This window comes from Niveispirillum sp. (genome assembly GCF_052437035.1).
Taxonomy (GTDB): Bacteria; Pseudomonadota; Alphaproteobacteria; order Azospirillales; family Azospirillaceae; genus Niveispirillum.
Map to the genome: position 1 here is coordinate 115,344 of NZ_JBQVOH010000008.1, position 115,343 is coordinate 230,686.

Annotated in this window: 79 protein-coding genes (2 of these 79 cut by a window edge); 34 read left to right on the plus strand and 45 right to left on the minus strand. The window is 63.8% G+C overall.

The genetic code is table 11. The features are described from left to right. Positions 1-607, minus strand: the 5' portion of a protein-coding gene (locus ACT6Q8_RS19050) for a LacI family DNA-binding transcriptional regulator (protein ID WP_444733671.1). Its footprint begins 497 nt before the window's first position; the window shows 607 of its 1,104 coding nt (coding positions 1-607); it begins with the start codon at positions 605-607; its stop codon lies beyond the left edge, outside the window. A 246-nt stretch (positions 608-853) separates the two neighbouring features. Between ACT6Q8_RS19050 and ACT6Q8_RS19055 the strand changes: the two genes are divergently transcribed. After that, positions 854-2,215: a pectate lyase family protein gene (locus ACT6Q8_RS19055; RefSeq protein WP_444733670.1), complete on the plus strand. Its 1,362-nt coding sequence runs from the start codon at positions 854-856 to the stop codon at positions 2,213-2,215. 31 nt (positions 2,216-2,246) lie between these two features. Here ACT6Q8_RS19055 and ACT6Q8_RS19060 read toward each other — a convergent pair whose 3' ends face one another. The 3 genes from ACT6Q8_RS19060 to ACT6Q8_RS19070 form a co-directional block, all read right to left on the minus strand. Beyond that, entirely contained in the window at positions 2,247-2,774 is a 528-nt protein-coding gene (locus tag ACT6Q8_RS19060; RefSeq protein ID WP_444733669.1) for a PepSY domain-containing protein, read from the minus strand. An 86-nt stretch (positions 2,775-2,860) separates the two neighbouring features. Continuing rightward, a complete protein-coding gene (gene eda / locus ACT6Q8_RS19065; RefSeq protein WP_444733668.1) occupies positions 2,861-3,502 on the minus strand; it encodes a bifunctional 4-hydroxy-2-oxoglutarate aldolase/2-dehydro-3-deoxy-phosphogluconate aldolase in 642 nt (213 codons plus the stop codon). A 189-nt stretch (positions 3,503-3,691) separates the two neighbouring features. After that, positions 3,692-6,565: a TonB-dependent receptor gene (locus tag ACT6Q8_RS19070; protein WP_444733667.1), complete on the minus strand. Its 2,874-nt coding sequence runs from the start codon at positions 6,563-6,565 to the stop codon at positions 3,692-3,694. Positions 6,566-6,828: 263 nt separating this feature from the next. On the opposite strand from ACT6Q8_RS19070, the gene ACT6Q8_RS19075 reads away from it, so the two are divergent. Then, positions 6,829-7,848, plus strand: a complete 1,020-nt coding sequence (locus ACT6Q8_RS19075; RefSeq protein WP_444733666.1) for a PfkB family carbohydrate kinase — start codon at positions 6,829-6,831, stop codon at positions 7,846-7,848. Positions 7,849-8,087: 239 nt separating this feature from the next. Here ACT6Q8_RS19075 and ACT6Q8_RS19080 read toward each other — a convergent pair whose 3' ends face one another. Beyond that, positions 8,088-8,279 (minus strand): hypothetical protein, encoded by a 192-nt coding sequence (locus tag ACT6Q8_RS19080; RefSeq protein WP_156344553.1) that lies wholly within the window; start codon positions 8,277-8,279, stop codon positions 8,088-8,090. Positions 8,280-8,388: 109 nt separating this feature from the next. On the opposite strand from ACT6Q8_RS19080, the gene ACT6Q8_RS19085 reads away from it, so the two are divergent. After that, positions 8,389-9,402 carry an agmatine deiminase family protein gene (locus ACT6Q8_RS19085; RefSeq protein WP_444733665.1) on the plus strand — a complete coding sequence of 338 codons (1,014 nt, stop codon included), beginning with the start codon at positions 8,389-8,391 and terminating at the stop codon, positions 9,400-9,402. A 40-nt stretch (positions 9,403-9,442) separates the two neighbouring features. Here the strand turns inward: ACT6Q8_RS19085 and ACT6Q8_RS19090 are convergent, their stop codons facing one another. From ACT6Q8_RS19090 to ACT6Q8_RS19100, 3 genes are read right to left on the minus strand one after another with little or no spacing between them, the layout of a single operon-like run. Further along, positions 9,443-10,315: a carbohydrate ABC transporter permease gene (locus ACT6Q8_RS19090; protein ID WP_444733664.1), complete on the minus strand. Its 873-nt coding sequence runs from the start codon at positions 10,313-10,315 to the stop codon at positions 9,443-9,445. Beyond that, positions 10,312-11,205 carry a carbohydrate ABC transporter permease gene (locus tag ACT6Q8_RS19095; protein WP_444733663.1) on the minus strand — a complete coding sequence of 298 codons (894 nt, stop codon included), beginning with the start codon at positions 11,203-11,205 and terminating at the stop codon, positions 10,312-10,314. The genes ACT6Q8_RS19090 and ACT6Q8_RS19095 overlap by 4 nt, the downstream gene beginning before the upstream one ends. 12 nt (positions 11,206-11,217) lie before the next feature. After that, positions 11,218-12,420, minus strand: coding sequence for an ABC transporter ATP-binding protein (locus ACT6Q8_RS19100; RefSeq protein ID WP_444733662.1), 1,203 nt, complete (start codon positions 12,418-12,420; stop codon positions 11,218-11,220). A gap of 83 nt (positions 12,421-12,503) precedes the next feature. Between ACT6Q8_RS19100 and ACT6Q8_RS19105 the strand changes: the two genes are divergently transcribed. Together ACT6Q8_RS19105 and ACT6Q8_RS19110 are read left to right on the plus strand one after the other, a co-directional pair. Continuing rightward, complete coding sequence (locus ACT6Q8_RS19105; protein ID WP_444733661.1) at positions 12,504-14,057, plus strand: UxaA family hydrolase; 1,554 nt, start codon at positions 12,504-12,506, stop codon at positions 14,055-14,057. After that, a complete protein-coding gene (locus tag ACT6Q8_RS19110) occupies positions 14,057-15,508 on the plus strand; it encodes a mannitol dehydrogenase family protein (RefSeq protein WP_444733660.1) in 1,452 nt (483 codons plus the stop codon). The genes ACT6Q8_RS19105 and ACT6Q8_RS19110 overlap by 1 nt, the downstream gene beginning before the upstream one ends. A gap of 46 nt (positions 15,509-15,554) precedes the next feature. Here the strand turns inward: ACT6Q8_RS19110 and pssA are convergent, their stop codons facing one another. Together pssA and ACT6Q8_RS19120 are read right to left on the minus strand one after the other, a co-directional pair. Next, entirely contained in the window at positions 15,555-16,403 is an 849-nt protein-coding gene (gene pssA / locus ACT6Q8_RS19115; RefSeq protein WP_444733659.1) for a CDP-diacylglycerol--serine O-phosphatidyltransferase, read from the minus strand. Further along, on the minus strand, positions 16,403-17,095 hold the full coding sequence (locus tag ACT6Q8_RS19120) for a phosphatidylserine decarboxylase (protein WP_054167683.1): 693 nt from the start codon (positions 17,093-17,095) through the stop codon (positions 16,403-16,405). Before ACT6Q8_RS19120 ends, pssA begins: the two co-directional genes overlap by 1 nt. A gap of 197 nt (positions 17,096-17,292) precedes the next feature. On the opposite strand from ACT6Q8_RS19120, the gene ACT6Q8_RS19125 reads away from it, so the two are divergent. From ACT6Q8_RS19125 to ACT6Q8_RS19145, 5 genes are all read left to right on the plus strand, one after another. Beyond that, positions 17,293-18,081 (plus strand): hypothetical protein, encoded by a 789-nt coding sequence (locus ACT6Q8_RS19125; protein WP_444733658.1) that lies wholly within the window; start codon positions 17,293-17,295, stop codon positions 18,079-18,081. A 111-nt stretch (positions 18,082-18,192) separates the two neighbouring features. Beyond that, entirely contained in the window at positions 18,193-20,688 is a 2,496-nt protein-coding gene (gene hrpB, locus ACT6Q8_RS19130) for an ATP-dependent helicase HrpB (protein ID WP_444733657.1), read from the plus strand. A 132-nt stretch (positions 20,689-20,820) separates the two neighbouring features. Then, on the plus strand, positions 20,821-22,500 hold the full coding sequence (locus tag ACT6Q8_RS19135; RefSeq protein WP_444733656.1) for a methyl-accepting chemotaxis protein: 1,680 nt from the start codon (positions 20,821-20,823) through the stop codon (positions 22,498-22,500). A 49-nt stretch (positions 22,501-22,549) separates the two neighbouring features. Further along, a complete protein-coding gene (recR, locus tag ACT6Q8_RS19140) occupies positions 22,550-23,143 on the plus strand; it encodes a recombination mediator RecR (protein ID WP_054167679.1) in 594 nt (197 codons plus the stop codon). Positions 23,144-23,524: 381 nt separating this feature from the next. Then, complete coding sequence (locus ACT6Q8_RS19145; protein ID WP_444733655.1) at positions 23,525-24,778, plus strand: polyhydroxyalkanoate depolymerase; 1,254 nt, start codon at positions 23,525-23,527, stop codon at positions 24,776-24,778. A gap of 68 nt (positions 24,779-24,846) precedes the next feature. On the opposite strand, the gene ACT6Q8_RS19150 is transcribed toward ACT6Q8_RS19145, so the two are convergent. Genes ACT6Q8_RS19150 through ACT6Q8_RS19160 form a run of 3 tightly spaced genes read right to left on the minus strand, consistent with a single transcriptional unit; the run spans position 24,847 to position 28,938 of the window. Then, positions 24,847-25,704 carry a glucosamine inositolphosphorylceramide transferase family protein gene (locus ACT6Q8_RS19150; protein ID WP_444733654.1) on the minus strand — a complete coding sequence of 286 codons (858 nt, stop codon included), beginning with the start codon at positions 25,702-25,704 and terminating at the stop codon, positions 24,847-24,849. Next, on the minus strand, positions 25,701-27,785 hold the full coding sequence (locus ACT6Q8_RS19155; protein WP_444733653.1) for a GNAT family N-acetyltransferase: 2,085 nt from the start codon (positions 27,783-27,785) through the stop codon (positions 25,701-25,703). Before ACT6Q8_RS19155 ends, ACT6Q8_RS19150 begins: the two co-directional genes overlap by 4 nt. Continuing rightward, a complete protein-coding gene (locus ACT6Q8_RS19160; RefSeq protein ID WP_444733652.1) occupies positions 27,778-28,938 on the minus strand; it encodes a glycosyltransferase in 1,161 nt (386 codons plus the stop codon). The genes ACT6Q8_RS19155 and ACT6Q8_RS19160 overlap by 8 nt, the downstream gene beginning before the upstream one ends. Before the next feature lie 90 nt (positions 28,939-29,028). Here ACT6Q8_RS19160 and ACT6Q8_RS19165 point away from each other — a divergent pair, with 90 nt between their 5' ends. Further along, the gene (locus tag ACT6Q8_RS19165; RefSeq protein WP_444733651.1) at positions 29,029-30,267 is read left to right on the plus strand and encodes a hypothetical protein; all 1,239 of its coding nucleotides are present in this window, start codon (positions 29,029-29,031) and stop codon (positions 30,265-30,267) included. Between the two features lie 205 nt (positions 30,268-30,472). Here ACT6Q8_RS19165 and ACT6Q8_RS19170 read toward each other — a convergent pair whose 3' ends face one another. From ACT6Q8_RS19170 to ACT6Q8_RS19185, 4 genes are read right to left on the minus strand one after another with little or no spacing between them, the layout of a single operon-like run. Continuing rightward, positions 30,473-32,158, minus strand: a complete 1,686-nt coding sequence (locus ACT6Q8_RS19170) for a hypothetical protein (protein WP_444733650.1) — start codon at positions 32,156-32,158, stop codon at positions 30,473-30,475. 50 nt (positions 32,159-32,208) lie between these two features. Beyond that, the gene (locus tag ACT6Q8_RS19175) at positions 32,209-34,083 is read right to left on the minus strand and encodes a WD40 repeat domain-containing protein (RefSeq protein ID WP_054167672.1); all 1,875 of its coding nucleotides are present in this window, start codon (positions 34,081-34,083) and stop codon (positions 32,209-32,211) included. A gap of 10 nt (positions 34,084-34,093) precedes the next feature. Then, the gene (locus tag ACT6Q8_RS19180; protein WP_054167671.1) at positions 34,094-34,861 is read right to left on the minus strand and encodes a hypothetical protein; all 768 of its coding nucleotides are present in this window, start codon (positions 34,859-34,861) and stop codon (positions 34,094-34,096) included. After that, positions 34,858-35,463 carry a RibD family protein gene (locus tag ACT6Q8_RS19185; RefSeq protein WP_054167670.1) on the minus strand — a complete coding sequence of 202 codons (606 nt, stop codon included), beginning with the start codon at positions 35,461-35,463 and terminating at the stop codon, positions 34,858-34,860. Before ACT6Q8_RS19185 ends, ACT6Q8_RS19180 begins: the two co-directional genes overlap by 4 nt. Before the next feature lie 120 nt (positions 35,464-35,583). On the opposite strand from ACT6Q8_RS19185, the gene ribA reads away from it, so the two are divergent. After that, positions 35,584-36,213, plus strand: a complete 630-nt coding sequence (gene ribA / locus ACT6Q8_RS19190) for a GTP cyclohydrolase II (protein ID WP_444733649.1) — start codon at positions 35,584-35,586, stop codon at positions 36,211-36,213. Between the two features lie 10 nt (positions 36,214-36,223). Here the strand turns inward: ribA and ACT6Q8_RS19195 are convergent, their stop codons facing one another. The 4 genes from ACT6Q8_RS19195 to ACT6Q8_RS19210 all read right to left on the minus strand — a co-directional run bounded on the left by ACT6Q8_RS19195 (position 36,224) and on the right by ACT6Q8_RS19210 (position 42,995). Then, positions 36,224-37,381 carry an alginate lyase family protein gene (locus tag ACT6Q8_RS19195; protein ID WP_444733648.1) on the minus strand — a complete coding sequence of 386 codons (1,158 nt, stop codon included), beginning with the start codon at positions 37,379-37,381 and terminating at the stop codon, positions 36,224-36,226. Between the two features lie 8 nt (positions 37,382-37,389). Next, on the minus strand, positions 37,390-39,066 hold the full coding sequence (locus ACT6Q8_RS19200) for a hypothetical protein (RefSeq protein WP_444733647.1): 1,677 nt from the start codon (positions 39,064-39,066) through the stop codon (positions 37,390-37,392). A gap of 96 nt (positions 39,067-39,162) precedes the next feature. Beyond that, a complete protein-coding gene (locus tag ACT6Q8_RS19205) occupies positions 39,163-41,784 on the minus strand; it encodes a TonB-dependent receptor (RefSeq protein ID WP_444733646.1) in 2,622 nt (873 codons plus the stop codon). Positions 41,785-42,080: 296 nt separating this feature from the next. Next, complete coding sequence (locus ACT6Q8_RS19210) at positions 42,081-42,995, minus strand: DUF4861 family protein (protein ID WP_444733645.1); 915 nt, start codon at positions 42,993-42,995, stop codon at positions 42,081-42,083. Between the two features lie 160 nt (positions 42,996-43,155). Between ACT6Q8_RS19210 and ACT6Q8_RS19215 the strand changes: the two genes are divergently transcribed. From ACT6Q8_RS19215 to kduI, 3 genes are all read left to right on the plus strand, one after another. Continuing rightward, positions 43,156-43,857, plus strand: coding sequence for a FadR/GntR family transcriptional regulator (locus ACT6Q8_RS19215; protein ID WP_444733644.1), 702 nt, complete (start codon positions 43,156-43,158; stop codon positions 43,855-43,857). A 149-nt stretch (positions 43,858-44,006) separates the two neighbouring features. Beyond that, positions 44,007-45,173 carry a glycoside hydrolase family 88/105 protein gene (locus ACT6Q8_RS19220; protein ID WP_444733643.1) on the plus strand — a complete coding sequence of 389 codons (1,167 nt, stop codon included), beginning with the start codon at positions 44,007-44,009 and terminating at the stop codon, positions 45,171-45,173. 32 nt (positions 45,174-45,205) lie between these two features. After that, complete coding sequence (gene kduI / locus ACT6Q8_RS19225) at positions 45,206-46,042, plus strand: 5-dehydro-4-deoxy-D-glucuronate isomerase (protein WP_054167662.1); 837 nt, start codon at positions 45,206-45,208, stop codon at positions 46,040-46,042. A gap of 8 nt (positions 46,043-46,050) precedes the next feature. Here kduI and uxuA read toward each other — a convergent pair whose 3' ends face one another. From uxuA to ACT6Q8_RS19250, 5 genes are all read right to left on the minus strand, one after another. Further along, positions 46,051-47,223: a mannonate dehydratase gene (gene uxuA / locus ACT6Q8_RS19230; RefSeq protein WP_054167661.1), complete on the minus strand. Its 1,173-nt coding sequence runs from the start codon at positions 47,221-47,223 to the stop codon at positions 46,051-46,053. A 264-nt stretch (positions 47,224-47,487) separates the two neighbouring features. Further along, complete coding sequence (gene uca / locus ACT6Q8_RS19235) at positions 47,488-51,078, minus strand: urea carboxylase (protein WP_444733642.1); 3,591 nt, start codon at positions 51,076-51,078, stop codon at positions 47,488-47,490. A gap of 116 nt (positions 51,079-51,194) precedes the next feature. After that, on the minus strand, positions 51,195-52,982 hold the full coding sequence (gene atzF / locus ACT6Q8_RS19240) for an allophanate hydrolase (RefSeq protein WP_444733641.1): 1,788 nt from the start codon (positions 52,980-52,982) through the stop codon (positions 51,195-51,197). Positions 52,983-53,078: 96 nt separating this feature from the next. Further along, positions 53,079-53,990: a response regulator transcription factor gene (locus ACT6Q8_RS19245; RefSeq protein ID WP_054167658.1), complete on the minus strand. Its 912-nt coding sequence runs from the start codon at positions 53,988-53,990 to the stop codon at positions 53,079-53,081. Next, a complete protein-coding gene (locus tag ACT6Q8_RS19250) occupies positions 53,983-57,345 on the minus strand; it encodes a hybrid sensor histidine kinase/response regulator (protein ID WP_444733640.1) in 3,363 nt (1,120 codons plus the stop codon). The genes ACT6Q8_RS19245 and ACT6Q8_RS19250 overlap by 8 nt, the downstream gene beginning before the upstream one ends. A gap of 207 nt (positions 57,346-57,552) precedes the next feature. Here ACT6Q8_RS19250 and ACT6Q8_RS19255 point away from each other — a divergent pair, with 207 nt between their 5' ends. The 6 genes from ACT6Q8_RS19255 (at position 57,553) to urtE (ending at position 64,365) form a co-directional block, all read left to right on the plus strand. After that, positions 57,553-58,722, plus strand: a complete 1,170-nt coding sequence (locus tag ACT6Q8_RS19255; protein ID WP_444733639.1) for a porin — start codon at positions 57,553-57,555, stop codon at positions 58,720-58,722. 116 nt (positions 58,723-58,838) lie between these two features. Next, on the plus strand, positions 58,839-60,077 hold the full coding sequence (gene urtA, locus ACT6Q8_RS19260) for an urea ABC transporter substrate-binding protein (protein ID WP_444733738.1): 1,239 nt from the start codon (positions 58,839-58,841) through the stop codon (positions 60,075-60,077). A gap of 85 nt (positions 60,078-60,162) precedes the next feature. Then, on the plus strand, positions 60,163-61,758 hold the full coding sequence (urtB, locus tag ACT6Q8_RS19265) for an urea ABC transporter permease subunit UrtB (protein WP_444733638.1): 1,596 nt from the start codon (positions 60,163-60,165) through the stop codon (positions 61,756-61,758). Positions 61,759-61,768: 10 nt separating this feature from the next. After that, complete coding sequence (urtC, locus tag ACT6Q8_RS19270) at positions 61,769-62,911, plus strand: urea ABC transporter permease subunit UrtC (RefSeq protein WP_444733637.1); 1,143 nt, start codon at positions 61,769-61,771, stop codon at positions 62,909-62,911. Beyond that, positions 62,908-63,666, plus strand: a complete 759-nt coding sequence (gene urtD / locus ACT6Q8_RS19275; RefSeq protein ID WP_444733636.1) for an urea ABC transporter ATP-binding protein UrtD — start codon at positions 62,908-62,910, stop codon at positions 63,664-63,666. The genes urtC and urtD overlap by 4 nt, the downstream gene beginning before the upstream one ends. A gap of 3 nt (positions 63,667-63,669) precedes the next feature. Continuing rightward, positions 63,670-64,365, plus strand: a complete 696-nt coding sequence (gene urtE / locus ACT6Q8_RS19280) for an urea ABC transporter ATP-binding subunit UrtE (RefSeq protein WP_444733635.1) — start codon at positions 63,670-63,672, stop codon at positions 64,363-64,365. Between the two features lie 25 nt (positions 64,366-64,390). Here the strand turns inward: urtE and ACT6Q8_RS19285 are convergent, their stop codons facing one another. The 3 genes from ACT6Q8_RS19285 to ACT6Q8_RS19295 all read right to left on the minus strand — a co-directional run bounded on the left by ACT6Q8_RS19285 (position 64,391) and on the right by ACT6Q8_RS19295 (position 67,031). Then, positions 64,391-65,869 carry a serine hydrolase domain-containing protein gene (locus tag ACT6Q8_RS19285; RefSeq protein ID WP_444733634.1) on the minus strand — a complete coding sequence of 493 codons (1,479 nt, stop codon included), beginning with the start codon at positions 65,867-65,869 and terminating at the stop codon, positions 64,391-64,393. A 147-nt stretch (positions 65,870-66,016) separates the two neighbouring features. Continuing rightward, a complete protein-coding gene (dksA, locus tag ACT6Q8_RS19290) occupies positions 66,017-66,448 on the minus strand; it encodes an RNA polymerase-binding protein DksA (RefSeq protein ID WP_054167650.1) in 432 nt (143 codons plus the stop codon). A 163-nt stretch (positions 66,449-66,611) separates the two neighbouring features. Continuing rightward, a complete protein-coding gene (locus ACT6Q8_RS19295) occupies positions 66,612-67,031 on the minus strand; it encodes a flagellar assembly protein FliX (protein ID WP_054167649.1) in 420 nt (139 codons plus the stop codon). A gap of 292 nt (positions 67,032-67,323) precedes the next feature. Here ACT6Q8_RS19295 and ACT6Q8_RS19300 point away from each other — a divergent pair, with 292 nt between their 5' ends. The 6 genes from ACT6Q8_RS19300 (at position 67,324) to sciP (ending at position 73,138) form a co-directional block, all read left to right on the plus strand. Then, on the plus strand, positions 67,324-68,466 hold the full coding sequence (locus ACT6Q8_RS19300; RefSeq protein WP_054167648.1) for a flagellar basal body P-ring protein FlgI: 1,143 nt from the start codon (positions 67,324-67,326) through the stop codon (positions 68,464-68,466). Then, positions 68,466-68,804 carry a rod-binding protein gene (locus ACT6Q8_RS19305; protein ID WP_054167647.1) on the plus strand — a complete coding sequence of 113 codons (339 nt, stop codon included), beginning with the start codon at positions 68,466-68,468 and terminating at the stop codon, positions 68,802-68,804. The genes ACT6Q8_RS19300 and ACT6Q8_RS19305 overlap by 1 nt, the downstream gene beginning before the upstream one ends. Beyond that, entirely contained in the window at positions 68,801-69,244 is a 444-nt protein-coding gene (locus tag ACT6Q8_RS19310; RefSeq protein WP_054167646.1) for a flagellar export chaperone FlgN, read from the plus strand. Before ACT6Q8_RS19305 ends, ACT6Q8_RS19310 begins: the two co-directional genes overlap by 4 nt. A gap of 229 nt (positions 69,245-69,473) precedes the next feature. Further along, on the plus strand, positions 69,474-72,002 hold the full coding sequence (locus ACT6Q8_RS19315) for a flagellar hook-length control protein FliK (RefSeq protein ID WP_444733633.1): 2,529 nt from the start codon (positions 69,474-69,476) through the stop codon (positions 72,000-72,002). Positions 72,003-72,035: 33 nt separating this feature from the next. Continuing rightward, entirely contained in the window at positions 72,036-72,713 is a 678-nt protein-coding gene (locus ACT6Q8_RS19320) for a flagellar hook assembly protein FlgD (protein ID WP_054167644.1), read from the plus strand. A 110-nt stretch (positions 72,714-72,823) separates the two neighbouring features. Next, entirely contained in the window at positions 72,824-73,138 is a 315-nt protein-coding gene (gene sciP / locus ACT6Q8_RS19325) for a CtrA inhibitor SciP (RefSeq protein ID WP_082372226.1), read from the plus strand. Between the two features lie 7 nt (positions 73,139-73,145). Here sciP and ACT6Q8_RS19330 read toward each other — a convergent pair whose 3' ends face one another. From ACT6Q8_RS19330 to cueR, 8 genes are all read right to left on the minus strand, one after another. Further along, the gene (locus tag ACT6Q8_RS19330) at positions 73,146-74,399 is read right to left on the minus strand and encodes a hypothetical protein (RefSeq protein ID WP_054167643.1); all 1,254 of its coding nucleotides are present in this window, start codon (positions 74,397-74,399) and stop codon (positions 73,146-73,148) included. A 108-nt stretch (positions 74,400-74,507) separates the two neighbouring features. Continuing rightward, positions 74,508-75,713, minus strand: coding sequence for a hypothetical protein (locus ACT6Q8_RS19335; RefSeq protein WP_054167642.1), 1,206 nt, complete (start codon positions 75,711-75,713; stop codon positions 74,508-74,510). Between the two features lie 76 nt (positions 75,714-75,789). Next, a complete protein-coding gene (gene der / locus ACT6Q8_RS19340) occupies positions 75,790-77,196 on the minus strand; it encodes a ribosome biogenesis GTPase Der (protein WP_444733632.1) in 1,407 nt (468 codons plus the stop codon). A 12-nt stretch (positions 77,197-77,208) separates the two neighbouring features. Continuing rightward, positions 77,209-78,609, minus strand: coding sequence for an outer membrane protein assembly factor BamB family protein (locus tag ACT6Q8_RS19345; RefSeq protein ID WP_444733631.1), 1,401 nt, complete (start codon positions 78,607-78,609; stop codon positions 77,209-77,211). A 19-nt stretch (positions 78,610-78,628) separates the two neighbouring features. Then, positions 78,629-79,297 (minus strand): tetratricopeptide repeat protein, encoded by a 669-nt coding sequence (locus ACT6Q8_RS19350; RefSeq protein WP_444733630.1) that lies wholly within the window; start codon positions 79,295-79,297, stop codon positions 78,629-78,631. Between the two features lie 226 nt (positions 79,298-79,523). Next, complete coding sequence (locus tag ACT6Q8_RS19355) at positions 79,524-80,198, minus strand: LuxR C-terminal-related transcriptional regulator (protein WP_444733629.1); 675 nt, start codon at positions 80,196-80,198, stop codon at positions 79,524-79,526. Between the two features lie 568 nt (positions 80,199-80,766). Then, positions 80,767-81,462 (minus strand): LuxR C-terminal-related transcriptional regulator, encoded by a 696-nt coding sequence (locus tag ACT6Q8_RS19360; protein ID WP_054167639.1) that lies wholly within the window; start codon positions 81,460-81,462, stop codon positions 80,767-80,769. A gap of 893 nt (positions 81,463-82,355) precedes the next feature. Next, positions 82,356-82,745, minus strand: a complete 390-nt coding sequence (gene cueR / locus ACT6Q8_RS19365) for a Cu(I)-responsive transcriptional regulator (protein ID WP_444733628.1) — start codon at positions 82,743-82,745, stop codon at positions 82,356-82,358. 285 nt (positions 82,746-83,030) lie between these two features. Here cueR and ACT6Q8_RS19370 point away from each other — a divergent pair, with 285 nt between their 5' ends. After that, positions 83,031-85,397 carry a Tex family protein gene (locus ACT6Q8_RS19370; protein WP_444733627.1) on the plus strand — a complete coding sequence of 789 codons (2,367 nt, stop codon included), beginning with the start codon at positions 83,031-83,033 and terminating at the stop codon, positions 85,395-85,397. Between the two features lie 116 nt (positions 85,398-85,513). Further along, positions 85,514-85,828 carry a hypothetical protein gene (locus tag ACT6Q8_RS19375; RefSeq protein ID WP_444733626.1) on the plus strand — a complete coding sequence of 105 codons (315 nt, stop codon included), beginning with the start codon at positions 85,514-85,516 and terminating at the stop codon, positions 85,826-85,828. Positions 85,829-85,882: 54 nt separating this feature from the next. Here the strand turns inward: ACT6Q8_RS19375 and ACT6Q8_RS19380 are convergent, their stop codons facing one another. From ACT6Q8_RS19380 to rhmD, 3 genes are read right to left on the minus strand one after another with little or no spacing between them, the layout of a single operon-like run. Beyond that, positions 85,883-86,632: an SDR family NAD(P)-dependent oxidoreductase gene (locus ACT6Q8_RS19380; RefSeq protein WP_444733625.1), complete on the minus strand. Its 750-nt coding sequence runs from the start codon at positions 86,630-86,632 to the stop codon at positions 85,883-85,885. Continuing rightward, the gene (locus ACT6Q8_RS19385) at positions 86,629-87,492 is read right to left on the minus strand and encodes a fumarylacetoacetate hydrolase family protein (RefSeq protein ID WP_444733624.1); all 864 of its coding nucleotides are present in this window, start codon (positions 87,490-87,492) and stop codon (positions 86,629-86,631) included. Before ACT6Q8_RS19385 ends, ACT6Q8_RS19380 begins: the two co-directional genes overlap by 4 nt. Before the next feature lie 33 nt (positions 87,493-87,525). Further along, positions 87,526-88,713: an L-rhamnonate dehydratase gene (gene rhmD, locus ACT6Q8_RS19390; protein ID WP_054167634.1), complete on the minus strand. Its 1,188-nt coding sequence runs from the start codon at positions 88,711-88,713 to the stop codon at positions 87,526-87,528. A gap of 206 nt (positions 88,714-88,919) precedes the next feature. Between rhmD and ACT6Q8_RS19395 the strand changes: the two genes are divergently transcribed. From ACT6Q8_RS19395 to ACT6Q8_RS19410, 4 genes are read left to right on the plus strand one after another with little or no spacing between them, the layout of a single operon-like run. Next, entirely contained in the window at positions 88,920-89,684 is a 765-nt protein-coding gene (locus tag ACT6Q8_RS19395; RefSeq protein WP_444733623.1) for an SDR family NAD(P)-dependent oxidoreductase, read from the plus strand. Positions 89,685-89,698: 14 nt separating this feature from the next. Further along, positions 89,699-90,445, plus strand: a complete 747-nt coding sequence (locus ACT6Q8_RS19400) for a (Fe-S)-binding protein (RefSeq protein ID WP_444733622.1) — start codon at positions 89,699-89,701, stop codon at positions 90,443-90,445. Continuing rightward, complete coding sequence (locus tag ACT6Q8_RS19405; RefSeq protein ID WP_444733621.1) at positions 90,442-91,842, plus strand: LutB/LldF family L-lactate oxidation iron-sulfur protein; 1,401 nt, start codon at positions 90,442-90,444, stop codon at positions 91,840-91,842. The genes ACT6Q8_RS19400 and ACT6Q8_RS19405 overlap by 4 nt, the downstream gene beginning before the upstream one ends. Then, positions 91,842-92,453, plus strand: a complete 612-nt coding sequence (locus tag ACT6Q8_RS19410) for a LutC/YkgG family protein (RefSeq protein ID WP_444733620.1) — start codon at positions 91,842-91,844, stop codon at positions 92,451-92,453. The genes ACT6Q8_RS19405 and ACT6Q8_RS19410 overlap by 1 nt, the downstream gene beginning before the upstream one ends. Before the next feature lie 50 nt (positions 92,454-92,503). Here ACT6Q8_RS19410 and ACT6Q8_RS19415 read toward each other — a convergent pair whose 3' ends face one another. From ACT6Q8_RS19415 to ACT6Q8_RS19425, 3 genes are all read right to left on the minus strand, one after another. Next, positions 92,504-94,318: an IlvD/Edd family dehydratase gene (locus ACT6Q8_RS19415; RefSeq protein ID WP_054167629.1), complete on the minus strand. Its 1,815-nt coding sequence runs from the start codon at positions 94,316-94,318 to the stop codon at positions 92,504-92,506. 210 nt (positions 94,319-94,528) lie between these two features. Continuing rightward, complete coding sequence (locus ACT6Q8_RS19420; protein WP_444733619.1) at positions 94,529-95,170, minus strand: GntR family transcriptional regulator; 642 nt, start codon at positions 95,168-95,170, stop codon at positions 94,529-94,531. Between the two features lie 113 nt (positions 95,171-95,283). Further along, complete coding sequence (locus ACT6Q8_RS19425) at positions 95,284-98,487, minus strand: ligand-binding sensor domain-containing diguanylate cyclase (RefSeq protein ID WP_444733618.1); 3,204 nt, start codon at positions 98,485-98,487, stop codon at positions 95,284-95,286. A 97-nt stretch (positions 98,488-98,584) separates the two neighbouring features. Here ACT6Q8_RS19425 and ACT6Q8_RS19430 point away from each other — a divergent pair, with 97 nt between their 5' ends. After that, positions 98,585-99,448 carry a metallophosphoesterase family protein gene (locus tag ACT6Q8_RS19430; protein ID WP_444733617.1) on the plus strand — a complete coding sequence of 288 codons (864 nt, stop codon included), beginning with the start codon at positions 98,585-98,587 and terminating at the stop codon, positions 99,446-99,448. Here the strand turns inward: ACT6Q8_RS19430 and ACT6Q8_RS19435 are convergent. Beyond that, positions 99,443-103,558, minus strand: coding sequence for a beta strand repeat-containing protein (locus ACT6Q8_RS19435; RefSeq protein ID WP_444733616.1), 4,116 nt, complete (start codon positions 103,556-103,558; stop codon positions 99,443-99,445). The two genes, ACT6Q8_RS19430 and ACT6Q8_RS19435, sit on opposite strands and share 6 nt — an antisense overlap. A gap of 60 nt (positions 103,559-103,618) precedes the next feature. Next, positions 103,619-115,343, minus strand: partial view of a hypothetical protein gene (locus ACT6Q8_RS19440; protein WP_444733615.1) — the 3' portion only. The gene runs 356 nt beyond the window's last position; 11,725 of the gene's 12,081 nt are visible here — the last part of the coding sequence; the start codon falls outside the window, past its right edge; the stop codon is at positions 103,619-103,621.

A 115,343-nucleotide genomic window follows, 5' to 3' on the forward strand; every position in this document is an offset into this window, starting at 1 on the left:
GGTCGGCCACCTCTGCCGCCCCCTTATAATCCTCATACACGACCAGATGGGCGGCGACATCCAGCGGCACGCAGGCCACCCGGATGAAGCGGCAGCCGATTTCCACCAGCATGGCGGCCAGGGCCTCATCCTCCGACAGAGGCGGCAGCAGGATGACACCGTCCAGCTTCTGCCGTTCCGCGAACTGCCGCATCTCCTTCATATAGGTCGGGCTGGTGCGGATGCAGGGATGCACGACCAGCTCAAACCCGCTTTTGCGGCAGGCCTCCAGAATGCCCGCCTGGACATTCACCACATACTGGCTGTTGGGATTGTCATAGATGATGCCCAGCAGAAAGGAGCGCTGGGACGCCAGTCCGCGCGCCTGCGGGTCCGGCTCATAACCGATATCGTCGATGACCTTGGTGATCTTCTGACGGGTTTCCTCATTCACCAGGGGCGACTGGTTGATGACCCGCGACACCGTCTTCTTCGACACTTCCGCCAGACGGGCCACATCATTGATGGTGGGCCGGCGCTTCAGGTCCCAGATATAGGTCTTCGGCGCTTCCGGCTTTTCGGCCTGTTCGGTCACGGTGGCAGCGTCGGCGGTGCGGGCACGGGGCATGGATGGTGCTGTCCCATTTTGATGTGTTTATCGGCATCAATTGTCCCCCCAGGGGACAATAAGAATGTACTGCACTGTGCGCCAGGATGGCGCAACCCCAAATCAGTCATTGTCCGGGTTTGACGGCAGTGAAAGTCTGCTTTTCATTTGCCGAGCCCCGCAAAATAATGGTAACCGGTGTCAAATCATGTGTAAAGACGGTACGCAAAGCCAGTACCGGCTTCTGTGATAAAAGGGAGTGCCCAGATGAAGATGCGCCCGGCAGCATTTGCTGCCCTGCTGTGCCTGCTGCCCTCCCTTCCGGCTGCCGCCATCGGCCGTGATGTGGCGCCCGCCGCCATTCCGGCCTTTCCGGGGGCCGAAGGGGCCGGTGCCTATGCCATGGGGGGACGGGGGGGACGGGTGTTCATCGTCACCAGCCTGGAAGATGCGGGTCCGGGCAGCCTGCGCGAGGCGGTGGAGGCCAAGGGGCCGCGCATGGTGGTGTTCGCCGTGTCGGGGACCATCCAGCTGAAATCCGATCTGCGCATCAAGAACGATTTCATCACCATCGCGGGCCAGTCGGCGCCGGGCGGTGGCATCACCTTGCGCGATTATCCGTTGATTGTGACGGCCAGCCATGTGGTGGTGCGCCACATCCGTTCCCGCCTGGGCAGTGCGGCGGGGCAGGAAGCCGACGCCGTCACGGTCTTTGATGGCAAGCACATCATTCTGGACCATGTCTCCGCCAGCTGGTCCACCGATGAAAGCTTGTCGCTTTCCTTCAAATGGAAGGAAGGGATGACGGGGCTGGACAATGTGACAGTACAATGGTCGGTGATCGCCGAAAGCCTGAACAAGTCGGTGCATGCCAAGGGCGATCATGGCTATGGCACGCTGGCGCGCGGGTCGTTCGGATCGCGTTTCAGCTTTCACCATAATCTGTGGGCCAGCCACACGGCCCGCATGCCGCGCCCCGGCAATTTTGAAAAGCAGGCGGATGATCCGACCGGCGCCTTCATGGATTTCCGCAACAATGTCTTCTTCAATTGGAAGGGGACGGGCAAGGGCGGGGCGTCCGGCTATAATGCCGATACCGATGCCGTCACGGCCTATAATTTCGTGAACAATTATTATGTGGCGGGGCCTGATTCGAAGGGCGCACATGCCTTTGATGAGAAAAGCCCCGTGGCCAGGGCGTATTTTGCCGGCAACTGGATGAACCATGCAGAGCCGGCGGACCCCTGGTCGCTGGTCACGGGTGTGCAGGCCGATGGCTACCGCCAGTCTGCCCCCATCCCCATGGCGGCGGTGACAACGGAACCCGCCGACGCCGCCTTCCGCGCGGTTCTGGCCAAGGCCGGAGCGGGACGGGTGCGCGACAGTGTGGATGAGCGGATCACGGCAGGCGTGGCCAAGGGCGAGGGCCGGATCATCGACAATCAGGACGATGTCGGCGGCTGGCCGGTGCTGGCGGCGGGAGGGGCACCGGTTGACAGCGACCGTGACGGCACGCCCGATGCCTGGGAAAAGTCGCAAGGCCTGAACCCGACCGATCCGGCGGACGGGGCGACCGACCGGGATGGTGATGGCTATACCAATCTGGAAGAATATCTGAACGGGTTGTGATAAGGGGGCGGGTAAGCCCGCCCCCTTATCATCAGCTCTTGTCGGCCATGACCTGACCGGTGGCGCCATCGACGCGGATGGTGCGGGTGCCGTTGCCGTTAAGCACCTCCACCTCATAGGTCAGGCGGCCATTATCGTGATCGACCTCAGCCTCGATGGCCTTGCCGCCGCCCTTGTTCTCCGCGATGCCGATGGCCTGCGCCAGGCTGGTGGAGGCGGCGGTCAGTTCGCGCGGCTCCACGCCCGCACCCAGCTGCTGCGCCCAGGTGGCCAGGGTCTGCTTGTCGGCTGACGCGATCTTGCCGTTGGAGGCATCGACATCCCAGCGGGTCACGGTCTCGCCGGACACGATATCGATCTGATACAGGCCGACGCTGTTCTTGGTATCGAAATCGACATCCACCGCCTTGCCCTTGCCCTGCTGTTCTGCCTGGGCGATGGCCTGGGTCAGGGAAACCTTGGCCTGACGGAAGGCGGCGATGTCACTGTCGGAGCTGGCGGCCAAAGCTGGGGCGACCAGGACCAGGGACAGGGCGGCGGTGCCGAGAAGCATCTTCATGGTTTGCATCCTCCGGTTAGTGGATGCAGCCTTAACGATACCACGCTGCCCCTGGTTCCGGGCTTACCCCGTTTGAGGCGTTTGTGTTAAACGCCGGGCGTGGCGAACGCGGCCGCCGCGCGGGCATTTTCGGTGATGCCGGCCCAGTCGCCCTCGGCGATCTGCTTGTTGGTGGCGATCCAGGAGCCGCCGACGCCGACGACATTCTTCAGCGCCAGATACCCAGCCACCTTGTCGCGACCGATGCCACCCGTGGGGCAGAAGCGGGCCTGCGGCAGGGGGGCGGAAAGGGCGGCGATGGTGGCTGCACCACCATACTGCTCTGCCGGGAACAGCTTCAGCACCTCAAACCCGTCATCCAGGCGCTCCAGCACCTCGCTGGGCGTGGCCACGCCGGGGATGACCGGCACGCCACAGGCCTTCAGCGGGGCCACCAGGGCCGCCGTCGTAGCCGGGGTCACGATGAAATCCGACCCCGCCGACATGGCGGCATCCAGATCCGATGGCTTCAGGATGGTGCCGGCACCCACGATCAGGCCGGGCACGGCCCGCTTCATGGCGGTGATGGCGTCAAGGGCGGCGGGCGTGCGCAAGGTCACCTCCACCACCGACAGGCCACCCTCCTTCAGGGCCACGGCCAGGGGGGCGGCATCCTCCACCCTTTCGATGGTCAGGACCGGAATGACGGGCGAGCTTTTCAGCAGCAGGGTGAAGGCCTGGATATTCACGTTGGAAGGCTCCCATCAACAGGAAAACGGCCCCGCCTGTGCCGGTGGGGCCGTGATGAGGTCGGAACAGGAGATCAAGGCAATACCGGAGGCGATCATGCATTGCCACCGGTTTCCACGCCGGGCCGCGATGCAGCCCCGTGGGGTCTTCCCCCCGGCTCTGAACGAGCCAGGGGGAAGCGGAGGTCATCAGTACTTGTACTTGGCACCCAGGAAGAACTGGCGGCCATAGTGGACATATTCTTCAGAGTTCTGGCGCTCGCTGGTACCGACCCAGCGCTCGTCGAACTCGTCGGTCAGGTTGATGGCTTCGAACGTCACCGAAATCTGCTCGGAGAAGTTATAGCTGGCCGAGAAGTCCAGGTTGAAGGTCGAGGCCTTGCCACGGATGTCGTTGGCGTTGCCGGGCGAGATCTGGGTCAAATACTCATCACGGAAGGAGCCGGAGACGCGGGCGCTGAAATCGTCGTTCTCATAGTACAGAGTGGCGTTGAACGACTTGGGCGACAGACCGACCAGCGGCTCGCGCACGGTGCGGGTGCCGACGCGGTAATCGATGTCCGACGTCACATAGGTGAAGTTGGCGATACCACCGAAATCATCGAACGGGGCCGGCAGGAAGGTGAACGGCTTCTGCACGCTGATTTCGAAGCCCTTCAGCGGGCCGCCCTTGGTGTTGCCGGCGCGCGTGATGGTGAAGATGCTGTCCATCGTGTTGCCGTTGGCCAGCAGGCTTTCCGGCAGGCCGGTATCACGGAAGGGAATGGTTTCAGAGATGTTCTGGATGTAGCTCTTGATGTCCTTGTAGAACAGACCGACCGACACCAGCGTTTCCTTCTCCGGATACCATTCGAAGGACAGATCGACGGTATTGGCGCGGATCGGGTTCAGGTAGGGATTGCCGCTGCTCAGCGTCTGGTTGGCGTTGGTGATCGAACCGCCCGGCGTCAGCTGCGGCAGATCCGGACGCGACATGACCTTGGCTGCGCCGAAGCGGACCAGGAAATCGTCGATCGGCTCCAGCGACAGGTTCATGGCGGGCAGCGTGTCGTCATACTCACGCTCCACGGTCGCCAGCGTGGTGCCGACATAGCCGGTGGAGGTCAGCTTGGTCTTCACCTGTCGCACGCCGACATTGCCACGCAACGGCATGCCCGCCAGTTCGGTGTTGAAATCGGCCTGGACGAAGGCGCTCAGGCTGCGTTCGCGGGCCTGACGGTTGCTGCCGATGGCGCCCTGGCCATCCTTGGCAACGCGGAAATCGCCATACTGGTTGACGCAGTTACAGTAGAAGCCCAACAGCTCCTCGAACTTGTCGATGGAAGGCACGATCCAGGCGGTGGGCGTGCCGTTCGGAACGCTCAGGTGGCGACCGAAGCCAGACACCAGTTCCGTGAGGCTGGCGAGGTTGGTGCCAGCCGGCAGGGGCACGGCGGCCTCGGTCAGGTTGCCGGTCCCCTGCACCGGGTCCAGCGTGCCATAGCGACGCCATTCCTGGGTCTTGAACTTGTAATCCTTGTGAGCCAGACCCGCCTTCAGGGTCACCCAGTCCTGGGCATCCCACTCGAACTCGCCGCGCATGGTCTGGAAATCGTTATTCGTCTTATTGGGACGGATGCGGATCAGCGACTGATCACCGATGACGGCACCGTTGCGGACCAGACGCGTGGAGGGGCTGAAAATATAGTTGGCGGGGTTGGTGACGTCGAAGCCGTAATTGAAGGCCGGCAGATTCTTGTTGCCGGAATAGTCGTAGCTGTAGCCCTGGACATTGTAGGCTTCCAGCGACAGGGTCGTCTGTTCGGGGTTGTCCTGCACCGAGGAGGACCAGCCGGCGATGCCCTTGAAACGGATCGTCTCGGAGAGTTCCTGGTCCAGGTTGACGGAATATTGCAGGAATTCGGTCTGCAACCGGTCGCGGCGCTGTTCGGTACGGATATCGACGCCGTTGAAGGTGCCCTTGATCAGGTTGCCCAGATCATCATAGGTGGCCTGGGTGACGGTGGTGCCGCCCATGCCGCCCGCGCCGGTGTTGCGGCTGAAGGAGATGGCTTCCAGATACTGTTCCTGGCGCGTGCCCTTCAGATCGGCATAGAGGCCGTCCAGCGTGATGCGCGTCGTCTCAAACGGCTGGAACTGCAGGGCAGCGGTGGCGCCCAGGCGTTCCTGGTCGTAATCCAGGCGGCCATAGCGCGGGATGCGCGGGTGCCAGGCCGACTGTTCGGGCCGGGCACGGTTGCCCGGCGTGTTGGACGCACCACCGCCGCCAAACAGGAAGTTGGCGGTGGCGCTACCATTGCCGCTGGCAGGAATGGTGCCGATCGTGTCGATGCCGCGTTCCCAACGGCCCGTCGAGGAGCCTTCCTCAAGACGGTTGGTCTCCGAGTAGGCGACGGAGAACAGGGCGCCGATCTTGCCATCCGCAAACGTGTCGGAGACCAGCAGGGTGCCGCGCGGGTCCTTCGACTTGGACAGGTCGTTGTAGCCGATCTTGCCGGAGGCCGAGAAAACGAACTTGTTATAGTCGAACGGGCGGGCCGTCTGCAGGTCGACGGTGGCACCCAGCGAGCCTTCTTCGGTCTGGGCCGACGTGGACTTGCGCACCGTCAGGCTGTTGAACAGCTCGGACGCGAAAATCTGGAAGTCGAAGCCGCGGCCACGGTTGGCGCCGCCCGACCCGTCCTTGCCGCCCGTGGTGGCCAGGGCTTCCAGCCCGTTCAGCCGCACGCGGGTGAAGGTGGAGGACAGGCCGCGCACCGTGATCGAACGGCCTTCGCCGCCATCGCGGTCGATGGAGACGCCGGGGATACGCTGCAGCGATTCGGCCAGATTGGTGTCCGGGAACTTGCCGATATCTTCGGCATTGATGACATCGACGATGTCATTCTCGTTCCGCTTCTTGTTGATGGCGCTGGCCAGCGAGCCACGGAAGCCCGTAACCACGATTTCTTCCAGGGCTTCCTGTGCCTGCGCACCCGCAGGGATCAGGCCCGCCAGCATGACCAGGGCCGAGGCGCCGGCGAGACGGCGACGGATGCAGGGCGTACCCGCGAACTTCATCATTGCTTCCTTCCCCTTCAGATTTATCGTTCTGGCCGCACCGATCCGGCCCGCAGCCGGAACGGCAAGCAGGGGGTAGGACGAACGATTTAGGTCTTTATACCAGTCGTCGAAGCCGGTAGGCGTTGACACCGGTGACAGGGCTATTAATGATCCGATCTGACACCGGTGGCAATACGTTTTTGCATTGAGATATCCAAGTTCGTCACAGGATGTGGCACAAATCCCGCAGTAGGCAGGTTTGCATGGTGGAAGGGAGAGACCCGATGACCGGGCGTATCGTGTGTTTTGGTGAATTGCTGATGCGCCTGACGGCGCCGGGCCGGGAAATGCTGCTGCAAAGCCCACGCCTGGACGTCACCTTTGGCGGGGCGGAAGCCAATGTCGCCGTATCACTGGCCCGATTCGGCTGGAACGCTGCCGTGGTCTCCACCCTGCCCGACCAGGGCATTGGCGAGGCCTGCCGGGGTGAACTGCGCCGCCATGGCATCGACACGCGCGGCATCCAGATGCGCCATGGCCGCATGGGCCTGTATTTCCTGACCGTCGGCGCCATGCAGCGCCCATCGGAGATCATTTATGACCGCGCCGGGTCCGCGTTCGCGGTGACGGAGGCCAGCGCCTATGACTGGCCCACGCTGCTGAACGGGGTCGAATGGCTGCATGTCGGCGGTATCACGCCCGCCGTCAGCGAACAGGCGGAGCAGGCCGTGGTCGCCGCGGCCGAAGCCGCCAAGGCAGCCGGCGTCAAGGTTTCCTTCGACTGTAACTACCGCGCCAAGCTGTGGGCCGACCGGGGCGGCGATGCACCGGCGGTGTTTGCCAAACTGGCGTCGTGCGCCGACCTGATGTTCGGGAACGAGCGCGACATCGCCCTGATCCTGGGTGCGGATTTCCACGCCCTTCCCCTGTCGGAGCGGTTCTTGGCGGCGGCAGAACTGGCGTTCAAGACTTGGCCGGGTCTGAAATGGCTGGCCTCCACCATTCGCAGCCATCATGACGTGGACCATCAGGAACTGACGGGCCGTGTCGCCGCGCGGGACCACCGGGTCCATTATTCCCGCACCTACAAGCTGAACGGCATTGTCGACCGCATCGGCGGCGGTGACGCCTTTGCCGCCGGCCTGATTCATGGGCTGGACAAGGGCTGGGCCGCCGATCAGGCCATCAATTTCGCCGCCGCCGCCGCCGCGTTGAAACATTCGGTGCCGGGCGACGCCAATCTGGTGTCGGTGGCCGATGTGATGAGCCTGGTGAATGAGGAAGGGCTGGATGTGAAGCGCTGAGGTGATGGTGCTCCCTCACCCTCCCATCGGCTGACGCCGACGGACCCCTCCCTCTCCCTGCCAAGCGGGCGAGGGGCTAAATCTTCACCCCTCGCCCACGAAGGTGGGAGAGGGAGGGGCTCAAGCCGGACGGCTTGGGAGAGGTGAGGGAAGCACGCCAGAACCCCTGCCCCAAGCCATGCGCGCCGCGCAGCCTTGCCCCGGCGCGTGGCACGGATGGCGCAAAAGCCGTTGCGCAACTATATTACGTCCATCGAAAACAACGATGGAGACACATCATGCGGTACTTTTTCCTGCTTCCTATGCTGCGGCTCGGTGCTTTTTCCCGTTATGCCGCTTCGGTTGAGCAGTACCCGGCCAACCGCCGTGATTGAGGCGGAAAGGCCTGCTTCTTTTAGCAGTTCCCATTTTTCAGTCTGACCAAAAATCATCAGCTGGCCCCCGTTTTTGGACCGGCATGGTTGTCATGACAGCGCCCTGGCGGGTACCCTCGCCGGGGCGTTTTCATGTCCGGCCCAGATCAGAAGCAAGGATCGCATCATGACCCATCCCGCCGCCGAAGGCTTTTACATGCCCGCCGAATGGGCGCCGCATGCGCGTTGCTGGATGGCGTGGCCGGTGCGGGAGGAGACGTTCCCCAACGGCCTGCCCGCCGCGCGTGCCGCCTATGCCGAGGTGGCGAAGGCCATCGCGCAGTTCGAACCGGTAACGATGCTGTGCCCCGACGGGGCGCTGGCCGATGTCTCGCTGGCCTGCGGGCCGGGCGTGTCGGTGCTGCCGGTGCCCTGCTCCGACAGCTGGCTGCGCGATAACGCGCCCAGCTTTGTCGTCAACGGCAAGGGCGATGTGGCCGGCGTGCATTGGGGCTTCAATGCCTGGGGCCGGAACTATGACGATTTTCAGCTGGATACGCAGGTCGGGCGCCTGATCCTGGAGAACCAGGGGCTGAAGCGGTTTGCGGCCCCGCTGGTGATGGAGGGTGGGTCGTTCCATGTCGATGGCGAGGGGACGCTGCTGACGACGGAGGAATGCCTGCTGAACCCCAACCGCAACCCGCATCTGTCGCGGGGCGAGATCGAGGCGCATCTGGCGTCGCATCTGGGCGTGCGGGAATTCATCTGGCTGAACAAGGGCTATGAGCAAGATGAAACCGATGGCCATATCGATGAGATCGCGGCCTTTGTGAAGCCGGGCGTGGTGCTGACCATCGTGACCGACGACACGTCAGATCCGAACTATCCCGTGTTCCAGGATAATGTCGCCCGGCTGAAGGCCGCACGCGATGCGGCGGGCCGCCCACTGGAGGTTGTGACCCTGCGCACACCGGCACGTCAGGAACAGCATGGCGTGCGCCTGACGCTGTCCTACACCAATTTCTACATGGCTAATGGCGGCATCGTCATGCCGCTGTTCGAAGACCCGATGGATGCAGAGGCCATCAGCCTTTTCGGCAAGCTGTTCCCCGACCGCAAGATCATCCCCGTCCCGGCCCTGGATATCGTGCGCGGCGGCGGCGGTATCCACTGCATCACGCAACAGCAGCCGGTGGGGTGAGTTGGGTGTCGCATGCGGGCCAACCCCTTATGCGACAAAACTACCCCTTCACCGAGCCCGATGTGATCCCCTCGACAAAATATTTCTGCGCCAGGAAGAAGACGATCAGGGAGGGCAGCAGGGCGATGGTGGACATGGCCAGGACCTGATTCCAGGCCGTAGCCTCCGTCACATCGATGGCCATTTTCAGCGCCAGGGCCACCGGGTATTTGCCGACCGAAGACAGGTAGATCAAGGGATAGAGGAAGTCGTTCAGGCTCCACATGAACTGGAACAGAGCGACGGAGATGATGGCCGGCATGATCACCGGCACCACCACATGCCACAGCACCTGGAGCGAGTTGCAGCCATCGATGACGGCGGCTTCCTCCATATCGGGCGGGATGCCGCGCAGGAACTGCACCACCATGAAGACGAAGAAGCCGTCCGTGGCGAAGGCGCAGGGCACATAAAGCGGCAGATATGTATCCAGCCAGCCGAATTCCCGGAACATCAGATATTGCGGGATCAGCAGCACACTTTTCGGCAGCAGGATGGTCGCCACCATCAGCGCGAACCAAAGCTGCTTGCCCGGCATGCGAAAGCGCGCGAAGCCGAAGGCCACCAGCACCGATGACACGACCGTCAGCAACACCTTCGGCATGATGAAGGCGAAGCTGTTCAGCAGGTATGTCGCGAAGCTGTATTCGGTGCCGGTGCGCCAGCCCTTCACCACCCCGTCCATGGTCGGTTCCTGCGGCCACAGGCCGGCCGATCCGAAAATCTCATGGTTCGGCTTGAAGCTGGCGGCCACCATCCAGAACAGGGGATAGAGCATGAGCAGCCCCACCCCAATCAGCACGGCGTAGCGCAGCAGGGCACTGAAACGGCCAATCCAGGCGACATCGCGGCGGGGCGCGCTGATCAGGCTCATTCCCCATCCTCCCGCTCATTCCCGTAGAAGACCCAGTATTTGGCAGACGCAAAGGCGATGATGGTGAACAGCGCGATGATCAGGAACAGGGCCCAGGACAGGGCGGCGGCGTAACCGACATTGAAGTACTTGAACGCCTCCTCATAGATCATCAGGGGCAGCAGGTAGGTGGATTTCAGGGGCCCGCCGCCCGTGATGATATAGGGGCCGTTAAACTCCTGAAATGCCTGCACGATCTGCATGATGAAATTGAAGAAGATCACCGGCGTCAGTAGCGGCAGGGTGATGGTGAAGAAGATGCGGGCCTTGCCGGCACCGTCGATGGTCGCCGCCTCATAAAGGTCGGTGGGGATGTTCTGCAGGCCCGCCAGGAACACCACCATGGCCGACCCGAACTGCCAGAGGCGCAGCAGCACGACGGTGAACAGGGCATAGGCAGGCTCCCCCAGCCAGTTCAGCGGCTCTCCCCCTGCCCAGACCAGCACCTGATTGATCAGCCCGTCACCCGCGAAGACATAGCGCCACAGCACGGCAATGGCCACCGACCCACCCAGGATGGAGGGCACGTAATAGGCGGTGCGGAAAAAACCGATGCCCCGCAGTTTGAAATTCAAGACGAAGGCGATGAACAGGGCGAAGGCCAGTTTCAAAGGCACGGTGATGAACACATAGAGGAAGGTGACGCCCAGCGAGCCATGGAACGTGTCATCGCCCGCCATCTGCGTGTAATTGCCCAAGCCCAAAAACCGCGCCTGTTCCACCGGGTCCTGCAGCTGATAGTCCGAAAAGGACAGCAGGAAGGATGCCAGGAAAGGAAAGAGGGTGAAGGTCGCCAGACCGATCAGGAAGGGCGCGATATAGAGATAGCCGGAGACGCGGTTGTCATACATAGGCTAGCCCCCTCACGCCGCCACGACCGCGCGCGCCGCCGGTTCACCCACGGCGCGGCCATCGGCGTCGAACAGGTGGCATTGCGCCAGACGGACGCCGACGCGCAGGCCGGTACCGATGCGCAGCGGTACGTCGCCACTGATCTTTACCACCAGCACCCCATCCGACAGCGACGGCATGCGCAGATGCGCCAATGTTTCCCCACCCAAACGTTCGACCAGATCAATGATGGCGTCAAACTCCACCGCCTGATCATGGTCCATGTCCGCCGGCGTCGGGCCGACACGGAAATGTTCGGGCCGGATGCCCACCGTGACCTTGGCCCCCGGCTTCACCGCCGCGTCATGGCGGGGCAGGCGCAGTGTGGCGCCGTTCAGGCGCACGCTGACGCCGTCGGTTTCCACCGCCTCCACGATCCCATCCATGAAATTCATGGCCGGGGAGCCGATGAAGCCGGCCACGAACAGGTTGGCGGGGTGACGGTACAGCTCGATAGGCGCGCCGATCTGTTCGATCCGCCCGGCATTCAGCACCACGATGCGGGTGGCCAGCGTCATCGCCTCCACCTGATCATGGGTCACATAGATCATGGTGGCGCCCAGCTTGGCATGCAGGCGCGCGATTTCCACCCGCATCTGCCCGCGCAGGGCCGCATCCAGATTGGACAGGGGTTCGTCGAACAGGAACACTTCCGGCTCGCGCACGATGCAGCGGCCAATGGCCACCCGCTGCCGCTGCCCGCCCGACAGGGCGCGGGGCTTACGGTCCAGCAAGGGGGTCAGTTGCAGGATCTCCGCTGCCTTGGCCACCTTCTCCTTGATCAGGGGTTTGGGCAGGCCCGCGATCTTCAGGCCGAAACCCATATTCTCCGCCACGCTCATGTGCGGATAAAGCGCGTAGGATTGGAAAACCATGGCGATGCCGCGTTCGGACGGGTGAACCAGGGTGACATCGCGGTCGCCGATTATGATCGACCCGCCGGTCGGCAGCTCCAGGCCCGATACCAGACGCAGCAAGGTGGACTTGCCGCAGCCCGACGGACCGACAAACACCGTCAGCTCCCCCGGTGCGATTTCCAGGTCCACACCCTTGATCACATCGACGGCGCCGAAGCATTTCGTCACCCCGCGCAGCAATACCCGACCCTTGGCCACGCCCCCTCCCCTGCTTTTATCGGTGGTCGCCCCTTCGGCGATGTCAGCCTTGGATGCCACCTGTCCTCTTGATCTATCCGGTAACCGGTGTCAGTTTCAATCAGCCAGACGCGGGACGCGCCGGAAAGGTGCCGGCTGTCCGCATGCCCGAGGATGACGCCAAGATGAGTTGCGTGCAACCACCCGCACCGCTGCATGACGAGCTTCCGCCCGCCCATATCGTCGATCCCGCCGATAATGTGGCCATCGCCGTCAAGGCGCTGGAGGCCGGCACCCGGATTGAGCTGGGCGCGCACAGCGTCACCCTGCTGTCCGACATTCCGCGCGGGCACAAGTTCGCGCTGCGCCCGTTGAGGGCGGGTGAAGCGGTGCGCAAATATGGCTGGCCAATTGGCGTTGCCACCGCTGGCATTGATACCGGCGCGCATGTTCACAGCCATAATCTGGCCACCGGCCTGTCGGGTACGCTGAGCTATCAGTACGCACCGGCGGGCACGGATGCGGCCTGGACCGCGATGCCGAAGCCTGACCAGAGTTTCATGGGATACCGCCGCCCCGACGGGCGGGTGGGAACGCGCAACGAGATCTGGATTCTGTGTACCGTCGGCTGTGTCGCCCGCACCGCAGAGCGTATCGCGACGTTGGCCAGCCAGCGCTTTGCCGGCAAGGTGGATGGTGTGGTCGCCTTCCCGCACCCGTTCGGCTGTTCGCAACTGGGCGATGATCTGGCCCATACCAAATCCATCATCGCCGCCCTGGCGCAGCATCCCAATGCCGGCGGCGTCCTGCTGCTGGGGCTGGGGTGTGAGAGCAACCAGTTGGACAAGCTTCTGCGCGATGCGCCCGGCATCGACCGGTCACGCCTGCGCGCCTTTACCGCCCAGGCCAGCAGCGATGAGATAGAGGACGGCATCAATGCGGTCGCCGAGCTGGTGGAGATCGCGGCGGGTGACGCCCGCGTGCCCTGCCCTGCCTCCGATCTGGTCATCGGCCTGAAATGCGGCGGGTCGGACGGGTTCAGCGGTCTGACCGCCAACCCCCTGGTGGGCCGCATGGCCGACCGGGTGACGGCGGCGGGTGGCAGCGCCATCCTGACCGAAATCCCGGAGATTTTCGGGGCGGAGGAACTTCTTATGCGCCGGGCCGTTGACGAGACGGTGTTTGACGGCGTCGTCAATGTGGTCAATGGCTTCAAGCAATATTTCCTAGACCATCACCAGCCCGTCTATGAGAACCCGTCCCCCGGCAATATCGCGGGCGGCATCACGACGCTGGAGGAAAAGTCGCTGGGTGCCGTGCAGAAGGGGGGACGCGCGCCCCTGTGCGATGTCATCGCCTATGGGCAGCAGCGGCGGGTCAAGGGCCTGACCCTGCTGGAGGCGCCGGGCAATGACGGCGTTTCCTCCACGGCGTTGACGGCGGCGGGGGCAACGGTGATCCTGTTCACCACGGGGCGCGGCACGCCGCTGGGCTTCCCCGCCCCGACCCTGAAGATCGCGTCCAACAGCGCGCTGGCCCGGCAGAAACCGAACTGGATCGATTTCGATGCGGGCTTGGCCCTGACCGATGCCGGGCTGGACGGGGCGGCGGATGCGATGTGGTCCCTGATCCTGGACACCGCATCAGGCAAGGAAACCCGCGCGGAAAAGAACGGCCAGCGTGAAATCGCCATCTGGAAGAACGGAGTGACCCTGTAATGCCGACCCTGTCCACCGCCAATCTGGACCTGCTGCGCGCCGATGTGGCCCGCCCCGCCTATGACCGGGATGCCGCCGGGATCGGTGTGGTGCATTTCGGGCCCGGCGCCTTCTTCCGCGCGCACCAGGCGTTTTTCTTCGATGAGGCGCTGGCAAAGGGCGGCAACTGGGCCATCTGTGCCGCCGCCCTGCGCAGCACCGATGTGCGCGATGCCCTGCGGCCCCAGGATAATCTGTATATCCTGGCGGAGCTGGAGCGGGAGACGCGGTATCGCGTGATCGGGTCGATCAAGGAAACGCTGGCCGGTCCGGGCGACCGCGCGGCCCTGCTGGACCGGCTGGCCAATCCCGATACCGTCATCGTCACCATGACGGTCACCGAGAAGGGCTATTGCCTGAAGGGCGATGGCACGTTGGATTTCGACCATCCCGATATTGCCCATGATGTGGCCGAGCCGCTGAACCCCGTCAGCCTGATCGGCCATCTGGTTGAAGGGCTGCGTCGCCGGTTCAAGGCGGGGACCGCGCCCTTCACTGTGATTTCCTGCGATAACCTTGTCGATAACGGCCATAAGCTGGGCCGCGCCGTGGCCGCCCTGGCCGAACGGCAGGATGCGGCCCTGGCGGCCTGGATACGGGCGGAGGTCGCCTTTCCGCGCACAATGGTGGACAGCATCACGCCGGCCACCGACGATGCGCTGCGCACCCGCGTGGCCAGTGAAACCGGCCTGTCTGACAATTGGCCGATCCAGCGGGAACGGTTCACGCAATGGGTGATCGAGGATAAGTTCTGCAACGTCCGCCCGGATTTCGCGTCCATAGGCGTGACTCTGACCAATGACGTCAGCGCCTATGACCGCGCCAAGCTGCGCCTCTTAAACGGGCCGCATTCGACGCTGGCCTATCTGGGCTCGCTGGCGGGGTATGAGACGGTGGCCGATACCATGGGTGATGCGGATCTGGCCGGGTTCGTCCGCCGCCTGATGCTGGACGACATCCGCCCCACCCTGAACCAGGATGCGGGCATCGATTATCCCGCCTATATCGACGCCATCCTGGCCCGCTTCGCCAATCCCGGCATCCGGCATCTTCTGTCGCAGATCGCCTGGGACGGGTCGGCCAAGCTGCCCTTCCGCCTGTTCGGCACCATCGCAGAGCGGCTGGCGGCGGGGGCCGCGGTCGATAATCTGGCCCTGCCCGTGGCGGCCTGGATGCATTTCATCCGGAGCAAGGTGGCGGATGGAACCAAGCTGACCGATCCGCTGTCCGATGCGCTGCTGACGATCGGGCGGGCCTGCACCGGCGATGCGCACCGCGATGTCTGCGGCTTCTTCGCGCTGGAACAGGTGTTCCCGGCGGCCCTGACCGGCAATGCCGCCTTCCGCACGGCCTTGGAACGCGCCTATGGCCTGCTGGATGGTGGGGTGAAAGCAGCGTTGCGGGGGATTTGAGGTTTTGAGGAATTCGGGGACGGGATTGCACCGGCCCCGAATTGCATCAGGTTTCAGTCCCGGACACCGTTTCGGGCCGTTCCTGCAGCTTCGCCGCTGCCTCCGCCAGTTCCTTGTACCGGCGGGCGGAGAAGGGGATGGAAATGATATAGACCAGCCCCACCACCGACAGCGTCATCCAGGGCGCACTGACCAGGGCGGCGGCGGTCGCCCCCACGCCCAGCAGCACGAACACCACATAGCGCTGCGGAATGCGCAGCCCCTTCATGGAGAAGGTGGGAACGGCACTGATCATCAATCCTGCCACCGCCACCGTCCAGGGGGCGACGATCCAGGGGCTGTCGAACCAGCCCGGCCCCGCCTCCAAGGTCGCGATCAGTGGCAACAGCGCCAGGAACGCCCCCGCCGGGGCGGGCACGCCCGTGAAGTAATTATAGGCAAAGGCCGGTTTCTCCGCCGCCGCCCCCAGCATGGTATTGAACCGCGCCAGACGCAGGGCCGCACAGACGCCCATCAGCAGGGCCGCCATCCAGCCGACAGTACGGGCATCGTCCAGTGACCAGAGATAGAGGATCATGGCCGGTGCCACGCCAAAGCTGACCACGTCGGACAGGCTGTCCAGTTCCTCGCCAAACTTGCTCTGGGCGTTCAGCATGCGGGCGATGCGACCGTCCAGCATGTCGAACAGGGCGCCGACAGCGATGGCGATCACCGCCTCCTGCCATTTGCCCTCCATGGCGAATCGGATACCCGTCATGCCCGATGCCAGGTTCAGCATCGTCAGCATGTTGGGCAGCAGCTTGTTGATGGACAGGCCCTTCAGGCGCGGCGGCCGCAGCCGCCGAACCCGGTGCCGGTGACCCGTGCGCGATGACGGGTTCTCCTCCGGCGGCATCAGCGGACCTCGCCCTCGCGCTGTTCATCACTGCTGTTCAGATCGGCCAGCACCGTTTCGCCCGCAATCATCTTCTGCCCCACAACGACCTGCGGATGCACGCCATCGGGCAGGTAAATGTCGCAGCGGCTGCCGAAGCGGATCAGGCCATAGCGTTCGCCGGCCTTCAGCGACTGACCGGGCGCCACCCACCAGATGATGCGGCGGGCGACCAGACCGGCGATCTGCACAAAGGCAATCTCGCGCCCATCGGGCAAACCTAAGCGGATAGACATCCGCTCATTCTCTTCGCTGGCCTTGTCCAGGTCGGCATTCAGGAACTTGCCGGGCTTGTACTCCGCGGCCTTGATCACGCCATCGGTGGGGCAGCGGTTCACATGCACGTCGAAGACGTTCAGGAACACGGAGATGCGGGTCAGCTTCTCCTCCCCCATGCCCAACTCCGCCGGCGGGGCGACCTTGGTGATCAAGGTGACACGGCCATCGGCGGGCGACACGACAAGGCCGGGCTTGGTTGGCGTCACGCGGTCGGGATCGCGGAAGAAATAGACGCACCAGGCGGTCAGGACCAGCCCGATCCAGCCCAGCGCCGGGGACAGGGTGGCCAACAGGGCCGAGACCACGGCGAACAGGGCGATAAAAGGCCAGCCGGCCTTGTTGATCGGGACGATGACGGTTTTCAGCGCGGACATGTCTTTCGCGGCTACCCGCTAATGGTGGAACAAGCGGCCATACTAGACAGTCGGAACCCGGATTTGAAGCGCCATGGTCAAAGCCTTGGGCCAAGGGCGTTTTTTCCACACAATCGGGGTAGGCCGGCAGGCGCATTGACCCGAACGGGCGGGCAAGCGACAGTCGTGTCGGTTGCATTTCCCCCAAGGAGCCGCCCTTGACCATCAGCATCGCGCGTTTTGCCGGCCTGGCCGCCCTGTTACTGCTGGCCGGCTGCGGCACGCCGAAACCGGCAGCCTTGGTGGAACGGCCCCCCGATGCGCGCTTCGTGGCCAGCCTGCCCGATGGTCCCATCACCCCGCCCGCCGAACCGGCGGAGGCCGCGGCGGCACTGGCAGAGGCAGACGCGCAATCCAAGGCCAGCAGCGATGCGGCCACACAGCTTGCCGTCTGGCAGAAGGCGGCAGCGGCGGGCAGTCCGGAGGGCCGGTTCCGCTATGCCACCATGCTGTCCTTTGGCGACGCCGGGCCGGACAAGGTGGGCGACGGGTTCGACATGCTGCTGGACCTGGCCAAAAAGGGGCATGGGCAGGCGGCCATGTCGCTCTGGCGGCTGTCAAGCATGTCCAATTCCGCCAATCTGAACCAGCATGCGCCCTATTGGTTCAACATCGCCCGCCGGTCGGGCGATGCCATGGCGGTGGAAGTCTATGACAAGCTGCTGGCCGAACAGCGCGCCAAGGGCGAACTGCCGCCCGGCAGCGGCACCGGCGATTATTTCGACAGCGCCATCACCTTCTCCCAGCCGTTGGCCGGCAGCCACGAGGGCGTGCCGTTGGAATATAAGGTGGTTGGAGTACTCTATCCCGGCTGGAAGCGGGTGACACAGTCTCTGTTCCAGCGCGACGGCAAAAGCTTTGACGTGCTGGAACTGGAGAATGTCGAAGGGCAGCGGGTGAAGATTTATTTCGACATTACGGCATGGATGGGTGTGCCGGGGATGTAGCGCGGATTAGCGACGCGTTATCCGCGGAAAATCGATGCCGTTAAGCCGCGGATTACGCTGGCGCTAATCCGCGCTACACAAGTCGCGGGGGTCCCGCTATAGCATCGCCCCATGCCCGACTTTCCCGCCCTTCCCATCGATGAAGCCCTACCGGCCCTGCTGTCGGCGCTGAACAACGGCACGACCGCCGTGCTGCAGGCCCCGCCGGGGGCCGGCAAGACGACGCGGGTGCCGCTGGCCCTGCTGGACCAGAGCTGGGCAGCGGGGGGGCGCATCATCATGCTGGAACCCCGCCGTCTGGCCGCACGCGGCGCCGCGCGGCGGATGGCGCAGATGCTGGGCGAGGAGGTGGGGCAAACGGTGGGTTACCGGGTGCGCATGGATGCCCGCGTCTCGGCCGCCACCCGGATCGAGGTGGTGACGGAGGGGATTTTCCTGCGCCGCCTGCAATCCGACGCCTCGCTGGAAGGCGTGGCTGCGGTGCTGTTCGATGAGTTTCACGAGCGCAGCCTGGACGCCGATCTGGCGCTGGCCTTTTGTCTGCAGACGCGCGAGCTGCTGCGCGATGATCTGCGGCTGGTGGTGATGTCAGCGACCTTGGATGGGGGGCCGGTGGCGACCTTGCTGGGCGGGGCACCGCTGGTCACGTCGGAAGGCCGCGCCTTTCCCGTGGAGACGCGCTGGGTGGAACCGGGGCCGACCGACCGCGCGGACGAGCATATGGCCCGTACGATCCGCCGCGCGCTGGCCGATGAGGATGGCTCCGTCCTGGCCTTCCTGCCCGGCAGCGGGGAGATCCGGCGGGTGGAAAGGCTGCTGGCCGACGGTCCCCTGCCCGCCAATATTCTGCTGACCCCGCTTTATGGCGATATGAGCCTGGAGGCCCAGGATATCGCCATCCGTCCGGCGCCGGCGGGTCAGCGCAAGGTGGTGCTGTCCACCAGCATCGCGGAGACCAGCCTGACCATTGAGGGCATCCGCATCGTCATCGATAGCGGCCTGTCGCGCCTGCAGCGGTTTGATCCGCGCAGCGGCATGGGACGGCTGGAAACCGTCAAATCATCGCGCGCATCCGCCGATCAGCGGCGGGGCCGCGCCGGGCGTCTGTCGGCGGGCGTCTGTTACCGGTTATGGTCGGAGGCCAGTGACCGCGCCCTGATCCCCTTCACCGCCGCCGAAATCACCCGCGCCGACCTGACGCCGCTGGCCCTGGAACTGGCGCAATGGGGGATCATCGATGCCGATGAACTGTCCTGGCTGGACAGTCCGCCAACGGCGACCTTGGCCCAGGCGCGCAAGCTGCTGCAACAGCTGGGTGCCATCGACGATGCCCTGCGCATTACGGCGCATGGCAAGGCCATGGCCGGCCTGGGCGTGCATCCGCGACTGGCGCATCTGGTGCTGCGCGGGAAGGAACTGGGCCGCACCCGGCTGGCCTGCCGCATCGCGGCCTTGATCAGCGAGCGGGACATCTTGCGCGGCGGCGGACGGCGGGATGCCGACCTGCGCACCCGCCTGGAACATCTGGATGAACGCGGGCGCGGCGGCGATGTCGATCGCGGCGCCCTGCATCAGGCGCTGGAACAGGCGCGGCAGTTGGAACGGCAAGTGGGTGGGCCGGCGGGGCCGGTGGATCACGACGATGCCGGCCTACTACTGGCGCTGGCCTATCCCGACCGGATCGGGCAGCGGCGGGCGGGTGCAGCGGGGCAGTTCCGCCTGTCGGGCGGGCGCGGGGCCATGCTGGACCCCACCGACGCGCTGGCCGCCGCCGATCTGCTGGCGGTCGCCGATCTGGACGGCCAGGGGCGTGACGCACGCATCTTCCTGGCGGCTCCGGTCACGCAATCGGCATTGGAAGAGGCCTTTGCCGACGTGATCCGGGCAGAGACGGAGGTGGTGTGGGACGGGCGGGACCAGATTGTGCAAGCCCGACGCCGCCGGCGTCTGTTTGAACTGTCGCTGAAGGATGAACCACTGGCCAATCCGCCCCCTGATCTGGTCCTGCCGGCCATGTTGGAGGGGGTGCGTTCCATGGGGCTTGCCTGCCTGCCCTGGAGCAAGGAACTGGAAGGATGGCGGCGGCGCGTGAATTTCCTGCATCGGGCATCGCCTGACCGCTGGCCCGATGTCTCTGACGAGGGGCTGCTGGCTACCTTGGAGGATTGGCTGGCGCCGTACCTGTCGGGTGTGACGCGGCGGTCGCATCTGGATCGGGTGGACCTGCTTTCAGCCCTGACTGGCATCCTGGACTGGAACCAGAGGCAGGCCATGGATGCGGAAATCCCCACGCATCTGACGGTGCCCACCGGCAACCGCATCCCCATTGACTACTCGGGTGAAGAACCCGTGCTGGCGGTGCGGTTGCAGGAACTTTTCGGCCTGGCGGAGACGCCGCGCCTGGGCGGTGGGCGCATCCCCGTGCTGCTGCATCTTCTGTCGCCTGCGCACAGGCCGGTGCAGGTGACAAGGGATCTGGCCGGGTTCTGGGCCGGTTCGTACAAGGATGTGAAAAAGGAACTGGCCGGACGCTACCCCCGCCATTACTGGCCCGACGATCCCCTGATCGCCGAACCCACGGCCCGGGCCAAGCGGCGCGGCACCTGAAGCCATGCGTGGCACGGCCATGGCTACAGCCTAACCGCGATGAAATGGGTGTTGTGATCCCGAAAAGGAGGCGTAGCCTGACCTTATATCAGACAGCGATAATGGAGGTTCCCCTTGCGTTGGACCATCCGGATGAAACTCATCGCTGTAGGCGTGATCGCCTTTGTCGGGCTGTCCACCCTGGCCGCCACCTTCTTCATTGTTGACCGGGTCTCGGTACAGAAATCGGCCATTTCCGATCAGGCAGAGGCCTATCTGAAACTGGTTCACAAGGCCGGTGCGCTTGCCACGGAAATGAGCCTAGTGGCCATGGATGTGATCGTCGACAAGGATGACGGTGCCGTCAGCGCCGAGCGTACCAAGGCCATGCGTGAGGGGCTGGACGCGCTCGCCGCCCTGACGGCGCAATTGTCAGCGACCGCCACAGCGGCGGAGAAGGCGCACACCGCCAAGGTCGTGACCGATACCGCCGCCCTGACCCTGGCCATGCGCGACGGGTTGGTGAAGGCCGTGGAGGGGCGGGCCGACACCGCCCGGTTCGCCGAACTGGATGACCAGATTGATGGGCTGGCCGAGGAGATCAAAAGCCAGTTGGATGCTGTCGATGCACTGGTCACGGCGCGGGCCGACCGGGCGGAGGCGGAGCGGCGCGACTGGATGGCGAAGTCCCGCATGGTGACGGGGGCGGCCTATGGCGTGACCCTGCTGGTGATGATCACCATCCTGGCCCTGGTGGGCCGCGCCATCATCGGGCCGATCCAGGGGTTGACCAATGTCATGGGCCGGCTGGCGGCGGGGGATACGGCGGTCACCCTGCCCATTTGCAATAATGGTGACGAGTTGACGGAAATGGTGGCCGCCACCTGCCATTTCCGCGATGTCGCCGTTGCCAATGCCGCCCTGGAACAGCAGAACGCCGCCGCCACCGCGCAGGCCGAGGCCGAACGCCGCCAGACGATGGAACAGGTGGCCGACGCCATCGACCGGCAGGTGAAAGTGGCGGTTCAGGCGATCGTAGAAGGGATCGGCAAGGTCCATGCCCTGACCAGCGACATGGCGGAAAAGGCACGCGAAACCACCATCTCCTCCACCGCCATCGCCAGCGCCACCCAGGATGCGGCCAGCAATGTGCAATCGGTGGCAGGGGCGGCAGAGGAACTGGGCATCGCCAGTGCCGAGATCGCGCGGCAGGTCAGCACCGCCACAAGCGTCACCCAGAGCGCCGTGGCAGAGGCGGACACCGCCCGGCAGGTAATGAACGGCCTGTCCACCGCCGCCGGCCATATCGGCGCGGTGGTCGCCCTGATCAGCGATATCGCATCGCAGACCAACCTTCTGGCGCTGAACGCCACCATCGAGGCGGCACGGGCCGGTGAGGCGGGCAAGGGCTTTGCCGTGGTGGCGGGCGAGGTGAAAAGCCTGGCCGGACAGACGGCGCGGGCGACCGACGAAATCACCCGCCAGATCGCCTCCCTGTCACAGACGGTGGCCGACGCGGTGGCCGCCATCGGCCGCATCGCCGCCACCATTGAGGCCGTGAACGGCAACGCCGCCGCTATCGCCAGCGCCGTGGAGGAGCAGGCGGCCACCATCGCCGGCGTTTCCGACAATACGGCTCAGGCCGCCAGCGCCTCGCGCGCCGTGTCCGAACAGGTCAGCGGCATCTCGCAAGGGGCCAATGCCGCGCTTGACAGCGCCGCCGGGGTTGAACGCTGGACCCAGGAACTGGTGGAACAGGCCGGCGCATTGGCGCGACAGGTGGAGCATTTCGCGGTGGATATCCGGCGGACCGCCGCCAATGGCGCAGGATAGAAACAGGTTTTTCTGGAACATTCGGCGAACATCCTGTAGCGTCGCCGCCATGATCGGACCGGATATTGACCGCCTTATTCAGTTGCTGGCCAAGCTGCCCGGCCTGGGCCCCAGGTCGGCGCGGCGCGTGGCGCTGCATCTAATCAAGCGGCGCGACAGTCTGATGGCGCCGTTGGGTGAGGCGCTGGCCGCGGCGGCGGCATCCATCCGCACCTGCTCGGTCTGCGGCAACCTGGACAGCCACGATCCCTGCACCATCTGCGCCGACCATCACCGCGACTCGGGATTGCTTTGCGTCGTGGAGGATGTGGGCGACCTCTGGGCGCTGGAGCGGACGGGGGCGTTCCGGGGGCGTTACCATGTGCTGGGCGGCACCTTGTCGGCGCTGGACGGGATCGGGCCTGACGATCTTTCCATCCCCAGTCTGCTGGAACGTGCCAGCCGACCAGAGGTGCAGGAGGTGATCCTGGCGCTTAACGCCACCGTCGGCGGACAGACCACGGCGCATTACCTGTCCGACCGGCTGGCGCCTTGCGGCGTGGGCCTGTCGCGGCTGGCCCATGGCGTGCCCGTGGGCGGTGAGCTGGATTATCTGGACGATGGCACCCTGACAGCAGCACTCCGGTCACGCCGCAGCCTGTGACATGGGTGGTTCTACTGTGGGTCACGGTCGAGGCGGATACCTCATCCTGACAGAACAGGTCCTGTCAGGACTCGCCTTCGGCTCGACCTGACCTACGCAGCAACATACATCTGTCTGATATGTAAACAGCTCCCGCACAAGGCAGGTGAGACCGGTGTCACGGACCACCCCCTACTTTAGTCGCCTGGAAGTCATCTTAACGGTTTCGAGATTTATCTGTTGCAAGCTGTCCAAGCGTGGTTAGGCTACGCACCTGAGACAGGGTGCCGCAGGGGTACCGCTATCGAGGGTCCCCGGACGGGTGTCCGCCGGGGTTGGGTTCAAAGGTTTGAGCGCCATCCAGAGTGGGGATGGTGGCTTGGTTGAAAGGGGACGTTCACAGTGCTCTATCACCTGTATGATCTTCAACATGCCGCCCTGACGCCCCTGCGCCTGATGGCGGAGGCCACGCAACAGACCTTCCAGAACCCGTTCATTCCCGCCTCCTATACCAAGGTCGGTCGCGCGGTCGCGGCGGGCGCGGAACTGATCAACCGCACCACGCGCCGCTGGGGCAAGCCGGATTTCGGGCTGCCGACCACGCGCATCAATGGCCGTGATGTGGCCGTGACCGAACAGGTCGTTCTGGAAAAGCCGTTCGGCAATCTGGTGAATTTCGCCCGCGCCATTCCGCGCGATGACCCGAAGCTGCTGTTGGTCGCCCCAATGTCGGGCCATTATGCGACCCTGCTGCGCGGGACGGTTCAGGCGCTGCTGCCCAATCACGATGTCTATATCACCGACTGGCATGACGCCAAGCTGGTGCCGCTGTCCAAGGGTCGCTTCGACCTGGAAGATTACATGGACTATGTGATGGATTTCATCCGTCACCTCGGCCCCAACACGCATGTCATGGCCGTGTGTCAGCCCGCCGTGCCGACGCTGGCCGCCGTCGCCCTGATGGCGCAGCTGGATGATCCATGCCAGCCCGCCTCCATGACACTGATGGGTGGCCCCATCGATACCGCCGCCGCCCCGACCGTGGTGACGCAGCTGGCCGTGGACAAGGATATCGGCTGGTTTGAGCGTAACGTCGTCACGACCGTGCCCTTCTATTACCCCGGCGCGTTGCGTCAGGTGTATCCGGGCTTCGTGCAGTTGACGGGCTTCATGTCCATGAACCTGGACCGCCATGTCGGCGAACATATGAAGCTGTTCCGCCATCTGGTGCGTGGCGACGGGGACAGCGCGGAGGCCCACCGCAAATTCTATGACGAATATCTGTCCGTCATGGATCTGACGGCGGAATTCTACCTGCAGACCGTCAACCAGGTATTCCAGGAACGTGCCCTGCCCAATGGCCGCATGAAGTGGCGCGGCATGACCGTCGATCCCTCAGCCATCGAAAAGACCGCCCTGCTGACGGTGGAAGGCGAGTTGGACGATATCTCCGCCCCCGGCCAGACCATCGCCGCCCATGGCCTGTGCAGCAGCATTCCCGAGGCCAAGAAGCACAACCACCTGCAAAAGGCGGTCGGCCATTATGGTATTTTCAACGGTCGCAAATGGCGCGAAGATATCGAGCCGCGCGTGCGTCGCTTCATCCTGGAAAATGACGCGGTGCGCGCCGGGCGGAAGACGACCGCTGCGGCCTGAGTGACGGGGGAAATCACGATAAGGCGGGGGCGCCGGTCCTGACGGATCGGCGCCCCTTTTTATTGGAGTTACGCCCGCCGTAGGCCATCGATGGCGGCGATGACACCGCCGGCCCAGGGCCAGATATCGGCATGGTGCATGCCCTTGCCGTTCCAACCCTGGCCGCTGGCCGCAAGAAGCGGGCTTTCAGGGCATTCCACCTCCTGATACCGGGTCGGCGTCAGCACCGTGATAGCAAAGACGCGCAGGCCATGGCCGTAGCGGGGGCCGCAATCCTGTGCCAGACGGTAAAGATCACCCTTCCACGCCACCACCCGGCCACCAGGACGCGACCCGGCGGGCGATAATTCGCGCAACGGATTGGCCGGATGCGGATGCCACGGCCCTAGCAGATCATCGGCATGATAGAGCACCAGCGCATCATGCCGGTCGGGCGTGGGGCAGGCGAACATCCACCAGCGCCCATCATGGTGGAACAAGGTGGGGTCGGCCAGCCGGCTCACCACCAGATCGGCCACGGGCACCCAGCGCGTGGGGAACGGGTCGGCGCGATAGAGCCGCACCGCCCCCGCATCCAGGGTTTCCGGCAGCATGTAAATCTGTGCGCCATGGGCGAAGACCTGCGGATATGAGAGGTGAAACCCGTCGCGCAGCACGATGCGCTGATAGGTCCAGCGGGTCAGATCGGTGCTGCTGGCCCATCCCACCTCCCCCAGACCGCTATCATGATTCAACACCTCAAAGAACAGGTGCCAGAGCCCGCCATGGGGAAACAGGAACGGATCGGCCACGAAGCGGGCGCGGACATCCGTCACCTGTTCACGCGTCATCACCGGCCCCTCGCCACCGGCCATGGGTGACAGGTGCAGCGGGTCAGGCCCCTGATAGATGGCGATGGACCAGGGGTCGGGGGGCAGCGGCGTCATGGCAACCGCCCGATCCGCCGCCGGCCCGTGGCCCATCGGTCCTTATAGGCCTCCAACCCGCGCAGCAGGTCAAATTCCGCCAGCCCCCGTGCCGCCGCCTCGCCCAGCGCGGCATGCAGCATCAGGACACCGGGCGAAAACGGCTCCATCACCGCCCGGAACCCGGCATTCCAGTAACCCAGATGATCGGCCCCCACCATGCACAGGCACATGCCCGTGATCTCTCCCCCGCTGCGCAGGGTGACGACATGGGCCGCCCCATCGGCCAGCAGGCCCGGCAGGCCCGCGCGCATGAAGTCGGCGGCCCAGGGGAAGCTGGTAAACAGGCTGCGATCCCCGAACCGGTCCGCATGCAGGGACAGAAACAGGTCGGCGGCCACGGACCATTCATCGGGTTTGAGTGCATCGACGATCACACCCGCCGCCGCTGCCTTCCGCTGCGTCCGTTTCAGCTTTTCCCGAAAGGATGCGCTGCGGCCTGCCCGCCAGGCAACATACCCGCCCGACAGGTCGGCAAAGGGACAATCCACGGTGGGATCGGCCAGGGGCGCATCGGTGATGTGGCAGGCCGCGTCGGGCCGCACGCAATCCAGTTCCAGCGCAGGGAACCATGCCCGGGCATGGGCCATCAGGGCGTGGGCCGCCGCACGGTCGTCCCGGACCACCACCGCGTCATTATAATCCGACAGGTTGCTGGCAAAACGCGCCGGGCCTTCTCCTTCCTGAACCAGGGGCAGCAGCCCGACCAGTTCCCCGCCACGCCACGCGGTCAGCAGCCGGGGGGACAGGTGGGGAGCAGCCGTCAACGCCGCCTGATACCAGACCGGACCCGCGAAAGCCCGGTTGCAGGAGGATTGCGCCAGAAGCGACAGCCAGGGGGGGCGCAGGGCGGCAATGGCGGCGGGATCATCCAGCAGGGTGCAGGTCACCTCCCCCGCCGCGATCGCCATGTCGGCGGCCACCATGCCCGCATTGTCTCCGATGAAGATCGCCAGTCCCGCCACAGCGGGCGGGGCTGGCCGTGGGTCATTCCAGAACAGGCTGTCCAGGCTGGGCAGACGCTCCAGCACGCCCGCCGGTGGTGGATGGCGCAGCAACACCATACCGGCGGCACGTGTGGGGCCGGATTGACCGGTACGGTCCGCCAGGAACGCCGCCGGATCGGTGATGGCATCCACCCACAGATCGCATTGGCTGTAACCAGTGCTGCGGCGGGCCAGCTCATGGGCCAGTGGCCCGCCATGCAGCCGGGCCGCCATTTCAATCAGCACCGGCCCGTCCGGCCCCATGCGGATTTCGCAATGACCAGCCCCCTGCCCTATCCCCAACGCATCCAGCACCCGGCAGGCGAAGGCAAACAGCAAGGGGGCCTGGGGATGGTCGGGGGGCAGCAGCGTCTTGGTCGTGAACTGACCGGCACTGTCAAAGCCGGGCGCCCCCTTGCCATAGGTCCAGAGGGTGGAAAGCCTGTGGACGCCATCCAGGCTGACTGTGTCCACAACATATTCCGGACCCGAAATAAACTCCTGAACCAGCACCGCGTGGTTCATCGCCCCCATCACATCGTGATGGCCATAAATCTCGTGGAAGGCACGGGCGGCCTGTTCGGCACTGGTACAGTAATGAACACCGTCACCGCCCTTGGCCTGCTGCGGTTTGATGATCACGGGCCAGTGACTATTTGCAAAATCAAGCACTTGGGCCAGATTGTCGGCCAGAACCTGACGCGGGACGCGCAGACCATGGGATGCCGCCACCACATGCATACAGTGTTTATCCCGGCGCGCGGTGGACAGGTCCGTTCCATTGCCGGGCAGCCCCAGCCGTTGCGACAGCCAATCCGTCACCAGAACGGCTTGTTCTGAACCCGGAATGATTAGGTCAACGCCAAGGTCGCGCAGCGTTTTCAACCCGCTCTCCGGATCGGGCGACCAGGGCAGGTGATGGGTAAATCCATCCGCATCCTGCCCATCCCGTCCCGGCACCAGAACGGTCACCACCCCCTTGGCCGATAAGGCGGGGGCCAGCAGCACGCCTGCATCCAGCGGATCGACAATGGCAACGCACCGGACCTCAGACATCTGGACGCTCCAGCATCGACAGGAACCGGATGAAGTGACGGACATCCGTGCGGGGCAAGAACGCCGTCGCCGCCTGCCAGGCACGCAGTGACTGTTCCGCATAATGCGCGGGATCATTGAGAAGGGGGTGCAGGGATGCCTGCCATGGGCCGATATCCTGTTCGGACACCGACCCATCGGCATCAAGCGGTCGGACAGGCAATGCGGTGGCGGCACCCAGCCCAGCCTCCGCCTGACCGCCCTGGTTCCCGGTCAGGACGGGGATGCCGCGCAGCATGGCATCCACCGAGACGTACCCGAACGTTTCGGGGATCAGGGAGGGGGCCAGCAGGATGCGGGCCTGGGCCAGGACCGTGCCCACCGCGTCCGCCGGTTCCAGGATGCGGATATTGGGCCGGGCCGACAGCTGTTCCAGCACGGCTTGATCCGCGCCCCAGGTTGGAACGGCCGCGAAGGGGGTGTCGGGAAACCGGTCGGCCAAGGCCAGGAAGATGGACAGGCCCTTCACGGCGCAGGGATTGATCATCATCACCGTGCCATCCGCCGGGGGCCGCCGTTGGGGGAATAGGCCCTGCCCGAAGACCGGAAAATAGAGCAGCGATGACATCAGCCCGCCATGCTGGCGGATGTAATCCTGGCTATAGCGGCTGACGGCGACCAGGGCGCGCACCCGTTTCAACCTGTCACGGCGCGCGGCATCGGGCGCGGTGGCGGCGGGGCCGAAGGGTAGATGCGTATGGGTGTGAACCAGGGCGATGGTGCGATCCGCCGCCACACTCAGGGCCGGGTTCAGCAAGCGGCCATCACGGTCGTCCGATACCAATATCCAGTCGGCATCAATGGCGCGCAGCCGGGCGGCGATCAGGGACTGCGTATCGGCGCCGGTGAAATCAATCACCTCCACCTGCACGCCCTGATGGCGGTAACGCTGCGTCCCGTCTTCGGTCTGGATCACGGCGATGCCGCGTGCGGCAAGGCCCTCCCTGCCGAACTGATGCGCCAGCACCGAACCCGCCCCCGCCGGGCGGCACAGCGACCAGCAATCAAAGCCGCGCGCCGTCAGCGCCTCCATCAGCAGGCGGTTGGCCTTGTTCCCGCCACCGAAGGAGGGGAAATGCACCGCGTCCTGCAGAAGGATGATCCGGGTTGCCACGCCGCGCTCGACCTCATCATTAAGTCATATGATATATTTCTCCTTATGGTATTTTGCCATCACCATAATATCAATATTCATGGTTGCAGCATGGGAATGATCTTGGACGGATTGGCCTGCGCCCTGCTGGGGGTGGTGGGGGCAGCGGGGCCCGGCACAGCCGCAGGCCGGGCGCGGGACCTCACGGTTTCCTGGCTGCGCTGGAACTATGCCGGCGATATTCTGGAGGATGCCTCCCTGCCCCGGCTGCTGTCGCGCGCCGCCGATGCCGGGTACCATACCCTGCTGATCCAGGGTTATGGCCATATCCTGACCGAACATGCCGGCCCCGCCGGGGGCAAGGCGGTCAGCGCCTTTAACGCACTGGCCACATGGGCGGCAGACAAGGACATGATCCTGGCGGGCACGTCCGACCGCTGCCTTCTGGTTGATCTGACCCGCTGGCAGGCGGCGGGACGGCCCGATCCCGCCACGCTGTCGCCCGTGCCGTTCGGCGCGGCGCTGTCACCGCATCTGCTGGACCTGGGGGCCGACATGGGCGGGGCCGGGCCATTCCTGGCCTTTCTGGCGGAAATGGGCGCCAAGGGAGAGCGCGGGGTTTTCGTGCTGAATTATGAGAATTACGCGGACGTGGATGATCCATTGCCGGATTTTCCGCGCCCCCTGTCGCGGCTTTATTGCGTGGCCGCCGGGTTGAAGCCCAACCGGATTCTGGAAACCCATGGCTTCACCGCCGACAGCCGTATCCTGTTCTTCGATTACAGCCAGCATGCCCTGGATTTTCGTCGCCGTCTGGACGAGGGCTGGGACGGGCACGACTATCCCGCTTATCTGAAGCGGGAATTCGCCCGCTGCAGTGACACGCATTTCTATCTCTGGCCCGGTGTCACGCCGGGGCAGATGGATTGGGTGGAAATGGAGCGTCTGTGGCAGGGGGAATTGTCCCGCTGGGGTGGGGCAGACCGGTTTGCCGACCATTGGCAACGTTACCGGGCCATCGGACGCGATTATCTGCGCTGCAACATCCTGGAACCGGCGGCCCTGCTGGACCGGATCGAGGATCGGCCCGGTTCGGCCATCTGGTGGAGCAACGCCTTCTGCACCATCTACAGCGCCCTGCATCACGGCCTGTCAGGCAAACAACGTCTTTATGAGGAATGGATCGACGCGCTGGCCCGGCGCGCACCGTCCCTTTTCCTCTATGGCGCGGATCACGCCAACATGAGCGTAAATGGCATGAATGCGGCGGACTATCACGCCGCCTATCACCGCGCGGGCGGTGACCAGCTGACGGCCCGCCATCTCTACCGCCGTACCCTGCGCTTCTAGACGTGTTTCCGTTGACCGGAATCACGCTCTAGCTCTTCGTTTCCTCAAGCGCCGGCGCTGCATCCGCAACTCGGGCTTACGCGGCACGTGCCGCGCGGCGGCGGTTGCCGCCGGAGCTGTTTCCGGTCAACCGAAAACAGCTCTAAAAGAAACCCCGCCACGGGAGCACCGTGGCGGGGGCAAGGCTTCAGGGAAGGTCGGAAGATCAGTTGAAAACGTGGCTGACCGTGGCGCCGGGCGAGGTGCTGTGGCAGGTGAAGCAGTTCTGCGCCGTCGGGTTCTGGGTCGTGGACTGTTCAAAGGTCTCCATGGTCGTGTTGGCCAGATAGAGGGACCCGAACAGCTGTGTATTGAACAGGAACGGGATGACCCCGTTGCTCCAGATGCTGCCCACCTGGGTATAGCTTGCCAGGACCGGCCCGTTGGTGCCAGTGGTCAGCAACTGCCCATCCACAGACAGGTCAAGGGACAGCAGGTTGGTGTTGTTGGTAATGACGCTGTTGGCAACCGCCGCCGCCGAGGGCTGCTGATTGCCCCAGGGGTTCAGGCGCACGACATTGGTGGGCACCAGGCTGGAAGCCACCGAATTGATGGTGCCGTCATTATTGGCGGACGAAGCCGTCTGCGCGATGGATGTCGGCGCGCTGGTCAGCGTGCCATTGTACAGCAGGGTCGGAATGGCCCCGATAAATGGCACCTGCTTTACACAGGTGGTGCCGCCGTTGGTGCAGGTCTGGCTGGTCGTGTTGTAGGTATTGTCATAATAGAAATAGCTGTTGTCCGGGGCGTTGAACTTGCTCTCGAACGTGGCCCAGACCATTTCCGGGTGTCCTGCCACTGAGCCGACGACATGCATGCCGATCAGCGCCAGGGTGCGCGTCGCCATGGTCGTCCCGTCCCAGGTCAGGACAAGATTGCCGCTGCCATCCGTGGAACTGGTGAAGGCCGGCACATCGGCTGTTCCCTGGATCAGGAACGGCAATGCCGCCTTGGGCACATAGGCGGCGTCAACCCAGGATGTCTTCACCTCCACCGCCAGCTGATTGATATCGGTGAAGGTGGTGCCGGATGCGGTCTGGATCTGCTGCGCCTGTGGCAGGGTGACCGGCATGTTGCCGACATTGGGGTTGGTGGTGTCGTTGAAATAGGCAACATTGCCATTATTGACGCGCAGCCCATTGAACACGTCATTCACGGCAATGCCGTAATAGACGACGGGATAAGTGGCGGGACCACTGGTGCCGCTCAGATACACAGGACTGCCTTTCACCACCAGCACACCGCCATCGGCCTGACCGGTTTCATCCACGGTCTGGCCCGAAGTCGTCGCTGCGGCGCCGGTGCCTGTGACCTTGGCGATGACGGTGCGGTTGACGGCAAGACGCGACTTGGCCCGCTCTGCTGCGGCGGCGCCGATCGGCTTGTTGACACGCACGCTGAGATTCAAGGGGATTTTCGGCAGAGCGCCGGCCTTGAGATTGGTGGTCGAGGACGTGGCCGGGTTCTGCACATAATTGAAGCCAGTGTCCGTCTTGATGACATTGTAGAAGCTGGACGAATAAAGGTTCAGCGTGCCGGACGCGTTCGGGCTCATCAGCCAGAGGAACATCTGCTGGCCCCACTGGTAGAAAGAACAGTCGGGGTTGGCGCTGTTGACGGTGAAGGTGGCACTGTTGGGGGCGACGAAGGAAGCGGGGTTCCCCGCCGTCGGCGTGCCCGCCAGCCAGCTTTGGAAGGTGGATGGGGATACGGCGCACATCGGCGCGGGCGTGGGGATCGGTGGCGTCCCGGATGCGGCCTTCTGCTGGGCCTGAGCCTGCACTGCCATCAGCAGGGCGGCACCCGCCATGCCGGCGATACCGAGACGATGGAGAACTTTGTTCGTGAACATGCAAACCTCCTTGATGAAGCAGCAGATCGATGGGTGAAGGCAGGCCGCCATCAGGCGGCCCGGTCGGACCAGCCGGGCAGTTTGTCCAGGCGCTGGGTCATGACGCGGTAGGTGGAGAGGATGGCGAGGTCGGGTACCGACAGAAGATGCACGGCCCCGTCATAGGAGGAGACGGCAACCCCGCCGGCACAGCGGGTGATGGAGCTGAGGCCGTTGGCCGCCACGGTGCGGCGTTCCACCCTGCCCGTCGCAACATCGAGCTTCAGGACAGCACCCCAGTAATCACCGACCAGCACCGTCTGTTCATCCCAGAAACAGAGTGACTTCGGTGACCGCCGCCCCATATCGACCGCCTGGATCAGGCGGCCATCGGCAACGCTGTAGACATGCAGCGTGAAATCGCGCGACGCGCTGGCGATCAGATTGCCCGAGGGTGAGAAATCGACATCATCGACAATGGCCGTATGGCCGGGGAAATCGCGCACCCGCTCCCCCGCCAGCGTCCAGGTCAGCAGGCCGCCATCGGCACTACAGCTGACGCCCAGCGGCAGGGCGGGGTGCAGACGCAGCGCCTTCACCGCACCGTCATGCAGCGGATAAGTGCGCTGTTCGCCCGTCTGGGGCAGATAGCGGACGATGGCCCCGCTGTAGCAGGCGGCGAAGATCGCCCCCTCATGGCCGGCATGGGGGGCGAAGCGAAGGCAATTGATGGGACCCTGGCCCAACGCCACCGACGCGGTGGACACTAAGCCGTTGCCCAGCGCATCGAACAGATGCAGGCGGTGATCATGGGCGCCCGTCGCGACACGGCCCGTCGCCGGATCACGCGTCACGGCATTCATCAGCACGCGGCCGGCGGCGGGTTCGGTCAGGGCGGTCAGTTCGGCAAGACCATCGCGCAGATGGACCAGACGCACCACCCCATCATCGGCGACCAGAGCCGTCATCCCGTCCGGTGCGCCCGACGCCTCGTTAAAGCAAGCATTGCCACGCTCGCCACTACCGCCCCCGACCTCCCCCAGCAGGGCGCCGGTGGCGGCGTCCCAGGACAGCAGGGTGCCGTCAAACGTGCCGGCCAGCAGGCGCGCACCATCGGGGGTCCAGCAGAAGGAGCGTTCCCATTTGGCCGCATGCGGGGCCAGTTCCACCTTCAGGCTGAAATCGCCGCTGTCCCAGATGCGGATTTTCTGGTCATAGGCACAGGACAGGATATCGCCCGTGACGGGCGATACCGCCACCTTCTTGATGCCCGAGCTATGGGCCGGGATTTCCGCAAGGCTGGCGCCGGTCCGGCTGTCGAACACACGGATAACCCCGTCATCACAGCCCAGGATGGCCCGGTGATGGGCCGTATCGACGGCACAAGTATCCGTCTCCGTCTCAAACGGGCCCCAGCAATGGCGGGCCTCCCCGGTGGCAAGGTCCCATTGCCGCAGTGTCATGTCGTCACCAGCGGAATAGATCAGCCCGTCACGGACCGTGACCGACAATACATCCTTGTCATGCCCCTCAATCACGCGGCGGATGGCACCGGTTTCCAGGTTCCAGACAATGATGCGGCGGTCGCGGGAGGCCGAGACGCCCGTCACCGCATCGACGAACGCGAAACATTCCACATCATCGGCATGGCCGCGCAACAGCAGGCCGGGCCGGCGGTCATCCAGGTCCCACAGCTGGATGTCATAGTCGGAGGAGGAGGAAGCCGCCCGCCGCCCGTCGGCATCAACCGCCACATGGTTCACCAGATGTCGGTGATAGCCCAGCAGCGACACCGCCCCCGTCGCCAGATCGAACAGGCCGACCGCCCCGTCATAGGCGCCCGTCACGGCCAGATCGGTACCGGGAATGGCAGCAACGGACGTCACCGGTCCCCGATGCCGGGTGAACAAAGCTGTACTGGCGGGGGAATGGCGGATGTCGGGCATCGTCGGGTCCTCAAGATGCAAGGGGTTGCCGGACAAGATCGGGAAGGTCGGGCCGCATCAGGTCATCCGCCAGCGGGGTGCCGTGCAGCGCCTGGGCCAGTTCATCGAAATTCAGGATGTTGGTGCGCAGGTCGGCGGGTGCGCGCTTGCGGCAGATGGCCGGCAGGGTGCCGCGCGGCGCCACACCCAGCCGGGCCAGGATGCGGGCCAGTTCCTGTGGGTTCGCCAGCGCCTCATAATCGGTTTCCAGCCAATCCTGTCCGCTGGCCCGCAACGCCGCTTCGACGCGTGCGTAATAGGCGGCGTTCAGTTCGGCATGGCGCATCAGGGCGTCGGGCGGGATGCATACCGACGGGGCGGGCGGCAGCACCTGTCCGGCATAGCTTTCCCAGGCGCCGGTGAAGCGGGCAATCTCCTCCGACACAAAGGTCCGCACGCGGTTCTGCCGGCGCAGCAGGATCTTCACGACCGGCGGGTCATCCAGCAGCAGCCGTTCCGCCAGGGCGCATTCCCCCCGGTTCATCTTGAACCCGACCGCGCGCACACAGCCACCGGCACCCCAGACACGGGACAGAAAACCGGCGGGGTCGGCATCACGCGCCGCCATGTCCCCCAGGGTGGGGAACAGATCAGCCCGGTCGCGGGCCAGATGTACACCACCGGGATTGAACAGGCCGTGATGGCACAGGATATCGGGGTGCCCGTTCAGCAGACCACACAGCAGATTGCTGCCGGTGCGCGGGGCCGCGAAGATGACGAAGCGGACAGGCAGCGTCATTGCATCACCGTCCCAGGGGGTATCCCCGCTTCCACTAGGAAACCTTCACCGAATGGCCGCACCGCGCGAAAGGCCGGCAGCGGGGACAGGCTGGCCCGTGCAGCACGTTCCGCCGAACGGGCATTATCTGCGCGGATGTAAAGGGTCAGACAGTCGAACAGCCCCTGCTGAAGAAAGGACCGCAACAGGGTCGGCCCCCCTTCCACCAGCATGCTGCGGATGCCATGGCCGGCCAGGGCCGCCAGCGGGTGGTCCAGCCCGTGCGTTGGCGCATTCAGCACTGTATCGGCATTGTCCAGGGCCGCCTGACCGACCGCAAAGACCGGGGTTCCGGGCAGGGCCGGCATACAGACCTGAGAACCGGAGAAGATGACCCGCACAGGCTGCCGGGCGGGTTCGCGGCCCAGCCGTTCCGGCCTTGCGGTCAGGCGCGGGCGATCCAGGTTCCAGGTCCTGGCGCCTACGGCGATGGCGTCGTAATCCTCCCGCAACTGATGCACACGCCGCCAATCGGCCGCGCACGACACCTCCGCCCCCGCCGGAAGGGCGGATGGTTCGGTCGCAACATCAATTGCGAAGTTAAGATGTACGAAAGGGCGCATCCCGTCTCCTTTTGGAAAAGGCACGGTCGACATACGTTTCTGAGTAGTTACAAAGCGTTTTACGCGCAACTATAATGGGTGTAAAGCAATATTACATTTGGTTCAGATGGGGATCAGGTCATGTCTGAAAAGGAAGCCGGATCATCAATGGTCACCCGCCTGTCAGACGCGACGATCCCCACCCCGGACGGCACCTTCCGGATGATCCTGTTCCGGGAAGAGGCGACGGGCCGCGAACATGTGGCCATGGTGCTGGGGGCGGTAGGCAGCGGCACACCGCTGGTCCGTATCCATTCCGAATGCATGACGGGCGATGTGTTCGGCTCCCTGCGCTGCGACTGTGGCGAGCAGCTGGCCGCCGCGCGCACCTGTATCGGGGAGGAAGGGGCCGGCATCATTCTGTATCTGCGCCAGGAAGGGCGCGGCATCGGCCTTGCCAACAAGCTGCGAGCTTATCAGCTGCAAGATCAGGGGTTTGATACGGTGGAGGCCAACCACGAGCTGGGCTTTGCCGCAGACCTGCGGCAGTTCGGGGTGGCTGCGGCCATGCTGGACGCGCTGGGCGTGGGGTCCGTGCGCCTGATGACCAACAATCCGCGCAAGCAGGACGCGCTGGAGAAGGCGGGCATCCGCATCGCCGAACGCGTGCCTGTGCGCGTTCCCGTCCTCCCGGAAAACCGGCGCTATTTGCAGACCAAGGCCCTGAAGCTGGGCCACCGCATCGACTGGCTGCCGGAACTGGATGCGTGAGGTTCAGGCATCACCACAATAGCGGCTGTCGCAGCGGGTAGTTGCGGATCAGTTCGGCGTCGGTGGGATCGGGGTTGAGGCGCTGCCAGAGGGCCAGGTAATCCGGCCGGCCCAGGGCAAGGCCCCCGAACAGCAAGGCCGGTTGCCGCAGGGGCCAGCCCTCCCACGCCTCCACATCCGGCGGTTTGGGCCAGCGCGACTTGTCGGCGATGAAGGGGGCCATATAGGACAGGGCATCAGCGATGGAACCGCCGCCCACCCCCTTATACCGCCAGAGGCCAAAATCCGGCCCCGACAGGATATGGGCGCAGGCCGCCAGCGCATCCAGATTGAACAGGCAATAGGCAAAGGGCTTTGTCCGGGCCAGTTCCAGCGGTTGTGACCCGTCGAATGCGATCTGTCCTGCGATCAGGGCCTTGAGCCGATCAAGCGCCTGCGCCCGTGCGGCGGCCCGTCCCGTCAGACGGGCAAATTCTGCGACCTGCAAGGCCCAGCAGGTGCCGTGATTATTCTTCTGCTCCCGCTCCTCAATCCCGTTGGGCGATGTGGTCATCCAGGTCAGATAGGCATTGAACCAAGAGATGATGGGATCATAGGCAACGCCATCGGGCCAGAGACGGCGCAGGACGGCGACGGCACGCGCCACCTCCACCAGATGCAGCGTATCAATGACGCCGATGCCCCGGCCTGTATTGATGCCGATCACAGCCTGGGCATGGTTCAAATGCGGGGCCATGCGCGTCGCCGGGTCCACGAACCAGGCGCGCAGGTGGCGGTCGGCGGCCACGGCATAACGAATGTCGCCCGTCAGGGCGAAGGCCGCCACCAGGGCCGGCAAAATCCGGCTGAACCGGATCAGCGCGTCACGGTGCGCGGTGAACTTGTCCGGGTTGGAGAAACCGTCGCGGCGGATATAGGGGCCGCCGGGATTGGCCGGGTCCGGCCACCAATAATCCCCCTCCGAGTAGTAATCATGGGGGCCACCGGGGCTGCGCGGGGCGAGAAGGCTGGTGACGGTGAGCGGGGGTTCATCCCGGAACCCGTCCGCCGCGCGCAGGACGCGCCCCCGTTCAAGGATCGCCAGGTCAGGGCCGCCAGCGGGTGCCGCTGCCCAGGCGGGCAGCGACCAGAGCAAGCTCAGGCCCGTGCAGAAATCCCGCCGCCGCATCAGTCCGCCTATCGCCGCTTGGCCAGTTGGTAATCATAGAGCGAGGGGGCAGCCGCCACCGGCTGGCCCGTACCCTCGATATAGGGTGGGGGATTGTAGCGGACCTGGATGGTGCGGTTGGCATGCAGGCCCACCACCCGCTCCCCCGGACCTTCCAGACCGCTGAGGATGGTGACAGTGGCGTCGGCGGGCACGGTTTCAGGCATCACCAGCTTGGCGTTCCAGACGGTATTGTATAGGCCATGGCCCGGCTTCCAGTAAGAAGCACCACCACCAACCCATAGCCGGTACTGCCACTCGCCCTTTTTCTGCACGGGGTCGATCCACATGTTGATCTGGTCGAAAAGGTTCTGATGGTTAGATCCGCTATGCTGATCAATCGCCGCGTCACGCTTAACCTGGGCGCGCAGGAAGACAGCGCGGGTGGAGCGGGTATTGACCGACAGGGGGTGGATCACGGGGTTCTCCACCACCAGATCCTTGACCAGCACATTATGCGCCGCCCCGACATGTACGGAATAATGGGCGCGACGGTCGCCGCTGGTCACGATGTCTTCAATGGTCAGGCTGGCGGCATTGTCGGTCAGGATACCACTGTCGGACTTGTCGATGGTCAGGTTGCGGATCCAACCATCGAAGACGCCCGTCATGTATATGCCGTTATAGCCCTGTTCCAGATGATGGCCGAAGGATGGGCTTTCGGGGAATTGCAGGCGCAGATTCTGAATGCCGACATTGGTCAGATGCTGCCACGCGCTGAGGATCGCCGGCTGATCGGCGCGCACATCATGCAGCAGCGGGTCCCCCAGGGTCACGCGCTTACCCTTGATGGCCACGATCTTTGTCGATTGCGCCACCACGGCCCGGTCGGGCGAGGTCCAATGGTGGGACCCGATGGGCAGGTCGGTATCGCCATAGAGCGATTTCAGGATGGCGCTGTCCTTGCCCGCCGTCGCGAACCATTCCACGCGCAGCACATCCCCCACCTTCAGGCGCGAGGTGTCATCCACGGTCAGGGTGCGGTCAAACTGCTTGCCCGCCACGCCCCTGGCCAGGGTCGGATCACGCTTGTCAAAGGCGGGATCGTAGGAGGCGGGGCGGGTACGGTCCGGCCCCACAAAGATCATGCCGCCGGCCCAGCTATATTCGGAGAACAGGTAGTTGATATTGTGCTCCGGCTGTACCTCGTACTTCTTCTCTTTCACCAGATATTGCCGCAGCTCGGCAAAATCCTGGCTGTCATCGACCAGTTTCAGGGGGCGGGGGAAGTACAGCTCGCTGCCATCCGTCCCGTCGCCGGCCCCATCCAGAACGATGTCGGAGCGGGTGATGCGCAACACCTCGGTGATCTGGGTACGGCCCTTGGGAAAGCGCAAGGTGACCTTGCCGGCAACGGCATTGGCGGCGGCCAAGGCCTTCAAGGTGGATTTTGTATCGTCCAGCCCATCATCGGGGATGACCCCGTAATCGGTGACATTGATGATGGTGCCGGGATCGGTGGGGATGGCACCCAGCCCAAAGCCGTAACCGGCATAGGAGAAATCGGGCAAGGGATTGGCAGCCCGCACCGCCTTGTCCGACAGGATTTTCGGCAGATCGGCGGCAGAGGCCGTCAGGGCGGTGGTGGACAGCGCGAGGGCCAGCCATATGCGGGACAAAGGCAGAGTCCGCTGACAGAAAGTCATCTGATCACTCCTTCCGGGCTGCGCCGGAAATCTCCAGACCATACGATCCTACCCGCCTTCCCGGCGAAGGCCGGGAAGGCGGAAAAGGGTCAGCCCTCAGAACTTCGCCCGCACACCAGCCGAGAAGCGGCGTTCGGAGATGGCGTAGCTGTTCAGCGCGGTTTCATCGAAATTGCTGTATTCCGACGTGGCCGACTTCTTGGGCAGCAGGTTCTGGGCATTGAACGATACCGACACCTGTTCGGTGATGTCGTAGCCGACCTGGGCATCCAGCTGTGAGCGGGCACCGATGAAGCTGGGCCGGCCTTCGGAGAATTCGAACACGGCCTCGTCCCGGTAATTATAGGCGAGGCGGGCCGAGAAGGGACCCTTCTCGTAAAGGCCGATCAGGTTGTAGCTGTTCTTGGACACCGCGACGAGCGGGAAGCCGGCATTATCCTCGCTGTCGGAATAGGTATAGTTGGCGATGACGCCCAGCCCGTCGAACGGTTCGGGCAGGAAGTCGAAGAACTGCTGAATGCCGACCTCGAAGCCCTTGATCTTGGCGCTGGCCAGGTTTTCCGGGCGGGAGAAGGTCAGTTCCCGGCCCTGCGGGTCCAGGTTGGTATCCGTGCCCGTGGTCACGAAGCTGGCGATGAAATCATCGACATCCTTGTAGAAGATGGCGCCAGAGATCAGCGAGCTTTTGCCATGGTAGTATTCAAAGCTGATATCACCCTGGGTAGAGACGGGCGGCTTCAGATCGGCATTGCCGCCCGTGACCGAGAGGTTAGTGGCGTTGAAGAAAGTGGACGGTGCCAGATCGGCGATGGAGGCGCGCTGCATCGTCTGTGACGCGCCCAGGCGAACCAGGAAATCGTCGGTGACATTGAAGGCGATATTCGCCGAGGGCAGGATGTTCGTATACTCGTTCTTATCGGTGACCAGCGTGCTGGTGGTGCCGACATTGAGGAACGTATCCACCGCCAGACGGGTGCGCGCCACGCGCACGCCGGCATTGGCCCGGAACGGGATCTCCCCGATCTCTCCTTCCCCCGCCACCATCAGGTAACCGGCCAGCGTCTTCTCGCTGAACGTATAGTCACGCTGATTGTTGGGCAGCAGGGTGGAACGGTCGCTGCTGTTGGGGTTGGGCTGTGCCGCCTGCGCGCGGGTGAAGACATAGTCGAAGGTGGGCGCCGTCGACAGGAAGCTGCGCGGGAAATTACCCGGAATATCGGGCAGGAAATTCTTCGCGTCGATCAGCCTCAGATAGGGTTCCAGCTCTGCGCGCGTCGGGGTCACTTGGCTGCGATAGGCGTTGGAGCGGGCACCCAGATCGGTGTAGCGGGCACCGCCGGAGATGGTGATGCCGCCTTCCGTCTCGTAGCTGACATCCAGCTTACCCGTCCATTCATCCAGCACACCCAGCAGCCGGTTCGACCGCACGCCATTGGTGGCGGGGTTGTAGGAGGCATAGTTGGTGGGGTTGAAGGTGCCGCCCAGCGCCAGGGACGGGACGGTCACATCGCGGAAATCGAAAGTGCCGGGGACGGCAGCGGTGGCCTGCAGGGTGATGATCTGTATGGTCTGATCAATGGTGCCCTTGCTGTAATAGCCATCGGCCTCCACCGTCAGGCCATCATCCTCATACTTGCCGTTCAGGCCATAGAGGAAGCTTTCCGTGGGTTCATTGCGGATCTGGCCCGCCGTGGTGACGGTGCCATTGGCGGTGCCGGCCACCACCATGTTATTCTCCGTCACGCGGTTGGTGACGGGGTTGTTGGCGGTGGGCAGGCGGAAGCTGAAGAAATCCTGATGCCGACCCGTCACAAGCTTTGAATAGAGCATGTCGGCGGTGATGGTCAGTTCGGGCGTCGCCTCAAACTGGATGGCGCCATTCACGCCGGTGCGCGAGCGGTCGACCACGAAGTTTTCATACTGCATCAGCACGGGCGTCTGGTTGACCCCGGCATTGGTGCCCGTATAGGTGCGGTTCAGGAAATTGTTGCGCTCGAACGCCTGGGTGGTCGAGGTGCGCTTCTGATACTCTGCCGCCAGCATTACGCCGATGCGGTCATCAGCGAATTTGGTGGTGCCAAAGCCGGTGAAGGCCGGCTCCACCTTGTCCGTAACCTGGGAATAGACGCCCTGGGCCTGGAAAGAGAAGGTGGGCTTCTTGAAGCTCAAGGGCTTGGGCGTCGTCAGGTTGACGGTGCCGCCCAGACCACCCTCGGCCTGCGCGGCCAGGGGGGATTTATAGACGGCCAGTTTGCCGAACAGGCTGGACGGAACCGCGTCCAGGCCCGACGAACGGCCCAGCTGATCATTTTCCGGCGGGGACAGGCGGGCGGACCAGCCCAGCAGCGTGCGGCCATCAACCTCCACCCGCACCTGCTGCAAACCGCGCACGGAGACGGACTGGCCTTCGCCGAAAACGCGGGTGATCTGCACACCGGTCACGCGCTGCAACGCTTCGGCCACGTTGACGTCGGGCAGCTTGCCCACGTCACTGGCGGTAATCACGTCCATCACCTGCGGCGCGTCCCGCTTTATATCGGCGGCCTGTTCCAGGGAGGCGCGAAGGCCGGTGACGATAATCTCTTCCAGCACCGCCGGATCACTGGCGGCGGTGTTGTTGGCGGCGACGTTTTGCGCCAGCGCCGGTGACAGCGAGAGGGCGGCAAAGGAAACGCCGCCAGCCAACGCGCATGCACCACGAACAGCCCAACTGGCCATGATCTTGTCCCTCCCATGTTGCGCGGCACCGTTCCGCTTCGGCGTGAAGCGGTGCCGTCTTTTCTTTGCTGATGGATCCCCAGGGGGCCTTCTGGCCATTCCCCTATTGCTTTACCTCGGTCCTGGGGAACCGATGGGGGCATGATGCGGCGGGTGATCCGGCCTGTCAACGAATTCGTATGACAACTTTGGCATGACCAGTGACCTGTTACCGATAGGCAACGCATGGGTTTGGTCCGACGGGCCGGACGCGCCGAAAACTATTGGTCATATAAATATTGATATTGGGGTGCCGGTTACCGGTCCGCCGCCGTGAAATCCACCTTTTCTGCGGCGGCATGCCGGTCCCAGGCGGCGCGGTCAGTAAAACCGCCCTGCCCCCTGCTCCAGGCCGAACCAGAATAATAGACGAAGGGTTTGCCGGGGGTGACGCGCAGCAGGACCAGATGATTATCGGCATCCCGCCGCACCTCCACGATCATGGCGGGATCAACGCGCAGCGCCACGGCCATGCGGCCATGTTCGGGATTGTCCGGCCCCCACCAGGAGATCAGGCCAGTTGCCTTGTCCACCGTCAGGTCACCCCCCTGCCCCGTCACCTTCTTGCCGATACCGATCCCGACGATCAGCAGGTCGGGCCGGTCGGATGACAGGGTGGAAACCATGCGCGTGAAATGCGTACCCAGGGCCAAGGTGAAACGCCGCGTCTCCCAGACCTTGCGATCGACATCCACGGGCCAGGGAGCGTAATCCACCTCAAACTCGGCGACGTCCGGCCCGTTCTTCAGGATACGGTGGCTGCGGTAGTTGCGCGAAATCCACAGCTTGTTGTCATGCCAGATGCCCAGGCCGCCGGCCCCGCGCCCCTGCCCGACATTGTAGAAATCCATGCCTTCGCCCAGGTCATTATGATAGTCGCGGGTGCGCAGCTGCCGGTCCATGTAAGGCCAGACCACTTTCTTGCCCCAACTGTCGATGCCCGACCCGGATGGCGGTTCCGCCGCCTCCAGCGCATGGCCATAGATGCGGTGCGCGGTCTTGTCATTTTCCCACATCAGATCATCATAGCGATAATCGGCCAGGGTGACGGCAGCACGCGGGGAACGGTCGGTCGGCGGCGGCAGGGTGGCTTTATCCTGCGCAAAAACGGTGCCGGTGGTCAGGGTGGAAAGCAGCAGGACCGCGAGCGCGGCGCGTCGGTTCCAATACATATGACAACATCCCATTATCCGGCATCAGACCGGTCGACCATTGTTTCGGTCGGTGTTAGATTAGAAGTAACCGGCGGAGAGTGATATGACAAGTAGGGTTGGCACCATGAGACAGGCGGATATGGGCGGCAGTACGGATGATTCCGGACGCGCAACTTCCTTGACCGACGACCTGTTCGTGAAGCTGGAGGCGCAGATCCGGTCAGGACAATTGCCGCCTGGGAGCCGCCTGCCCACCCAAAAGGAAATCGCCGAGGCCGAGAATGTCAGCCGTACCGTCGTGCGCGAGGCGGTGGCGCGCCTGACGGCGCAAGGGCTGGCCGTATCGCGACAGGGATCGGGCATGTATGTGGCCGACACCGCCGAATACCGGGCCTTCCAGATCACCAAGGACGAGCTGCACGAACTGGCCGATATCGTGAAGCTGCTGGAAATGCGCCTGGGCGTGGAGACGGAGATGGCGGGACTGGCCGCCGCCCGCCGCACCACCGCCGATATCGGCGCCATCCAGGACGCGCTTCAGGCCATGCGCGACCTCCGCGGCGATCCCGTGGCCGCCGCCAAGGCCGATACCGCCTTTCACCTGGCCATCGCGCGGGCCACGCAGAATGATTACTATGCCCGCTTTGTGGAGTTCCTGGGCCTGCGTCTGGTGCCGCCGCGCAATCTCTATCTGCGCGACCAGCCGGAAGAGGCGCACCAGGCCTATGCCGAGAAGGTGCATGGCGAGCATGAGGCCATTCTGGATGCCATCGTCCGCATGGACCCGACCCGCGCCAGGGAGGCGGCCCGCCACCATATGCAGGAAAGCCTGACACGGCATTCGATGTTGAGCGCGGCGGCGCGCGGCAAGGGCCGGTAACCGCCCCTTCTGGCCTGACCAGTCGCGCTTGACGATAGGTCGTAAATTTGTATGATAACTTTCAGGCGGCGATAGTCCGCGTGGGGAGGCATCATGCAGAACAGAATACCATCATGGGCCGCTCTCCATCCATTGCCCAAGGAAGCCCCATGAAGACGCCCCGTACCCTTGCCCTTCTGGCCCTGGCCCCGCTTCTGGCCGCCCTGCCCGTCACCGCCCCGGCGCAGGAACCGCCCAAGGCAACGTCCCCGGCACCGGTGGCAAAGGCGGCCATCGACAGTGCCGTGAAACTGGCGCGATGGCAGCTGGCGCGGATGACCGATACCAGCCATATTCCCCGCGCCACCGGCGGCACCCGCAACCCGCGCGGCTGGGAACAGGCCGTGTTCTGGGTGGGCATGACGGAACTGGCCGATGCCGGCGCCCCGCCCGATATCGCCAAGGCCATCCTGGATATGGGTGCCAGGAATGGCTGGACCCTGGCCGAGCGCCCCTATCATGCCGATGACCACACGATCGGGCAGGCCTATCTCTGGGCCGCCAGGCATGGCGCCAACCCAGCGGTGATCAATCCGTCGCGCAAAGTGTTCGACTTCGTGCTGGCTAATCCCGTGCGCGTGAACCTGGCCTTCTACGTACCGCCCACCGGCTATAATGATGCCGAGTGCCTGAAGCGCTGGTGCTGGTGCGATGCGCTGTTCATGTCGCCGCCGGCCTTTATCGAAATGTCGCGGCAGACAGGTGACAATCGGTATCGGGATTTCGCGCTGGCGGAATTCTGGGCCACCACCGACTTCCTCTACGATCCCGCCGAAAGCCTGTACTACCGCGACAGCCGCTTCTTCGAACGCCGCGATGACAAGCAGCGCAAGATGTTCTGGAGCCGGGGCAATGGCTGGGTCCTGTCGGGCATGGCCCGGACCATCCCGCTCCTGGAACCGGATAGCCCGGACCGGCTGCGGATGGAGGCCCTGTTCAAGGAAATGGCCGTCAAGATCAAGGCGACGCAGAAGCCGGACGGATATTGGCCGCCCTCGCTGCTGGCCCCGGAAAATTCCCCGGCGGAAAGCAGCGGTACGGCCTTCTACACCCATGCCATCGCCTGGGGGATCAATGCCGGGCTGTTGGACCGCGCCGCCTATGAACCTGTGGCACGGCGCGGCTGGGACGCGCTGACCCGCTCGATCCAGCCTGACGGGCGTCTGGGCTGGGTACAACAGGTCAGCGACCGGCCCGAACAGGTGGAACCCCAGGATACGCAATATTACGGCGTCGGTGCCTTCCTGCTGGCGGCTTCCGCCATCGCGAAGCTCTGAGGCCGCCCACACGCTGTAAAGCGGAGGCGATTTTGTTCGAAAAGACCTTCCACGCGACGCATCCCGCCATGATGGCGGGGGCGTCGAACGGGGACCTGCGCGACCGCTATCTGGTCACAGGCCTATTTCGGGTGGGGGAACTGGTGCTCAACTACTCCCACGGGGAACGGTTCATCATCGGCGGCGCCGTGCCCTCCGGGCAATGCCTGACCCTGCCCGCGCACAGCGAACCCGACAGTGCGGCGGGCCAGCCGCTGCTGTCACGCCGTGAAATGGGCGTGGTGAATATCGGGACCGGGGCCGGGGCCGTCACCGTCGACGGCCAGCGGTTTGAGATGGCACCGCGCGACGCGCTGTATATTCCCATGGGCAGCACGGACGTGCGGTTCGAGGGGGATGGCGCGCGCTATTACCTGTTGAGCGTGCCGGCCCACCGCACCTGCGCCCTGCGCAAGCTGAGCCTGTCCGACATCACGCCGATGCGGCGGGGAAGCCTGGAAACCGGCAATGACCGCAGCATCTTTCAGCTGATCCTGCCCCATACCTGCGCCAGCGCCTCGCTCTGCATGGGCATGACCATCCTGGAACCGGGCAGTGTCTGGAACACCATGCCGCCGCATGTGCATGAGCGGCGGTCGGAGATCTATCTCTATTTCGATCTGGGGGAAGATGACCGCGTCTTCCACTATATGGGTCACCCGGACCAGTTGCGGCACATGGTGATGGGCAATGAGGAGGTGGTGATCTCCCCGCCCTGGTCGGTGCATATGGGCTGCGGCACCCGCGCCTACAGCTTCATCTGGGCCATGGCGGGGGAGAACCTAGATTACAACGACATGGATGTGAAGGATATCTGCCAGCTGTGCTGACGGGGGGCTTAACGCCCCCGCGCGTGCCGTATCCCCCGCTCCAGCCCGCGCAGTTCGGCCAGACCGCGCATGCGGCCCAGCAGGGAATAGCCGGGGTTGGTAACCTTGTTCAGATCATCCAGCATCTGGTGGCCATGGTCGGGGCGCATCGGGATGCTGCGGTTCTGTGCATCGGACACCTCGCACAGGGCCGCCACGATGTCGGCCATGCCGGCATCGCCTTCCAGATGGGCGGCCTCATGGAACGACTTTCCATCCGGCTCCCGCTGGACGGAGCGCAGATGCACGAAGCCGATGCGGTCGCCAAGGCGGCGGATGATGCCGGGCAAATCATTGTCGGCGCGCGCACCGAAGGAACCGGCGCAAAAGCACAGGCCATTGGCGGCACTGGGCACCTGCCGGAACAGGTTGGTCACATCCGCCTCCGTGCTGACCACGCGCGGCAGGCCGAAGATCGGGAAAGGCGGGTCATCGGGATGAACCACCAGTTGCACCCCCGCTGCCTCTGCCGCGGGGCACACTTCCTCCAGGAAGCGCACATGGTTGCGGCGCAGCGTCTCTGCGCCGATATCGCGATAGGTGCCGATGGCGTCCAGGAACTGCGCAGAGGTGAAGCTTTCCTCGCTGCCCGGCAGACCGGCGATGATGGTGCGTTCCAGGGCGTGGCGATCCTGCGCACTCATCCCGTCATACAGCGCGCGGGCACGGGCGCGGACATCGGGGGCATAGTCAACCTCCGCCCCCGGACGTTCCAGAATATACTGATCATAGGCCGCGACGGCATCCCAGTCGAAGCGCAGGGCCCGCGCCCCATCGGGCATGGCAAAGGACAGGTCCGTGCGGGTCCAGTCCAACAGCGGCATGAAATTATAGGTCACGACCCGTACGCCGCAGGCGCCCAGATTGCGCAGGCTCTGCCGATAGGCATCGATCAGGCGGTCCCAATCGGCACCGGCGGTCTTGATCCCCTCATGCACGGGAACGCTTTCCACCACATCCCAGGCCAGGCCCGCCGCCTCGATCATCTGCTTGCGGGCCTGGATGGCATCCACAGTCCAGACCGCGCCGTTCGGCAACTCATGCAGGGCCGTGACGATACCGGTGGCGCCGGCCTGGCGGATATCCACCAGCCGCACCGGATCATTCGGGCCGAACCAGCGCATGGTCTGTGTCATCAACATGGTGCAATTCCCTGCTGCCGGCGCTCGCTGCCCAGAAAGGGGGTGGGCCGGTCTTGTGTCCGGATTGATTGAACACCATTGGCGCATGGGAATTCAACAAAATTGGTAATTCCAATTTTGCTGGGCACGCATGGTCATTCAGCGGACTTCCCGGCAAAATCAGATGTTATTGGCCTTACCATTCGTCCGCGATGAAAATGATAGCGGTAACTTGCCCGAAAGGGAAGTCATCTCCGCCATGTGGGGGCACGAAGCCCCCGCCCGTCAGGCCACCTCCATCGACAACAGTGCATCACCCGCCGTGACGGACCGCCCGGCCCGGCAATGGACGGCCCCGACACGACCGGCGCTTCGCGCCTGGATGGCGAATTCCATCTTCATGGCTTCCAGCACAACCAGGGTCTGGCCCGGCTCCACCTGCTGCCCCACCTCCACCAGCACCTTCCAGACATTGCCGGAAATATCGGCCTGGATGGCGTTCTCATCCGCCACGGCGGGGGCGGCATCGGCCTCCGCCGCTATGGCACCGTCATCGGTCTGCCAGCGTGCCACCTCTGCCGTGAATGCCGCCTGCTGGCGGGCGCGGAAGGCGGCAATGTCGTCGGCCTCTGCCGCCAAGGCCGCCTCATGCGCCTCCAGATCGAAGACCGAATCCTCCACCGTCACCTGCACCCGGCCCGCACGGAAATCGGCGCGGAACCTGTCCAGTTCCGGCTCCGTCACCGGATAGAAGCGCACGCGGTCAAAGAAACGCAGCAGCCAGGGTTCGGCTCCGAACTGCCGGTTGGCCAGGAACTTGTTCCAGATAGGCACGGTACGGCCCACCAGCTGGTATCCGCCAGGGCTGTCCATGCCATAGATGCACATATAGACACCACCGATCCCCACCGTGCCCTCCGCGGTGTAGGTGCGGGCGGGATTATACTTGCTGGTCAGCAGGCGGTGGCGAGGGTCCAGCGGTACCGCACAGGGGGCGCCCAGATAGACATCGCCCAGGCCCAGCACCATGTAACTGGCATCAAAGATCGTGTCACGCACCTGTTCCCGGCTCTCCAAGCCGTTGATGCGCTGAATGAAATCGACATTGTTGGGGAGCCAGGGGGCGTCCGCCTTCACCGTTTCCTGATAGCGGGTGACGGCACCCAAGGTGGCGCTGTCCTCAAACGCCATGGGCAGATGCACGATGCGGCTGGGCACTTTCAGCCCCGCCACCGATCCCAGCCCTTCCTCCAGCTTTAGCAAGGTCGCGACCAGCGCATCCTGATGGACGACCCGGCTGTCATAATGGATTTGCACCGACCGCACGCCGGGCGACAGTTCGGCCACCCCTGGCACCTTGGCCGCCGTCAGTGCCTCCATCAACAGATGGATGCGCAGCCGCAGCCGCAGGTCCAGCACATTCTCCCCATATTCCAGCATGATGTATTTATCGCCGGCCTGACGATAGGTGACCATGGGCCGGTCGCCGCTGGCCGGTAGGCGGGTCAGGATGCAGCTATCGGGTGCAATTACCGCCGGCACCGGCAGCACCGCATCGTCCAACCCGGCAATCGCAGCATCCTGCGCCTGTTCCAGGGCCAGGGCGTCGGCGAAGCTGACGGGGCGGAAGCGGATGGTGTCGCCCGGTTTCACCTGCCCCACCTTCCACAGGTCGGCCTTGATGATGGTGGCGGGGCAGACGAAGCCGCCCAGGCTGGGCCCGTCGCAGGTCAGAATGACGGGCGTGTCGCCGGTAAAATTGATGCTACCGATAGCGTAGACGCAATCATGGATGTTGGACGGGTGCAGCCCCGCCTCCCCGCCATCGCTGCGCGTCCATTCCGGCTTTGGCCCCACCAGCCGCACGCCCAACCGGTTGGAATTGTGATGCACGCGATAATCGCTGCTGAAGAAGGTTTCCATGGCCCCGGACTTGAAGAAGTCCGGCGCGCCATGAGGGCCATACAGCACCGCGATATCCCAATGTTTGCCATAGGCGGGGATCAGGCTGGTTGGAACCGGGTTAGGTTCCAGCACCGGCGCCGGAGTGGTGCAGGCGGGCGATCCCGGGCGGCTGACCGGCAGCACATCGCCGACGCGCAGGGTACGGCCCGCATGGCCGCCAAACTGCCCCAGGACGAAGGTCGATTTGCTGCCCAGATAGTCGGGCACATCCAGCCCATTGCGGATGGCGATATAGGTCCGGCACCCGCTTTCCGCCCGGCCCAGGCGCAGCACCTGCCCCGCCTTGACATGGATCGGCATCCAGAAGGGCAGGACCTCCCCCCCGTTCAGCGTAGCCGTCATGACGGCCCCGGTCAGGGCGATGGTGGCATCGCCATGAAAACGCAGGGTCGGGCCCTGCAGGGTGCATTCCAGACCCGCCGCCGCCGCGTCATTGCCGACAATGCGGTTGGCGAAGCGGAAGGCGTAATCATCCATCGGCCCCGACGGCGGCACGCCGATATCCCAATATCCATGCCGGCCCGGATAATCCTGCACGGTCGTGTAGGTGCCGGCCTCCACCACCTCCACCACGGGGGAGACATGGTGATAGCTGTCCAGGAAGCGGGTGGACATGCGTCCCTGGATGAAGGTATCGCCCGACAGGATGCCGCGCAGATAATCCAGATTGGTGGCGATGCCATGCAGGCGTGTGGCGTCCAGCGCCGCCAGCATCTTCAACCGCGCTGCCTCCCGGTCCGTTCCATGCACGATCAGCTTGGCGATCATCGGGTCATAGTTGGCAGACACCTCCGTGCCGGTACGCACCCATCCATCGACGCGCACGCCATCGGGGAAGAACACCTCCGTCAGGGTGCCGGGCGAGGGCGCGAAATTGCGCACCGGATTCTCCGCATAAAGCCGCACTTCGATCGATGCGCCCTGCGGTTCCGGCACGCGGGCGAAATCGGGCGGGTCGCCGGCGGCGATGCTGATCATCCATTCCACAAGGTCCAGACCGGTCACCGTCTCCGTCACCGGATGCTCAACCTGCAACCGCGTATTCACCTCAAGGAAGTAGAAGGCGTCGCGCGCCCCGTCATAGATGAACTCTACCGTTCCCGCCGAGACATAGCCCACCGCCTGCCCCAGACGCACAGCGGCGTCCAGAAGGCGGCGGCGGGTATCGGGCGGCAATCCTGGGGCGGGCGTTTCCTCGATCACTTTTTGATTACGGCGCTGCACCGAACAATCCCGTTCGCCCAGGGCCACCACATTGCCCCGACCATCGCCGAAGATCTGAACCTCGACATGCCGGGCGTCCGACACGAACCGTTCGATGAAGACGCCGCCATCCTTGAAAAAGGACTGGCCCAGACGCTTCACACTGTCGAACGCCGCGACCAGTTCCCCCTCATCGGCGCAGCGCTGCAACCCGATGCCGCCGCCACCCGCAGTACTTTTCAGCATGACGGGATAGCCGATTTCTGCCGCCGCCGCCTTCGCCTCCTCCACATCCTTCAACAGGTCAGTGCCGGGCGTCAGGGGAACGCCCGCCGCCTTGGCAATCTCGCGGGAGGTGTGTTTAAGGCCGAACCGGCGGATCTGGTCCGGGGTGGGGCCCACGAAGGCGATGCCGGCGGCGGCGCATTGTTCGGCGAACTCGGTATTCTCCGACAGGAAGCCATAGCCGGGGATGATGGCCTCCGCCCCCGTCTCCCTGGCGATTTCAATGATCCGGTCACCGCGCAGATAGCTCTCCGCCGGCGTCTGCCCGCCCAGCGGGATGGCGATATCGGCAACGGCCACATGCAGACTGTCGGCATCGGCGTCGGAATAGACCGCGACCGAGCGAATACCCATCCGCTTCAAGGTGGCGGCGATACGAACGGCAATTTCACCACGATTGGCGATCAGGACGGTCTTAAACATGCTTTGTTCTCCCAGTAGTCCCTCAGTCGCCGGGCGCCGCCATCCGGCGGCTTGGCTCACGCCGCATGGGCGGCGGGCCGGCAGTCGCCGGCCAGCAGCGGTCGCCGCCGTCGTGATCAAGCGGCATTCTGCGCACGCAGGCGCATATAGGCGCGCCAGCCGCCCAGGTTGGTAATGTCGGCTGCGTCGCTTGTGGCCCAGGCCTCGCACAGGAAACCCTGCACATGCCGGCCATCGACCAGTTCCAGGGTGCCGATACCCAGCGGCGGCGGGATCAACGCCACGAAGGACCCGTAATGAGCTACAGGCATGTCCCACAGTTCCACCGCGATGGGCATCCCCTCGCCGGTGCGCACCAGCCCCGGCTTGGGCGGCGTGGTGCCCGGCAGGGCGTAAAGGCGATAGGCAGCAGAGGTCAGCGTGCTTTCCAGCAGCACGGCACCGCGTTCCGTCAGCTGCCCGTTAAGCGGCATGCCCGACAGGTGCGCGCCGACGACCGCCAGCGTGATATGCCCGTGCCGTCCATCCACCATCTTTTCCGGCTGCGGCAGCGACAGGCTGCTGGCCCCGCGCTTCCACGGGCTGGCTGCCTGCCACAACCGGCCAAATTCGATCAGCCGTGCTTCGTTCCAGGCGGGCGCGATCAGGGTGATGCCGGCGGGCAGACCATCGCTGCGCATGCCCCCCGGCAGGGCGATGGCCGACCAGTCCATCAGGTTCACGAAATTGGTGTAGAGCCCCATGCGGCTGTTCACCCCCACCGGGTCCAACATCACCTCGGCAATGGTGGGCAGGGTCGGGGCGGTGGGCACCAACAGACCATCCAGACCCGCCATCAAGCCTTCGACCCTTCGCGCCAGTTCCATGCGCCGATACTCGGCCTTGAACCCGTCGGCGGCGGTGAAGGCCCGGGCCTTGTCGATGATCGAACGGACGACAGGGTGCACCATATCGGGCCTGTCGCGCATCACGCCTTCGATGGCGGCATAGCGTTCGGCGACCCATGGCCCGTCATAAAGCAGTGCCGCCACATCCCATAGCGGCTGAAAATCAATGGCGCGCAGGTCAACGCCCAGGGAGGTCAGGCGCGACAGCGACACCTGATAGGCCGCCTCTGCCGCGCCATCCCCGAACCAGTTGGGGGCCTTGGGAATACCCAGCACGGGCCGCGCCGGCCAAGCGGTGGGCGGGGGCCCGGCCTTGCGGGAATAGGCGTCGGCAGCGTCATAGCCCTGCATCCGCTCCATCACGCTGGCCGCATCATCGACCGACAGGGCCATGATGGTGATACAGTCCAGCGTGCGGCAGGCTGGCACCAGACCGCGCGTGGAAACCAGCCCCCGCGTGGGCTTGAACCCTACCAGATTATTATGCCCCGCCGGCACCCGGCCCGACCCCGCCGTATCGGTGCCCAGCGCGAACGGCACCAGACCGCGCGCCACCACCGATGCCGATCCAGAACTAGACCCGCCGGAAACATGATCGGCACTAAAGGCATTGGGCACGGCGCCATAGGGGGATCGGGTGCCCACCAGACCCGTGGCGAACTGATCCAGGTTGGTCTTGCCGATGACAACGGCCCCTGCCGCCTCCAGCCGCGCCACGGCGGCGGCACTGACATCCGGCTCATAGGCAAAATCCGGGCAGGCGCAGGTGGTGGGCAGGCCGGCGGCGTCGATATTGTCCTTCACGGCAAAGGGAATACCGTAAAGCGGGGCCGACGGGTCCAAAGCCGCGATCCGCGCCATCAGTGCATCCGGCCTGACCAGGCTGATCCAGGCCGGATCATCGGTGGAAAGCGCCGCCAGCAGTGTAGGCAGCAAATCCTGTGGCCGTTGCCCGGCCCGGTAGGCCCTGGTCCAGTCCTGCAGGGTCCAGAATTGGGTGACAATCATCGCGCTCATGGTCCGATCTGGTTCCTGTACCGCTTGCCCCGGTCAGGCCAGTATGCGGACCCATGCTGCACCGCCATATACGCAGGATGACGTATTGGGGGGGCGCTACCCCTTGCCCGCCATGATCCGCATGGCCAGTGAGGTGGCCGAAGCGCGGTTTTCAACGCCCATCTTGGAGAAGATGCGTTCCAGATGTTTGTTCACGGTGCGGGGGCTGATGCCCAGGATTTCGCTGATTTCCCGGTTGGTCTTGCCATGGATCAGCCAGCGCAGCACCTCCACCTCGCGCAGGGTCAGGTCGATCTGCGCGCGAAGGATATCCTCGCCCGACGGACCGGCAGCGGTCAGCTGGAACAGATGTTCGCCCGGCGCCGTGGGCAGCAGGTAGCGGGCCGGCCCCACCCCAGCGGCGGGCGCCAGGGGTTCCACCGTCTCCGTATCCGACCCGCCGGACACGGCGCGCAGCAGCAGAGCCTGCACCGGTTCGGGCGGCACGGCCCCTTCGCCGAACGCCGCCGACAGCAGGCTGGCCGCCTGCGGTGTGGACCACAGGATATGTCCTAGTGGACTTACGGCAAACAGATGCCGGCCCGACGCATCCAGCGCCAGCCGCGCCCCATGGGCGGCCCGCGCCGTGGCAATATGCACCCGGATGCGGGCCAGCAGTTCGACCAGATTGACGGGCTTGGTCACATAATCGGTGCCACCCACCTCCAGCCCGCGCAGCACATGGGCGGTTTCGGTCAGTCCTGTCATGAAGATGACGGGCAGATGGGCGGTGCGCGCATCGCGCTTGATCTGCTGACAGGTAGTGAAACCATCCATGCCGGGCATGACGGCATCCATCACCACCAGCGACGGCATCACCCGTTCCAGAAGGGTCAGCGCCGCTTCCCCCCGCGTGGCGGCCAGGGCCGTGAACCCGCCGCGTTCCAGCGCCTCGACCAGCATGTTCAACTCGTCGCGATTATCATCGACAACAAGCACCATATCCCCCGCCGGCGCCCCGTCACGCATGCTCCGCCCCCATCATCCCGGCGGTGCCCAGCACCTCTGCCAGCCGCTCATACTCAAACCCCTGGGCCAGCAGCGACAGCCGGTCAAACCAGCCCTCATGCCCCGGATATCCCGCCCGCAGTTCGCGCAGCAGCAGCTCGATCCCCCGCGCATGGCCGATCTTGGTCAGGTTCAGCAAGCCGGCGATTTCCGCCGCCGACAGGGCCGGCGCTGCCTGCACCTGTTCGGCCACCGGCTCCTCCCGCCGCCATTCCAGGTCCAGCAGCACCTCCAGCCGTTCCAGCAACTGGGCGATGTCCACCGGCTTCACCAGGAAATCATCATGCGGCTGATCGGCCCCGCGCCCGCGTTCGGCCAGGTCATGCGCCTCCGCCGACAGAAGCAGGATCAGCAGTTCCTCCATGCCCCCATCGCGCAGGGCCTGCGCCACCTGCCAGCCATTCAGGCCGGGCATGGAGATATCCAGGATCAACAAATCCGGCCTGTGACGCGGCGCCAGATCCAGGCATTCCGCACCATTGCTGGCAAAGATCAGGTCAAAGCCCAGCGGTTCCAGCAATTGCCGCATCATGGACAGATGCTGCGCATCATCATCGCACAGCAGGATGGTGCGCCGGTCACCGTGATAGCCCAGAACCCGATGGCTGGGCCGCGCCTGCACCGGCGCCCGCACCTCCGACAGCAGCATGCGCACCTTGAAGCTGCTGCCCTGTCCCGGCTGGCTGTCCATGGTCAGCTCGCCCCCCAGCACATGGGTCAGAAGCCGCGTGATGGTCAGGCCCAGGCCCGTGCCGGGAATGGCGTCCATGCGGCTGGGCAGGTTGCCGCGGTCGAACGGCTGGAAAATGCGTTCCCGGTCCTCCGGTGCGACACCGATGCCGGTATCCATCACCTCGAACTCCGCCGTTTCCCCGCGCCGCCGCACGCTGAACCGCACATGCCCACGCTCCGTATATTTCACGGCATTGGACAGGAGGTTCATCAAGATCTGGCCCAGGCGCTTTTCATCCGTCAGGACAAAGCGCGGCAGGGTCAGGTCGGGCCAATATTCAAACGCCACGTCCTTGGCCGCCGCCTGCGGCCCGAACATGTCGGCCAGCTGTGCCAGAAAGGCGGGCAGGTCCACCACATCGCGGCTGATCTGTACCGTTCCTGTCTCAATCTTGGAGATGTCCATCAGGCCGTCGACCAGCCTTGTAATGTGCTCCGCACTGCGCCTTATCACCCGCACCGCATCTTCGGGCTGCCGCAAGCCGCCACGCTCCAGCAACTGGGCATAGCCATTGATGGAATTCAACGGCGTGCGCACCTCATGGCTCAAGCCGGCGATGAAGCGGGTCTTTGCGATATTGGCGGATTCCGCCGCTTCCTTGGCTTTTTGCAGGGCCGCGTCGGTCTGTTCATGCGCCTCGATCTCGTCCAGCAGCAGGGTCATGCGCCGCTCGCTCTCCTCCTCCGCCAGACGCCGGCTTTCATGGGCCAGGACGATGGCCCAGGCGGCCAACCCCATGATGATCAAGGCGGCGGCAAAGACGATCTGCAAGGTGGTGCGCACGGTCTCCTTCGACACGCCCGGTATCGCGCCGTACTGCGTGCCGATCAGGGCCAGCAGCATGGCCATGCCCGCCGTCAGCAGCGCCATGATGGCGGCAAAGCGCCCGATGCGGCTGCCCAGCCAGCGGCGTAGCGCCGCCGGCAGTTGGCTGCCCACCATGTCCGAAAGCTGTTCGCCCAGTGTCGCCCGCACCTTGCACCGGTCATGGCAGCGCGTTTCCAGCGAGCAGCACAGCGAACAGATGGGCGCGCCATATGCGGGGCAGTGCGACATGTCCGGTGGCTCGAACATGTTCTCGCACACCGAACAGCGGATCAGGCCGCCTTCGGTGGCCAGAACATCCGGCTGTCGCGCGATATAATACCGGCCTTTGGTGGCCCAGGCGATGGCCGGGGCCGCCACAAAAGCCGACACCAGCCCTAGCAAGGGTGCGAACGCCCGCGCCAGTTCCCCCAGCAGCCCGAAAAACGCCGACAGCGACAGCAGCAGCGAAATCCCCATGGCGCCGACGCCGACCGGGTTGATGTCATAGAGATGCGCGCGACGGAATTCGATGCTGGGCGGGCTCCACCCCATCCGCTTATTGACCAGAAGGTCCGCCGTCAGCGCGCCCACCCAGGCGACCGCCAGATTGGCATAGATGCCCAGGATGCTCTCGATCACCCCGAAAATGCCCATCTCCATCAACATCAGTGCCAGCATGACGTTGAACACCAGCCAGACCACCCGGCCCGGATGCGAATGGGTCAGGCGGGAGAAGAAGTTGGACCAAGCGATGGAGCCGGCATAGGCGTTGGTGACATTGATCTTGGCCTGACAGACCACGATAAAAATCACCGTCAGGGCCAGGGCGAGGCCGGGTGACGACACGATCCGTTCAAACACCATGCGATACATGGCCGTTGGCGTGGCGGCGTCCAGCGCACTCATGCCTGCCTGCATGGCGACGTAGCCCAGCAGGGACCCCGCCACCAGCTTGGCCCCGCCGATGAAGATCCAGCCCGGCCCGGCGATCAGCATGGCGCTCCACCAACCGACCTTGCCCGCCCGTTTGCGATCGGGCAGGAAGCGCAGATAATCCACCTGCTCCCCGATCTGCGGCAGCAGGGAGAGAAGGACGGAGGTCGCCAGCCCGAAGGCCAGCAGCGAGAACCCACCCTCCGGTGCATGCAAGCCAGCCAGACTGGTCCAGCCCGACAGTTCCCCCGGTTCGGCCAGGATGACAAAGACCAGGGGCGATAATTGCAGGATCAGCCAGATGGGCTGCGTCCAGACCTGCATCCAGCTGATCTTACGGATGCCATGGATGGCGATGGGCAGGACAATCAGCGCGCTGATCATGTGCGACAGCCATAAGGGGATGCCCAGGCAAAGGGTCAGCGCCTCCGACATGATGGCCGCTTCCAGGGCCAGCAGGATGAAGGTAAAGCCCGCATAGATCAGGGAGGTGAAGGTGGACCCGATATAGCCGAACCCGCCACCACGGGTCAGCAGATCCATATCCACCCCGAACTTCGCCGCGTAGTACGCGATGGGCAGCCCGGTCGCCAGGACCAGCAGCGCCACCAGGACGATGGCCGCCATGGCGTTCGTGAAACCATAGGCCAGGGTGATAGATGCCCCAATCGCCTCGCACGCCAGAAAGGAAATGGCACCCATGGCGGTGTTACCAACGCGAAATGGCGACCAGCGCCGCGCCCGGTCAGCCGTGAAGCGCAGGGCATAATCCTCCACCGTCTGGTCGGACACCCAACGGTTATACTGGCGCCGCACACGCACAATGGGCAGCGATTTCAGCATGCGCAGATTTCCATCAAAGCCCCAGCCCCCCCCCAGAACCTGTTCCACCCCATGCCCAGCACCCTAACCGGGTCCAGGATACGCAGACATACGTCGTCTGACGTATTCGTTTTCGCACCTGCGAGACATTAACCTTCCTTTCACAAACAAGGGCCAGGGGCCGCAACAGCCCGGCCACGGATTTTTCCGCATAACAGGGGGTGCTTCATGATGGGACGCAAGTTTGCGTCGCGGCCGACGGCTGCGCGCATGGCGGTATCGGCCTTGGCGCTTATGCTGGCTGGCCTGTCCGCTTCCCCGGCTTCGGCCGGCTTTACGCAAACCTTCGGGGATGGCAAGTCGCTGTCCATCGGTCTTGGCATGCGCAGTTCCTATACCAGCGCCGAGGACGCCGCCCCCAGCGGCAATGACCGCTCCAACGAGTTTAATCTGGATAGCGTGCGCGTCTTCGTCTCAGGCTCCCTTTCGGATACGATCAAGGCAACCTTCAATACCGAACGCGATGGCGACGGCAATCTGAAGCTGCTGGACGGTTACGCCCGCTTTGAATTCTCCGATGAATTTAATATCTGGGTAGGCCGCATGCTGCCGCCCAGCGACCGCGCCAATCTGGACGGCCCCTACTACATCAACGCCTGGTCCTATCCCGGTGTCGTGTCGCAATACCCCGCCAAGTTCGCGGGCCGCGATGATGGTGCCACCGTCTGGGGCAAGCTGCTGGACAAGCGCCTGACCTATGCCGCCGGTGCCTTCAAGGGCCATAACCGCATCCGGGGCGCCAGCAACCAGGGCGACAACATGCTGTTCACGGGGCGACTGGCCTATAACTTCCTCGATGTGGAGGATAACCCCGCCTATTACACCAGCAGCACCTATTACGGTTCCGCCGACGTCCTGACGCTGGCCATTGCCGGTGCGTATCAGGAAGATGGCGTCGGCACCGCTGCCCGGCCCGGCGATTATGGAGCTGTGAGCATCGACGCCCTGTTTGAAAAAAATCTGGGCGATGCCGGGGCCATCACCCTGGAAGGGGCCTGGTATTCCTATGACACAGACGGTGTGACCGACGTGGCCCCCGGTTTCGGCGGGGCGTCCGGCACGGCCAATGTCGGCGGGATCGTGGCGGGGGAGGCCTGGCTGATCGGCGGCGCCTATCTGTTGCCAGCCAAGGTCGGCATCGGCAAGTTCCAGCCCTTCGTGCGCTATCAGACCTTCGATCCCGACGCCTCGCGCTTTGATATCAAACAATATGATTTCGGCGTGAACTACGTGATCAGCGGCCATTCCGCCCGGATCAGCGCCGAATATTCCACCATCGACACCGGCCCCGGCGCCGACAGCGACCGTTTCACCCTCGGCCTGCAATTGCAGTTCTGACGGTGTCGGTCACGCGCACCTTTCCCCCAAAATCATTTCTGCTGACGGGAGATAACCCCATGTCGCGTCGTCAATTCCTGCGTTCCGCCGTCCTTTCCATCACCGGTGCCGCCCTGATGCTGGGCACCGCCGGGGTGGCGCTGGCCGCTGACAAGCCGCCGATCAAGGTCGGCATCCTGCATTCGCTGTCGGGCACCATGGCGATCAGCGAGACGACCCTGAAGGACGTCATGCTGATGCTGATTGAGGAGCAGAATAAAAAGGGCGGCGTGCTGGGCCGCAAGCTGGAACCGGTGGTGGTGGACCCCGCCAGCAACTGGCCGCTGTTTGCCGAAAAGGCGCGGGAACTGCTGGCAGTGCAGAAGGTTTCGGCCACATTTGGCTGCTGGACCTCGGTGTCACGCAAATCCGTGCTGCCAGTGTTCGAAGAACTGAACGGTATTCTGTTCTACCCCGTGCAGTATGAGGGGGAGGAGAGCAGCCGCAACGTCTTCTATACCGGTGCCGCCCCCAATCAGCAGGCCGTTCCTGCCGTTGATTACCTGATCGGTGAAGGGGTGCAGCGCTGGGTCCTGGCCGGCACCGACTATGTCTATCCGCGCACGACCAACAAGATCCTCGAAGCCTATCTGAAGGCCAAGGGCGTGAAGGCGGAAGACATCATGATCAACTACACGCCCTTCGGCCATGCCGACTGGCAGTCGATTGTGAAGGATATCAAGAAGTTCGGCAGTGCGGGCAAGAAGACCGCCGTGGTGTCCACCATCAATGGCGACGCCAACGTCCCCTTCTATAAGGAACTGGCCAACCAGGGCATCAAGGCCACCGACATCCCCGTCATCGCGTTTTCGGTGGGTGAGGAGGAACTGGCCGGCATCGACACCAAGCCGCTGCAAGGCCATCTGGCCGCCTGGAACTATTTCCAGAGCGTGAAGACCCCGGTGAATGCCGACTTCATCAAGAAGTGGCAGACCTTCACCAAGAACTCCAAGCGCGTCACCAACGACCCGATGGAAGCGCATTTCATCGGCTTCAACATGTGGGTGCAGGCGGTGGAGACGGCCGGCACCACCGATCCCGACAAGGTGATCGACGCCATGATCGGCGTGGCCGTGCCCAACCTGTCGGGCGGCTATTCCGCCATGCTGCCCAACCACCACATCACCAAGCCTGTCCTGATTGGCGAGGTCCAGGCCGATGGGCAGTTTGAAACCGTGTGGAAGACGCCGGGCCTCGTCGCCGGTGACGAATGGTCCGATTACCTGCCCGACAGCAAGGACCTGATCGCCGATTGGCGCAAGCCGCTGTCCTGCGGCAACTTCAACACCGCCACGGGCAAGTGCGGCGCGAAGTAAGCGATGGGCAAGGCGGGGACGGAAATTACCGCCGTCCCCGCCTTGCTGTTGATCCCTCACCGACGCTCCCCCGAAAGGCCACCCCATGCGAATGCTGCTTCTGCTGCTGTCCCTGCTGGTCACGCCGCTGGCCTGGGCGCAGGCGACGGGTCCCCTGATCGATGCGCTGGCCACCGATGATTACGCGGCCAAGGAACAGGCGCTGACCGCCCTGACCGAGACGGGCGACCCCGCCATCGTGCCAGCCCTGAAGGCGCTGGAGGGCGGGCAGCTTTACCGCCGGCTGACCGATGACAAGGTGGTGATCGGGCGGGAGAATGGCGACAATATCAGCCTGACCGATCCGCTGTCGGGCGACGCGCTGGGCAGCGTGCCGGCGGGGGATCTGGAACTGATCCGCGTCAATAACCGCCTGCGTCGCGCCATTGGTGCCAGCCTGGGTGCGCTCACCCTGCGCAGCCCCGATGCCGCCGTCCGCCGCACGGCGGCTGAAGCCGTTTTCGTCAACCGCGATGCCGCCGCTTTGCCCCTGCTGGAGGCGGCATTGGCCGAGGAACAGGACGCAAAGGTCAAGCGCAGCCTGCAACAGGCCCGCGCTGCCATCCTGCTGGCCGATGCAAACCTGGGCACCGAGGAGAAGCTGTCCTCCATCGCCACCATCGCGGACAAGGGCGGTCAGGCCGCCCTTGCCCTGCTGAACCCACTGACCGGCAGCACCGAACCAGCAGTCGCCAAGGCCGCCACGGAAGCCGTGCGCCTGATCGACAACAAGCTGGCCTGGGCGGCGGCGGCGCAGAACATCATCTACGGCATGTCGCTGGGCTCCGTCCTGCTGCTGGCGGCCATTGGCCTTGCCGTCACCTTCGGGGTGATGGGCGTCATCAACATGGCGCATGGGGAAATGGTGATGCTGGGGGCCTACACGACCTATGTCGTGCAGGAAGTGATCCGCACCCATGCGCCGGGCCTGTTCGACTGGTCGCTGCTGATCGCCTTGCCGCTGGCTTTCGTCGTCGCGGGTGGGGTCGGCATACTGATCGAGCGCGGCATCATCCGCTTCCTTTATGGCCGCCCGCTGGAAACCCTGCTGGCCACCTGGGGCCTGTCGCTGGTTTTGCAGCAAGCGGTGCGGTCGCTGTTCGGGCCGACGAATATGGAGGTGGGGAACCCCGACTGGATGGCTGGTGCGTTCCAGGTTGGGGAAGTCACCATCACCTATGGCCGCATGTGGATTTTCCTGTTCGGCCTGATTGTCTTTGCCGCCCTGATGCTGCTGCTGCGCCGGACACCACTGGGCCTACAGATGCGGGCCGTGACCCAGAACCGGTCCATGGCGCGGGCCATGGGTATCCGTACGGCACGCGTTGACGCCCTGACCTTCGGCCTGGGTTCCGGCATTGCCGGGCTGGCGGGCGTGGCCCTGTCGCAGATCGACAATGTCAGCCCCAATCTGGGCCAGGGCTACATCATCGACAGTTTCATGATCGTGATCTTCGGCGGCGTCGGCAACCTGTGGGGCACGCTGGTCGGTGCCCTGTCGCTGGGCATCGTCAACAAGCTGTTGGAACCGCTGGCTGGTGCCGTGCTGGGCAAGATCCTGGTGCTGGTCGGCATCATCCTGTTCATCCAGGCGCGTCCGCGGGGCCTTTTCGCCCTGAAGGGCCGCGCCATCGAACATTGAGGGGACGCCCATGCAAGGCGGAATTCTGTTGCCGCGGCTGGACCGCGCAGGGCTGGCCTTCGGGGCGGTGGCGCTGGGTCTGGCCATCCTGATCCCCGTCCTCAACCTGTTGGTCCCAGCCGACAGCCCGTTCCATGTGCCGCCGCATCTGGTGGCGCTGATGGGCAAATATCTTTGCTATGCGCTGCTGGCCCTGTCGGTCGATCTGGTCTGGGGCTATTGCGGCATCCTGTCTTTGGGCCATGGTGCGTTCTTTGCGCTGGGCGGCTACGCCATGGGCATGTATCTGATGCGGCAGATCGGGCCGCGCGGCATGTATGGTCACCCGACCCTGCCCGATTTCATGGTGTTCCTGAACTGGCCGGAACTGCCCTGGTACTGGCTGGGCTTTGACCAGTTCTGGTTTGCCGCCCTGATGGTGCTGTTGGTGCCAGGTTTGCTGGCGGGCCTGCTGGGCTGGCTGGCCTTCCGCAGCCGGGTGACGGGCGTCTACCTGTCGATCATCACCCAGGCCATGACCTTCGCCCTGCTACTGGCCTTCTTCCGCAATGACATGGGGTTCGGCGGCAATAACGGCCTGACCGATTTCAAGGATATTCTGGGCGCCTCCATCCAGGCCGATGGAACGCGCAGCGCGCTGTTCGCGGCCTCGGCCATCGCACTGGCGCTGGGGTTCATCCTCTGCCGCTGGATCGTGCGGTCAAAACTGGGCCGCGTGCTGGTCGCCATCCGTGATGCCGAAAGCCGCACCCGGTTCCTGGGCTACCGGGTGGAACAGTATAAGCTGCTGGTCTTTGTCACCTCGGCCTGCATGGCCGGCGTGGCTGGCGCGCTGTATGTACCGCAGGTCGGCATCATCAATCCCGGCGAATTCAGCCCCGCCAACTCGATCGAGGCGGTGATCTGGGTGGCCGTCGGCGGGCGCGGCACCCTGATCGGGTCGGTAATCGGCGCGGTGCTGGTCAATTTCGGCAAGACCCTGCTGACCAATGCCCTGCCGGAAATCTGGCTGTTCGCGCTGGGCGGCCTGTTCATCGCCGTCACCCTGTTCCTGCCGCGCGGCATTGTCGGCCTCTGGACCGGCTATTGGACCCGGCGGCGGGAAAAACAGGCGGCATCCATCACCACCCAGCCCGTGACGGAGGGGCAATGATGTCCACCAGACCCGATCCGCAGCATACCCAGCTTTATCTGGATGGCGTCTCTGTCAGCTTTGACGGGTTCCGCGCACTGAACAACCTGTCACTGATCATCATGCCCGGTGAAATGCGCGCCATCATCGGCCCTAATGGGGCGGGCAAGACCACGATGATGGACGTGATCACCGGCAAGACGCGGCCCGACAAGGGCACCATCCTGTTCGATGGCGATACCGACCTGACCCAGATGGACGAGGCCGGGATCGCCACCTTGGGCATCGGGCGTAAGTTCCAGAAGCCGACCGTCTTCGAAAGCCACACCGTCTGGAACAATCTCGACCTGGCCCTGGCCGGAAAACGCGGACCGTTCGCCAGCCTGTTCCACCGCGACGGGGCCGATGATGACCGTATCCTTTCCATCCTGGACACCATCCGCCTGTCCGGGCGGCGGGATGTGCTGGCCGGATCACTTAGCCACGGTCAGAAGCAATGGCTGGAGATCGGCATGCTGCTGGCCCAGGAACCGAAACTGTTGCTGGTCGATGAACCGGTGGCCGGCATGACCGATGCCGAAACGGCGGAGACGGCGCGTCTGCTGCGGGAGATTGCGCAGGCTCGCTCCGTCGTCGTCGTCGAACATGACATGACCTTTGTCCGCGATCTGGATGTGAAGGTCACGGTCCTGCATGAAGGCTCCGTCCTGTCCGACGGTTCGCTGGACCATGTCAGCGCCGATCCGCGCGTGATCGAAGTCTATCTGGGGCGGTGAGACATGCTGAACGTCAATGACATCAACCTGCATTATGGTGCGGCGCAAGCCCTGCGCGGCGTCAGCGTCATGGCCCAGCCGGGCAAGGTCACATGCCTGATGGGCCGCAATGGCGTGGGCAAATCCTCCACGCTGCGCGCCATCATCGGCCATCGGCCTATCAGCGGCGGGTCCATCACCTGGGAAGGGGCGGACATCTCCAAACTCTCCACCGAAGACCGGGCCCGGCGCGGCATCGCCTACGTCCCGCAGGGGCGGGAGATTTTCCCCCTGCTGACGGTGAAGGAGAATCTGGAGACCGGGTTCGCCCCCCTGCCCCGGCGGCAGCGTTTCATCCCCGATGAGATATTTGAGCTGTTCCCCGTGCTGAAATCCATGCTGTCGCGGCGCGGCGGTGATCTGTCGGGCGGTCAGCAGCAGCAATTGGCCATCGGCCGGGCACTCGTCACGCGCCCGCGCCTCCTGCTGCTGGATGAACCGACAGAGGGCATTCAGCCGAGCATCATCAAGGATATCGGCCGCGCCATCTCATGGCTGCGCGACCGGGGCGACATGGCCATCGTGCTGGTGGAGCAATACTTTGAATTTGCCCGCGACCTGGCAGACCTTTACGCCGTCCTGGACCGGGGCGAAGTGGTAATGGCCGGGGACAGGGCCGGGCTGGTGGAAACCGACGTGCGGAAGTTCCTGACCGTTTGAGGATGGCCGTGGCCATAGAACCGCTTCAGCGGATTGGCGCACCAACATCCCCGTTCACGCCGCGCGCCTGCAACAGGGCGGGCAGGACCACCTCTGCCATGATTTTGTTCGGCGGTGCCCCGCCCGTGTTGTAGCGCGAACCTGTGAAGACAGCGATTAGATCCAACTCAGGTACAATATAAATCTTCTGGCCGCCATTGCCTTGGGCAGCGCTTATGTAAACACGATGGGTACCGTCCGGCGTCGACACGCGTAGCGACATGCGCCACCAGAGGAAGCCATAGTCTGTATTCTCGACACGGCTGAGTGAAGAAAGCGACTGCTTTACCCAGGCGGCAGGCAGCACCTGCTTTTTACCCCATCGTCCCTCATTCGCGTAGAGCATTGCGAACTTCAGCATATCGCGCGGGCGCATGGACATCATGCCGAACGATTTGTCACTATTGGTTAGGTAGTGGTCCCATGTCCAATCGGACCGGCGGATGCCCAACGGCCCGAACAGATGTTCTTGTGCGTAGTCGGGCAACGTCCAGCCTGTCGCCTTTTCCACTATGCGACCGGCCAGAAAGGTAGCGCCCGTACAATAGTGACCAACCGTGCCAGGTGCCTCGACCATTTTCAGGTCAACCATCACACGGATCCAGTCGGGCTTGTCGTAGAGTTTATTCTCGCCGCCAGGAGAGTTCGCTGAGTAGTCGTTGCAGTCCAGTCCAGATTGCAGGGTGAGGAGATGGCGTAAGGTGATCGCGGCCTTACGCGGATCGGCGTTGGCAATGTCCGCGTAGCCAAGCCAGGGCAAAACGGGTTCATCCAGCGTGATAGCCCCGTTTGCGACAGCCGACCCTACGACAGCGCCCACGACCGATTTAGTTGCAGAGCGCAATTGATGGGGCGTGTTGCGGTCATAGCCGTAAAAATATTCCTCCAGCACGAGCTTACCGCCCTGGAAGATCAGGATGCCATCCACATCCGGCCACGTCTTGTCGAGGACACCAGCGACGACGCGGCTGGCGGCGTCGGTGCCGAGGTCAGATCTGGCGATATTGCCCACCGGGATGCCGTCTTTCAGGGCGCTTGGCATCCGGTAGCGATAGGCAGGCGACCCGACCGGGCGGGGCCGGAATCCCGCTTCAGTTAAGGGGGTTATGGTAGCCGATAAGCGCTGATAAAGGCCTGTATTGTCCTCCACAGCGTTAACCTGACCATCGGAACCGCGATGAAAGATAACGTCTGCGCCGCCGCCGTTGATGAAGACATCAGCCGATTTTCGGCGCAACGGATACTTGCCGCCGCTGATCACCGCGTACAACTCTTCAGGGGCAGCGATCTCCATCGTTCCGCCCTGATAGGCATAGGTGCCAACGAAGTCGGTCAGCGGCGGAAACTTTGGTACCTGAGACGGCCCGGCTAAGTCAGTCGCTAGATTCTGTGCAATGGACGGCTTGCCGATAGCCGTCAAGGCAAGTGCGAGGGTGATCGTCAGGAAAAAGCCCAGGTAGCGCATCGTTCTTCTTCCTTCTGGAGCCATGTCTGCAAACCAGGGAAAAAGCCGATTGCACCCTATCGGGCCTGTTAATCGCTGCTGCGACCCGTTCGGACAGACGCCGGCAGCAGCACGCGAAACGCTTTCTCCTGCCCCTCGCGCGCCACCTCAATCGTCGCGGTGCGTGCGCTCCATGCGCTCATGCCGTTCCTGGGCTTCCAGGCTCATGGTGGCGATGGGGCGGGCCTCCAGACGGCGGACTCCGATCGGCTCGCCTGTCTCCTCGCAATAGCCGTACTCACCGTCATGGATGCGCTGCAGGGCGCTGTCGATCTTGGAGATCAGCTTACGCTCGCGGTCGCGGGTGCGCAGTTCCAGCGCACGATCCGTCTCCAGCGTCGCACGGTCGGCGATGTCAGGTTCCTGCAACCCGCCATCCTCATGCAGACTGTTCAGCGTTTCGCTGCTTTCACGCAGCAGCTCCGCGCGCCATTGCAGCAGTTTGTGCCGGAAGAAGGCCCGCATCAGCGGGTTCATATATTCCTCGTCCTCCGACGGGCGGTAATCGGCGGGGAGCAGAGGCAACGTATTAGACGACATCTGACTGGTCCGATCCTGGGCCTGGAAACGGCGCGGAGTATAGGGAGACAAGGCCCGGCCCGCAACAGGCGAACAGCATCGGCGCAAAACTTCTAATGCGCTGAAACCAAACAATTTACTGGGGAAGCAGCCCGATCAGTCATTCAGGCGTATGCCTGCGCGATCAGCCCTGCGGGGTCAGCTTCGCGATCTCCACCTGCGCCCGCAGGTCGATCTCATCCAAAACCTGCTGCAGCTCCGGATCGTCCAGGTCACCGATGCGGTTCTGAAGAACCCGCGTCAATTCATGGAGCTTTTCCAGCGGGATGGTGCCCATTAGCAGGCCGAGACGGATTTCATCCAGCCGGTCCAGAATATCCTCGCCCCGCGCCTGCGCCTTGCGCTTCTTGCCGGACAGGGCGTCATCGACCTCCTGCAGGGCGAACAGCGGATTGATGCCGGACAGGCCCTGCGAGCCAGATGAGCGCGAAACGCCATCATCCTCGTCCCCGCCCTGGATATGGCGTGCGAATTCGCCACCACCGCTGCGCGTGGCTTTCTTCACCTGACCGGGACGGGCGGAGGAAGGACCCTCGATCTTCATGGCGCGGTTGGCTGCTTTCGCTTTTGAGCGGACCGGACGGCATTCCGACACCAGATATATAGGCCGGATGCACGTCTTTCACTATAGGTATCACCCGCAGCGCCCCGCGTCCTAGGGCATTTTTTGCCCGCAGGCAGGACCTGAGCCTTTGTACGGGGCGGCAAGCCTTGACCAGCGGCCCGGAAAGGCGCGCAATCCCTGGACTGGCACGGTTCTGGCATCGACCAATCCGACGATAAGGGGCGGAAAAGCCCCGAACCGAAGGCAAAGCGACAGAATCGGAAGCACCGCCATGGCGACGCGCACCTCCTCCACCAAGACCCGGATCGGCCAGTGGCTGGCCGCCATCCTGACGGCCCTCACGCTGATGGCGCCCGACATGGCGCACGCGGACAGCCGAATCAAGGATATCGCCGATGTCGAGGGTGTGCGCGACAATATGCTGATCGGCTACGGCCTTGTGGTCGGCCTGAATGGCACCGGCGATACGATCAACAACTCGCCGTTTACCGAACAGAGCCTGATCGGCATGCTGGAACGCCTGGGCGTCAATGTCCGTGGCGATACGATCCGTACCAAGAATGTGGCCGCCGTTATGGTGACCGCCACCCTGCCGCCCTTCACCTCGCAGGGGTCGCGCATCGATATTTCGGTCGCGGCCATGGCCGATGCCAAGAACCTGCAGGGCGGCACCCTGCTGGTCACCCCGCTGCTGGGCGCCGACGGTGAGGTTTATGCCGTGGCCCAGGGCGCCGTCGCCATTTCCGGCTTCTCTGCGCAGGGTGCCGGTGCCTCCATCACGCGGGGCGTACCGACCAGCGGGCGCATTGCCGGTGGTGCCATTGTGGAACGGGAGATCGATTTCTCCTTGTCCGACCTGCCCTATCTGCGCCTGTCGCTGCGCAACCCCGATTTCACGACGGCGGTGCGTGTGGCCAACGCCATCAACCAGTTCGCCGGCCCGCAGACGGCCAAGGCGCTGGACCCGACCAGTGTCGTCATCAATGTGCCGATGCAGCGCAAGACCGACCTTGTCGCCTTTCTGGGTGAGGTGGAGCAGTTGACCGTCCGGCCCGATCAGGTGGCGCGTGTCGTCATTGACGAGGCGTCCGGCGTCATCGTGATGGGTGAGAATGTCCGCATCTCCACCGTCGCCATCGCCCAGGGCAACCTGACCATCAAGATCACCGAGACACCGCAGGTATCCCAGCCCGCGCCGTTCAGCCAGGGTGGACAGACGACGGTCGTGCCGCGCACCGACATTCAGGTCGATGATGGCGCCGACAAGAAACTGGCAGTCATGCCGGCCGGCGTCTCGCTTCAGGAACTGGTCGCAAACCTGAACGCGCTTGGCGTGGGGCCGCGTGATATGATCTCGATCCTCCAGTCCATCAAGGCGGCTGGTGCCCTTCAGGCCGAGATTGAGGTGATGTGATGTCCGACAGCATGAAGCTTTCCACCCCCGGCTTTGACCCGCAATCCCTGTCCCAGGCCGGTGGCCTGAAGAACAAGGGCCCCAACATCAAGGATGTGGGCAAGGCGGCGCAGGAATTCGAAGCCGTCTTCCTGTCCCAGATGCTGGGCCAGATGTGGCAGGGCGTTGAAGCGGATGACACCTTCGGCGGCGGCGAGGCGGAGAACACCTGGCGCGGCATGATGGTCGAAGAATATGGCAAGCAGATCGCCAAGGCCGGCGGCGTCGGCATCGCCGACGATGTAAAGGCCGCCATGATCCGCATGCAGGAACAAGAACAAGGGAAAGGATCGAAATGACAGCCAATACCCGCGCGGATGCGCTGATCGATGCGATGCGGCGGTTGACGGACCTTTTCCAGTTGGAGAATGACGCCATTGCCAACCGCAACCTGCCGGCCCTGAACGCCATCGCCGACAAGAAGCCCCTGCTGGTCCGCACCTATGAGGATTGCGTGCGGTCGGTGAAGGCGGATACCGAAACGTTGCAGTTGATGGATGCCGAGGCCAAGGCCCGGCTGAAACAGGCATCGGACGAATTCATCGAGGCGACCCTGGAACATGCACGGCTGGTCCGTGCCGCCACCCAGGTGACGCAATCCACCATCAATACCCTGGTCACCGCCATCAACAAGGCGCGGGCCGACGAAGGAACCTATACCCGCCGGGGCGGGATGGTCATGCCGGCGGCCTATGCCCGCAAGGCCGCACCCTCAATGGCGTACAACAAGTCCTTCTGATCCCATTTTAGGTTTATGATCCCAACTCAACGGCGCGCAACCCGTACGCCGTAACGCCATCCCCTTGTCCACCGGGTTTCGGGCCTCTACGCCCGGCAAGCCTTGCCCAGGAACCGGCAGCTTCTGCCCCCCGGCAGGGCCTGACCAACCCGAAACCCAGCAATTCCGGCACGTCCCTATTGGCACGATAGGTGCATGGTCCCAACCGAATAGCGCAGGAATACACGCCATGGACATCTCAGCCCTTCTTGGAGCCAGCACGGCCACCGCCCCATCCGCCTTGTCCTTTGGCGTGATGGGAGGTGGCATCGGCAATGGACCGCCGTCCGGCGAAGGGCTGGAGGGTTTGGAGGGGCTGGAAAGTTTCAACCAGCTCCTGGGCAACTTCCTCTCCCTCACCGGTGCTGATGCCGGAACGGGCGACGGAACGGCGATACCGGTGCTGACGACGGATGAGGTGCCAGGCGCCCTCACATTGGGCATGGGCGGACCAACCGTGCCATCGGCCGCGCCATCGGGCCTGGGCGCCTTGCTGGGTGGCGGTTTCAACCTGACCAACATGGCCGGCGCCGCCAATGCCGGTAACGGTGCAAAGGGCATCGAAGCACGCTGGGCACAATCCGGCATCAGCCTGCTAGCCAATGGCAGCCTTTCGGGACAGGAGATGAACCCCGAAGTGGTGGCCTTCCTCAACGACCTGTCGCAGGCCTTTACCGCCGCCAGCCCCCTGTCTGAAGGGGAGTCGGTGATCGACGGCGCCACGCCGGCGGATGCCGAGACCGAGGAAGGCGAAGTCGATATTCTGATGGCCTTGCAGGGCGGCACCGGAACCGATGCCAGCCTAGTGGTACAGGTCACACAGGTGACCATCGCCAGTGCCAACAGCAATGCGCCGGTAATCCCCGTTCTGACCACGGATACGGCGCCCAGCGCGCTGGGGGTCAATCTGACCGTGGCAGGCACCGGGCTGAGGGCCTTGCCGGCACCGGCAGACGCTAGCCTTGCCACAACAGCAAAGCCCGCAGCGGCCCCCGTCATCCCGAAGCTTGATACCGCCATGATGACCGCGGCCACACCGCCCGCCACCAACATGGCGGCGCCAGTGGATGCGCCAGTGGATGCGGCACCGACCAGCAGCCCGGCGGTGGAACAGAAGGCCGCTCCCATCGCCGCGCCGCAGCCGGAGGCGATCAGCATCAAGGTCGCGTCGCCATCGACACCCGCGCCCAGTACGGCACCGGCGCCCCCCGTGGTGACAGGCACCGTCGCAGCCACCGGCACAGAGATCACGCCGGCCACGGACACTGCTGACGAAAAGCCAGGCGCCATCGCGTTGCCCGCCGATCTGGCCGCCACAGCCTCCGGCGATGAGAAGGCATCCGTGAAGGAGATGGCAGCAGCCAAGGCCGCCAGCGCCACGACCGGCAGTGCGGCTGGTCAGGCTTCAGTGAACGTAACAGAGCCGAAGGCACCGGCACCGGCGGTAACAGCACCGGCAAGCGCCGCCCCGGCATGGACCGCATCGGTGCAGGAGAGCACCGATAAACCGGCGGTCACAGCGGCCAGCGGCAACATGACGGCCCCAACCGCACCTGCTACGGCGGCATCCCCCACGCCGGCGACCAGCCCGACGCCGGCAGCGGCGTCTTCCACAAAGGCGCAGACGGTACGCAAGTCCGAGCCGGCACCCGCCGAAACCACCATCCTGACGGCATCGGCACTGCCGGCAGAACCGGCGGCGGAGACGGTGGCGGTGGCCGAGGCTGACCCGGCCATGGCCACGACGGCCAACAGCCCCACCCCGCATACCGTGACGCTGCGGACCAGCAGCACCGCCGCACCGACCGCCGCAGCCCGTCCGGCCCCCGCCAGCGCGCGACCTGCCGCTGATGCCAATGCCGCCCCGGTGGAGGGGGAGGATGTGAAGGTGACGGAAGCGGTGAGCGATGAAGATGAGGCGGTGACGAACAACCGGATGCTGGCGCCCAAGCATGTGGGTAACGAAGCGCGGGCCGAGATGCAGGCGGATATCGCTGGATCGGCACAATCTGCCGGGCAGAACCAGCCGGCCACCCGCGTCGACACCACAGTCATGCGGGCCGAGACGGAGGATAATCTTCTGTCCCGTGCCATTTCCGCCGGCGCCAAGGGCCATGAAAGCGGTAGTAGCACCGATGGCAGCAGCGAGGGTGGCTCCGGCTTTGCAGAGGCGCCCGCTGCCGATGGCATCGACCCGGCCACAGCCGGCCTGCATTCCGGCGAGAATGGCAAGGTCCAGGGCAATGATTTCGCGCAGTCCCTGCGCCAGACCAACGCCCCGCACCGCCCCAACGCCTACACCCCGCCTGGACAGCAGATGGCTTTCCATGTGCAACGGGCCGTCCAGGACGGCAATGACCGCGTCTCCATCCAGCTCAACCCCTATGAAATGGGCCGCATCGATGTGCAGTTGGAGATCGGATCGGAAGGAAAGCTGCGCGCCAAGGTGATGGTGGAGAACCCTGCCACCCTGGAGATGCTGCAAAAGGACAGTAAGAACCTGGAGAAGGCCTTGCAGGAGGCCGGTCTGCAGACCGACCAGGACAGCCTGTCCTTCTCACTCCAGGACAGCGGCGACCAAGCCCAGCAGCGCCAGGACCAGCGAGACCAGTCCGGCTATGGCACGGGGTTTGCTTCTGATGATGTCGAGGAAGAAGACCCGGCAATTATCGCCCAGGCCCAGATCTTGGAGTTCGGGCGGGTGGATGTACGGGTCTGATGCAGCATATCCCTGACGGGAAGGATCAAGACGATGTCCATCTCCGGTATCGCGAATACAGCCGCCAATGCGGCCAACGGCACCTCCGGCACCAAGGAGAAATCCGCGCTGGGGGATCTGTCGGACAATTACGAAACCTTTCTGACGCTGCTGACATCGCAGCTTCAGAACCAGGATCCGTTGCAGCCGACCGACACAGCCGAGTTCACCAAGCAGCTGGTTCAGTACTCGCAGGTCGAACAGTCGATCAAGACCAACGACAAGCTGGATGGCGTCATCAGCGCCATCAATAACGGCCAGCCCAATCAGGCACTGGGCTATATGGGCAAGACGGTGGAAATCCAGTCCAACGGTATCTCCCTTCAGGACGGCAAGGCTCACCTGACCGTATCCACCGACAGCGTCGCCTCCAGTGCGGTGTTCGAGATCACCGACGCCAAGACCGGCAAGGTACTGCGCACCCTGGAACTGTCCAAGTTCGCCGGTACCCAGGACATCAACTGGGACGGCAAGGACAGCAGCGGCAAGCAGTTGGAGGATGGTACCTACAAGGGTGTGGCCAAAATAAAGGGGGTCGATGGCAAGGACATGAGTCCGCAGGTCATGAGCTTTGGTCGCGTGACCGGTGTCGATTTAACAGCGGGTGAACCTTACCTGATGTTGGGCACCCTGCCGATCACCATGAACAATGTCCTGTCGATCAAACAATGAATGACCTTATGCGCTCTCATACTTTCGGGTGATCCGGCCCTTCTTTCACGCTTTGTTAAGAGCGTGCCGCTAACGATGGCGGGGAAGATCGTATCGGAGCGTTCCTTGCCATGAAGCCCTTGAATAATGCCGCTACCAGCCGCCTGCGGGCGGAGACGGATCTGGATGCCGCCGGCATTCAGCATGGCAGCGGTCCCTTGACGCTGGACGATCTGCCGCCGCCCGACACCCGCCGCTGGGTGATGCGCCGCAAGGCAGAGGTTGTCGCCGGGGTACGCGCCGGGTTGTTGACGGTCGAGGATGCGTGCAAGCGCTATGACCTGTCGTCAGAGGAATTCGCCTCCTGGCAGGAAATGATCGACCGCCATGGCGTGCAGGCGTTGCGCGTGACCCGCCTGCAGGATTACCGCCGGCGCGAGGGCTGACCCGAGATCAGCCGCGGATGACCACGGTCAGGGGATTGACATAGTCTTGCCCTTGCGTCGCCTCGTGGAAACTCTGGCCCGGCTTGTTGCCATACATCTGGAAGAACCAGCGCGGATCGGGCTGTGCCTGACGGTTGTCACCACGGGCGTAATTTTCCAGGGTCATCCGGTCATTGCCGCTGACCGCGATGACACCAGCAAAGTGATAGGGCCAGCGCATGTCCCGGTCCTGACCGCTGCCATAGTCACGCCAGCGGGTGCGGTTGCCGATCTGATCAACACGGTCCATATCGTTTTCCGCCAATGCCTGTGTCGCCAGGTCTTCGGCATTGGTTATGGAAGCAATCATATAGGCTTCACCGATCCTGGGGGCCGCGAACTTGTTGGCACCCCGGCGCCGAATGCCATCGCTTTGCGTCAACCCGGCATAGGCTTGCAGGTCATCCTCGGTAATGTCCTGATTAGGCCGTTTGCCCCTTATCTCCTTCAGGACGTTGGCAGATTGCGCCTGCGGCGATAACCCCAGGAAAACCCTTGAAACCGTGCTGGCCATGTCGTTGCAGTTCTGTGGCAGATTGTCCGGGTCGATATTCTGCCCCCCGTGATTATTGGTAAAACTCGGCCGGACCTCGTGAAGCCGCCAGCGGCCACCCCACCAGCCGACAATAGTGATCGCCCCGCCCGACTTGACCAGTTGGATCGGTGACCGGACATTTTGCAGCGCCCGGTTGGACGCGTTGATCACCTTGTCCGTGGCGAAGAAGCTTTTTGGCTGGCGTCCGCGCAGGTCGGTATCCTCGATCGCCATATTGTAATCGTCGGAGACGCGCAGGCTGCTGCGCAGGGCCGGTCGCTGCACAATATTGGCCCGGGCCGTATTGCCGTCGGCCAGATACCCGTCTTCGGTGTTCACGCCGTCGCGGTGGTCCTGCGCACTCAAATTGCTATCGCCGACCACGGCATATGGATAGCTGGCAAACCAGGGTTTGAACCAAGGTGCCGTTCGCCACAGCTTTTCCGGCGGCAGCACCTTGTAGGCCTGGGCCACATGTTTGCCCCCCGGTGGGGGCGGAGGCGGTGCGGTCAGACGGACCGGCGCCGGCGCTGGTGCGGCGGGCTTCTTGGGTGCCGGTGGTGGTGGCGCGGTCAGGCGCGTCACAGTCGGCGCGGCCTTGGCCTGTATCGGGCCGGGCGCCGCCTGTTTGCCGGGGGTGGCGGGCACACCGGGATAACGGGTGGGCGGGGGCGAATGGCGCTTCATGCGGCGGCAACCTTCCACGGCAGATGCGCAAGGGTAAAGCCTTCATAAAGCCAGGCACAACCAACGGAAGGTTGAATCTTGTAGTTTATCGCGCGAACAGGGGCGCAATCAGCGCAGATTATCCGCCACGCTGTGCAGCCCCTGGGCCCGCAACATCTCCTGCCGCTGGCGCAGACGACGGCGTTCCACGGATTGATGCGTCCGCTCTCCCCCCAGGATGGTACCATCATCGCCGGTCAGGGAGAGAACAAGCGCGTCCAGCAACGCACCTTCCTGATCCGGCGCGCGCTGATCCAGCGGGCGGTCGGTATTGATCTCGCGCAGCAGGCGGTCGGCCAGGGCAGCCTGTGTTTGCGGCAGATGACCCTGGGGGATCAGGTTGGCGATGATCTTCATGGTCGGATTGGTCACCGCATCGGCGATCCCCTTCCGGCACAGGACAACCGATCCCATCACCTTCAGGGCCGTGCCCAGGTTGGGCTGCGGTGCGAACAGTTCCTGCACCACCTCGGCAAAGATCATGGTGTCGGCCAGGATGGCATCGATATGCCGCACCATACCGTTCTCGACATTGTCCTGTGCCAACCGCGCCAGGATATCGACCTTGGCCAGCAGCGACCGGAATTCGAACAGCCAGACGCTGAGCAGCGAATTCAGCACATAATCATGCTGCTCCAGCCCCACCTTCTGCTGGATGATGGTGGACAGACCGGCCAGATCCTGGCCCTTGAATTCCGGGTAATTGCCACGTTCAGCGGCGAAATTGCGGGCTTTCTGCTGGCACTGCGTCAGCAACCCGTCCAGCAATGTCATCCGTTCCTTCACGGGCACATTCATGGCCGCCGCCTGTGCCGCCCCCACCCGGTGCATACCGGCATTCACCAGGCCCTGCGCATCCTGCAATTTGCGGATATGGCTGAAACTGTGCAGCAGCTCCGTCGTGCAGATATTGGAGCGCTGCATGTAGTCGCGCATCACCTGCCCGATGGTGCGCCGCGCATCCGCCGTATAGAGATCATCCACCACCTTGCAGACGGCCAGTTCACCGACCGGGGTGGACACGACAATGGGCTTTTCCTTGGGCGGATTGGCCGTCGCCTCATACACCACCATCTCCGACGCGGCGGAGCTGGAAAGTGCCCGGTGCCGGACGACCTTCACATGGGTCGTCTTGTTCAGGCGCAGCAGCAGTTGCGCCTCATTGATGGCTTCCGGTTCTTCCTCGCACAGAACATGAAGCTGCCAGCGGTCGTCCTTCTTCAGGAAAACCTCAAAGGTCTTCTTCTTGTTCCAGAAGTTGACCCCGAAAATCATGCTGAAAGCCCCCTATCCATTTAGTCTTAGTCTAATGGACAGGGGGCGTTTGGCAACAGCGCAGTTAGGTCAGCGATCAATCAAAAGGATTGGTGCTGCCTTTACGCAGCAGCAGACGGATGGGAACGCCCGGCAGGTCCAGATGCTCGCGCATGCCATTGACCAGATAGCGCGAGTAATGTTCGGGCAGATCCACCGGCTTGCTGACGAACAGCGCGAAGGTCGGCGGACGGCTTTTCACCTGGGTCATGTAGCGGATTTTCAGGCGGCGACCATCGACCAGCGGCGGCGGATGGCTGTCCGTCATGTCGGCCAGCCAGCGGTTCAGCTGCGATGTCGGGATACGCCGGTTCCAGACGCCGTAGGTGGTGACGACCGCATCCAGAAGATCGGTCAGCTTCTGGCCCTTCAGGGCCGAGATGGCCACTGTCGGAATGCCCTTCACCTGCGGCAGGGAGGTCTGCAAACGGTCGGACATACGGCGCAGGGCGGCGTTCTTATCCTCTACCGCATCCCACTTGTTCAACGCGATGACCAGGGCGCGGCCTTCCTCGATCACCAGCCGGGCGATGGTCAGGTCCTGCTTGTCCAGGATACCGTCGGCATCCAGCAGCAGCACCACGACATGGGCCATGCGGATAACGCGAAGCGTATCCTGGTTGGCCATCTTCTCCAGCTTCTCATCCACCCGCGCCCGCTTGCGCAGACCGGCGGTATCGACCAGACGGATGGGGCGGCCCCGCCATTCCCATTCTACCGCAATGGCGTCGCGCGTCATGCCGGCTTCGGGGCCGGTCAGCACGCGTTCTTCCTGGACCAGAGCGTTCAGCAGGGTGGATTTGCCCACGTTCGGGCGGCCCACAATGGCCAGCTGCAGGGCCTTGGGTTCATCCTCGGCGGCGGTCTCTCCCTCCTCGCGAACCTCGGCCTCGGCGGCGTCCACGTCGAACGCCTCCTCATCCTCCGGATCGTCCTTCGGCATGAAGGGTTCCAGGGCCGTGACCAGATCGGCCATGCCCTCGCCATGTTCTGCCGACAGCGGCACCGGCTCACCCAGGCCCAGCTCGAACGCCTCGATCAGTCCGGGACGGCTGGCAGCCCCCTCGCACTTGTTGGCGATCAGGATAGTGGGCTTGCCGGCCTTGCGCAGCCAGGCGCCGAAATGCTTGTCCATGGCCGTGACACCGGCGCGCGCATCAATCAGGAACAGGGCTACGTCGGCCCGTTCCACCGCCCGCTCCGTCTGGCGGCGCATGCGCGCCTCCAGACTGTCATCAAAGACGTCTTCCAGACCGGCCGTGTCGACCACGGTGAATTCCAAGCCCCCCACGCGCCCATCGGCGGCGCGCCAGTCGCGCGTCACGCCGGGCTGATCGTCAACCAGGGCGATCTTCTTGCCGACCAGCCGGTTGAACAGGGTGGACTTGCCGACATTCGGCCGCCCGATGATGGCGACCGTCAGCCGGTGCGTGGCCTTTATCACTCTAAACTCCGTTTACCGATAGGCGACCAGATCGCCATCTTCCGTCAAAAGATACAGGGTTTCGCCGGCCACAACAGGGGCCTGCAGGGTGGAGGCGGGCAGACTGGTCTTTTTGATCACCTTGCCGTCGGCAACCGCGATCTCGACCAGTTCGCCCTGATTGTTGGTCAGCAGCAGGCGGCCACCGGCAGCAATGGGACCGGTCCAGAGGACGGGATCTTCCTTGTCCTCCTCATCCTCCCACTGCTGCAGCTGGGTGATCCAGCGCACGCGGCCATCCTTGCGGGTCAGGGCAACGACCTGACCGTCATTGGTGGTCACGAAAATCCAGTCGCCGATAATGGCCGGCGTGGTGATGCCGCCGATATCCTGTTCCCAGACACGCTGACCAGAACGGATATCCACGGCAGCCATGCGCCCGGAATGGCTGATCGCATAGGCGATGCCGTCGGCGATTACGGGCAGGCCGCGAATATCGGCCAGACCCGTCAGATTCTCACCCCGGCGCACCGATGCCAGACTGTCCTGCCAGGACTGCCGGCCATTCTCCACGCGCAGCGCAAACAGCTCGCCCGAGGAATAGGGAACGATGGCCGTATCCCCTTCCACCGCCGGCGCCGAACCACCCAGCAGGGCGGCAGGCTCCAGGAAGCCGGTGTGGTACCATTGCAGCGAACCGTTTTCCGCCGACAGGGTGATCATCTGATTATCGACGGTGGACACGAAGACGCGGCCATCCAGAACCGTGGGGGCGGAGCGAATCGGGCCGGCGATGCGGCGGCGCCAGACAATATCGCCGCTGTCATAATCCACGGCCACGGCCTCGCCATAGCCGTTGGTGGCATAGACGCGGTTCTCATGCACCGCGACGCCGCCGCCAAAGGCCTCGCCCTCCTGCTTCTCGCGCAGGATGTTGCGCTTCCAGATGCGCTTGCCCGACTTGGCGTCAAAGGCATGCAGATCATAGTCGGTGTCCAGCACGAACAGACGGCCACCGGCGATCACCGGTCCGGCCAGCAGGCGCACGCTGCTGTCGGAGCCGGAAACCGATGCGCTCCACGCCTTGGACAGGTTGCGGCCCAGCGCGACATGGCCGGGATTATGGGCCGGATTGCTACCGGCCTGTGCCCAGTCGGCATTTATCACGGCTTCGGGCAGGGTCACTTCCGCGGCCGAAACCTGCGGATCGACCTCCAGCTGCTGCTGAAGCTGCAGCACCGAGATGCGGTTGCCGCCCAGCTTGGGCCCATCATCATCGCCGGAGAACCAGTCGGTGATGCCGCAGCCGGACAGCAGCAGGCAGGCCAGCAACGGTGCCGCCATACGGGCAGCGGTGCGGTAACGGGTCCGGGTCGGGGCAACGCCTGAACGGCGGGCGGCGACGGCGGTAGCGGAACGGGTGATGTCAGCCATCTTTTCCTTGATCCCGGACTTATTTCGTCGCCGCGTACAGCGCGGCCAGTTCGGTGGCACGGGCGCGCAGCGCCTGCGGAGCGGTGCTGTCTTCCGACAGTTCCTTGAACAGGGAGGCGGCCCCGGCATTGTCGCCGGCGCGGGCAGCCAGCAGGCCCGATGCCTCCGTCGCCGCCGCCTTCCAGGCATTGCCGGCCTTCAGCAGCGGAGCCAGACGGGTGCGCAGGGCGGCGGCATCGCCGGTATCCAGCTGCAATTGCACCGACAGGAGCGTGGCCAGATCGCGCAGCATCGGATCGGTGCCAGCAGTACCGGCCACCTGATCGTAAAGGGCGATGGCCTTGTCACGCTCGCCTTCACGGGCACGCAGGCCGGCCTCATACAGGCGGGCCATATCGGCATGGCCGTCACCCAGCTTGGCGCCAACGGCGGACAGCGCGTCGGCTGCGGCCTTCAGGTCGGGCTGGCTGTTCTCATCGGCAGGGCGCAGCTTGGCCAGCGCTTCGGACAGGACAGCGGTACGCTCCTCCATCCGGGTGGTGCGCCAATGCTTCCAGCCGACATTGCCAGCCGTGGCCGCCACCACCAGAACGGCAGCCGCGATGACGAAACCGCCATACCGCTTCCAGAACGTCATGATCTGGTCGCGGCGCAGATCCTCGTCAACTTCGCGAAAGATATCGGACATGCATCACCCTCGGCCGCTTGCCGAACGAATAAATAAAGGGCGGCGATAGCAGACCCCCCGTTCCCGGTCAAGGCAGCTGCCCCCGCATCGTCCCCCTTGCACGCCCGGAAGGGGCGGAACAAGCGGTGCGAACGCCGATACAATACGCTGCTTTCTGGCAATTGCGGGGCAAAAAGCAAAGGGGCGGCCCTTGGCCGCCCCCATCCCTGTCCACCGCCGACGAGGATCAGGCACTGGTAACGACCGCTTCCACCACCGGCAGGTCCAGCCAATCCGCGGCAACCATGGCCTGGGTGCGGTTACGCACGCCCAGCGCCTTGAAGATGGCCGTGATGTGAATCTTCACGGTCCCGACGGTAAGATCCAGTGCCTCGGAAATTTCCTGATTGTTGCGACCGGCGCGGATCATCGACAGAATCTCACGCTGACGCGGGGTCAGCTGCTTGCCCGCATCTTCACGGAAGAAGCCGGCAGGCACGGGACCGGCCACCGTCATCAACGGCTCCCCACCCGGGCGCATGGCGACAACCGGCGGCACGAACACGCCACCGTCGCGCACCACTTCCAGCGCGCTCAACAACTCATCGCCGACATCGCTGCGGCGAATATAGGCACGCGCCCCTTCGCCCAGCGCGGCACGCATGCGGTCAGGGTCATTCCCGCCCACCACGATCAGCGGCACGTTCGGGCAGCGCTGCACAAATTCCTTGATGGCGCCACGCACCGCCATCGTGGTGGAGACCATACCGACGATCGACGCCTTCGGGTTTGCCTGGGCTACCTGCGCCAGATCGGCCAGATCGGCGACTTCATCAACAGGGTCGATAACCCCGGCGCGGCGCGCCAGCTGGCGGACACGGGTAACGAACGCGGCTTCGTGATCGATCAGTATCAAACGCATTTCAACGGCCTCTCAGGCTCCAACCGCAACCTGCCATGGATGCTGGGCACCGGCATTTCCCTACTATACACAAGCTTTCGGCTTCCTACAATTTTATGCAGCGCTCACCACAAAAATCGTCCAAGCCTTGGAAATCCTTGATATCCGCCGCCGACTCCTCCAGCCCCTTGCCTCCCCCTCAATACCACCAATAAGATGTAGAGGACCTAGACCGTCGCCGAACACGTCAACGCTTTTTTATCAAGCACTTAAGTCGAGCTTTCGGCTCGGCCTGAATGCGCTAACAACTTCCTGCTGGCACTTAGGAAATTATTAACGGATCACCATTGCACCACCTGCTTATCTTTAATAATAAATCAAAAATCTCAAAATGTAATACCCTTGTAACGCGCTATCCCTCAGGATAGTGCAGGGACTGCCCCTCCTTGGGCGCATGAAGCTGCTGGCGTCTACGCAGCCCCCTTATGAAACATACTAAAATATGCCACCCGACTGAATTGTAGGGGCCATATGAAAAGGGGGTGCGGCGCCCCGACAGCGCGGAACAACCGACCCCCAGGGTAAACGGTCAGGCAGAGGCCATGCCGCCCACAGCAGGCCCGTCACTGTTCGCGGCCTGCGCACCTTCTGATGCACCGAGTCCATTATTCATGGCCCAGATTGCGGCCTGGGTGCGGTTGACGGCATTGATCTTGCGCAACAGGCTTTTCAGATGGACCTTAACGGTCGCTTCCGTGATGCCCAGGTTGGCGGCAATGATCTTGTTGCTGTCGCCGTCGATCAGGCATCGCAGAATCTGCGTCTCACGCTGCGACAGGCCTTTGCGCAGGGCCGTGATCTCCGTGGCCGGCTGCGGCTGCACCTGACCGGTCACCAGAAGGTCGGCCAGATGGGTCGGGAACACCTTCTCCCCCATCATCACGAGACGCAGCGACTGGGCCAGCGCGTCGGCTGACATGTCCTTCATGAGATATCCTGCGACCCCGACCTCCAGCGCCTGGGTCAGGCGCCGCGCATCAAGCCCGCCCGTCAGGATCACCATGGGCACTGGTATCACCTGGCGAAGCTGCGACAGCCGCGCCATGGCCGACGAATCCTCACCCGGATCGACAAGGATCAAATCAGCCGCCGCCGGTGGTTCCGCCGCAAGAGCTTCTTCTATGCTGGCAAATTCCGCCGCCACATTGAACGGCACATCCAGCAGCAGGCGGCTCAGCCCCTCCCGGAACAGCTTGTTCGCGTCGATCAGAATAACGGTCTGCATATCTTGGCCCTCACTGAACGGCACCGGCCCCCATTCGGTGGGGGATTGGTCAGGCGACCTTCCGGCGACAATTTCCAACTTAATAGACTTTAGCCTTCCACGAAGGATTTCAATAGCTCTCTAAGGCCGTATTTCATGAATACTTTCGGTCTATACCAGTAAATCTGCCCAGAAATTGTCAGAATTGGGCCGCCAGTTTGCCCTATCCGCATTAAGGCATAGCCAAAATTGACAGGCAGCACCAGGACGCCTTATGTCGATTATCATCATATTTCTGATGCAGATTTAAATCATATTATATCGAAATTGGTTTTAATTCTGGCTAACCCTGTTACCGGAACAAGATCGGCAAACGCACAGACACCCATGCGTCACGCACAACACCAGACACACGGAATCGCATAGATAATGCTGCATCGCAGCAGAGCAGCGGCCCGACCATCCCTGTGGATGAATGGCAATTCATATTCATTTGGAAGGGTTTATCGGGGGACAACGCAGTCCCCGCAGAACATCTGGCTTCCAAGCGGCACACCGATGATTGTCCACCGGTGGCACCAGAAATGGCAACAGCCCCTAACCGGGGCTGTCTTTATGCTTGCCATCGGCCCGCATTAGAGCCATATTTTGCATCGCAGCACGTTGTGCTGCTTGCCCTTATCGGGCGTTTCCTCCCTAAACTCAGGCCGCTCATGTAGCGGCCTTTCTTTTTGCCCGCTCCATGCACCCGGAACGTGCCGCTTGAAACAAGTGAAACGCTCCGGCCTGGGTGACGACTATTTCTTTCAAATCGCGCCCCGGGTCAAGCCATTTTCTTCCCAAGGCTTAAAAAAGTCTTAAGTACGGGCCATCGGGCCGATATTGCCGACCGATAGGCCGGGCTGTTATCGATGTCACCCCGCCAACCCCTCCAGAATCGGGCAATGGGGGCGGTCATCGCCCTGGCAGCGGTCGGCAAGGTCGGTCAGGCTGGCGCGCATGACCTGAAGCTCGGCAATCTTGCGGTCCAAGGTCGCGATATGATCCAGCGCCAGCTTCTTCACCTCGCAGGATGAACGCTCCCGGTCACCCCATAGGCGCAGCAGCGCGTCGATATCATCCAAGGCGAAGCCCAGATCGCGGGCATGGCGGATGAAACGCAGGGAATGGATGTCGGCATCGGCATAGACCCGATAGCCGGCAACACTGCGCAGGGCCGGCTTGATCAGGCCGATGCTTTCATAATGCCGGATCATCTTGGCCGACACGCCCGTGGCCGCCGCCGCCTCGCCGATATTCATCATTCCCTCTCCCGCCGGTCGCAGTCCCAGCATGGCGTAAAAAAAACCCCGTCGCCATCAGGCGCCGGGGTTTTGAAGGTGGGAACTTCTGGGAGGGAAACAACAGAAGATGTTGCTGAAAGCAGTTATAGGGGCGGAGGGGTTATGGAATGGTTAATCGCGGCGACCGCTAACGCAGCTCTGCACTGCGGCAATGCATAGGTGGCACCACCATTCCTGATCGCTTCCCCCACGCCCCCACGATGCGCTATCACCCACCCCCTGGTTTATTCTTCCAAGGCCTGCCGCATGCTGTCCATCGCCCATAAGATCGCCGCCGAACTGTCCGTCCGCCCCGCCCAGGTGGAGGCGGCGGTGGGCCTGCTGGATGAGGGATCGACCGTTCCCTTCATCGCCCGCTACCGCAAGGAAGTGACGGGCGGGCTGGACGACACACAGCTGCGCAATCTCGAAGAACGTCTGCGCTATCTGCGGGAGATGGAGGAGCGGCGCGCCACCATCCTGGCCAGCATCAATGAACAGGGCAAGATGACGCCCGAACTGGCCAAACAGATCACGCAAGCCGATACCAAGACCCGGCTGGAGGATCTGTACCTCCCCTACCGGCCTAAGCGCCGCACCAAGGCGATGATCGCGCGGGAGGCCGGGCTGGAGCCGCTGGCTGACCGGCTGTTGTCCACCCCCACATGCTCGCCGGAGAATGAGGCCGCCGGCTTTGTCAGTGCTGACAAGGGTGTCGCCGATGTGAAGGCGGCCCTGGAGGGGGCGCGCGCCATCCTGGTGGAACGGATGGGCGAGGATGCGACCCTGGTGGGCCGCCTGCGCGACTTCTCCCAGTCCCAAGGCCGCGTCGTGTCGGGCCTGGTGGAGGGCAAGGCCGAAGAAGGGGCCAAGTTCAGCGACTATTTCGACTTCTCCGAACCGCTGACCAAGATCCCCTCGCACCGCGCGCTGGCCCTGTTCCGGGGCCGTGCCGCCGGGGTGCTGGATCTGAAGCTGGCCGTGGGGGATGAGCCGCCGCCGGGCAGCCCGCATCCGGCGGAGGGCCTGATTGCCGCCGCCTTCGGCATTCAGGATCGTGGCCGGCCCGCCGACCGCTGGCTGGCCGATTGCTGCCGCTGGGCCTGGAAGACCAAGATTTCCCTGCATATCGAACTGGACCTGATGAATGTCCTGCGCGAGAAGGCGGAGGATGAGGCCATCCATGTGTTTGGCCGCAACCTGAAGGACCTGCTGCTGGCCCCGCCCGCCGGACAGCGCGCCACCCTCGGCCTGGACCCCGGCATCCGCACGGGCGTGAAGGTGGCCGTGGTTGATGCCACCGGCAAGCTGCTGGATACCGGCGTTATTTATCCGCATGAGCCGCGTAAGGATTGGCAGGGATCGCTGGCCACGTTGGCCGCCTTGGTCAAGCGCCATGATGTCGACCTGATCGCCATCGGCAATGGCACCGCCAGCCGGGAGACGGACAAGCTGGCCGCCGACCTGATCGCGCTGCTGCCCGATCACCGCCTCACCAAGGTGATGGTGTCGGAGGCAGGCGCCTCCGTGTATTCGGCGTCGGAAGTGGCCGCCCTGGAATTCCCCAAGCTGGACGTAACCCTGCGCGGCGCCATCTCCATCGCCCGGCGTTTGCAGGACCCGCTGGCCGAACTGGTGAAGATCGATCCGAAGTCTATCGGCGTCGGCCAGTATCAGCATGATGTCAGCCCCGCGAAGCTGTCGCGCGCGCTGGATGCCGTGGTCGAGGATTGCGTGAACGGCGTCGGCGTCGACCTGAACACCGCATCCGTGCCGCTGCTGGCCCGCGTGTCGGGCCTGTCGGAGACGGTGGCCAAGAATGTCATCGCGTTCCGGGATGATAAGGGGGCTTTCCGTAGCCGCCGGCAATTGCTGGACGTGCCGCGGCTGGGGCCGAAGGCGTTTGAGCAGGCCGCGGGCTTCCTGCGCATCCGCGACGGGGAGAACCCGCTGGACGGCTCCTCGGTCCACCCGGAAGCCTATCCCGTGGTCGAACGCATCCTGAAGAAGACGGGCCGTCCCTTGGCCAAGCTGATCGGCGATGTCGGCTTCCTGCAATCACTCGACCCCGCCGATTTCACGGATGAGAAGTTCGGGATACCGACCGTCAGCGACATCCTGAAAGAACTGGAAAAGCCCGGTCGCGATCCGCGCCCGGAATTCAAGACCGCCCAGTTCAAGGATGGGGTGGAGGAGTTGAAGGATTTGCAGCTGGGCATGGTACTGGAGGGGGTGGTGACCAACGTCACCGCCTTCGGCGCCTTTGTCGATGTCGGCGTGCATCAGGATGGGCTGGTCCATATCAGCCAGCTGTCCCATACCTTCGTGAAGGACCCGCACAGCGTCGTAAAGGCCGGCGACATCGTGAAGGTCAAGGTCCTGGAAGTGGACTTGAAGCGCAAGCGTGTGGCCCTGACCATGAAGCTGGACGAACGCCCGGCCCCCGCCCGGCCCGCCGCGCCCGGCCCAGATCGGCGTGATGACCGCCGGGGTCCGCCGCCGGCAACCCGTGCACCGCAGGGTCAACGCCCGCCGCAGCAGAACAACAACCCGCCGCCCAAGAAGCCGGCCCCGGTGGAGGACAACGCCTTTGCAGCGGCTTTCGCGGCGGCCAAGGCGAAGGGCAAACGGTAACGGTCGCTCCCTCACCCTTCCCGAACGCGGCAGCCAACGGAAGGGTAAGGGCGCAACGGCCCACATAAAAGCCGCAATCCCGCCCCCTGCTCCCAGGGGGATTTCGGGGGATTACCGTGCGGCATCTTTCACTGATCTGCCTGATTCTGGTCCTGACCGCATGCGCGCAGACGCCAGCGCCACCGGCACCACCCACACAGCCCACCAGCATCGATAACGGCCTGGGCAGCCAGTTCGGCAATTACGAGAATTACGAGACGGGCAGCACCCATCAAAGCCCGTCCGGCCCCTGCCCGATCTATGCCTGGGACCGACCGATCAGCGGCGGGCGGGTCATCCGCTATCTTTCCGCCGCCTGCCCTGCCCCCCAGCCGGGCCGTCCGGATGCGGTGAGTGTCATCGATATGGGCCGGCAGGTCGTCACACCATAAACGAAAAGGGCCGGCCCAACCGGACCGGCCCTTTGCCACTGTCGTACACGACAATCAGTACGTCGTGCGGCCACCGGAAATGTCGAAGGTCGACGCGGTGGTGAAGCTGCATTCGGCACTGGCCATCCAGCTGATCATGGCCGCCACCTCATGCACCTCGCCCAGACGCCCGGCGGGGATCTTGGACAGCATGTAATCGACCTGGCTCTGCGGCAGCTGTTCCAGGATCGGGCTTTTGAAGGTGGCGGGCGTCAGGGCGTTGACGCGGATGCCGGTCTTGGCCAGTTCCTTGCCCAGCGACTTGGTAAAGCCGATCACGCCGGCCTTGGACGCCGAATAGGCCGACGCATTGGGGTTGCCTTCCTTGCCGGCCACCGAGGAGACATTGACGATACGGCCATAATCATTCTTCAGCATGTGCGGGATGACCGCACGGCAGCAATAGAACAGGCCGTTCAGATTGATGTCGATAACCCGGCGCCAGCTGTCCAGCGGGAATTCCTGCACCGGAACGGTGGCACCCGTGATGCCCGCGCTGGCGATCAGCACATCGACACGGCCCAGCTTCTGCGCCACCGCATCCGCTGCCGCCTGCACGGCCTCGGCATCGGTGACGTCGAGGGAGATTGCGTCAACGGCCCCGGTATCCGCCTGCGCCTGGGTCAGCGCGTCGGCATTCATGTCCCAGAGGACGACCTTGGCTCCCTCCTGCGTCAGGCGGGCTGCGACTTCTCGGCCCACACCGGAGGCGCCGCCGGTGACGATGGCGACCTGGCCCTTGAAACGGTCAGCATAGATGCTCATGCCACACCTTCCTGGGTCCAGGCGACGACGTCCTGGTGCTGCTCACCCAGCTTTTCGATGCCCAGGCGCATGACGTCGCCGGCCTTCAGATATTTCGGCTCCGGCTTCTGGCCCAGACCCACGCCCGGCGGGGTGCCGGTCGTGATCAGGTCGCCCGGCTCCAGCGTGATGAACTGGCTGATATAGGCGACCAGCTGTCGGCAGGTGAAGATCATGGTCTTGCTGCTGCCGTTCTGATAGCGGTGGCCGTTCACCTCCAGCCACATGGACAGGTTCTGGGCATCGCCCACCTCGTCCGACGTCACGACCCAGGGGCCGACGGGACCGAACGTGTCACAGCCCTTGCCCTTGTCCCAGGTGCCGCCGCGTTCGATCTGGAAGGCGCGTTCGGACACGTCATTGATCAGGACATATCCCGCGACATGGTCCAGCGCGTTCTCCTCGCTGACATAGCGGGCGCGGCTGCCAATGACGATGCCCAGTTCCACTTCCCAGTCGGTCTTGACCGAGTCCTTGGGGATCATCACCGGGTCATTGGGGCCGGTCAGACAGGAAACGGCCTTGGTGAACAGCACCGGCTCCGTCGGGATCGGCAGGTTGCTCTCCGCCGCATGGTCAGCGAAGTTCAGACCGACAGCGATGAATTTGCGCACGCCATTGATGGGCACGCCGTAACGGGGCGAGCCTTCGACCGCCGGCAGGCTAGCCGGATCAATGGCGGCGATCTTGGCCAGACCGGCGGGCGACAGCACGTCCGGGGTGATATCGGCAACGACGCCTGACAGGTCGCGGATGGTGCCGGTGGCATCCATCAGGCCCGGCTTTTCCTGGCCCTTGGGGCCGTAACGCAGCAGCTTCATGATAAGTAGCTTTCGTGATCGGAAATGATTGGATTATTTGCCCTGGCCCACATAAGGCCGGTGCAGCTTGACCTCACGGTTCAGCTCCACGCCGAAGCCGGGCTTGTCGGACAGTTTCAGCTTGCCATTGACGGGCACCGGCTCACCCAGCAGCTGCGGATGGAACATCGGCACGACCTTGTCGGCCTTGGGCGCCATCATCAGGAATTCGGCAAACGGGCTGTTATGGCGCGTGATGACGAAGTGATAGGAATAGACCGACGACCCGTGCGGGATGACCATGATGCCGCGGCTGTCGGCCATGTTGGCGATCTTGGTCAGTTCGGTGACGCCACCGCACCAGCCCACGTCGGGCTGAATGATGTCGCAGCAATCCATTTCCATCAGCATGCGGAAGCCCCAGCGGGTGGCCTCATGCTCGCCCGTGGTCACCAGCATGCCCGGCGGGGCCTTTTTCTTCAGTTCGGCATAGCCCCAGTAATCATCGGGCGACAGCGCCTCTTCGATCCATTTCAGGCCATATTCGTGGGCCTTGTGGGCCAGCTTGGTGGCGTAGTTCAGGTCCAGCGACATCCAGCAATCGAACATCAGCCAGAAATCCTCGCCCACCCGCTCGCGCATGGTGGCCAGTTCTTCGATGTTCTTGCGCAGGCCTTCCTCGCCTTCCGCCGGGCCGTGATGCAGGGGCATCTTTCCGCCGATGAAGCCCATTTCCTTGGCCAGATCAGGGCGCGCGCCGGTGGCGTAGAAGGTCAGCTCATCGCGGACGGCACCACCCAGCAGATGATAGACCGGTTCCTGACGCAGCTTGCCCAGCAGGTCCCACAGGGCCAGATCGACGCCGGAAATGGCGTTCACCACCAGACCCTTGCGGCCATAATATTGGGAGCCGAAATACATCTGGTCCCAGATCTTCTCCACTTCCACCGGGGAGCGGCCGATCAGGAAGCGGGAGAAATGCTTTTCCACCAGATAGCAGGCCGGTTCCCCGCCCGTGGTCACCGCGAATCCGATGGTGCCGTCCGCCGCCTCGATCTCCACCACCAGCGTGCCCAGCACATTGATGCCGAAGCTCTGCCGGCTCTGGCGATATTCGGGATACCGGCTCATCGGCGTGGCGATATGATCGTCGATCCAGTGGCCGTCACCCTGGTCATGGTAATCGGCGCCACCGCCGCGCACCACATAGGCGCGGACATCGCGGATAAGGGGGAAGGCCATGGTGTTTTCACACTCCCTGAAGGGCGTGCGCAGCGGGCAAGGAAGGTGCGCACGTTCTTAATTGTGGGATACAGTTCTATAAAATGGGACAACGCCTGTCAATGCGGTCCTGATACCGGTCGCCCTTTCCCGCTGGGGGATCAGGCTTGCGTCGGATTTTGATTTATGAGACATCATTCCGCAATATGAGATTCAGGGAGGACGTTATGCGTTTGTTGGAAGGCAAGACCGTGCTGATCACCGGTGCATCGCGCGGGATCGGGGCGGCTGTGGCGGTCGAATGCGCCCGGCACGGGGCCAATGTCGCCATCAACTATGCCGCTTCCCCCGCCGCTGCCGAGGATGTGGTGGCGCAGATTGCGGCGCTGGGTCAGAAGGGCATTGCCGTCAAGGGCGACGTGGCCGATCCCGCAGCGGCACAGGAATTTGTTAAGGCAGCCGTGGCCGCCTTTGGAGGCGTGGACGTGTTCGTCTCCAATGCCGGCATCTGCCCGTTCCATTCCTTCCTGGACATGCCGGTCGATGTGGTGGACCGCACCATCAAGGTGAACCTGAACGGCGCCTACTACATGACCCAGGCCGCCGCCATCCAGATGAAGAATCAGGGGCGCGGCGGGGCGATCATCGCCATTTCCTCCATCTCCGCCCTGGTCGGTGGCGGCATGCAGACCCATTACACGCCCACCAAGGCCGGTGTGCATTCGCTGATGCAGAGCTGCGCCATCGCCCTGGGTCCCTATGGCATCCGCTGCAACTCCCTTCTGCCGGGCACCATCCTGACCGACATCAACAAGGATGATCTGGCCGATCAAGCCAAGCGCACCTACATGGAAGGCCGCATCCCGCTGGGCCGCCTGGGGCAGCCGGAGGATATGGGCGGGCCGGTGGTGTTCCTGGCATCGGACCTTGCCCGCTATGTCACCGGTGCTGCCCTGCTGGTCGATGGCGGCGCGTTTGTGAATTTGCAGTAACCGGTCCCCCCCAAATGCGCGTCTCGCTTTTCATCACCTGCATTAATGACAGCCTGTTTCCCGATACCGGCCGGGCCGTGGTGCGGGTGCTGGAGCGGTTGGGGCATCAGGTGGAGTTTCCGCTGGCTCAGACCTGCTGCGGCCAGATGCACCATAATTCCGGCTATCATGATGATGCCGTGGGTCTGGTCCGCCGCTTCGTCGAGACGTTCCAGGATGCGGAAACCATCGTGATCCCGTCCACCTCCTGCACCGCCATGGTGCGCGGCCAATATCCTTATCTGGCCCGGCATGTGGCAAAGGATGCGGGGCTGCTGCGGGCGGTGGAAGAGATCACTCCCCGCGTGTTCGAGTTTTCCGAATTCCTGACCCAGAAGCTGGGGCTGAGCGATGTCGGCGCCTATTACCCCCACCGCGTCACCTATCACAGTTCGTGCAATTCCCTGCGGTCGCTGCATCTGGGCGACGGGCCGCTGACCCTGCTGCGGCATGTGTCGGGCATCGATCTGGTGGAACTGCCCAATAACCGCGAATGCTGCGGCTTCGGCGGCACCTTCGCCGTCAAGAATGCCGAGACCAGCACGGCCATGCTGACCGACAAGATGCGCCACATCCTGTCCACCGGCGCCGAAATCTGCACCGCCGGCGACAATAGCTGTCTGATGCATATTGGTGGTGGCCTGTCGCGGCAGCGCACGGGCGTGCGGACCGTGCATCTGGCCCAAATCCTGGCCTCCACGGCGGAGGAACCCTGGGCATGAATACGACCTTCCCCACCCGCGCCGCCGATGGCCTGCGCAACACACAGCAGCGGCGCAACCTGGCCAAGGCCACCAATACCATCCGGGGCAAGACCGCCAAGGTCACCGCCGAACTGCCGGACTGGGAGGCGCTGCGCGACGCTGGCAAGGCCATCAAGCAGGAGGCGCACGCCAGGCTGGACCAATATCTTCTGCAACTGGAGGAAATGGTCACGCGCGCCGGCGGCCAGGTACATTGGGCTGCCGATGCGGCGGAAGCGCGCGACATCATCGTCCGCCTGACCCAAGACGCCGGCACCGATCAGGTCATCAAGATCAAGTCCATGACCACGGATGAGATTGAGCTGAACCCCGCCCTGGAAGCAGCCGGCATCCGCCCGTTTGAGACCGATCTGGCCGACATGATCGTGCAGATGGCGAAGGAGAAGCCGTCGCACCTGCTGGTGCCCGCCATCCACAAGAACCGCGTCGAAATCCGTGACCTGTTCCGGGCGGAAATGGGGGAGCATGGCACAGGCTTGTCCGACCGGCCGCCCGACCTGACGCGCGCTGCCCGCGCCTATCTGCGCCGGAAATTCATGGAGACGAAAGTCGCCATCAGCGGCGCCAACTTCGCCGTGGCCGAGACGGGGACGGTGGGCGTGGTGGAATCGGAGGGCAATGGCCGCATGTGCCTGACCCTGCCGCAGGTCCTGATCTCCATCATGGGCATTGAGAAGGTGCTGCCGCGTTTCGACGACCTGTCGGTATTCCTGCAGCTTCTGCCCCGCGCCGCGACGGGGGAGCGGATGAACCCCTATAACTCGCTTTGGACCGGGGTGCATGCGGGCGACGGGCCACGGGAATTCCATCTGGTACTGCTGGACAATGGCCGCAGCAATATCCTGGCGGATGAGGTGGCGCGCGAGACGCTGCACTGTATCCGCTGTTCACGCTGTCTGAATGTCTGCCCCGTCTATGAACGGGCGGGCGGCCATGCCTATGACAGCATGTATCAGGGCCCGATCGGCGCCATCGTCACGCCGCAGCTGCGTGGCCTGGAGGAGACGGGGAGCCTGCCCTATGCCAGCAGCCTGTGCGGCGCGTGTCATGAAGTATGCCCGGTAAAGATTAACATCCCGCAAATCCTGGTCCATCTGCGTGGCCGCGTGGTGCGCGAGGGCCATGCCGGCAAGGGGGAGGCGCTGGCCATGGGCGTCGCCGCCCGCATGTTCGGTAATCAGGGGGCCTTGGACTGGTCATTGTGGGCCGGGCGGCTGGGTCAGAAGCTGCTGATGCGGGATGGCGCCCTGCCCTGGCTGCCTCCACCCTTGTCCGGCTGGACCCTGTCGCGCGATTTCCCGGCGCTGCCAGCAGAGAGCTTCCGCGACTGGTGGCAGAAGCGGGAGGAAAAGTGATGAAGGGCCGTGACCTGATCCTGTCGCGCGTGCGCGCGGCCATCGCCGGCAGCCCGCCGCCCGTCACCCCTGCCCCGGCCATCAACCGTGTGTGGGAAGACGACCGCGAAGCCATGGTGGAACGGTTCCTAGACCGGCTGCGCGATTACAATGTCGGCGTGACCCGGACCAGCGGACCTGTCGCACCCGCCGTGGCCGGCATTCTGGCGGGCCGTGGCATTGACCGGCTGGCCGTACCAACCGACCTGCCGGCGGCATGGCGGCCGGATGGGGTGGCACTGGTGCCCGATGATAATCTGCCCTATGGCGCACTGAACGCCATTCCCGGTGCCCTGACCGGGGCGGCCCTGGCCATTGCCGAGACGGGCAGTATCGTTCTGGATGGCGGGGCGGCACAGGGACGGCGCGCCCTGACCCTGCTGCCCGATTATCACCTGTGCGTGGTGCGTACCGAGCAGCTGGTCGGGCTGGTGCCGGAGGCCATCGCGGCCCTGGTGCCCAACCGTCCCATCACCTTCTGCTCCGGGCCCTCGGCCACCGCCGATATCGAACTGGACCGGGTGGTGGGCGTGCACGGGCCGAGGCGGCTGGATGTGCTGTTCGTCGGGTGACACCGCGACGACGAAGGGGGGGGGCGCCCGGTTGGAGCGCCCCCCTCTTTTCAGTGATTGTCCCGTGGCACCCCATAGGTCTCCGCAATGCGCTGGAACTGTGCCGCCGGCTCCAGGATGGCACCATCGCCCAACTGCCCTACCATACGGCGCTGAATCTCCTGCCACGGCGTTTGCGAGGCCGGATAGCGATAACCACCCGCCGCCGCCAGTGCCCGCTGACGCTCCGCGATCTCGGCATCGGGGATCAGGATATCCGCCCGGCCCTTGCGCAGGTCGATCCGCACCCGGTCGCCGCTGCGCAGGATGGCGAGATTGCCGCCCGCCGCCGCCTCCGGTGAGGCGTTCAGGATAGAGGGTGAACCCGAGGTACCCGACTGCCGCCCATCGCCGATGCAGGGCAGGACGCTGACCCCCTGTTTGATCAGATAGGCGGGCGGGCGCATGTTCACGACCTCTGCCGCGCCCGGATAACCGATGGGGCCGGCCCCGCGCATCACCAGGATGTCGTTGGGGCCGATATCCAAGGCGGGATCGTCGATGCGGTGATGGTAATCCTCCGGCCCGTCGAACACGAAGGCGCGACCTTCAAACGCCTCGGGGTCGGCGGGGTTGGACAGGTAGCGCTCCCGGAACTCCGCGCTGATCACCGAGGTCTTGACGATGGCGTTATCAAACAGGCTGCCACGCAACACGATGAAACCGGCCTCGGACTTCAACGGATTGTCGAAGGTCCGGATAACCTCCGGCATATCGATCTCGCGGCCCCGGCAATTCTCCCCGATGGTGCGGCCATTGACGGTCATGGCGTCTTCGCGGATCAGGCCCTGGCCCATCAGCTGATTGACCACGGCGGGCACGCCGCCGGCATGGTGATAATCCTCACCCAGATATTCCCCCGCCGGCTGAAGGTTCACCAGCAGCGGGATCTTATGACCATAGGTCTGCCAGTCATCCAGCGACAGTTCCACGCCCATATGGCGCGCGATGGCAGCCAGATGGATGGGGGCATTGGTCGACCCGCCGATGGCCGAATTCACGACAATGGCGTTCAAGAAGGCATCGCGCGTCATGATGTCGGACGGCTTCAGATCCTCCTCCACCATGCCGACAATCCGCTTGCCCGTCTCATAGGCCACCTGCTGCCGCTCCCGATACGGGGCGGGAATGGCGGCGGAGCCGGGCAACTGCATGCCCAGCGCTTCGGCCAGCGAATTCATGGTGGTCGCCGTGCCCATCGTGTTGCAGTAACCCGTGGACGGGGCCGAGGAGGCAACGAGGTCGATGAAACCCTTATAGTCGATCTCACCCGCCGCCATCATCTGGCGCGCCTTCCAGACGATGGTGCCCGAACCCGTCCGCTCCCCCTTGTGCCAGCCATTCAGCATGGGGCCGACCGACAGGGCGATGGCCGGAATATTCACGGTCGCGGCGGCCATCAGCATGGCCGGCGTGGTCTTATCGCAACCGATGGTCAGCACCACCCCGTCCAGCGGGTAGCCGTACAGCAGCTCCACCAGCCCCAGATAGGCCAGATTGCGGTCAAGTCCTGCCGTCGGGCGCTTGCCCGTCTCCTGGATGGGATGAACGGGAAATTCGATGGCGATACCGCCAGCGGTGCGGATGCCTTCCCGGATACGTTCCGCGAGCACCACGTGGTGGCGGTTGCACGGGGACAGATCCGACCCTGTCTGGGCGATACCGATAATGGGCTTGCCCGACTGCAATTCCTCCCGGCTCAACCCGAAATTCAGATAGCGCTCCAGATAAAGCGCCGTCATATCGGCATTGGCGGGGTTGTTGAACCATTCCTGCGACCGCAGGCGGCGGGGTGACGTGCCCTGCGCGACCTGATCCTTGGCCATAACCTATTCTCCCTGGAACCACCGGTACACGCCCTGACGGACGTCCCGACTTTTTTCGGATACCACGTCTTTTACTGGATTTCCATTATTATATTATAAATATGGAGACGCGATTACATAATGACCGTCACAGGCGGGCGCAAATCCGATTGGCAATGATTTTGTGAAAACCGCGCCGGCGGAACAAGGCGCGCTACCGCCGCGACTCCATCAAACCCCGAACTGGACGTGCAGATCGTCCAGTGTGCTGCGGATATGGTCGGCCACCAGACGATCCACCCGTTCCGCATCCATGGATATCCAGGCCTCCAGAATGGCCCGGTGTTCCAGGCGCGCCCGATCCTCCCGCCCCTTCGGCTCCAGATGCAGTCGGACATAGCGTTCCGACAGGATATGAAGCCGTTTCAGCAACTGATAGGTCACGGGCCCGCCGGGCTTGATCAGTGACAGATGGAACAGGCGGTTCTGGGTGACATGATCGGCCCCGTCGCGGTCCTGATCCAGTTCCAGTGCCGCCAGGGCCGCGCAGGCCGCCGCATGATGGTCTGGTGTCGCACGGCGCGCGCCATCCACCACGGCGCCGGGTTCCAGTTTCAGGCGCAACGCGAAGACTTCAGCCGCCTCCGCCTTGGTCAGGGGACGCACCACATAGCCACGGTTGGGATAGGAGATCAGCAGCCCATCCTGTTCCAGACGGCCCAGAGCCTCCCGCAGGGGGATCTTGCTGACGCCCAGTTCCGTTGCGATCACGTCCTGGCGCAGCGGCGTGCCAGCGGGAATGACGCCGCACAATATCTTGCGGCGCACCGCCTCATAGGTCTGGTCCGACAGGGTTCTGACAATGATGCTCATCGGGGCGCCGGGACTGGAGACAGGGAAATCATCATACTTATACCAGTGACGGGAAGGTCCGTGCGTGGGAAGAATGCACTTTCCAGGAAAAGATGAACGAGCCTGTACACGCTTTACTGATGGGCGGACAATGGGGCCGGCTGCTGGCCCCGCCCGCTGTCGCGTTCACCAAAGACCACACGGTTGCGACCTGCCTGTTTGGCTCGGTAAAGCGCGGCATCGACCCGTCCCGTCAGACGGGCCAGATCATTGTCCTGGGGGCCATATTGGGCACCGCCGACACTGGCTGTCAGGCCGATGACGCTGCCCTCATGCTCCACGGGCTTGGCCCCGACCATCTCCCGGATGCGTTCGGCCACGACACGGGCTTCGGCCTCATCCGTTTCGGGCAGCAGTACGGCCAGTTCCTCCCCGCCATAGCGGGCGACGATATCGGTGGTCCGTACCGATGCCAGCACGCGCTGCGCCGCCGCGCGCAGGGCGGCGTCCCCGGCATTATGGCCAAACGTGTCATTCACCAGCTTGAAATGATCAAGATCCACCAGCAGCAGGCTGAACGGACGGCCATAACGCTGCGCACGGTCCATCTCCGCCAGACCGGCCTCCTCAAACCGGCGACGGTTCAGAAGGCCGGTCAGGGCGTCGGTGGAAGCCAGGCGCTCAAGCTCGGCATTGGCATCGACAAGATCCTGCGTGCGTTGCGCCACCAGTCGCTCCAGCCAGCGCCGCTGCCGCCGCAGGGCCGCTGTCCGCGCCTGGATCACCAGCCCCAGCAGGGCCAGCACGGCCACCACAGCCCCCACCCGCGCCAATCCCGTCTGATACCAGGATGGCAGCACGGTGATGGCAACGGTGCGCGTGGCACTGCCCCACACCCCTTCCTTGTTTGTGGCGCGCAGACGCAGCGTATAGCTGCCGGGCGGCAGGTTGGTGTAGGTAGCAAGCCGGCCCAGCGCATCCACCTCCACCCAACCCTTGTCGAACCCGTCCAGCGTATAGCTGTAGCGCAGACTGCCGGGGCCGGCATAATCCAGGGCCGCAAAGCCGACAGTCAACGTCTGGGCCCCTGCCGGCAGGTTGATGGCCGCCTGCGACGGCTTGGCCACCTTGGCGGCACCGATGGCCGTCTCCATCGGTGCCAGGGCCGTGAGGTTCAGGGCGGCGGCAGGGATCGGTTCGTTGTCGATACGAACCTCTGTCACCACCAGCGGCGGCTGATAGTCCCATCCGCGCAGGGCGGCGGGGCGCACCACCGTCAACCCCTCCCGCCCGCCGAACAGCAGCGCGCCTCCTTTCAGGCGCGCGGCAGAGCCGACCCAGGTCCCCCGCACACCCAGACCATCATCCCAGCCAACGGCGGTGATGGCGCGGGTGTCGGGATCGATGCGGGCCAGACCATCCTCGGTACTGACCCAGATTTGCCCGGCATCGTCCATGACCATGGCCTGCACACTGTCGCCGGGCAGGCCATGGCGCTGTGACAGGGTGGTGAAGCGGTACCGTTCATCCGACAGGTCGCTGCCCAGCACACTGACCCCGCCGCCCAGCGTGCCCACCCAAAGGCGCCCCTGCCGGTCATGGATCAGGCCGGTAATGTAGTTATGGGCCAGCGAGGACCAGTCCCAGGACCGGTTCTGTACCCGGCGGATATGGCCTGTACGCGGATCGATCAGGTGCAGGCCGCGATGGGTCCCGGCCCAGATGCGCCCATCGGGTGCAGTCGCCAGTACGCGCACCCGGTCATCGGCCAGGGTGGTGGCATCATCTGGATCATGGCGGAAATGGGTGACCGCCCCGCTGCGCGGATCAAACCGGACCAGCCCATCGGTCGCCAGCCACAATTCACCGTCACGGACCAGGATGGCATGGATGGGCGACCCGGCAAGGGTCCCCGGCAAATCGACCTGCCGCACCTGTCCCGTCGCCCTGGAATAGCGCGCCAGCCCCAGTTGCGTGCCGATCCAGACGGTGTCCGTGCCTTCCTCCGCCATGGACAGGACATTAGCGCGCGGCAATCCCTGTCCCGGCGCGCCACCGGGCGGCAACCGAACACGACCGCCCGTGGCAGGATCGAGAATGTCGATGCCCTTCGTCTCAAACCCCAGCCAGACCTTGCCGTCCCTGGCCGCCAGGATGGAGCGCACCTGCGGCTCGCTGGGGCTGTCGGGATGGGAGGGGGAGGAGAAGATGGACAGAATGCCCTGATTGGCGGGGTTGTAGACATTCACACCCCCGCCCCAGGTCGCCACCCAGATCAGGCCGGACCGGTCCCGCAGCATGGCGCGCACGGCATCGCTGCTGATACTGGCCAGTACGGCGGGGTCATGGTGGATGGAACGCAGTATCCCGGTATCCAGGTCAAGTTCGAGAAGTCCGCCGGGATCAGTGGCAATCCATATCCGGTCCCTGACATCGCCATCGACCCGCAGATCCTGAATGGCCCGGACCTGCGGACGGTCGGCGATGCGCCCGTCGGCACGGGCCATGTCATAGGATTGCGAGATGCCGGTTTCCAGATCGTGACAGACGACGATGCCGCCGCGCGTGCCGATCCAGACGCGACCGCGCGCATCCTCGAACAAGGTAGTGATAGAGGCATCGGGCGGGATGCTGGGCAGTGACAGCACATCATGTGCATCCTCGAACGCGCTGTGTCCCGGACGGCGCAGGGCCAGCCCCCTGTCGGTCGCCACCCAGAGGGTGCCCTGCCGGTCGAACAGCAGATCAAGCACGACATTGCCCGGCAGGCGACCGGACCCGCCGCCATCCTGTATCTTGTAATTCTCCGCCGCCCCGGTATCGGCATCCAGCCGGGCCAGACCGGACCGCAATGCCACCCAGATATTCCCTTCCCGGTCTTCCGCGAAGCGGTAGGCCGTGGGATGGGCCAGCCCGCCCGGACCCGCCGGATAGCGGGCAAAGCTCTCTGTTTCCGGAATGAAGCGGGCGACACCGCCATTGTTGGTGCCAACCCACAGGCGCCCCCGCTGATCGACATGCAGCGCGTTGACATAACCGTCGGGCAGGGAGGATGGGTCACGGCTGTCCGGCTGAAACACTCGAAAGCGGTAGCCGTCGAAACGGGTCAGGCCGACCGGCGTGCCAACCCAGATGAAGCCGGCGCGATCCTGCGCGATGGCTGTGACAATGTCGCTGGGCAGGCCAGCACCACGACCGATGCGCTCAAAAAGCACCTCAGCCCTGTCATTCCAGTAGCTATCGCCCTGTGAACCAGGGACGGGGTCAGCCGCCTTTACGCTGCCAACCCCAAACAGGATGCAGAGGAACAGCACGGCAAGCCTGTGGAACCGACGCATGGCCGGCATCCAGCCGTATGTTGGCCCAACCGCATTGCCCAAACCGCTCCTCCGCCTCAAATTGAACAGAGATTACCATTTCCATACGGAATTCACCATGCGGCTTCAGGTTGCGGACGGGACAACGGAAAATCCGTCGCGTCTATGGGCCATCAGCGATCTGCATCTCTCCATGTCCGCCAACCGGACCGGGATCGAGGCGTTGCCCGACCATGGTGCGGATTGGCTGATCCTGGCCGGCGACGTGGCGGAGAAGCCGGATGATCTGGCCTGGGCCTTCGATCTCCTGTCCCGCCGCTTCGCCCGCCTGATCTGGGTTCCCGGCAATCATGAACTCTGGACGGTCAAGGGACCGGACGGTGCGGTTCTGGCGGGAGAGGCCAAGTATCGGGCCATGGTGGATGTGGCCCGCACGCACGGCGTCGTCACGCCGGAGGACCCCTATCCCGTCTGGGAAGGGGCCTGCGGGCCGGTGCTGCTGGCCCCGCTTTTCTTAGGCTTCGACTACTCTTTCCGACCGCCGGAGATAAAGCTGGAAACCGTGCTGGAATGGGCGTGGGAAAAGCGGCTGCGCAGTGCCGATGAGACGCGCCTGTTGTCCGATCCTTATCTGACGCGTCAGGACTGGTGTGCCGCGCGCGTCGCCTGGACAAGGGCCCGGCTGGAGCGGGAAGTGCCGGCGGGCATGCGGACCGTGCTGATCAACCATTACCCGCTGCGCCAGGATCTGGTGACCCTGCGCCGCATCCCGCGCTTCAGCCCCTGGTGCGGAACCGCCGCGACCGAAGATTGGCACCAGCGTTTCAACGCCTTGGCCTGCATCCACGGCCATCTGCATGTTCCCGCCACCCACTGGCGCGACGGTGTGCGGTTCGAGGAAGTGTCCCTTGGCTATCCACGGCAATGGCAGCCCCATGGCCGCGGGCCCGACCGGGCCCTGCGGCTGGTGCTGCCTTTATAGCCAGAGGCCGGTATCGGCCGCCGCAATGGCCCGCCCCTCCGCCATGCCGAACTGGATATAGTGCAGCAACGGGGAGGCCCCGGCGGCGGCCACATCCATATGGGTCGACAGATAGGTGGAAGTATCGAACCAGGCCGATGGGTCCCGCCCTTCCCGCCAGCCATAGGTCAGGTAATGGGAGAGCGCGCTGTCGATGGCGCCCGTCCTTACCGCTGCGGCAACATCCGGATTGTGGGTCAGATACCAGCTGGGGCTGAACAAGGCCCCGAACTCCCGACCCTCGCGCTGGCCATAGCGGATGAAATGCTCCAGCCCGTCAGCATAACCGCCGACACTGACCGCCGCCGCGACATCCGGGTTGTGCGACAGGTAATAGGTTTCGTCATACAGCCCCAGGGGCAGGCTGGTTGACGGGAACCCGGCCCGGCCCTCCGCCTTGCCATATTGCATGTAATGCTGAAGACCGGAACGGTACCCGCCCGTCTGCACGGCGGCGGCCACATCCGGGTTGGTAGAGAGATAGTAACTCTCACTGAACAGCCCGCCATCATAGTCGCGGTCAGCCGAGGCCGCCCGAAACTCCGCCCTGCCATATTGCAGGAAATGCTGATAGGCGCTGCGCAGCGCCCCCGTCTGCACCGCCGAGGCGACGTCGGGATTGTGCGCCAGATAGAAGGCACTGTCGAAGGTGGCGTTGGTCAGGCGTCCTTCCGATTGACCGGAGAGGGCGTAATGGGCGGCGCCGCTGCTGAACTGCCCGGTCCGCACGGCGGCCGCGACGTCGGGATTGGCGGCAAGATAGGCGGTTTCACTGAAACCGGTGACGCTGCCCGTATTGGCCTGAACACCCTGCGCACCGCTCAGCAGCACGACACGGTCGGTGAAGCGCAGGGCCTCCACACCGCTCAGCAGATCGATACCCAGCGCGCCCGTCTTGTCCGACACAGAGATCCGACCATCAGATAGTTGCGTGATGGTGACATTGGCGAAAATCGTGTCGAACCGCGCGACGTCGAACCCGTCGCCACCGAAAAGCTGATCACCGCCGGCCCCACCGACCAGCCGGTCATCGCCAATGCCGCCGCTGACCGTGTCATTGCCGGCATCGCCATAGAGCAGGTCGTTGCCGCCAAGACTGCCCACGAAATCATTGCCGCCGCCACCGCGCAGCGTGTCGTCATCAGCACCCAGCGTGAAGCTTTGCGCGCTGCCATCCCCGACGACGAAGTTGGCACCACTGCCCCCCGTCACGGTGACGGCACCGGTAATCACGGCAAAATCGACATCATCCACCTGCAGCTTCGACCCCGCCGGCAAACCGCTGGCATTGATGATCAGGGCCTCGCGGGTCGTGGAACCACTGCCCCCGGTGATGACAAGCGGTGTGCTGGAAAGGCTGGAGCTGGACTGAACCGGCGTCAGGGTGCGGACGACCAGGGCCGTGCCGCTGGCGGTCGAACTGGCGAAGTCCGTGACCGACGCCAGGATGACACTGTCGCCGCTGGCCGTGGTTCCGGTCAGGCCGCTGGTCAGCGTGGATGCCGCCTGGGTGGAGGACACAAGCGTGGACCGCCCGGATGCGGTCAGGGAAACCCCCACCGGCAGCGTAACCGCCAGGATCGTTTCCGAACTGCCGCCGGTACCGCTGGTAACCAGCGGCACATTGCTGGGCGTGGTCACGCCGCTGCCCGACACCGGGGTGATGGTGGTGGTCGTCGTCGCCTGACCGCTGCTGTCGGTCCCGGTCTGTGTTGCCACCGAAGAACCACCGATGATCACCGGCGGCGAGGTTGGGGGCGACACAGGCGGGGAAACGGGAGGAGAGACCGGCGGGGAGACGGGTGGAGAAACCGGGGGTGACACCGGCGGCGACACAGGCGGAGAGACGGGTGGAGAAACGGGCGGCGACACCGGGGGTGAAACAGGTGGCGATACCGGCGGAGAGACAGGGGGAGAAACGGGCGGGGAAACAGGCGGCGACACCGGTGGGGAGACCGGCGGCGACACCGGCGGCGACGTCACCGTGATGGTGAAATTGGCGCTGCTGACATTGCTGGCGCTGTCGGCGGCCTGCACGGTGATGCCGGCTGACCCCGCCGTTAGGGCGGATGCATTGGCGACAGTTACGACGCCCGTGGAACTGTTGATGGCGAACGCACTGCCCGGATTGGTGGTCAGGCTATAGCTGATGGTCCCGACCACATCGGTGGCACTGGCGGTGATGCCGACGGCGGTGCCGTTGCTGGCACTGGTGGAGACGCTGTTGGCCGTGCTGTCACTGTCCGTCGGCGTGGTCGGCGCGGTCGCGTCGGCTGTCACGGTAACGGTGATCTCGTCGCTGTCGCTGGCACTGGCCAGATCCGTGCTGACGATGCTGATCGTGCCGGACCCTGCCGATGTGCCCTTGAAGGAAAGGTTGCCCAGGGCGGTGTTCACCTCTGACGCGGAGCCTGAAATGGTCAGGGATGAGGTGCCGGTCCCGGTGATGGTACCGGTGCCGCCGCTGGCCGACAGGTTGCCGTTGGAGGCGGAAAGCTGAACCGTCAGCGTCTCGCTGCTGTCATTGTCGGTGACACTGACGGCATTGCCGCCCGTGAAGGATTTGGACTGGCCGTTCTCCACGCTGATGGTGGCGGGAACGCTATTCACGGGCGTGGTGTTGGCCGGCGCCACGATGGTGACAGCAAAGCTGTCGGCATCGGTCAGGCTGCCATCGCTGCTGCTGACGCTGATGGTGGCCGTGCCGGCGGAACTGCCGGTCAGGGTCAGGCCCGCCATGGTATTCGACACGTCGGTGGGCGTGCCACTGATGGTGAGGGTGGCGGTACCGGAATTGCTGACATTGGCTGAACCGCTGGCTGTGGCGGCCAGGGTGCCGTTACTGGTGGCGATGGTGGTGGTCACGCTGGTGCCGTTATCGGTCACCGACAGGGCGTTGCCGCCCGTGAAGCTGAAGGCCTGCCCACGCGTCGCCCCCGTCACCGTCGTGCCCGGCACGGTGTTGACGGGCGCGGTATTGGTGGGGGCTGTGACGGAATAGGAAATGCTACTGCTGGCGCTGCCGCCCTGCCCGTCGCTGGTGGACATGGTGATGGTGGCCACACCCGGATCGGTACCCGTGAAGGTCAGCGTGTCGATGGCGCTGTTCAGGTCGGTCTGGTTCGCCCCGCTGAACGTGACCGAACTGTCGGAATTCTTCGTATAGGTGACGCTGCCCTTCGATGCATTGCTGCCCGACAGGGTGCCGGCGCTGGTGGTGAAGGTAACCGTCAGCGTGTTGGAACTGTCGGCATCGCTGACCGAGACGTCGGTCACCGTCGTGGCCACATCCTCGGTCGCCGTCTGGGTGGTGCTTGGCACGGAATTGACGGGGTTGTTATTGGCCGCCGCCCCGACGCTTACACTGATGCTGTCACTGTCACTGCCGCCCAACCCGTCGCTGGTTGCCACGCTGATGCTGGTCGTGCCGGAACTGGTGGGGGTAAAGGTAACCGCCGCCAGTGCAGTATTCACCGTGCTGACCGACCCGGTCAGGGTCAGGCTGCCGGTTCCCGACCCGGTCCCGCTGCTGGAGGTGAAGGTGCCGCCGCTGCTGGTCAACACCACAGTCATGGAGGAAACGGTGCTGTCACTGACACTGATCAGGTTGGAACCTGACAGGGCCACTGCCGTGCCCGCCGTCGCAGTGATGCTGGCCGGCACGCTGTTCAGCGGGGCGGCATTGGCCGCGACCGAAATATTGAAGTTATCAGCATCCGACAGGCTGCCGCTGTCGGTGGTGGTGACCGAGATGGTGGCGGTACCGGCGGCGGTGCCCGTGTAGGTCAGGGTCTGGAGAACAGCATTCAGATTGCTGACGACGGAGCCACTGCTGGCCGTCAGGGTCAGGGTGCTGTCGCTGTTGGATTTGGTCACCGTGACATTGGCATTGCCTGTCGCCGACAGCGTCCCGCTGGACGCCGTCAGAACGACGGTCATGGAATTGTCCTGGGTGCTGTCCGCGATGCTGACGCCCGTGATGGACAGTGCCGCACCTTGCGTGGCGGACAGGATGGTACCGGGAACCGTATTGATCGGGGCGACATTCTGTTCGGGAGGAACCAGGGCCATATTATGCTTCCGTGCAGGGAGACGTCGTCAGGGGTGGTGGGGCGGGGTCTGGCCCCGTCCTCAACCCGTCCCGAAATTGCTGTCGGCCAAACCGGTGAAACCAACCAGGGTCAAGGTTGCCGTGCCCCCGATGGTGATGATCGTGTCTGCACCACTTGTGGTGATCGACAGGCTGGCATCCGTTCGGGCAACGGTGGCGTTGATGTTTAGGACATCATCGCTGGAGAAGCCGTTGATCGTGTCATTGCCATCCCCGGTAACCCAGCGGATAACAGCAGCACCCGTGCCCAGATTGATGGTGTCATTGCCCGTGCCGGCATCGACGTAATCGCCGCCACCGCCACCATTGATCGTATCGTCACCGGCACGGCCCAGGATGCCATCGCCGGAACTGGTGCCGTCGATGGTTTCGCTGATCACCGTGCCGTAGATGTATTTGCCGCTCTGGTTCGGAATATCCACAGTTTCCTGCAGGATGCGCACGAACTGATCACCAAACTGGATGGCCTCGATACCCTCCAGACTATCCGTGCCGTCATCGCCATTTGCGCTGGTATCCTGATCAACAATATCAAAAGAGCCACCGCCATTGTCGGTGATCTGATAGCTGCTGAAATTCCCGGCATAAACGGCAATGTCCAGCCCGTCGCCACCTTCCAACCGGTCGTTGCCCGTGCCTCCGATCAAGACGTCGGAACCATCGCCGCCAACCAGCGAGTCGTTTCCTCCCCGACCTTCCAGGTAGTCATTGCCGGACGTGCCCTCAATCGTGTCACCGCCCGACAATTCCGTACCGATCTTGGTCCTGCCATCGGGGGAGGTATAGACGGCCAGCCGAATATAGCCGTCATTGGCTGCAATGCCTTCGATATTGATCAACCTGAAGGTGGTGCTATCAATGGTGACGTTGTAGGGTCCGGAACCCGTCACGTTGATGTCTTCCAGATTAGCATTGATGCGGACAGTATCGTTGCCGCCCAGGCCATCCGCCTCACCAGACCCCGCCCCCAAATCAAAGAAATCGTCGCGGCCATCGGCGCCGACCAGGGTGTCGTTGAAGCGGGTCCCCTCAATATAGGCAGACAGCCCATCCTGGGAGACGGTGGTGACGGCACCGATGCGGGTCACGGTGTCGTTGAAGGCCGCCAGTTCCACATTCCTGATGGTGTCGGTGCCATCATCGCCATTGCTGGTATCAATGTCGGTAATGGTGACGGTGCTGGTGCCACCATTATAGGAGAAGCTGTAGCCGCTGATATTGCCATTGAAGCGGACGACATCGTTGATGCCGGCACCGCCATCAATCGTGTCATTGCCAGGGCCGCCGACAATATAGTCGTTGCCATCACCGCCGCTGATGCTGTCCGCACCGCTGCCGGCATCGATATTGTCGTTGCCGGTATCACCGGTGATCGTATCGGCACGTTCCGACCCGGTGATGATCTTGTTGCCGCCGATATCGACGGTGGTGGTGGTCAGCCGGATGGTCCGGTCAGTAAAGCTGAGCATCTCCACGCCCGTCATGGTGTAGCTGTTGCCACCCTGCGTATAGGTGAAGGTGCCGGCATTTTCCGTGAGGTTCGCGGAATTGTAGGTGAAGTCCAATGCCACCGTATCGACGCCGTCGCCACCGGTGATCGTGTCCGCGCCAAGACCGGGGCGGATGAAATCGGCATCGCTGGTGCCGGTGATGGCTTCGCTATAACGGGTGCCCTCGTAATAATTGCCGTTACCCGTGCCCGTGATGTCATTCACGGCGACCGTGACCCGCACGAAGCCCTGATCCTTGAAGGACAGCGCCTCGATACTGGTCAGGGTGTCGGTGCCGTCATCGCCGTCCGACGTATTATTGTCGGTAACGGTGATGGTGCCGCCGCTGAAACTGACCGTGTAATCAGCGAAGTTGCCGCTATACCGAGCCATGTCGATGATGGGATAGCCGTTGGCATCGGTGCCGTTGGCCCCGCCATCGATGGTGTCATTGCCCTGGCCGCCTTCAAACTGGTCACCGCCCGCCGCACCGGACAGGCTGTCGGCCCCCTTGTTGCCACGGATATAGTCATTGCCGCTACCGCCTGTCAGCGTCTCGGCGAAGTCGGTGCCATCGATGAACTTGTTGCCGTTATTCTCCGACTCATAGGCTGTCAGCCGCAGATAGCCGTCGGTGAAGCTGACGCTTTCCACATTCTTCAACAGGGCGGTATCGCCGCCGATGGCGACAGTCACATCGCTGCCCGACTTGGTGATCGTGGCATTGGCGATGCTGGTATTGAAGAAGACATTGTCCTCCCCACCGGCGCCATCCACTGTGTCATTGCCGGTACCGGGGTTGAAGCTGTCGCGGTTGGCGGTACCGGTCAGGGTATCGGTGAAGCGCGTCCCCTCCACATAGGTGGAGCCATCCTGGTTGGTGAAAGTCTGCGGCACCAGCCGGACAAAGCCCTGATCCTTGAAGCTCAGGACCTCAATACCAGTCAGCGTGTCGGTGCCGTCATCCCCATCCTGGCCCGCCTGATTGTCGGTGACGGTGAAGGTGGTGACACCGCCGTTGGTTACCGAACTGATCGTGTAGGTAGCGAAATTGCCCTCGTACCGGGCCACGTCCAGAAGGACATTGCCCTGCTGGTTCGTGCCGTTATCGCCGCCCTGTATGGTGTCGTTGCCGGCACCCCCGATGAAATAGTCACCACCGGCACCGCCAATCAGCGTGTCATTGCCGGCGCGGCCATTCAGGTAATCATTGCCGGTACCGCCCGTGATGCTGTCACCGAACACGTCGGTGCCATCATAGGAATTGCCATCGGGGCCGATGAAACTCGCCACCGTCAGGCGCACATACGCGTCGGTGAAGGCAAGGCCTTCGACATTGCTCAGCCTGTCGGTGCCATTGGCCGCCGTGGTCAGCGTCATGCTGCCATCGCCATTACGGACGATGGTGTAACCGGCACCGATGGCCTGGTTCATGATGATGTTGTCATCACCGGCACCGCCATCGATCGTGTCATCGCCAGCCCCGCCATCAATGCCATCCTGGCCGTCGCCGCCCAGGATGCTGTCATTGCCGCCCTTGCCCTGAAGGTAGTCATTGCCGGCCAGACCGCTGATCGTGTCATCGCCATCGCCACCGGTCAGGTTTTCGGCATTGGCCGTACCGGTCAGGACCAGATTGGCGGACGAGGTGATGTCCGATCCGGACAGCCGCAGATTAGCGGCCTCCACCACCGTCGATAGTTCAATGGTCAGATCGGCACCCGCCGTTCCGTCGATGCCGACATGAATGCGCGTGATGCCATTGACGATTTCCGCCTGTACCGCGCCCGCCGTAAGGGCGCTGCCATTGCCGCTGGTGACGCTGCCGGTCAGGGTCAGGCCGTTGATGGTGATGCGGTCACCGGGGCTGAAATCGGTGATGCGGTCGATACCCTGGGCCAGCAGGGTGCTGCCATTGCCCAACGGATCAAAGGCATAATAATAGAAGGTGTCGTCGCCGCCGCCGCCGGTCAGGCTGTCATTCCCGCCCATGCCGGCGATGGTTTCGACACCCAGGCCGCCCTGTACCGTGTCGGCAAAGCTGCTGCCCGAAATCTCGACAATTTCAATCTGACGCAGGGTGTCGGTGACGCTGTTATTGATCTGCACCTGTCCTGCAGAGACGCGCACAAGCAGCCCGCCCGTGGCACCATCGGCCAGATCATAGGCCGCCACGTCGTTGCCGGCGCCACCTTCCAGCGTGTCGGCCCCCAATCCGCCATACAGTGTATCGTCACCATCGCCGCCCAGCAGACTGTCGGCACCGGCATCCCCGAAGATCAGGTCGCCGCCGGCCCCGCCGGCCAGCGTGTCATTGCCGCCCTGGCCCGACAGTTGATCAGAAAGGCTGCTGCCCGTGATGCTGTCGGCGAAATTGCTGCCGGTCACACCCAGCTTTTCAAAATTGGTGACGGTGTCGGTGCCGCCCCGGCCGTCACTGATACTGGCGCTGGTGCCGCTGGTCACATTGGCCAGCGAGAAGGTGACGCCCTGCGTCAGGCCGATATCGTCAAAGCGGTAGGAAACGAAGTCATTGCCCGCACCGCCATTAATCACATCATTACCGGCATCGCCGCGCAGATTGTCGTCGCCATCCTCACCCAGCAAAGTGTCGTCGCCATCGCCACCGCGCAGCGTATCGTTGCCTGCCCCGCCGCTCAGGCTGTCTTCGCGGTCAGGTGCGGTGGGCATGCTGCCCGACCCGGTCCCGCCCAGCAGCAGATCATCGCCGTCGCCGCCGGACAGCGTGTCGGCGCCGCCATTGCCGGTCAGGGTATCGTTGCCGCCAAGACCGCTCAGATTGTCCGCCAGCAACCGACCCGCCAGGACATTGGCCGTACCATCGCCTGTGGCCGTCGTGGCGGTATAGCTGGCGGTGATCCTGTTGTTGGACAGGGTGAAGTTGGATGCGGTGAAACTGCCATCCAGGTCAATGATCAGATCCGCGCCCGCCGTGGCATCAAGCCCGATCGACAGGCGGGTACCGCCATTTTGCAGCGCCGTTACGCCGACCTGTCCCGCCGCCAGGCTGCTGGCCTGGGCATTGTCGGTGATGCTGCTAAAGGACTGTCCTGTGACCTGAATGACGTCACCGGACCCCAGATCACGGATCAGATCGGTGCCCGACCCAGCACCGCCGAAGGAGAAGAGATCTTCACCAAGCCCGCCCACCAACGTGTCATTGCCGGCACCGCCATTCAGCAGGTCGTCACCCAGCGATCCGGTGAGTTGGTCATTGCCCGACCCGCCCGTGATCAGGAAGCCTTCAATATTGCTGACAGTATCGATGCCGCCCAACCCATCCGCGACCGTGGCCGCAAACGCATGCGTGAAGGCGCCGCCGTCGAACTGTACCGGGACCGTCGACGCGCTGAGGTCATAGACAGCGTAATCAGTACCGCTGCCGCCATTGATCGTATCGTTGCCGGCACCACCGGACAGATGGAAATCATCCCCATTGCCGCCATTGATGCTGTCATTGCCGGCACCGCCGGTGATCTGGTCACCGCCGCCGCTGCCGGTCAGCGTGTCGTCAAAGGAGGAACCGGTGATGATCACATATTCGACATTGCTCAGGGTGTCAGTGCCGCCCCGCCCGTCGGACAGGGTGACCGCCTGATTGGCGACCACGGCAGAGGCACTGAAGCTGATGCCGTTGTTCAGGCCGATATTGTCGAAACGATAACCGACGCCGTCATTGCCGGCGCCGCCATCGATCGTGTCGCTGCCGGCGTCACCGCGCAGATTATCATCGCCATCGCCGCCCACCAGGCTGTCATCGCCATCAAAGCCGCGCAGCGTGTCGTTGCCATTGCCGCCTAGCAGCGTGTCCGCGGCATCATTGCCGCCCACACCTTCATTGCCGCTATACCCGGACAGGAAGTCATTGCCATCGCCGCCATTGAGGCTGTCCGACCCGGCCAGACCGGACAGGGTGTCATCCCCGGCCATGCCGTTGATCGTATCGTTTTGGCTGCCGCCCGACAGGATGTCATTGCCGCTCCCGCCCGTCAGGCTCTGCGGCGTGTTGGCGGCCAGGGCCAGCTTTTCCCCATCGACGCGGATGAAATCCGCCGCCGTGAAGGTGCCGGTCAGGGCCAGCGTCATGTCGGCGCCGGCATTGCTGTCCAGCCCGACATGGATCAGCGTGGTGCCGTTCGTACCGGCCTCAACCCGGACATCGCCGCGCTGGATATTGGCCCCGCTGCCAGTGGCCGGGGCATTCAGGGTCAGTCCCTGGAACCAGATCTGGTCCTTGCCGCCGAAATCGGTGATGCGGTCATTGCCGTCCGTCTGGCCCGCCGTAGCATCAAAGCCGAAGACATCGTCACCGGCGCCACCGGTCAATGTGTCATTGCCGTCACTGCCGCCGATACTGTCATTCCCGCTGGAACCGGTGATGCTGTCATCGACGCTGGAGCCGATGACATAGACCGCTTCGATCCCGGTCAGCGTGTCACCGCCCACCGTACCGGCGCCGTTCTGCAGGCCGGCCGCCGTGAAGGTGACAGCCGTGCTTTCCGCCGAATAATCCCAATAGGCAACGTCAGTGCCCGCGCCACCATCAATGACGTCGGCACCCAGGCCACCGGTCAGCGTGTCATCACCAGCCCCGCCGCGCAGCGTGTCATTGCCCGCGTCACCCAGGACATAGCTGTCATTGCCGTCGCCCGCATCAATACTGTCATCGCCGTCACTGCCTGTCAGCTGATCATTCTGGGCACTGCCGATGATCGTGTCGGCAAAGGCGGTGCCGCCGATACCGATCCTCTCGATAGAGATCAGTGTGTCGGTGCCGCCCAGCGGGTCGGTGAAGGTGAAGGTCTGGCCCGCAACAAAGCTGGCAATGCTGACATTGATCCCGGCCTGCAGGCCGGCCCCGGTATAGAACAGCGACGCGAAATCATTGCCCTCGCCGCCATCCAGCGTGTCGCTGCCGGCATCACCGCGCAGATTGTCGTCGCCCACCCCGCCCAGCAGCAGGTCGTCACCCTTATTACCGCGCAGGATGTCATCACCCGCCCCGCCATCCAGCGTATCGGCGGCATCCAGGTCCCAGGTCAGGGGCGTGGAATTGTTGGCACCATAGAGGAAATCATTGCCGTCGCCGCCAACCAGACTGTCGGAGCCCGAACCACCGCGCACAAAATCATCGCCAGCTCCGGCATTAACGGTATCGTTGCCGTCTGTGCCGGAACCGCTATTCTGCGGGGAAAGCGCGCCCGCGAAGATAAAGTCGTTGCCGTCGCCACCACTGACGCTGTCATCACCGAACCCACCGACCAACTGGTCATCGCCAGCAAGACCGCTGATCGTGTCACCAACATTGCCACCGGTCAGCGAATCTGCATTGGCTGTACCCGTCAGGGTCTGCGGCTGGTTGGCTTTCAGACCCAGATCGACATCGCCGATCCGCACGAAATCCGCCGCCGCGAAATTGCCGACCAGGGTGACGGTCAGATCGGCACCGGCATCATTGTCCAGCCCGACATGGATCAGGGTGGTATTGTTGCCCCCGGACTGCACCCGCACGTCGCCGCGCATGATGCCGGTGGGGCCACCCGTCGCAGGCGCGTTCAGCGTCAGACCCAGGAAGCTCAGCAGATCCCCGCCGGAGAAGTCGGTGATGGTGTCATTGCCATTGGCAACCTGGCCCGACCCGTCAAAGCCGAAATAATCGTCGCCGGCCCCGCCGGTCAGCGTGTCATTGCCTTCGCCGCCGCCGATACTGTCGACCGTGGCGGAACCGGTGATGCTGTCGGCAAAGCTGGAGCCGATGACGTAGAAACCTTCGATGCTGATCAGCGTGTCGCTGGCCACGGTGCCGGCACCGTTGGCCCAGTTCGACGCGGTGAACGTGATGCCCGCTTCATTGATGCTGAAATCATAGAGCGCAACGTCATTGCCGGCCCCGCCATCCACCAGATCGGCACCAAAGCCGCCGGTCAGCGTGTCATCACCAGCCCCGCCGCGCAGCGTGTCATTCCCCGCCTCGCCCAGCACATAGCTGTCATTGCCGTCGCCCGCATCAATACTGTCATCGCCGTCGCTGCCCGTCAGCTGATCATCCTGGGCGCTGCCGATCAGCGTGTCCGCGAAACTGGTGCCGCCCAACCCGATCTTCTCGATAGAGATCAGGGTGTCGGTGCCGCCCAGCGGGTCCGTGAAGGTGAAGGTCTGGCCCGAAACGAAGCCGGCAATGGTGACATTGATCCCGGCCTGCAGGCCGGCCCCGGTATAGAACAGCGACGCGAAATCATTGCCCTCGCCACCGTTCAGCGTGTCGCTGCCGGCGTCCCCGCGCAGATTGTCGTCACCGGCCCCGCCCAGCAGCAGGTCATCGCCCTTGTTGCCGCGCAGAATGTCATCGCCCGCCCCGCCATCCAGCGTATCGGCGGCATCCAGGTCCCAGGTCTGCGGGGTGGAGCTGTTGGCACCATACAGGAAATCATTGCCGTCGCCGCCAACCAGACTGTCGGAGCCGCTGCCCCCACGCACGAAATCATCGCCGGCCCCAGCATTGACGGTATCATTGCCGTCCGTGCCGGAACCGCTATTCTGCCCGGAAAGCGCGCCTGCGAAGATGGTATCGTTGCCGTCACCGCCGCTGATGCTATCATCACCGAACCCGCCGACCAGTTGATCATTGCCGGCCAGACCGCTGATCGTGTCGCCCGCGGCGGCACCGGTCAGGGTGTCAGGGTTGGTCGTGCCAGTCAGGGTCTGCGGCTGGTAGGCCTTCAAACCCAGGTCGGTGCCGTTCAGCACCACGAAATCGCTGGCGGAGAGGGTCACCCCGGTCAGGGTGATATTGGTATCGGCACCGCCGGCGCTGTCCAGCCCGACATGGATGATGGTATTGCCGCCGCTGGTCTCCACCCGAACATCGCCGCCCAGGATGTTGGCCCCGGTACCGCTGGCCGGGCTGTTGAGGGTAACGCCGGTAAATCGCAGGACATCGTTGCCGGCGAAATCGGTGATGGTGTCGTCGCCCAACAGAACCGAACCGGACGGGCTGTACAGGAACACGTCGTTCCCTTCCCCACCCGACATGAGGTCGTTACCGGTGCCGCCGGCAACAACATCCTCACCTGACACACCAGACAATGTGTCGTTGCCATCCCCACCCGACAGCGTATCGTTCCCCGTCCCGCCCGTCAGACTGTCGTTTCCAGACGTACCGGTAAGGGCAATGCCGCTGCTGGCAGAACCATCGGGGCTGAAGCCCTGGACAATGTTGGCTGCCGTAATGGTGGAAGCCGCAACATTCTGAAGCCGCATCAAGGTGCCGAAGCTGTACACCCCCGAGGTCCCATCGCGATCAAACTGTACCAGCGTGTCCGCACCATCCTGTTGCAGCCGAACATAGGTGGTGAACAGATTCTGTCCCGAATATCCCGCGATATAGACAGGGAGATTGCTAAGGTCCAGCCGATCACCACCCGCACCACCCACAAAATCGGTGACCGTAATGGGATTGGCCGGAATACCAGACTGACTGATGTCAAAATCAGCAAAGGGCTTGAATGTATCGATACCGTCACCACCGGTGACCGTCGAGTTCCCATCGCTGTCAATCAGATCGTCCCCGGCTCCCCCTTGGATCGTCACATTGCCTGTGTCATCCGACGCCGTGATGTCACGCAGACTGTCGTTACCCGCTCCCCCCAGGATCAGACCGTTCCCGCGCCGCACCTCCAGATAATCGTTACCCTCACCCCCATCCAGCGTGTCGTTGCCAAACTCCTCAATCATGAAGTCAGGGCCATTGCCGCCAACAAGACTGTCGTCACCGCCCTGACCAAACAGCGTATCGGCACCATCCCCACCCGACAGCGTATCGTTCCCCGTCCCGCCCGTCAGACTGTCATTTCCAGACGTACCGGTAAGGGCAATGCCGATTGGCAAGGCTATCGAAACGCTCGCCGCAAGCGCGCTGTTATCGACCTGCAGCTGGTTCGCCGTGAAACTGCCGACCATATCGATAGTCACGACGCCGGCAGAGCCACCCGTATGCACGAACAGCTTCGTCACCCCGCCCGACGGGGTGCCCACCATCACTTGCCCCGCCGTCAACCCACTTGCATCATTGCCCGACTGAATGCTGGTGGACAGGTTCACATCGCTGCCTCCCGAGTGGAAGAACACGATATTATCGCCCGCCGCGAAGTCCGTGATCCGGTCGATACCGCTATGGTCCCGGGTGATATCATAGGCGAAGGTGTCGTTCCCTGCCCCGCCGGTCAGCGTGTCCGCCCCCTCATTGCCGTCCAGGTAATTGCGGCGCGCGTCACCCACCAGGGTGTCGGCGGCGGAACCGCCCGCCACCTGCACCTCTTCGATGCCGGTCAGAGTGTCGCTGCCGCCACGACCGTTCGCCTGACTGCTGTCACCATTGGAATCCGCTGCGGCCACTGTGAAGTTGATGGCGGAATTTCTGTCGGCGAAGACATATGAAGCGATGTCGTACCCAGCGCCACCGGAAAGGACGCTGTTCCCCGCCCCCGTAACCTCGACCACCAGCGTATCGTCACCTGAACCGCCGATCAGCGTCGCTTCCGACCGGCCTTGCAGACGGTCATTGCCGATACCGCCATCAAGTGATGCCTTACCTATCGACCAGATTGCATCATTGCCGGCACCGCCCGTGATCGTAGTCGTGCCGGACATGCCGCCGGAAATGCTGTCATTATTGATGACATCATCGCCATCGCCGCCATCGGCAGATCCGTATTCGTAGAAGGAGATCGTGTCATTGCCGGTGCCACCGGACAGGGTGGGGTTGGCATAGACGCTGCTGATGCTGTCATTGCCATCCTCGCCATTCAGGACGCCACCGCCAAAAATCGTATCGTTGCCGGCACCGCCCCAGACGGTATCCTGGCCTTCGCCGGTCCAAATCCGGTCATTGCCGGCACCCCCCATAAGGGTGTCGGAACCCGGCCCCCCGGTCACCTGATCGTTGCCATCGCCGCCATCCAGACTGTCATTACCAAGCCCGCCATCAAGCGTGTCATCGCCGATACCCCCAAGAATGGTATCGCCGCCGCCCCCACCAGACAGCACATCGCCACCGGCAGCACCGTCGATCTGGTCCGGCCCCGCACCGCCCGTCAGGGTGTCGGCACCATCCCCGCCCGTCAGCGTCTGACCGGCGGGCAGCGTCCCGTCGGGATTGTACCCTTCCGTCACATTCTCGACCGTCAGGGCCGTGGCCGTGACATTGGACAAACGCAGCACCGTCGTAAACGTGTACGCGCTGCCCGTTCCGTCACGGTCAATCTCCAGAAGTGTGTCGGCCCCGTCCTGCCGGAACCGTACATGCTGGCTGGCAAACGGATTGCTGCCATCAAAATTGATGATGGCCGGCGACTCATTGGAACTCAGTTTGGTCAGGCTGATCCGGTCCCCGCCGGCACCGGCGGCAAAATCCGTGACCGTCGCATTGGCGCTTGTATAAACGACGACGGTATCCTGCCCGGCGCCCAGCGTGGCTTTGGTGGTCCCCAAAGCATGAATGATGTCGTCGCCGGTACCCCCAATCAGGGTGGAATTACCAGAGCCGGTCAGCGTGTCATTGCCAGAACCGCCATCAAGGGACGCCAGACCCACCGAACGGATTTCATCATTGCCGGCACCGCCCAGGATCGTCGTGGTGCCCGACATACCGCCGGAAATGCTGTCATTATAAATGACATCATCGCCGTCGCCGCCGTCGGCCAAGCTATATTCATAGAAGGAGATAGTGTCGTTACCGGCACCGGCGGACAGCGTAGAGCCGTTCAAGGATGAAAACAGAACATCATCGCCACTTGTGCCGGTCAGGCTCTGTCCGGCCGATGACACGGCAATCCCTGCCGTAGTCTCGGAATTATCGACGCTGAACTGGCTTGCCGCGAAGCTGCCTACCAGATCGATGGTGATCAGGCCGCTGGCGGCCTTGATATAGAGCGTCGTCACCCCGCCTGACGGCGTGCCCACCATCACCTGTCCCAGGGTCAGGCCACTGGCATCATTGCCGGACAGGATGGTCGTGGACAGGTTGACGTCGGCACCTTCCTCGTCAAAGACCAGGACGCTGTCACCTGCCGACAGGTCGGTGATGCGGTCCCTGGCGCCATGATCGGCATTCGTCTCATAGACAAAGCTGTCATTGCCTGCCCCGCCGGTCAGGGTGTCGGCCCCACCGGCGCCGATCAAAACATTGCGGCGCGCGTCGCCCACCAGCGTGTCGGCAGCGGCACCCCCCACCACC

Coding starts and splice junctions, on each gene's coding strand:
- atzF (WP_444733641.1), bottom strand. CDS start 52,982: ATGAGCGCGATGATTGTCACCCAATTCTGGACCCTGCAGGACTGGACC.
- ACT6Q8_RS19110 (WP_444733660.1), top strand. CDS start 14,057: ATGCCGACCCTGTCCACCGCCAATCTGGACCTGCTGCGCGCCGATGTG.
- ACT6Q8_RS19080 (WP_156344553.1), bottom strand. CDS start 8,279: ATGATTTTTGGTCAGACTGAAAAATGGGAACTGCTAAAAGAAGCAGGC.
- ACT6Q8_RS19200 (WP_444733647.1), bottom strand. CDS start 39,066: ATGACTTTCTGTCAGCGGACTCTGCCTTTGTCCCGCATATGGCTGGCC.
- ACT6Q8_RS19150 (WP_444733654.1), bottom strand. CDS start 25,704: ATGACGCCGCTGCCCCCCGACCCCTGGTCCATCGCCATCTATCAGGGG.
- uca (WP_444733642.1), bottom strand. CDS start 51,078: ATGTTTAAGACCGTCCTGATCGCCAATCGTGGTGAAATTGCCGTTCGT.
- ACT6Q8_RS19380 (WP_444733625.1), bottom strand. CDS start 86,632: ATGAGCATCTATGCTGACCGTTTCAAGGGCCAGGTCGCCATCGTCACC.
- ACT6Q8_RS19360 (WP_054167639.1), bottom strand. CDS start 81,462: ATGCAGACCGTTATTCTGATCGACGCGAACAAGCTGTTCCGGGAGGGG.
- ACT6Q8_RS19180 (WP_054167671.1), bottom strand. CDS start 34,861: ATGACGCTGCCTGTCCGCTTCGTCATCTTCGCGGCCCCGCGCACCGGC.
- urtC (WP_444733637.1), top strand. CDS start 61,769: ATGCAAGGCGGAATTCTGTTGCCGCGGCTGGACCGCGCAGGGCTGGCC.
- urtB (WP_444733638.1), top strand. CDS start 60,163: ATGCGAATGCTGCTTCTGCTGCTGTCCCTGCTGGTCACGCCGCTGGCC.
- ACT6Q8_RS19070 (WP_444733667.1), bottom strand. CDS start 6,565: ATGATGAAGTTCGCGGGTACGCCCTGCATCCGTCGCCGTCTCGCCGGC.
- ACT6Q8_RS19420 (WP_444733619.1), bottom strand. CDS start 95,170: ATGAGCATCATTGTCAGAACCCTGTCGGACCAGACCTATGAGGCGGTG.
- ACT6Q8_RS19350 (WP_444733630.1), bottom strand. CDS start 79,297: ATGTCCGATATCTTTCGCGAAGTTGACGAGGATCTGCGCCGCGACCAG.
- ACT6Q8_RS19330 (WP_054167643.1), bottom strand. CDS start 74,399: ATGAAGCGCCATTCGCCCCCGCCCACCCGTTATCCCGGTGTGCCCGCC.
- rhmD (WP_054167634.1), bottom strand. CDS start 88,713: ATGGCCTTCCCCCTTATCCGCGATGTCCGCGCCTATGTGGTGCGCGGC.
- ACT6Q8_RS19060 (WP_444733669.1), bottom strand. CDS start 2,774: ATGAAGATGCTTCTCGGCACCGCCGCCCTGTCCCTGGTCCTGGTCGCC.
- ACT6Q8_RS19305 (WP_054167647.1), top strand. CDS start 68,466: ATGTCCGACAGCATGAAGCTTTCCACCCCCGGCTTTGACCCGCAATCC.
- ACT6Q8_RS19170 (WP_444733650.1), bottom strand. CDS start 32,158: ATGTTCACGAACAAAGTTCTCCATCGTCTCGGTATCGCCGGCATGGCG.
- ACT6Q8_RS19415 (WP_054167629.1), bottom strand. CDS start 94,318: ATGGCCAAGGATCAGGTCGCGCAGGGCACGTCACCCCGCCGCCTGCGG.
- ACT6Q8_RS19435 (WP_444733616.1), bottom strand. CDS start 103,558: ATGGCCCTGGTTCCTCCCGAACAGAATGTCGCCCCGATCAATACGGTT.
- ACT6Q8_RS19300 (WP_054167648.1), top strand. CDS start 67,324: ATGGCGACGCGCACCTCCTCCACCAAGACCCGGATCGGCCAGTGGCTG.
- dksA (WP_054167650.1), bottom strand. CDS start 66,448: ATGTCGTCTAATACGTTGCCTCTGCTCCCCGCCGATTACCGCCCGTCG.
- ACT6Q8_RS19285 (WP_444733634.1), bottom strand. CDS start 65,869: ATGCGCTACCTGGGCTTTTTCCTGACGATCACCCTCGCACTTGCCTTG.
- ACT6Q8_RS19405 (WP_444733621.1), top strand. CDS start 90,442: ATGAATACGACCTTCCCCACCCGCGCCGCCGATGGCCTGCGCAACACA.
- ACT6Q8_RS19195 (WP_444733648.1), bottom strand. CDS start 37,381: ATGCGGCGGCGGGATTTCTGCACGGGCCTGAGCTTGCTCTGGTCGCTG.
- ACT6Q8_RS19250 (WP_444733640.1), bottom strand. CDS start 57,345: ATGCTGAAATCGCTGCCCATTGTGCGTGTGCGGCGCCAGTATAACCGT.
- ACT6Q8_RS19310 (WP_054167646.1), top strand. CDS start 68,801: ATGACAGCCAATACCCGCGCGGATGCGCTGATCGATGCGATGCGGCGG.
- ribA (WP_444733649.1), top strand. CDS start 35,584: ATGTCTGAAAAGGAAGCCGGATCATCAATGGTCACCCGCCTGTCAGAC.
- cueR (WP_444733628.1), bottom strand. CDS start 82,745: ATGATGAATATCGGCGAGGCGGCGGCGGCCACGGGCGTGTCGGCCAAG.
- ACT6Q8_RS19185 (WP_054167670.1), bottom strand. CDS start 35,463: ATGCGCCCTTTCGTACATCTTAACTTCGCAATTGATGTTGCGACCGAA.
- ACT6Q8_RS19090 (WP_444733664.1), bottom strand. CDS start 10,315: ATGAGCCTGATCAGCGCGCCCCGCCGCGATGTCGCCTGGATTGGCCGT.
- ACT6Q8_RS19430 (WP_444733617.1), top strand. CDS start 98,585: ATGCGGCTTCAGGTTGCGGACGGGACAACGGAAAATCCGTCGCGTCTA.
- ACT6Q8_RS19295 (WP_054167649.1), bottom strand. CDS start 67,031: ATGAAGATCGAGGGTCCTTCCTCCGCCCGTCCCGGTCAGGTGAAGAAA.
- ACT6Q8_RS19355 (WP_444733629.1), bottom strand. CDS start 80,198: ATGCGTTTGATACTGATCGATCACGAAGCCGCGTTCGTTACCCGTGTC.
- ACT6Q8_RS19120 (WP_054167683.1), bottom strand. CDS start 17,095: ATGTCCGCGCTGAAAACCGTCATCGTCCCGATCAACAAGGCCGGCTGG.
- recR (WP_054167679.1), top strand. CDS start 22,550: ATGATCGGACCGGATATTGACCGCCTTATTCAGTTGCTGGCCAAGCTG.
- ACT6Q8_RS19245 (WP_054167658.1), bottom strand. CDS start 53,990: ATGCGTGACGGGGCGCCGGCGGGGGATATGGTGCTTGTTGTCGATGAT.
- hrpB (WP_444733657.1), top strand. CDS start 18,193: ATGCCCGACTTTCCCGCCCTTCCCATCGATGAAGCCCTACCGGCCCTG.
- ACT6Q8_RS19055 (WP_444733670.1), top strand. CDS start 854: ATGAAGATGCGCCCGGCAGCATTTGCTGCCCTGCTGTGCCTGCTGCCC.
- urtA (WP_444733738.1), top strand. CDS start 58,839: ATGCTGGGCACCGCCGGGGTGGCGCTGGCCGCTGACAAGCCGCCGATC.
- ACT6Q8_RS19335 (WP_054167642.1), bottom strand. CDS start 75,713: ATGATTTTCGGGGTCAACTTCTGGAACAAGAAGAAGACCTTTGAGGTT.
- pssA (WP_444733659.1), bottom strand. CDS start 16,403: ATGCCGCCGGAGGAGAACCCGTCATCGCGCACGGGTCACCGGCACCGG.
- ACT6Q8_RS19410 (WP_444733620.1), top strand. CDS start 91,842: ATGAAGGGCCGTGACCTGATCCTGTCGCGCGTGCGCGCGGCCATCGCC.
- ACT6Q8_RS19400 (WP_444733622.1), top strand. CDS start 89,699: ATGCGCGTCTCGCTTTTCATCACCTGCATTAATGACAGCCTGTTTCCC.
- ACT6Q8_RS19155 (WP_444733653.1), bottom strand. CDS start 27,785: ATGTCTGAGGTCCGGTGCGTTGCCATTGTCGATCCGCTGGATGCAGGC.
- sciP (WP_082372226.1), top strand. CDS start 72,824: ATGAAGCCCTTGAATAATGCCGCTACCAGCCGCCTGCGGGCGGAGACG.
- ACT6Q8_RS19385 (WP_444733624.1), bottom strand. CDS start 87,492: ATGAAGCTGCTGCGTTACGGCCCCAAGGGCCAGGAAAAGCCGGGCCTG.
- uxuA (WP_054167661.1), bottom strand. CDS start 47,223: ATGTTGATGACACAGACCATGCGCTGGTTCGGCCCGAATGATCCGGTG.
- urtE (WP_444733635.1), top strand. CDS start 63,670: ATGCTGAACGTCAATGACATCAACCTGCATTATGGTGCGGCGCAAGCC.
- ACT6Q8_RS19175 (WP_054167672.1), bottom strand. CDS start 34,083: ATGCCCGACATCCGCCATTCCCCCGCCAGTACAGCTTTGTTCACCCGG.
- ACT6Q8_RS19220 (WP_444733643.1), top strand. CDS start 44,007: ATGAAGACGCCCCGTACCCTTGCCCTTCTGGCCCTGGCCCCGCTTCTG.
- ACT6Q8_RS19210 (WP_444733645.1), bottom strand. CDS start 42,995: ATGTATTGGAACCGACGCGCCGCGCTCGCGGTCCTGCTGCTTTCCACC.
- ACT6Q8_RS19315 (WP_444733633.1), top strand. CDS start 69,474: ATGGACATCTCAGCCCTTCTTGGAGCCAGCACGGCCACCGCCCCATCC.
- ACT6Q8_RS19370 (WP_444733627.1), top strand. CDS start 83,031: ATGCTGTCCATCGCCCATAAGATCGCCGCCGAACTGTCCGTCCGCCCC.
- ACT6Q8_RS19205 (WP_444733646.1), bottom strand. CDS start 41,784: ATGGCCAGTTGGGCTGTTCGTGGTGCATGCGCGTTGGCTGGCGGCGTT.
- ACT6Q8_RS19095 (WP_444733663.1), bottom strand. CDS start 11,205: ATGTATGACAACCGCGTCTCCGGCTATCTCTATATCGCGCCCTTCCTG.
- ACT6Q8_RS19165 (WP_444733651.1), top strand. CDS start 29,029: ATGGGAATGATCTTGGACGGATTGGCCTGCGCCCTGCTGGGGGTGGTG.
- ACT6Q8_RS19075 (WP_444733666.1), top strand. CDS start 6,829: ATGACCGGGCGTATCGTGTGTTTTGGTGAATTGCTGATGCGCCTGACG.
- ACT6Q8_RS19255 (WP_444733639.1), top strand. CDS start 57,553: ATGATGGGACGCAAGTTTGCGTCGCGGCCGACGGCTGCGCGCATGGCG.
- ACT6Q8_RS19395 (WP_444733623.1), top strand. CDS start 88,920: ATGCGTTTGTTGGAAGGCAAGACCGTGCTGATCACCGGTGCATCGCGC.
- urtD (WP_444733636.1), top strand. CDS start 62,908: ATGATGTCCACCAGACCCGATCCGCAGCATACCCAGCTTTATCTGGAT.
- ACT6Q8_RS19320 (WP_054167644.1), top strand. CDS start 72,036: ATGTCCATCTCCGGTATCGCGAATACAGCCGCCAATGCGGCCAACGGC.
- ACT6Q8_RS19425 (WP_444733618.1), bottom strand. CDS start 98,487: ATGCGTCGGTTCCACAGGCTTGCCGTGCTGTTCCTCTGCATCCTGTTT.
- ACT6Q8_RS19105 (WP_444733661.1), top strand. CDS start 12,504: ATGCCCGAGGATGACGCCAAGATGAGTTGCGTGCAACCACCCGCACCG.
- ACT6Q8_RS19085 (WP_444733665.1), top strand. CDS start 8,389: ATGACCCATCCCGCCGCCGAAGGCTTTTACATGCCCGCCGAATGGGCG.
- ACT6Q8_RS19345 (WP_444733631.1), bottom strand. CDS start 78,609: ATGGCTGACATCACCCGTTCCGCTACCGCCGTCGCCGCCCGCCGTTCA.
- ACT6Q8_RS19135 (WP_444733656.1), top strand. CDS start 20,821: ATGAAACTCATCGCTGTAGGCGTGATCGCCTTTGTCGGGCTGTCCACC.